We start from the raw sequence: 115,343 nt of genomic DNA, 5'->3' as shown, positions 1-115,343 counted from the left end.
TATCGATTGGCCGCACAGCGCATGACGGCCACACTACCGTTAGGTAAGCCTAATCCGCTCTCGAATGAAGGAACCCATGCCCGGACTCGCCGAACGCCTCGCCGACCTTGCCGGCGGGGCCATGCTCGACAACGCCGAAGTCACCGGCCTCAGCCGCCTGTCGTCGGAGTTCGTGCGGATGGAACTGACCGCCGACGCGTTCCGCAAGGCCGCCTGGACTCCCGGGGCGAAACTCCAGTTCCGGCCGCGCCGCGGCACGATGGGTCTGCGCACCTACACGCCTGTCAGCTGGGACAACGCACGTGGCGTGACGGAACTGATCGCGTACACCCATGGCGACGGCCCGGCGGCGCAGTGGTTCGCGCAGGCGGCGGTCGGCCGGCCGTGCGAGGTCTTCGGGCCGCGCCGCTCCATCGACCTGCGCGTACCCGCCGGCCCGGTGGTCTTCGTCGGGGACGAGACCAGCGTCGCGCTGGCCTGCGCCCTGCGCACCGTGACCGGCGACGTGTCCCATGTCTTCGAAGCACGCGATCCCGCCGGCCTGACCGGTGTCCTGGCCGAGCTGGGGATCATCGAACGGGCGGCCGTGGTCGCGAAGACCCCGGACCGCGTCGAGCTGCTGCGCGCGGCACGCGACGCCGCCGTACCGGCGGCTTGCGCGCTCGTCGTCACCGGTGACGCGGCCACGGTGCACGCCGTACGGCGCGACAGCCGCGGTTGGCCGCGTACACCCGTGCAGGTGACGGGCAAGGCCTACTGGGCCGAGGGCCGCACCGGCCTCGACTGAACCCGCCGGCCGCTCGCCGCGACCGGCCTCACTTCTGGTAGCCGAAGTTGTCGCAGGTCCGGCGCTGCTGGACGCAGTTCTTGGTGCGCTTGTTCATGGCGTCGACGTCCCACATCACGAACGCGTCCCCGTGCATCGAGGAGGCGCTCTTGCCGTCCTTGTCGGAGGCGAGGTAGAAACCCGCCGCGCTGCCCTGGGATCCGTACGCGATGTCGAAGGTGATCGCCGGGATCTTCACGGGATGGCTGCGCGGGCAGGCGTTGCCGCGGCCGAACGAGACGTGCGCCTTGTGGTCGGGGCTGTCCAGGTTCTTGCCGTCCCAGCAGTCCGGGAACTGCATGATGTAGTGCAGCGTCGCCTTGCCGTCGCAGATCGGCCAGTTGCCGTTGCCGCTGCGGGCCACGCCGTCGACGTCGCCGGGGCCGTAGTAGGCGCAGAAGAACTGGCCGCCCGCGCCGCGCGGGGTCGGCTTGCTCTTCTTGGCGTCGCCGACGATCATGCGCAGGCCGTTGGGCATCGGCAGCTGGTTCGCCGAGGTGTTCATCAGCGAGCGGTAGTAGACCCGGAAGCCCGTGGTCTCGACCGGCTTGTCGGTCGCGTTGTCGTAGAGCGTCGGCACCCAGTACGACGAGTGGTCCTCGACCGGCTTGCAGGTGGTGGCCGTGAACTTCATCAGGTCCGCGGCCTTGGTCTGCGCGTCGACGCCCTTGTTGCCTACGAAGGAGTGCATGTGCGATGCGCCAGGCAGTCCCGGGGCGACGATCGGGTCGTCGGGCAGCGAGTGGCTGTACGTGCAGTCGGCCCGGAACTCCGGCAGGTTGCCGACCCCGGCCGGGACCGGGTCGATCTTCCTGGCCTGGTACGCGTCGACCTGTGCCTGCCACGCGGCCTGGTCGACGGGCACCCAGCCGGGCTTCGGCGCCTTCGTCGCCACGGCACTCGATGACGGCGACGCCGCCGATGCCGATGCCACCGGCGCGGCCGTCGGCGCGGTGGGCTCGGGGCCGCCCGCGGCGTTCGACGGTTCCGGTGCGCCGGCCGCGAACACCGCTCCCGCCGCGACGGCCGTCACGACGGCCAGGCCCAACCCGACGACGAACACGTTGCGCCTGTTGCGGGCCAGCCGGCCCACCAGGCCGGGGCGCGGCTGCGGGCCCGTGCCGGACCCGTCGATCATCTGGTACGACACGGCTGACTCCCGGGAGATGCGACGCGGCCGAACTCGCACGGCCGCCAGCATGTTAGCCGCTTGCGCTGGCGGCCCCAGAACCGCGCAGCACAAAGGACGGTCGGCCAGGGTGTTCTCGACAGACCCTTCCCCGCCCTTCCCGGCCGCGCGGCGGCAGTGGAAGATGACCTCCGTGAACGCCCTGACGCCCAGCCACCCGGCGACCGGCGAGCAGCCGCCACCGGAGGTCCGCGGCCGCCACCGGCCTGGTCTGCGGGCCAGGCTGACCGGCTCGGCCTCGCCGTCGCCGGGCCTGGTCGCCATCGTGATCACCGTGACGTGGCTGGCGGTGCTCGCGGAGTCGACCCTCGTGCCGGCGAACCCGGCGCTGCACCGGGTGGCGCTGTTCGTGCACCTGGCGTGCCTGGTCGTCGGGTTCGGCGCGGTGGTCGCGGTCGACTGGTTCGCCCTGAAGTGGTTGCTGCGGCGCTGCCAGCTGCGGCAGGTGCTGGCCGTCGCCGACCAGGTGCACCTGCTGATCTGGCTGGGCCTGGCCGGTATGGCGGCCAGCGGCGGCCTGCTGCGGCCAGACCTGGGCGCCACACTCACCCAGATCAAGCTGCTGCTGGTGCTGCTCGTGGCGCTCAACGGGGTCCAGGCCACCGCGCTGCACCGCAGGATCGCCGCGTTCACCGGGCCTGTTCCCCGGTTGCTGCTGCTGCGCTCGGTGCTGGCGGCCCTGGTGTCCCAGGGCGGCTGGTGGGGCGCGATGACGATCGGATTCCTCAGCAGCCATCCGGCATGAGCCCGGTGGCGCACTCGACGCGGGAGAAGCTTTGCGTACCGAACACTCGGCACTGACCCCCCGCGACCGCGGCTGGGCGACCCGGCTCGGCCGCCTCGGCCCGGTCCTGATCGCGGCACCGGTCGTGCTGGCGATCGCGGTGGTCTCGTTCATCGTCACCGACGCCGGTGAGGCGTCCACACCCGAAGCGGCGGCGACCCTGGCGGGTGCGGCGGCGACGCCTTCGGCCGTGCCGTCGGCGGTCTCCCCCGCGGCGAAACCGTCGTCGATCCCGGCCAAGCCGGGCTGGGTCGCCGTCGACCCCGACGAGCAGAAGGCCCGTACCGCGGCGTTCTTCGCCCGCACGCCGCGCAAGGTGACCGGCAAGCCGGTGCAGGTCCCCGAGTTCCACGCGACCTGCACCGTCAGCCACCACGGCGACGACGACCCGATCGTCTTCCCCGGCCTGCCCGGCGCGTCGCACAACCACACCTTCTGGGGCAACAAGAGCACCGACAGCCACACCACCGCCGCGTCGCTGCGCGCCGGCGCGACCAGCTGCAACCCCCAGCAGGACAGATCCGGTTACTGGATCCCGACGCTGTACCAGAACGGCCGCGTGATCAACCCGGACGAGATCACCGTCTACTACGGCTCGCGGCTGAAGGACCCCGCCAAGACCCAGCCGTTCCCGTACGGGCTGCGCATGATCGAGGGCGACGCGAAGAAGAAGTCGGACCCGAACGGCAACCGGTTCTGGTGTGCCGGGATCGGCGGCGAGGTGGGGCGGTCCGCCGACGGCGTCTTCCCCGTCTGCGCGTCCACCGCGCACATCGTCCGGCAGATCACCTTCCCGGACTGCTGGGACGGCAAGCACCTGGACAGCCCCGACCACAAGGCGCACATGTCCGGCGCGCTGCACACCGGGGTCTGCCCGCGCAGCCACCCGGTCCCGATCCCGTCGGTGTCGTTCGTCATCTCGTACAAGGACCTCAGCGCGAAGACCGACGGCATCACGCTGTCATCGGGCAACTCGTTCTCCATGCACGCCGACTTCTTCAACGGCTGGGACGAGGACGCGCTCGCCGCCCGGGTCCGCAACTGCCTCAACCAGGGCGTCAAGTGCAACGCCGCCGGCGGTTTCTGATTCGCTGCAAGGAATCGCCGGCCCGGACGTCGCCCGCCTGAGCCGTGCGCCAGCCGCCGACCGGGTCAGCCGCGTGAAGCATCCCGCGGCTGACCCGGTCGGCGACCGAGCACGATGCGCCCGGCTACACCGGCGCCTTGTCCAGGTGAGCACCGGTTTCCTCGGCGGCCCGCTTGCCGACCAGGCGGTAGAACTGGCGATCGTCGTTCTGCCGGACGATCACGCCGAGCTTGGCCAGGTCTGCGCGCAGTTCGGCCGCGTCGTCGGCGGCGTTGTCCGCCAGCGCCTTCTGTCGCGCCTTGAGCAGGGCGTTGGCCGTGGCGGACAGCTCGGGCAGGTCCTCGACCCAGCGCATGAACTGCTCCAGGTGCGGATCGGCGTCGAAGAACGGGTAGCCGTGGCGCAGGAACGTCTGCTTGACCGCGTCCTCGTTCAGGTTGTTGTTCGCCCTGGCCAGCTCCCCGGTGTCGGTGCCGAGGAACACGAGGTCGTCGACGCCGTCGAGGTAGACGGCCGAGATCTCGGCACGGGCGATCCGCCGGGACTTGCTGCCGGCCCGCCAGATGACCCGATCCTGCTGCACGGACACCGCGACCGAGTCCTTCAGCGTGCGACGGGCCACCTCCGCGCCGAAGCCCACGCCGAGCAGCAGGCAGAGCACGGTCCCGTACGGGTCCGGCACCTTGGCGAGCACCGAGACCCAGTCACGCAGCGGCATGCCGTCGACGGATGCCGCCCATTCCGACACCGCACGCAGCGCCCAGCCGAGCCCGGCTCCGATGACGACACACGTGGCCCACAGCCCCGCGACCCTTCTGGTCGACACCCTGAGCCGAGACGGCTTGATCGCCTCGGTCTTGTTCGGACCCATACGTCATCTCCCTGAAGGTGATCAAAGCCAGCATTGTCGCGGACGTGTCTGCCGCCTCCGCGCCGGGGCCGCGGTCGTGCCGGGCTTCGCCCCCCACAGTTAATGCGAATAGCATTCAGCTCTGCCGGACAAGGCGCTCACCGATGCGACGCACGTCACCCGATCACGATTCACTGATATTCAACAGCCAACGCCGATCAGGCTATTCATGATGCTCGTTGTAGCAGGTAGCAAGCGTGCGGAAACTCTTTACCCGCCGTTAATCTGCACACCGGACAGCCCTCTACAGCGACAGTGGACGCACTTCTCACCGCGTGTATCCTTCCGCGGTGCACGACTCATCCAAGAAATTGCTGGCCTATCGATATCAGCTTCTCGACGTCATCGGCCAGGGCGGGCAGGGTCGCGTCTGGCGGGCCCGGGACGAGTACCTCCAGCGGTTCGTGGCGATCAAGGAACTGCTCGCACCGGCCCACCTGACCGAGGAGGAGCGCAAGGCCACCCGCGACCGCAGCCTGCGCGAAGCCCGGGCCGTCGCGCAGCTGAGCCACCTCAACGTGATCCAGGTGTACGACGTGATCCCGCACCAGGGCGAGCCGTGGATCGTGATGGAACTGGTCCGCGCGAGATCACTGCACCAGGTGCTCGCGGCCGACGGGCCGATCTCCGCCCGGCGGGCCGCCGACATCGGACTCGCACTGCTGGGTGCGCTGAGCGCGGCCCACCGCGCGGGCATCCTGCACCGCGACGTCAAGCCCGCCAACGTGCTGCTCGCCGACGACGGACGAGTGCTGCTGACCGACTTCGACCTGGCCACTCACCAGTCGGCGGACTCCTCCGTGACCCGCACCGGCATGGTCGTGGGGTCGCCCGCCTATCTCGCCCCCGAGCGCGTCGGCGGCGACCGCGGCGGTCCCGCCGCCGACCTGTGGGCGTTGGGCGCAACCTTGTTCACCGCCGTCGAAGGCAGGCTGGTCTTCGACCGGCCGTCGCCCGCGGCGACGATCGCCGCGCTGGTGACCGAGCAACCGCCGCGCCCGGTGCGGGCCGGAGCTCTGGCGCCGGTGCTGGAAGGCCTGCTTCAGAAGGATCCCGACCGGCGCATCGACGCCGAGCAGGCCGAGGCGCTGCTGCGCACCGCGGTCGCCGCGGCCCGCCACGAGTCCCCGCCTGCCGCACAGCCCCGTACCGGTGAAGCGACCGGCGCGAACCCGGCACCCCCGCCTGCGATCGGTTCGCCGGACTCCTCCACGCCCGACCGACCCAACTCCGAAGCCGTCGTGCCCGACGTGCCGTCGTGGGCCGCGCCCACCCCACCACCCACGCCGCGCCCAGCCCCGAGCGTCGAGCTGCACACCGCAGACAGCACCGGCGACGTCACGCCGATACCGGCCGGCCGCGGCACCAGGCCCGGCCGTAGCCTTCTGCCGCGGGTGGCGCTGCCGGCGGCCGCGGCGCTGATCCTGCTGCTCGGGGTGGGCGTCGGCGCGATGACGTGGCGCAGCCCGGACCTGCCGGACACCCGGTTCGCCGACGCCACCGGCGTCCCGCCGGCCGCTGCACCGCTGGCCGGCTCCCAGCAGGCCTCGCCGAAGGCGCGACCGGCCCCGTCCGCGCCCCCGTCACCAGCCGCGACCACGACACCGGGCACGTCGGTGCAGCCTTCCGGCGCACCCTCGCGATCGCCGCTGCCGAGCCCTTCGCCCACCACGAACACCAGCCCACCGGCCGCACCTCCAGCGGTGAGCCACATCGGTGAGATCACCGGCATCGGCGGCAAGTGCGTCGACGTCTCCGGCGCCGCCCGCGCCGACGGCACCCCGATCGTCATCTACACCTGCAACGGCACCGCCGCCCAGTCCTGGACCATGAGAGCCGACGGCACCGTACGGGCGCTCGGAAAGTGCCTCGACGTGCAGGACGGCGGCACCTACGACGGCGCGGCGGTGCGGCTCTGGTCCTGCGGTTCCGGCCTGGCGAACCAGCGCTGGGTGTACGACAGCGCCACCCGTCACCTGGTCAATCCCGCCTCCGGCACGTGCCTGGACGCCACGGACCAGTCCAGCGCCGACGGCACCCGGCTGCAGATCTGGACCTGCAACCCGAACTACCAGGCGAACCAGCGCTGGAGCCCGCCCTGAGCCGCTGACTCCCCTCCACGGTTCACGGGTGGACTGTCACGGCACCGGTGTGCTCACTCAGGGGATCCGGCAGCTACGGACGCAGCGGACTGCCGGCTCCGCCCCCGGTAGCGGGCCACCACCGCGAGCAGGCCGTACGCGAGCAGACCGCCCAGCAGCAGCGGACCGAGCACGGAAAGTCCCACGTCACTGTGGTCTCCGGACGGGGTCGGGCCGGCGATCGCGGTCGCCAGGATCGCCGCCGCGACACTGCTCACCGTGAGCAGTCCCGCGACGACCAGCGCCGCTGTCGACTCCCGGCGGACGAGCAGGCAGACCAGCGCCGCGATCACCGGTCCGACCAGCAGTGCCGAGCCCAGCGAGGTGTCGACCCGCGCGCCGTACGCGAGTTCGAGTTCCAGCGCGCCGAGGACCGGCGGGTCGATCGCGATCGCGTTCGCACTGACGCCCAGCAGGATCCAGACCACCGCCGCGCCCACGACGGCACCCGATGCCGGCACCCGGGCAGATGCGGCGAGCCTGCCGACGATCACGCTGGTGACCACGCCGATCGCCACACCCACGACCGCCGCCTCGGCGATCGAGGCCGACGCGGAGTCGACCAGGTTGAGGTGCTGTGCCCGGCCCGCCCGTGCCGTGAGATAGGGCACGACGGCGCCCGCGCCCAGCGCCGCCGCCACGACCGCCGCCCACACCGGGCTGTCGAGCACCACCCGGGTCAGCAGCACGGCGATGACGACCGCGCTCGCGCAGAACCACAACGTGCTGCGGTAGTTCAACAGCCAATCGTTGTCGCTGCCCGCGTCGAACCGTCGGTCGAAGTTCAGCGCCCCGATGGCGAGTGCCCCCGTCACCTGAGCCGAGGCCAGCAGCACGCCGAGCACGCCCGCCACCAGCGGACCGGACCAGAAAGGCACATCGCGGCGCACCGTCATGAGCTGAAACTAATCAGCGGCACAGGCGGCGTCAACGTGCCTCGATGCGACAGGCCGCACGGTCCGCCACCGTCGACATGTGCCAGGAAGTCCACCCCTGGGCAGTGCCGCGGGTCGACAGGACGACACACGCGCCACGCCTGGGAGTTGTTCCGTCGCCAGTCGCCCGACTTCTAAACTGACCTGCCCGAGTCCGGGCGTCATCATTCGATCGGCGAGGGAGATCCCATGTCATCAGTCGCCCTTCCGCACGACGTGCACGGCTCCGGCCCGCACCGCGTCATCGTCCTGCACGGCTGGTTCGGTGACCGCCGGGCCTTCGCGAAGGTCGTGCCCTATCTCGACGGCGGCGCCTTCACCTACGTCTTCGCCGACTACCGCGGCTACGGCCAGGCCCGCGACCTGTCCGGCGAGCACACCATCGCCGAGATCGCGGGCGACGTGCTCGCCCTGGCCGACAAGCTCGGCTGGGACGACTTCTCCATGGTCGGGCACTCGATGGGCGGCAGTGTCATCCAGCGGGTCATGCTGGACGCGCCCGGCCGGGTGCGCAGGCTGGTCGGTGTCAATCCGGTGCCCGCCTCCGGCGTGCCGTTCGACGAGCAGGGCTGGGCGCTGTTCACCGGGGCCGCCGACGAGGCGGGCAACCGGCGGGCGATCATCGACTTCACCACCGGTGGCCGGCTGCCCGCGACGTGGCTGGATGAGATGACGGCGTACTCGGTCGGCAACTCCAACGTCGAGGCGTTCCGCGCCTACCTGCACGCCTGGGCGCATACCGACTTCCATACCGAGGTCGTGGGCAACACCACGCCGGTCCTGGTCGTCGCCGGCGGGCAGGACCCGGCGCTGTCGGCCGACGTCATGCGCGCCACCTGGCTGCAGTGGTATCCGAACGCCGAGCTGACCGTGCTGGCCGACGCAGGCCACTACCCGATGGAGGAGACTCCCCTGGCGCTGGTGTCGGTGGTCGAGAAGTTCCTCAGGGCGTGACCGGGCCGGGTGCCCGCTGACTATGCGGCAGGCGACCTCTGGTGCATGGAGGCCGCCTGCCATCCGGCCGGTGTCGGTCCCCGCGCCTATGCTCCGCCGCGGAGGACGACATGATCGACGACACAGAGCTGTTCGTGGGGCTGGACACGATCTCCTGGGGCCGGATGACCCACGCCTACGGGCGGGCAGGCGACGTGCCCGAGCTGATCCGCGGGCTGGCCGACACCGACCCGGCGGCACGCGAGCAGGCCCTCGACGCGATGTACGGCGTCGTGCACCACCAGGGCGACGTGTATCGCTGCACCGTCGAGGCGATCCCGTTCCTGCTGCGGATCTGCGGCTCCGACCGGCCGGGCCGCGCCGAGGTCGTGGAACTGGTCGCGAGCATCGGCGGCGGCAGCCACGACGGTCACCTTCGCGGGTTCGCCGCGCAGGCGCGCGAACTGGTCACCGCCCAGTTCCCGTTCTGGTGCGCGCTGGCCGCCGACGACGACCCGGCGGTGCGGGCCGCTGCCGTGAACGCCCTGCGCTCCTGCCGGTCGCGCGGCTCCGACACGGCATCGTTCCTGCGCACCCGCTACACCGGCGAGCCCGAGCCCGCGGTGCGGGCCGCGATCGTCGCCGCTGTCGCCGACCTGGGCCGGGAACGGCATGCCGCGGGCGTCGCCGGCTGGGTGGCCGGCCTGCTCGCCACCGAGCCCGACCCCCGCGTCCGGCTGGCGCTGTTCGCCGAGCTCAACACGCTGCCCGCGGCGGCCGGCCGGCTCGACCTGGCCACCGCTCTCGACCTGCTCGACGCCGGCTATGCCGAGCACGGCGAACCGCCCGCGCCGGCCGGTTTCCGCACCGCCACCCTCATCGGAGCCGTCCGCGAGCAGCGGGAGGCCGCCGACCGCCAGCGCAGCCGGGCCGCCCTCGACGGGCTGGTCCGTGCCGTCGCGAACTCGTTCGGCGACCGGGTCGGCGAGCGCACCGCGCTGCTGACGAACCTGCTGGCCGCCGACGACTGGGAACGCCGCCTGGACGCCATGTACCCGGCGCTCAACCTCACCCAGGGCTGGCGCGGCACGTATGCCGAACTGGCCGGGCTCGTCGGCGAGCAGCTCACCGGCCCGTACGGGGAGCTGCGCCGCCGCGCCGTGAGCGTCCTGGACGGACTCGGCCGCCTGGCCGCCCCGGCCGCCGACGCGCTGGCCGACGTGCTCGCCGCCGCCGCGCGGGAGGCCACCTGGGACCGCGACGACCGGCACACGGCCTGGGTGACGCGCTGGGGGCACGGCCTGCCGACGCTCGGGCCGGTCCCGGCCACCCTCGCCCGGCTCGGGGACGCCCGCGTGCTGCCGGTCGTGGCCTGGGCGCTGGAGCAGGAGGAGATGCCCCGCAACGTGGGATACCTGATGTCCGGGCTGGGCGAACGCGCCGCCGATCTGGTGCCGGCGGTCCGGCGGCGGCTGGCCGCGCTGCCGGACGGCGACGAGCGGATCGTCCCCCTCTCGGTCGCGCTGCGCTCGGTCGGCCCGCGGGGGGCCGAGGCCCTGCCCGAGCTGCTCGCCAAGGCGCCCGGTCCGTGGACGCTGGCCGCGATCGGGGCGTACGGCCCCGCCGCCGCCGACGCCCTGCCGCTGCTGCACCGGATCGCCGCCACCGGCGACCACCGGCTCGCCCCGGCCGCCGCGGTCGCGGCGTGGCGGATCGACGGTGACGCGGCGCGGGCGGCCTCGTGGCTTACCGGCCTGCTGGGCGGTGACGTCAGCGCGGTCCGCGGCGCGGCCGAGGCGCTCGCGGAGATCGGGGCCGCGCCGCCCGCGGCCGTGACCGCGCTGCGGCGACTGCTGCGCCGCAAGGACACCGCTGCCGGATGGCAGCACGTCGACGTGGCCCGTGCGCTGTGGCGGGTCACCGGCGACGTCGCCGCGGTGCAGCCGGTGCTGACCAGGCAGTGGCAGACGCGCCTGCTGACCCGCACCTCGATCGTGTGCACGTGGGCGGCGATGGGTCCGGCCGCGGCGGACTGCCTGCCGCTGCTGCACGAGGAGCTGGCCGAGGTGCGCCGCCTGTCGGCCCGCAACGGTGTCAACGTCGGCGACCCGTGCGGGCCGGACGAGGAGTTCCTCGACCACGTGCGGGCCGCGGTGCGGAGCCTGTCCGGCGCGCCGTGACCGGGGCACGTCGCGGCGAGGTCGTCGTGCGGATGGTGTGCGCCGGGTCGGCTCACGAGGCGAACACGCCGCCGACGCCGTAGCTGTCCCACCAGGACTCCCGGTGACGGACGAGCGTGCCGCCTTCGCGGTGTAGCAGCAGCCAGTCGCCGTTCAGGACCAGCGTCGCGTCCTCCGGGCCGGTGTGCAGCACGCGGCCCACGACGTCGAGCATTCCGCCGACCGCCCAGACCGGGTCGGCCTGCTTGTCCATGTGGAAGGTCAGTGACACGTACAGCTTCGGCTTCCACACCCACTGGCCGTGGTCGGCCGTGACGTCGAAGTAGCCGTTGCGGCGCGCGAGCACGCTCACCGCGAAGCCACGTGCGGCGTCCAGGTTGACGCTCAGCAGCGGCGGCGTCCCGGCCGGACGCTCGGCCGGGTCGGGCAGCGCCCGCTGGGCGAGCTGCTCGACCGGCAGGTCGCCCGCGAGCGTCAAGGTGTAGTCGATGCCCACCGCGAACCTCCGGATTCGTCCGGTGCCGATTCTGTCCTACGGAGGGCACGGCGGCGGCCCCGTGCGGATCAGTCGAGCCAGGTTCGGCCTGGAGAAGCCGCTGCGCTGTCCGGTAGGGTCGTCCGCGTGGATCTGGACCGCACCGCCGCCCTGCTCGGGGTGCCCGTCGCGGAGGTCGAACGCGTGCACCGGCTCGCCGGCGACCTGCCGTCGGCCCCGCTGCCCGCCAAGACCGATGCGCCCGAGATCCTCGACCGGCTCGCGGTGCGGCCGGACGACGCCGCCGAGATCATGGCGGGCTGGCCCGACCCCGACTCGCCGCTGTGGACTCCTGAGCTGCGCTGGCTGCTCGACCGCTCGATCGCCCTGGTCCGCGCCGATCTCGGGGGCCACGGCTGGCTGCCGCCCGGTCCGGAGCTGCCGCGCGACCGGGGTCCCGCGTGGCGGCATCTCTATGTGTACACGTACCTGGCGCTGGTCGACGTCGTCATGGGATACCACCGCGACCACGGCGTCGCCGAGGCCGTTACATGGGCGTCTCTCGCGGACCTGGGCCGCAGCCTCGCGATCGACCGGCGGATGCACCGCGAGGGCTGGCCGGTCATGCAGAGCTGGCTGTCGCTGCACGCGCGCGGCAGCATCTACGAGCTCGGCCGGCTGCAGTACCACCCTGGCGACACCGCCATCGGCCTGCACATCCCCGAGTCGGGACCGCTGACCCCGGAGGCGGTCTCGGCGTCGCTCGACGAGGCCCGCGCGTTCTTCCCGCGCCACTTTCCCGACCAGCACTTCACGGCGTTCACCTGCGGCTCGTGGCTGCTCGATCCGCAGTTGCTGGACTACCTGCCCGAGGACTCCAACATCATCCGGTTCCAGCAGAGGTTCGAGCTGGAGCCCTACGAGGAGCCGGAGGGACTCGACGCCGACGTGGAGGTGCTGCGATTCGTGTTCCGGTCCCTGACCACGCCGCTCGACCAGCTGCCCCGCCACACCGTGCTCCAACGCGCAGCCGTCGACCACCTGCAGGCAGGCCGCCACTGGCGCTGGCGTCGCGGCAGCTTCCCGATCTGATCAGGAGGTCGGCATGTCGATGCACGACATCGAGGATCTGGTGTCCGGATCGGTCGTGGTGCTCGACGCCCGCCACGCCGAGCACGACGACCGGCTGCGGAACTGGTTCACCGCGCTGTACACGTTCCAGGCCAGGTTCGACTGCGCGCACACCCAGGGGCGGGTGCTGGACATCCTGCTGCGCCGACGGCACACCTACCGGCTCCCGCTCCACCAGCACCCGGACTACGCGCCGCGCCGCGAGTTCTTCGACGGGCTGACCGAGTTCCAGGCGCTGCGCGAGTTCGACGAGGACGCCGACGACTTCGCCGGCTACGACGACTGGCTGCAGGACGGTTACGTCGACCCGCCATGGCTGTACTGCGAGGCGGGCACGGCCCTGTGGAGCCGGCTGGTCGACGCGGGACTGCTGCACGGCCCTGACGCGGTCGCGCCCGCCCGCGTCGCGCTGCTCGACGTGGTCACGGCGATCGCCGAGGCGGCCGAGCGGCACGGCGACCCGGGGCTCGTCGCGGCGTGGTACGCCTTGGGCCCTGCCCTGCTCGTCGACGGCACGCTGCTGGATGTCGAGGACTTGCGCGACGATCCCGGTGTCACCCGGCTGCGGAAGATCGTGCAGCGCTGCGGTGCCGCGTCGGCGGAGCCGCCGGACGGCTACCGTCCCACCGACGAGCAGCTCGACATGTTGGGCGACGAGCGCGAAACCTGGTGGTACGGCATTCTCGCACCGGCGGGGACGCGCTGACGGACCGGCGGGATCAGCCCGCGGACGCGTCGGGCAGCTGGGGCGGGCAGGGGCGGCCGGGCGCGGTCGTCAGCTCGAAGTGCCAGATCTCGTTGGCGTACACCTGGCAGAGGCCGTAGGCGGCGCCGTTTCGCTGCAGCCAGCGGTCGGCCTCGGGTGGTCCGGCGTCGATCGCGTCGCCGGTCACGTGGGTGGACCGGTCAGGCGTGTTGACGCGTTTCCTCGCTTTCTCCGGACCGTCCGACGCCACGGCTTCGTCAAGCAGGTGCTGCTGGTGACGTCGGCTGCGCCAGCCCGAGTTGATCAGGACCTCGACGCCGTCGCGGCGCGCGTCTGCGGCGGCCTGCCGGATCGCGGCGCGCAACTCGGGGCGGAGGTTGTCGACGGTGGGGTGGCCGTCGGCGAACGGCGACACCGGCTGGTCCAGCTCGCCGTCGGCCGCGGTGACGCCGCTGTCGGCCGAGGCGATCTCCGCGTACGTCGGGACCGCGATCAGCAGCGTGGCGGCGATGCCGACGCCGGCCTTCAGGGCCAGCGAGCGGCGCGGGGGTGGGCATGACATGTGAACTCCTTCCGACACCGGAAGAGGGGTCCGGTGACTTACGGAAGATCACTTCAACACGCTACGTGTTATCGCACCGTGAACCGATCACCACACATGCTCTTAACATCGTCGATAAGCACGCACAGACACCTCATGCTGTTTTTAAATCGCGAATCGGACATTCGGCGTACGGCCGTATACCGCGTTCCAGGCCGTCGACATGAGCCGGGTGCTCGGGGGCCGTGTGGTCGACCCACAGATATCCCGGCGCCATCGATCCCTCCCGGCCTCTCGGCTGCCGGTCGAGCCTAAACGCCGCGGATGACGCGTCCGGGGCGGGCGTGTCGCGCCGGAGGACGTACCTTTGCGGCATGGGTTTGGGTGATCGGTTGAAGCAGAAGCTGCGCACGTTCATGGAGCGCCCCGGAACGACGGTCAGTCTGGACCGTTATGAGGCGATGCTGCCGAAGATCCGGGACCTGGAGGACGAGCTCACCGCGTTGACCGATGCGGAACTCACCGAGCGTGCGGTGGCGCTGCGCGACCTCGTCAGCGAGGCCGAGGACGGGCAGCCGTTCGTCACGCTGGCCGAGCCGCTGCCCATCGACGAGCACGATCTGGCGGAAATCTGCGCGCTGGGCCGCGAGGCCGGCCGCCGTGCCCTCGGCGAGCGCGCGTTCGACGTGCAGCTGCTCGGAGCGATGGCGATGCTGCAGGGCAACGTCGTGGAGATGGCCACCGGTGAGGGCAAGACGCTGGCCGCGGTCATCGCCGCCTTCGGCTACGTCGCGCGCGGCTCCCGGGTGCAGGTGCTGACCGTCAACGACTACCTCGCCGACCGGGACGCCCGCTGGATGGGTCCCGCGTACCGGCTGCTCGGGCTGACCGTCGGCGCGGTCGGCGAGGGCGCCGCCCACGACGAGCGCGCCGCCGCGTACCGCTGCGACGTCACCTACGTGTCGGTGAGCGAGGCGGGTTTCGACTTCCTGCGTGACCAGATGGTGCTGCGCGCCGAGGACGCGGTCATGCCCGGCCTCCACACGGTGATCGTCGACGAGGCGGACTCGATCCTGATCGACGAGGCCCGGGTGCCGCTGGTGGTGGCCGGCAGCCTCACCGACGGGGCGTCGGACGCGAAGGCGGCGGCGCTGCTGGTGGCGGCGATGCGGCCGGGCCGCGACTACGAGGTCGTCGACGACGGCCGCAACGTGCAGCTCACCGACACCGGCGTGGCGATGGTCGAGCGCGCCTCCGGCGGCATCCACCTCTACGCCCAGGAGAACCTGCCCAAGCTCACCGCCGTCAACCAGGCCCTGCACGCGCGGGCGCTGCTGGCCGTGGACGTGGACTACATCGTCAAGGACGGCCGGATCGCGCTGGTCGACGAGTTCCGGGGCCGGGTCGCCCGCCGCCGCCGCTGGCCCGACGGGCTGCAGGCGGCGGTCGAGGCCAAGGAGGGGCTCACCGCGACCGACGAGGGCGAGATCCTGGCCACGATCACCGTGCAGGCGTTCATCGCGCTCTACCCCACGGTCGCCGGGATGACCGGCACCGCGTCGAGCATCGGCGACGAGCTGCGCGAGTTCTACCGGCTCGAGGTCGCGGTCATCCCGCCGAACACGGCCAACGTCCGGGTCGACGAGCCGGACCGGGTGTACGCGACGATCGAGGAGAAGGAAGAGGCGCTGATGGCCGAGGTGGCCGCGGCGCACGAGACGGGGCGGCCGGTGCTGGTCGGCACGCTGGACGTGGCCGAGTCGGAGCGGCTCGCCGCAGCCCTGCAGGCCCACGGCATCGCGTGCACGGTGCTCAACGCCAAGAACGACGCGCACGAGGCCGCGGTCATCGCCGAGGCGGGCGGGCGGGGCGCGGTCACCGTGTCCACGCAGATGGCCGGCCGGGGCACCGACATCCGGCTGGGCGGCAGCGACGGCCAGGACCGGGCGGCGGTGGCCGAGCTCGGCGGTCTGTACGTCCTCGGCGCGGGCCGCCACGACAGCCGCCGGGTCGACGACCAGTTGCGCGGACGGGCGGGACGCCAGGGCGACCCGGGCGGCTCGATGTTCTTCGTCAGCCGCGAGGACGAACTGATCGTGCGGCACGGCGACGGGATCGGCGGGACGACCGCCGGGGACGGGCGGGTGACCGGCCCGGCCGTGCACTGGGCGGTGGGGCACGCCCAGCGCGTCGCCGAGGGAGTCGACTTCGAGATCCACCGCAACACCTGGCGCTACGGCGTGCTGGTCGAGAAGCAGCGCCAGGTGCTCGCGCAGCGCCGCAAGGCGCTGCTGACCACCGACGCCGCCGCGGAACTGCTGCGCGAGGGCCGGACGCGGTTCCCGGCCGACCCCGACACGGTCGCGGCCGGTCTGTGGGAGGACACCGACGACCTGGCCGACGGCGACCCGGACATGGTCACGGTTGCGGAGCGGTACGCCGCGGTCGTGGCCGCGATCGGCGAGCCGGCGACCGAGGAGGTCGCGCGGCAGATCGCGCTGTACCACCTGGACCGCGGCTGGGCCGACCACCTCGGCATGCTGGCCGACGTGCGCGACGGCGTACACCTGCGCGCGCTGGGCCGGCAGGACCCGCTGGACGAGTTCCACCGGGTGGCGGTGCCCGCGTTCAGCCGGCTGCTGACCGGTGTCGACACCGGCACGGCGGAGACGTTCATGGCGGCGAGGATCGAGAGCCCCGACTGGACGCCCGCCGAGGCGGGTCTGGAACGTCCGAGCGCCACGTGGACGTACATGGTGCACGACAACCCGTTCGGCTCGGAGATCGAGCGGCTGATCTCCGGCATGGCCAAGGCGCTCCTGGGCCGCTGACGTGCCGTCTGTGCGGCCGCCGTCTGGCGGCCGCACCGCGACGAGCGGGTCTGCGGCGAGCGTCGCTCACCGCACCGGCAGCAGCGCCGTCGCGGCGGTGCCGGCCGGTGCCGGCCGCCGGCGCGAGCGGCGGATGAACCACTCGGCCACCGCCAGGTTGATGAGCCATCCCGCGGCCATGGCCGTGAACCGGCCCCGCTCGTCGGGCACGTTCCCGGCGACCAGCCAGGGCAGGTGGGTGAAGGCCTGGGTGCCGGCGCCCAGCCCGATCGCGTAGGCGCGCATCATCCAGGCCCGGTGCGCGGTGAAGTCGCGCCGCCGTACACAGGCGAAGCCCAGCACGATGGCCAGCGCCATCGCGCCGCCGAACACCAGCCGCAGCAGCATCACCCCGAGGCCGTCGACGGGAGGCAGGTCGTAGAAGACCGCCATCCAGATCCCCGTCAGCGCGGCGGCCAGCCCGCACGGGATCAGCACCCGGCCCGCGACGCGATGCCAGCCCGGCCGTCGTCGGCGCAGCACGGCATCGAACTGAAACGCGCCCAGCAGGCAGTACACGGTGGCGCCGATGATGTGCAGCACCACCGGCAGCGGTTGCGCGAAGAACCTGGCGTTGCCGTCGTCGACCGGCGCACCGGAGGCCAACTCGGTCACCCGGAAGGCGCCGGCCACGACCGGCACGAAGCTCAAAGCGATCAGTCCGTACGGGACGAGGCGAGAACGATTCATCACGTGTTCGATGGTGCGGCGGCGCCGGGCGGCGTTCATCGGTCTTCAGGCTCGCAGCGGCGGCACCGGCTCATCCTTTGGTACTACGACCGGCCCGGCCTGTTTCGTATGCCCAGATCGCGGCTTCGACCCGGTTGCGGACACCCAGCTTCGCCATCAGGCTGCCCACGTGGGTCTTCACCGTGCTCAGGCTGATGAACAGGTCTGCGGCGATCTCGGTGTTGGTGCGCCCGGCGGCCAGCGCGCCCAGCACCTGCTCCTCCCGCTCGGTGAGCGCCTCGACCGGCTGCCGGGGTGCCGCCTGCGGATCCTGCCGGGCGAAGGCGCGCAGCAGCCGCGTCGTCACACTGGGCGCGATCAGCGCGTCGCCCTTGGCCGCGGCGTGGATCGCCTGGCTGAGCAGCGCCGGCCCGGCATCCTTGAGCAGGAACCCCCGGGCGCCCGCGCGCAGCGCGCCGTAGACGTACTCGTCCAAATCGAACGTGGTGATGACGACGACGGCGAGCGGCCGGTCGACGCCCGGGCCGGCCAGCCGCCGGGTCGCGGCGATCCCGTCCAGCACCGGCATCCGCACGTCGAGCAGGCAGACGTCGGGTCGCAGCCGCTCGGCAAGCCGCACCGCCTCCAGGCCGTCGGCGGCGGTGGCGACCACCTCGAGGCCGGGCTGTGCGTCGAGGATCATCGCCAGGCCGGTGCGCACGATCTCCTGGTCGTCGGCGACCAGCACCCGGGTGCTCACCGGGCCGGCCCGGAGAGCGGCAGCTCCACCGCCACGCTCCAGCCGCCGGCCGGGGCGGGCCCGGCCCGGAACACCCCGTCCAGCAGCCGTGCGCGCTCGCTCATCCCGGTCAACCCGTAGCCCCCGCCCGTGTCCTTCGCCGGCGTGCCGTCGTCGTCGACCCGCAGCCGCACCACGTCGTCGCCCACGCTGACCCGCACCTGCACTCGGGTCGCCTGCCGCGCGTGCCGCAGCGCGTTGGTCACCGACTCCTGTGCCATCCGGAACAGCGCGCCGACCAGGGGCGCGGACAGCGACGCCAGGTCACCGTCGACGTGCACGTCGACCGGCAGGCCCGCACCCGTGGGGCGCGCCAGCCCCCGCAGGTCGGCGACGGTCGGGCTCGGGGCGTACTCGGCCGGTTCGTCCTGCCGCAGCACCCGCACCATGGCGCGCATCTCCGCCAGCGCCCGGGACGCTTCGGCCTCGATCACCCGCAGCGCCTCCGTCGCCGCCTCCGGCCTGGCCGGCGCGGCCGCCAAGCCGGCCTGGGCCCGGACGGCGATCGCCGACACGTGGTGGGCGACGGTGTCATGCAGGTCCCGGGCCAGCCGCTCGCGTTCCATCAGGCGCACCTGCTCCAGCTCTCGCATTCGGGCTCGCACGCGGTAGCGCCGCGCCAGGCCGGCCGCGGCGACCGCCGACACCACCGCGACGGCCCCCACCGAGTCCGCGGCACCTGTGGTGCCGGTCAGCGCCGACAGCGCCATGCACCCGAGCATCACGGCGGCGGCGACCGTGATCTCGCGTCCCGAACCCCACCGCGTCAACGCGTACGGCAGCAGCAGCAGGTAGACCATCGTGTAGGTGTCGGGCACCGTGTCCTGGGTGACCAGCGGGATCAGCGCGCCGGTCCCGAAGGAGAGCGCCACCATCAGCAGCGGGCGCTCGCGCCGCCACAGCAGAGTCGCCGCGAAACCGGCACTGAGCAGCAGCGAAGCCGCCGGCAGCCCGGGTCGGAGCAGGCCCTCCGCCGCGGTCAGCGCGAGGACGACGCCGACGAGCAGGTAGTCTCGCCGGCCGCGGCGCGGGATCGGCGCCGGAGGCTGCTCACGCCAGAAGGACAGTCCACGCACGACCTGATGGTACGAGCCCGCGCGGCTCGGCAGATCAACCCAAAGTGCCGTCCCCGAACCCCAGCCGCCGAAGCGCTCGCCGGGTCACGCTCACGCTGCTCTCGGCGACGCCTTCCGGGCAACTTGATCGCAGGTGAGCAGCACGTGAACCCCCGACGACCCCCTATAACGAATCTAAATCAATCACTAGAGATTAGTTGCACGATATTCCGCTCGCCCGGAAACTTCCTTCATCAGTGCGATGTGGACGGATCCCGTTGCCTCGCCGTGCCGCGGTCCTGCTCCACAGACCGAGGAAGGAAGGAATGAATGAGGATCACCAAGACCACCCGTGTTCTCGGCACGGCCCTCGCCGTGCTCATGGTGACGGCCTTACCGAGCCCTGCAGCACCGGCGCAGGCACTGGCCGCGGAGACCTTCACCATCGTGATGCTGCCGGACACCCAGTACGCCTCCGAGTACTGGCCCGAGGTGTACCGGGCGCAGATGCAGTGGGTTGACGACCAGCAGACTGCCCGGAACATCAAGTACGTGCTGCACGTCGGTGACGTCGTCGACAACTCCGACCAGCTCGCCCAGTGGAACAACAGCAAGAGCGCGATGGGCCTGCCCACCGACGACGTGCCCTACATCATCGGACCGGGCAACCACGACCTCGACTCGACCACCACCCGCGCGGCGACGAGGTACAACACCCACTACCCGCGATCCACCTTCACCGGGCTGCCGTCGTTCGGCGGGACCTACCCCGCCAACCAGAACGACAACACCTACCACACGTTCAACGCGGGCGGCGTGGACTGGCTGGTGGTGGCGATGAAGTACGCGCCCAGCGCCGCAGAGATCACGTGGGCGAACTCGGTGGTGTCCGCACACCCCAACCACAACGCCATCCTGGTCACCCACGCCTACCAGAACGGCGTCACCAAGGACACCAACGGCAACAACCTGTGGACCAACCTGGTCAGCAAGCAGGCCAACTTCCGGTTCACGTTCTCCGGCCACTACGTCAACGCCGGGGTGATCACCCAGCAGGGCACGAACGGCAACACCGTCCACCAGATCCAGGCCGACTACCAGAACGCCTCCCAGCGCGACCCCAACAGCTTCCTGCGCATCATGACGGTCGACCCGAACAACAAGACCCTGGACGTCAAGACCTACTCCCCCTTCCTCAACACCTACAAGACCGACGCGGCGAACCAGTTCGTCCTCAGCAACATCAACCTGATCCCCCCGGCGTGGAGCACCATCGTCGACAACACGACCGCGGGCCGGTTCACCGCGAGCACGGCCTGGGGAACATCGACCTATTCGACCCAGCGGTACGGCGCGGACTACCGCTTCGCCGACCCGCTCTCCGTCAGCGATCCGGCCTGGTACAAGGTGAACATCCCGGCGACGGGCACCTATCAGGTCGCCGTGTGGTACTCGGCCAACGCCGGCTACAACGACGCGACCCCGTACATCGTGGTCACACCGAGCGGCAACCAGGTGGTGAACGTCAACCAGCGTGCCAACGGCGGCAAATGGGTCTCCCTCGGCAACTTCACGCTGGCCGCCGGCGACGACAACAAGGTGGGCGTCAGCCGCTGGACCGCCGGCACCGGATACGTCATCGCCGACGCCGTGAAGGTCACCCGCATCAGCTGAGGCAGCGACATCCGTACGTGCAAGTGCACCGCCCGGGTGTGGGGGTGCGGCGGGACCGACGCGCCTCCACACCTCGCCGCAGCATCCGCCAGAACGCGCGACGGCGGATCCGCCCGCCGTCGACCGCGTGAGCCAACAACCGCCACGGAGTGTGCCTCGTGATCCTCACGATCCTGCTCGGCGCGGCCATCGCCGCCCACCCGCTGACCCCGTTCTCGGTCGACCAGCTGGTCGAAGTGACGCTGCATCCCGACCGCGTCGACGTGGTCGCGGTGCTCGACGTCGGCGAGGTGGCGGCCAAGCAGCTCACGCCCGACTGCGCCGCCTTCGCCGGCAAGCTGGACGCCCGCATCGGGCAGGCCCCGCTGCAGTGGACCCTCCAGTCGCAGGAGTTGAAACGGCAGGGCACCCCGGGCCTGGAGACCATTCGGCTCACCTGCCGGCTGTCGGCTCCGGCCGGGTCGGACGCGGCGGCGGTCATCTCGGTGATGAACGGATACCTCACGGACCGGGTCGGCGCCAACCAGATCGTGCTGGCCGGCGTCGGCGTCCCGCCCCCGGCGGACCTGCCGCCCTACGAGCGGTCGGCGCAGCTGACCCTGCGCTCCGGAGCTGACGCCGCCGCTGACGTCGCCCCCGTCCCGCCGCAACGAAGCTGGCTGGAGCGTGGTGAGGCTTGGCTCACCGGCGCCATCGGAGATCCGTCACCGCAGGTCCTGCTGCTGGCCGTGCTGTTCGCGGCGCTGCTGGGCGCCGCGCACGCGGCACTGCCCGGCCACGGCAAGACCGTGATGGCCCTGTACCTGGCCGGTCGGCGCGGGCGGCGGCGCGACGCGGTCATCGTCGGCGGCACCGTCACGCTCACCCACACCGCCGGCGTGCTGATCCTCGGCCTCGCCACCACCGCGTTCGCGGGCCTGGCCGCCGAATCCGTGCTCAGATGGCTCGGCGTGGCCAGCGGCGTCCTGATCACCGTCGTGGGAGTCGGCATCCTCATCAGCGGTCTGCGCCACCGGCGCGCCCACCACCACGGCACGCAGCACGAACATCATCATCATCACGACGGTCGCCGGGGCAGCCTGGCCGCCCTCGGCGTCGCCGGCGGCCTGGTGCCCAGCCCCACGGCGTTGGTCGTGCTGCTCGGCGCGGCAGCGCTGGGCCGCCTCTGGTTCGGCATCGTCCTGATCATCGTGTACGGCCTGGGCATGGCGGCCATGCTCACCGCCGCCGGACTGCTACTGCTGCGGGCACGCGACCGCTGGGCGTGGCTCGGCCGGCTCACCGTGCCGGCGGAGGCTACCGCATCGGTCATCATCGTGGTCGGCTTCGGCCTGGCCGCCCGCGCCGCGTTCGCTTTCTGAACCCGATCCGTCCCGACGGGGACCACGTCCCGCCCGGTCAGCCGAGCGGGCAGAAGGGAAGTTCCGTGCGACCTGACCTACGCCGTCTCCTCGGCACTGTTCTTGCCGGTCTCACGCTCGCGGGAGCGGCCGCGTGCGGCGAGGGCACACCGGCCGCCTCCACCGGCCAGACCACGCCCGCCGGCCCGACCGCCACCGCCGGTCCCACCGCGACCACCGGGGCGGGCGCGTCCTCCGCCGCAGCCGTGCCCACGGGAACGCCCCGACCGAATACCGTCCCCGCGTGCGACGCGGTGGCGAATGCTCGCAGGAGCGCCATGGACGCGCTCGCGCCCGTGGCGACGACCCTCGGCCGCAGCGGGCTGTCCAGGGAGGATCTCGCCAAGGCGACCAATGACCTGAACACGGCCTACACCGCCATGCACACGGGCGTTGCCGCCGCCGCCGAACTCACCGGCGACCCGCGGCTCAAGGCGAAGCTCTCCGCGTACCAGCTGGCGGTCGAGCAGGCGATCGTCGCCGTCGAAGGGTCCGACGGCGAGCAGGCGAAGCTCAAAGCCGTGATCGACTCGCCCGCGATGCGAACCGCCGAGAACGCCGTCACGGCCGCCTGCGCCTGACCGTTCACGACCTGTCGTCGGCGAACCAGCCCGCCGGCACGCCGCTTGCGGCGATGATGGTGCCGAGGAGGTGACCGTGTCGATCGGTCAGGGCATGTTGCGGGTGACGCTGGCGCACCCGTCGCTGACCCGGCTGTACCGGACGAGCACGCCGCAGCTGAGCGTCGACGGGGTGGACCAGCTGGTCCGGACCTGGGGCACGCACACTGTGGCCGTCGCCGCCGGGCCGCACCGGGTCGCGGTGCAGGTCGTCCCGAACAAGGGCGAGCCCTTCGGCCATGCCGAGGCGAGCGCCGTCGTCGAGCTGGGCGCGCAGACGGTCGTGGAGTACCGCGCACCGCGCTTCCACCGCCGCGGAAAACTCATGATCGCCAGGGCGGTGTAGGTCAGGTCTGTGAGAGGCGAGCGAACTCGTCGATCACGTGGGGCTTGGCCACGTCGATCCGGGTGCGGGACCCGGTGGTCAGACCGCCGGTGTCACACGTGGAAACCAGGGCCACGGGCGGCCGGTCCGCGTATCGCAGCAGGTAGGTGAAGTCATACGGGTAGCCGATCGCCGGGCACACGGTCACGCGGGACGATGCCGAGTCGGGCCACAGTCCACTGTGGCGTCGTTGCCAGTCGCGCCAGACGGTGTTGCGGTCGGGCAGACGGTTCAGGATCGCGGCGAATTCGGCCGCTCGGGCGGTGAGCACCCGCTTCAGCGGGACGGTCGGTGCTGCGCCGCCCGGCGGGAAGACCTCCGTGGGCAGGGAGCAGAGCACGACCTCCACCGGATCCGGCGGTACCAACTCGCCCGGCGAGTCCACGAATCGCGGCCGCTGCGGAATCATCGGGCAGCCGTTCACGTCCAACGTGATGGCGTACGGCTCACCGGTCACGGTCGCATGAGGGGGAGAGATCCGCTGCCAGTACGCGAGCGCCAACCCTGACGCGACGAGGGCCAGCGCCACCAGACCGACCCACCAGCGTCTTCTCATCGACCCTCCCCAGCCATGCGGCGAGACCATACCCGATGAGACAGCCCCCGCGCGGCCCCACGAAAGTGCCTCGGAAGACGTGCCCGAACAGCAGCGCCACGTCGGATCTAAGGTCGAGCCTCCGGGCCTGGCCGCGGATGGGTTACCGAATACGGCATCGGCTGCAACGGCACGGTGATCACGTTCCAATGCTCGGCGATCATCGCGTGTTCGAGGCGGTACAGGTCATAGAAGGCAGTCGGGGTGTCGTTGACGGAGCCGGTGCAGGCGGTCAGTGCGAACTCTCCGTCGGCGACGGTCACCGTGTGCTGGGTGTAGCGGACGTCCGCCTCGGCCAGGGCCGCCCACATGGGGCCGATGCCGTTGCCGAGGGCAGGGTCGTGCTGGACGAGGTCGGTAACGACGAACCTGCACAGCAGGTCGTGGTCGCGGGCGAGCAGGACCCGGTCGACGTAGTAGTCGACGACCTTGCGGGTCGTCGCGACCTGACCCGGGTACTGCACCTCCGCCGGTCCGTCGAACTGGCTGTGGCCATTGGCGCTGTGGACCGCGAGGGGCTGTGCCGCACGCCAGTGCTCGGCCGGGGAGCCGTCCTGCATACGGAAGATGTCGAAGCCTACGAAGCCGTCCGCCCCCAGCGAGGGGTAGACGGTGTGCGCGGCCACCATGTCAGCCCCGGCCAGCACCCGCACGATGTCCCCCTGGACATGGCCGCCGTCGGCGGCAGCGACGCTCCCGGCCGGGCTCGCAGCGGGCCCGACCGCGTCGGCGTCCTTACCGTTCATGAACCCTCCTGGCGCAGACGACAGAGCTGCACGCCCAGCCAGACGTACGGGCGCTCTCACATTCCCCGGCGAAGCCTTCCTCAAACGTGAACGTCGGCGGTGGCGGTGAGGACGCCGAAACCCGGCGCCGCCCGCGTCGCGATTCGCCCTCACTCACCGGGCCATCGTCTGTGGGTAGGCAAAGCGTTGCGATCAGCAACGCCGCGCGGCGCGGCATTTAGCTTGATATTCAAACCTTTCGTCCATAATTCATCTCTTTTTGGACGAAATCCTGCCGACTCTGCCCGCGAATCCGGGCGGGAAAGCTGCGGCGATCCACCGGCTCCGATACGCGCCCGTCCCGGCCGGTGGACGCGCAAGGATGGAGCCATGGCATTCGAGGGCACCCGCGTCCTGTTGGTCGGTGGCACTTCGGGGCTGGGTCTGGCGGTTGCGCAGGCCGTCGCCGAGCGGGGAGCCATCCCGATCGTCGCGTCCCGGACCCGGGCAAGCGTCGACCGGGCACTCGGCCAGCTGCCCGCGGGCGCCGAGGGCGGCACCGTCGACCTCGCCGACCCAGACTCGATCGACCGGCTGGTCGAGCGGGCCGGGACGATCGACCACCTGGTCTACACGGCCGGCGAGCCGCTGCGGCTCACCATGCTCGCCGACCTGACCCCGGAGATCGCCCACGACTTCTGGAGCACCCGCTACTTCGGCGCCCTCGCCGTCATCCGCGCGGTGACCGCCACCCGGGCCCTGCGGCAGCCCGGTTCGATCGTGCTGACAGGAGGCACCGCCGGTCAGCGCCCGGGGCCGGGCTGGTCACTCGGGGCGAGCATCTGCGGCGCGATGGAGGCGTTGACCCGGGAGCTGGCCCTGGAACTCGCCCCGATCCGGGTCAACCTGGTCGCGCCTGGAGTCACCCGCAGCCCGTTGTGGACGAGCATGTCGACCGAGGAGCAGCAGGCCATGTACGACGGCATCGCCGCGACGCTGCCCGTGGGCCGGGTCGGCGAGCCGTCCGAGGTAGCCCTGGCCTACCTGTACGCGATGGAGCAGCCGATGGCCACCGGCACGTCGATCCTCGTCGACGGCGGCGCGGTCCTCGTCTAGGGCCTGACCACTCCCTGTATCGGGGCGACGGTGGACGCGCCATACTCGTGGCCATGGCGATGACCCCGACCAACCGAGCCAGGCTCCGCACCGCCGCCTTGGCACTGTGCGCATCCTTGGTCATCGCGTTCGGCTTCGGACGGCCCGGGTCCGACGACACCATCGCGTCGTGGTGGGACGGCGGCGCCCGGTTGTCCGCCGGCACGCTGACCGCGCGACTTGACGGGTTCTACGGCGACGACCCCGTAAGCCGGCTGTTCTCCTGGCTCACCGACCTGTTCGCGCAGCCGGGCATGGCTTTGTGGAACATGGTGACCGCGAGCGTGCTGGGCCGCTGGCTGGTGCTGGGCGTAGCCGGGGCGGTCGCCGTCGACGCCGTCAAGAGCGGCTTGGGTTACCTGCTGCGCAAGACCGCTCCGGAAACGCCGCCGACGACCTGACGGAGTCGGTGAACGTCGTCGGACGCGGCACTGGTTCAAAGGTCCAGGACGCCGACGGTCTGGCCACCGTTCTGCTCGCCGGTCGTCCGGAATCCGAGCTTCAGGTAGAACTCCTCGGGGCCTCCGACGCGAGGCTCCCAGCTGACGTATACGCGGGTGCCGCCACGGGCGCGAATCTCGCGGGACACGGCTTCGACGGCGAACCGGCCGTAGCCGTTCGCCTGAGCGTCGGCCGCGATGTTCAGCCGCCAGAGGCCAGAGCGCAGGTCGTCGGGATCGCCGGCCCACGGGATGTCGAGGAAGGCCATCACGAAGCCGACCAGCCGGTCGTCATCGTAGATCAGCCTCGGCCAGGCCTGCCCGGCGAAGACATAGGCCTCGGCCAGCGACTTGACCACCGGCGCGACCAGATCCTGTTGATCGGGGCGCACGGACAGCGCCAGAGCCGCCGCATAGTTGTTCCGGGTGATCTGTTCCAGTCGCATGCCGCGGACGATAGCGGCCGGGGGGCGGGCCCAGCGACCTGATTTCCGGCGTCAGACTTCGGTGAGGGCTTTCAGCGCGGCCGGTGACAACGCCTGGTCGCTGTAGAGCAGCCGGATCGCCGTGGTGTCGGGGTTGCCCGCGTCCGGGCCTCGCCAGACGCGGCTCAGGCCGGCCCGCTCGACCGCCCGCAGCGACTGATCGTTGCCTTCGAGCAGGTACGCGGTGACGGGAAGCTCAGCGCGTCGCCCGCGCGCGGCGGAGATCGCCACCGCGCTGATCTCCTGCGCGTATCCGCGTCCCCAGCAGGGCGGGCGCAGGCGGAATCCGAGATTCCAGGCGACGCCGCAGCGCACGAAGCAGCCACCGATCCCGACGAACTCGTCACCGGCCCAGGCGGTCCACATGCCGAGACCGTCGCGGTCCCACGCTGCCCGCCAATTCCCGATCATGCGTTCGGTCTGCGCCGGGTCATCGTGTCGGCTCAGCGGGTCGGGACCCCAGACCTGCGGATCCGAGTAGAGGTCGAACAACCGCTCCAGGTCGGCGGGCTCAGGCACCCGCAGCACCAGCCGCGCGCTCGCACTCGCCATGAGCGCCTCGAAATCAACCACGAGACGATGATGTACGACAGCGTCCGTACGAGCACATCGTTTCCGTCGAAGCGGGTCAGCCCGGATAGTCGGTGGGCCGGCCAGGCGTCGCCGGGGCCGGTGGACCGCTCGAACTGTCGACCAGGACGGCGCCGAACGGGGTGCGCCAGTAGAGCACCTCACGTCCCGAACGCTGCTTGGTCACCGCCCCCGCATCGAGCAGCACCCGGAGGTGGTCGCTGACCGACCCGAGGGACAGCCCGGTGAGCGCGGCCAGGTGCGAGGTGCTGACCGGTGTGCCCAGCCGGCGGAGGATGGTCGCCCGGTTCGGGCCGATCAGCCGATCCAGCCCGTCCGGCGCAGGCGGGACGGTGTCGGCCAGAATGCCACGGGCTGGGTAGACCATCCCGAAGCGCGTGGGCTGGTCCCACACCACCCAGCCGTGGCCGCAGTGCGCCGGGACGAAGATCAGCTGCTCGGCCTTGTCGAGCGGGAGCGGCGGGTCGGGAAGGTCGTTGACCCGCAGGCGGCCGTCGCCGAGCCACTCCATGGTGGCTGCCAGGTCGGGGAAGACGCCTGCCCAGCCCTCGGCGCTGAGCCGGGCGGTACGTGCCACGACATCGGCCCGCAGCCGCTGTTCGCGCGCCGGCCATTCCGGACGGACGGTGTGCGTCCACACCCAGTCCAGCAGGAACACCGCCTCCTGCGTCAGCCCGTCGACCGACAGCACGCGATCGAGCTGCCCCGGCCGGGTCGCCCGCAGGTCGGCACGGATCTGCTCGTCAGGGCGTGCCATGACGGCCGCGAGTTCCTCGGCGAACGTCGGGGTCGCCGAAGCGGGCGCCAGCGTGATGAAGTCGGCCATGTACCGGCGGCCGAACGCGGCCACCACCAACGCCCGCACCACCGGCCGTCGGGCCAGCATCCGCTCGTAGGCGGCCAGGTATGGCCGCCGCCAAGTGTGCTGCCACGGGCGGCGCGGCCGGTGCAGCGACAGCAGCGCCGAGACGGTGTCGGTCATCGGCGAGATGGTGAAGCGGCTGCGTGCGAGCAGATCCACCGGTACTTGCCAGACACCCACGTTTCGCCTCCAGCCGTAACTCTAACGGGCCCGTTCGGCAGCACCCGAGGATCGTGGGCGTGAGAACGTATTCGGAACTGTTCGGCATCCGCGAGTTCCGCAGCCTCTTCCTCGCCAACTGCGCCGGCATCGCCGCGCACACCAGCTCCGCGCTGGCCCTCGGCTCGCTGACCTACGCCGTGACCGGTTCGGCGGCGCTGACCGCGCTGAGCATGTTCGGGGCGCCGCTGGCCGGCGTGCTCGGCAGCCTGACGCTGCTCTCCGCGGCGGACAGCCTGCCGCCGCGCCGAGCGTTGACCCTCGCCGCGCTGGTCGCGCTCGCCGGCACCGCGGTCCAGGCCGTCCCGGCACTGCCGATCGGTGTGCGGCTCGCCGTCATCCTGCTCGTCGCGTATCTCGGGTCGATCACCGGCGGCGCCCGCTGGTCGCTGCTCAACGACATCATGCCGCCCGGCGGGTACGTGCTGGCCCGCTCGACGATGAACGCCAGCGTCGGCGTGATGCAGATCGCCGGCTTCGGGGCGGGCGGGCTGCTGCTGGCCTGGCTCACCCCGTACCAGGTGTTCGGAATCGCGACCGCGCTGCGGGCGCTCGCCGCGGCGATGACGTGGTTCGGCCTGCGGGAACGGCCGGCCAGGACCGGCGAGCGGGCCTCGATGGCCCGGACCATGCGGGTCAACCGGGAGCTGTGGGCCGATCGCGGACGCCGGGCGCTCTACCTCAACCTGTGGCTGCCCAGCGGTCTGGTCGTGGGCTGCGAGGCGCTGTTCCTGCCGTACGCGGGCGACCGGGCCGGTTTCCTGTTCGCCGCCGGCGCCCTCGGCATGCTCGCCGGCGACATCGTGGTGGGGCGGTTCCTGTCCCCGGCCGCCCGCCGCCGCTGCGTCCTGCCGCTGCGGCTGCTGCTTCCCCTCCCCTACCTCGCGTTCCTGGTGCACCCGGACCTGCCGCCCGCGATGCTGCTCGCGCTGATCGCCTCGGTCGGCTTCGCGGCCTCACTGCCGATGCAGGAGTGGCTGATCGACCGTTCCCCGCCGGAGGCACGCGGCCAGACGCTCGGCCTGCAGCAGAACGGGATGATGACCGGGCAGGCGGTCTTCGCGGCACTGGCGGGAGTGGTCGCCGACGTGCTGCCGACGCACCGGGCGGTGGCACTGCTGGCCGGCCTGTCGCTGGCCGTGACGCTGCTGCTCACGCGGAGCCTGCGGCACGCCCGGCCGGTCCCACCGCAGCCGGTCACGGTCGGGCAGGCGGCACCCGCCGGCACTTGACCTGCCGTCCGGCCTCCTCGCGGGGGCAAGCTGTGCGGGACGGGGCACCCGTCCCGCACAGCTTGCGGGGTCGCGCAGCGGGTCAGGGGTGTCCGGCGAGGTTGAACCGCTGGTTGGTCCCGCTGCCGCAGGTGTACTGGATCATGGTGGCGCCGTCGGCGGTGGACGCACTCGTCACGTCGATGCACTTGCCGCTGCCGACGGCGACGAGCCGGTAGACCTTGGCGGAGACCAGACTCAGCTGGAACGTCTGATTGGCGGCTCCGTTGCAGGTCCACTGGATGATTTTGGCGTTGTTGGCGGTGGATCCGCCGTCCACGTCGGCGCACAGACCGCTGCTCGCGTTGACGATCGTGTAGGTGTCGACGCCCACGGGCTCAAACCGCCACGACTGCGGCGACGCGCCGGTGCAGGTGTTGTGCCGCAGCTGGTTGGCGGCGGTCGCGTTGACCGCGTCGACGCACTTGCCGCTGTGCTGCGCCACCGCGGTGGAGGTGAATGCGGGGCCGGTCGACAGCGTCTCGGTCCGCACGACGGTGCCGTGCCGGCAGCCGGCGCAGGCGACCGCGCTCAGGCCGGTCCAGCTGTTGAGGTTCGAGCTGGTCGCGGTCCAGATCCCGCCGTTGGTGTACTTGTCGATGTAGATGCGCCAGGTGCCGTCGGTCATCTGCGCCAGGGACGGCCCTTCGTATCCCGAGGTCCACAGCGTGCCCTGGTTGGTCCAGCCGCTGGTGACGCTGGTCGTGCTGGTCCAGTGCTCGATGAACTTGGACGTCTCGTTCTTGACGAAGGCGTGGTAGGTGCTGCCGGACTTCGCGACGAAGGTGTCGATGTGGTTGAAGCCCAGCCCGTCCATCTGCACCGGCCCGCTCCACGAGGAGAGAGCGGTGTTCTGCGCGGTGTACACGTAGGGCCGGAAGCACGCGGAGCAGGTCGTCTGCGCCACGCTCGCGATGATGCGGACGGTGCCGCCCTCCACGTAGAACTCGGGCGCCCACACGAATTTCGTGCTGGTGATGCCCGAGTTGACGGTGGCCACGTGCGTCCACGACAGCAGGTCGGTGCTGGAGGCGACGTTGAACGACGTCGAGTTCGTGGTCCAGGACTGGACGGTGTAGGCCACGTAGTACTTGCCGTTGTAGTTGATGATGCTCGGGTCGCGCAGCACACCGGACGGGCCCCGGTAGTTCGTGTCGGCCAGGACGCCGAAGCTGGTGGCGTTCGCCGACGAGTACAGCCACAGCTCCTCGTCGGCGACGGCGTCACCCTTGAACGTGGCGTAGACGAACGACGTCGCGGCGGACGCCGGCGCCGCTGTCGCGACAGTGCCGGCGACGACGCCGAGCAACGCGACGGCCAGCACCCGCGCAAGCCGGTGCAGTGCAGGGATTCTCACTTGTACTCCGATTCTCGTCAGGTCAGATGTCCGCGGCCCAGCTGACCTGCGGCCCTAGAATGTTTACGTAAACATTGGTGCACGAGGTGCCACCGATGGGAGAACTGGGTTTCGAGGATGTTACGGCGAGGTCGAGTGTGACCGATAACATCCAAGACCGTCAAGGACTCGGACCAGGCGCGAAAAACGGCCTCGCCGACACTCGCGCCAAACAATGCAGGCACTGTCTTCTGGCCCGGATCGCCGCGACGCATCCCAGTTCGTTGGTCATGCCAAAGCATCAGCAAGGGTGTCGAGACCAGACATCACCACTGGCGATGACATCGTCCATATTCGATCTATCGGCCCTGTCGTGCCGCGAGGGAGCGCTCACAGGTCGCGATCGTCCAGAACCCTTGACGCGACTGGACCTCGATGGCATCATCTGTCCACGCCAATGTTTGCGTAAACATTGCCGACATGTGACGGCCGGGCACGTCGCTTCCACGCATCGCTGTTCCGTGCCCGTCGATTAACGGCTGAAACGATTCACACAAGCGAGGTTCCCGGCCTCGCCCACCCGGCACTCACCCATGTCGACATTCACGCATCCAGGCAGGCCACAGCTCTCCCCACATGGAAGGGTGAAGCAGAGTGCACTCCTCGACCCGTCCCCGAAGCCGACGGCGCGCCCTTGTCCGTGCCGTCACCATCCTGCTGGCACCCGCGCTAGCCGGGCTTGTCACGCTCGCCGGCCCGGCCGACGCCGCGCCGATGACCATCACCAACGGCGTCCAGTTCACCGCCACCAACGGCAACATCGTGCACGCCCACGGCGGCGGAATCCTCAAGGACGGCGCCTACTACTACTGGTTCGGCGAGAACCGGACCGCCGACAACCATTTCTACGCCGTCTCCGTCTACCGGTCGACAGACCTGAAGAACTGGGAGTTCCGCAACAACGTGCTGACCCAGTCCTCGGCGTCCGAGCTCGCATCGGCCAACATCGAGCGGCCGAAGGTCATGTACAACGCCGCCACCGGCAAGTACGTGATGTGGATGCACAAGGAGAACGGGACCGACTACGGCGAGGCCCGAGCGGCGGTCGCAGTCTCCAGCACCGTCGACGGCAACTACACCTACCAGGGCAGTTTCCGTCCGCAGGGCACGTACATGTCGCGCGACATCACGATCTACAACGACAACGGCGTCGGCTACATGATCTCCGCCGCCGACGAGAACTACGACCTCATGATCTACCGCCTCACGCCGGACTTCCTGGGCATCGCGTCGGTGGTCGGCAACTTCTGGAACGACGCCCACCGCGAGGCGCCGGCGCTGTTCAAGCGTGGCAGCACCTACTTCATGCTGACCTCGGCCGCGACGGGCTGGAGTCCCAACCAGGCGAAGTACGCCACCGCGTCCAGCATCTCCGGCCCGTGGTCAGGCTGGGTCAACGTCGGCAACTCCACCACCTACAGCTCCCAGCCGACGTTCGTGCTGCCGATCACGGGAACCGCGGGCACCAGCTACCTGTACCTGGGTGACCGGTGGGCCGGCGCGTGGAGCGGGCCGGTCAACGACTCGCAGTACGTCTGGCTCCCGCTCACGTTCCCCAGTAATACCAGCATGAGCATGAGCTGGCACCCGCAGATCATCATCGACGCCGCCGCCGGAACCGTCACGGGGCTCTCGCCCGCCTACTACCGCGTGACCAACCGCAACAGCGGCAAGGTCATGGACGTGGTCAGCAACTCGACCGCCAACAACGCCGAGGTGAAGCAGTACACCTGGAACAGCGGCGGCAACCAGCGGTGGCAGTTCGAGGATGCCGGCGGCGGTTACTTCCGGATCGTCAACCAGAACAGCGGCAAGTGCCTCGACGTGGCGAACGCCTCGACCGCCGACGGCGCGAACGTCATCCAGTACACCTGCGGCGCCGGAACCAACCAGCAGTGGCAGTGGGCCGCCGTCGGCAGCTACTACCAGATCAAGGCGCGGCACAGCGGCAAGTGCCTCGACGTCGTGAACTCCGGAACCGGCGACGGCGCCGACATCCAGCAGTACGCCTGCGGCAGCGGCAACAACCAGCAGTGGACCCGTACGCAGGTCTGACCCGCTGGTCACGAGGGCGGCGGCGTGCCACGGCCGCCGCCCTCGCGAGCGAGAAGCCATGTCGAGCACCCATGGCGTTCACCCTGATGTGTCCCGCAAGTCCAGGTGCATGCCTACATTTCATTGTCGGCTGTCTAAATAAACAGCCATCACTCCCCCAGAAGGGACCACGTGATGGGCATCCGACGCATCCGCGCCGCCACGATCGCGGGCACGGCGCTCGCGCTGGTCGCCGCCTCGGCCGCGATCGCACTGACCACCTCCGCGAGCACCGCCGCGCCGGCCGCGGCCGCCGCCGACCCGGTGCTGGTCGGCGCCGGCGACATCGCGACCTCGGGCTCGGGCGACACCGCCACCGCGGCGCTGCTCGACGGCATCTCGGGCACCGTGTTCACCACCGGCGACAACGTCTACAACAACGGCACGAGCTCGGAGTTCAACTCCTACTACAACCCGACCTGGGGCCGCCACAAGGCGCGCACCCGCCCGGCACCGGGCAACCACGACTACAACACCTCCGGCGCCAGCGGCTACTACGGCTACTTCGGCTCGGTCGCCGGCCCGTCCGGTCGTGGGTACTACTCCTACGACCTGGGCAACTGGCACATCGTGTCGCTGAACTCGAACATCAGCATGACGTCAGGTTCGGCGCAGGTGACCTGGCTGCGCAGTGACCTCGCGGCCAGCACCAAGCCGTGCACCCTCGCCTACTGGCACCACCCGCTGTTCACCTCGGGCGCCAACCACGCCCCGTCCACGTCCACCCGGCCGCTCTACCAGGCGCTGTACGACTACAACGCCGACGTCGTGGTGTGGGGCCACAACCACCAGTACGAGCGCTTCGCGCCGATGAACCCCAGCGGCGCGGCGGACAACTCCCGCGGGTTGCGCTCGTTCGTGGCGGGCATGGGCGGCGCGGGCGCGTACGGCTTCGGCACCATCCAGGCCAACAGCCAGGCCCGTAACACCGGCACCCTGGGCGTGCTCAAGTTCACGCTGCACGCCAACAGCTACGACTGGCAGTTCGTCCCGCAGGCCGGCAAGACCTACAACGACAGCGGCACCGGCGCCTGCCACTGAGCCAGTGTCGTGCGTCAATCGCGGGCCCGTGCTCGGCGCGGGCCCGCACCCTGCGCGGCCTGACCGTCAAGGCCCGAATCCTGGTCAGACCGCTGGAATCTATGCCGTCATGTCCTGGCGGCGAGCCAGGCGTCTTCAGAGGCGTAGTCGAACGCCTTCTCGCCGCAGGCGCGGAGGAAGACCGGGAAGGCGTCCCGCCAGTCGACCCGCCGCGTGGTTTCCATGATCCACTCGACGAGAGCGGGCAGTGCGGCCAGGTAGTCGGTCACCGGCCGGTAGCCCAACAGCCGCTCGGCGGAGGTCATGTCCATGACGTAGGGATACGGCACCGACCATGGGGTGTCGCCGATGCCCATGGTGTCGCGTCCCGGAATCAGGATCTCCTCGGGATGGTGGTCAAGCAGGCCGTTGATGGTCGAGGCGATCTCGCGGACGGTGACGGCCTGCGGGTCCACGGCATTGAGGACCCGGCGGCCGGGTCGGTGCGCGGCGAGACGGATCAGTTCGGCGAGGTTGGCCGTGGTGGTCGTGTGAAACCGGCTCTGCCCGTCGTGGCTGAGCACCTGTACGGGACGGAAGTCCAGCGCCCGTTTGACGAACCACCACTCCCGGGGGAACACGCTGCCGGGTCCGGCGATTGCCCCTGGCCGCAGCACGGTCACCGGCAGGGCGCTGTCGAGCAACACGTTCTCCAGCGCGACCTTGCTGGTCGAGTACGTCGACGGCCCTGCCGGCACCGTGGCCTGGTCCTCCGGGACCGGTAGGGGCAACACCGGGAAGTCGTCGGGTCCGGTCGCCTCGTCGAGGGAGTGGCCACGGGCGTCGGCGTACACCGAGAAACTCGACAGGACGACGGCCGTGCCGAGCCTGTCGGCGAGACCCGCCAGCTGCCGACCATGGGCCTCGGTGTAGGCCACGCAGTCCACCAGCACGTCGAAGCCGCCGCCGACCGCTGCGGCGAGGGACTCGTCATCGTCGCGGTCCACCTGTACGCCGCGGACACCGTCGGGCCAGACGGCCGCCCGACGGGCTCCCGCGGACACCTGCCAGCCGTCGTTCGCCAACGCTGCCACCACCGCGGTCCCGACCTGTCCCGAAGCTCCGAGCACCAACGCTGTCCCTGTCACGGCCGGAACAGTAGCCCCGACGCCGCGCTGTGCTCGTACGCGTTCGCGCATGGCGTAGGCGCTGTGACGACCTGGCGAGGTGCGAGACGGACCAGCGGTTGTCGACGGTGATCCGCTGACGGGTGAACCGGCGGCGCTGCAGGACTACTCCCCGTACACACGCAGGCCTCAGCGCAGGGCTGTTGACATCGCGTCCGCGGTGCCGTCGGTGTCCCGCGCGGACGAGGTGTTTCTGAGCGCGGCGGTGACCACCACCGTGGCTGCCACCAGGACGGCCACCGCCACGCACGCGAAGGCCAGCACCGTCGGCCCGTCGGGGTGGATCACCGATTGGCCGCGCCTGGCCTGCCAGGTGAGCACCGCGAACACACCGGCGTAACCGAGCGCGGCGACACCGACCAGCCGGGCGCGGACCCGTTCGTCGCGCAGCCGGCCGCGCCTGGTCGCCAGGACGGCCGTGACGAGCAGGAGCACCTGGATGCCGTGCATCCCGACGAAGTGCGGCACGCGTAGATCACCGCCGGTCGTGCTCCAGTGAGTGATCGGCATGCCGCTGCCGTCGGGATCGCCGATGCCGTGGCCACCGGTCAGGGACACCAGGTGGCCGTTGGCGTCGGTCACCGTGCGGGGCGTGGCGCCTGCGGAGTTGCTGAGCCAGAGGGCCACGACCATGCCGGCGAGCGCGAGTCCGAGCCCGGCGCGCAGGGCGCGGGTCACCGCGCGGTCGCCGGCGCGCTGGATCAGGACCAGGACCGCGATGGCCAGGGTGGTCAGCAGGAGCGGCATGATGCCGAAACCGAACACCGTCTGCACGGTACGGGCGACCGGGTCGGTGTTGGCGTTGAAGTGGCTGAACGTGCCGTGTGCGGCGGCGTAGGCGACGGCGCCGACGTCGAGCAGCCCGGCGACCGCGAAGACGGTGCCGAGCCACCAGCCGAGGCGGCTGCCCTTGCGCAGCCTGCTGAGCAGCCAGGCCAGCGTGAGGCCGTACACGCCCATCGCGAAGCCGAACTTCATCGGCTTGAGCCAGACCGACTCGCCCATGAGCAGCCGATCGTCGGCGAGCATCCCGACGGCGCACGCCAGGACCAGGGCGAACATCGCCATCGCGTGCACCGTCAAGGGGCGGTGCCAGCCGCGTATCGCGCGGGCAGCTGTGGTGAGCATGGTCATGGGGCGCTCCCAACGCGGATCTGCATGACGGCTGGTTCGTACGGCCTGGCTGCTGCCCCGTACCGCCATGAGCCTCGCGCAGCGGGCCGCGCCGAACCATGCGGCCGACCCCCAGGTGTGCCCGGGGGCTATCCCCCGGTCCGGCCGCTACGTCGCATCCGATGCACCGCGCAGGCGAGCCGGAGATCGTCTCGTTTCCCAAGGTCGACTTGCTCGTTCCTCCTGGCAGGCGCCGTCCGCGGGGTGGTGGCCGAGCGGGGTGAGGACTGCTCCGCAACAGGTTCGGGAGCGCCGCGGATGCGGTGGAAGGTGTGCGACATGGTCGACCGCAGGCGGATTCTTCAGGCGACGGCGGCCATGGGCGCCGCCGCCGCGCTCTCCCAGCAGGCGGGCTGGGCGTGGGCGGCGGATCAGGGCCGCAAAGGCACGTTGAACCCGAACAAGATCCGCAAGTACGTCACGCCGCTGGCGGTGCTGCCGGTGCTGGCGCCCTCGCGCCGCGAGGAACGCGGGCCGGACCACTACGTGGTCGGCGTGCGCCAGTTCCGCCAGCAGATCCTGCCGCAGGGCATGCCGCGGACCACCGTGTGGGGCTACGGCGACGTGTCGAATCCGCGTGGTTTCCGCACCCCGTCGGCCACCATCGAGGCGAGCGTGGACCGTCCCGTGCGGGTCACCTGGGTCAATGAGCTCGTGGACGCCTCCGGCGGCTTCCGCCCGCACCTGCTGGCGGTGGACCCGACGCTGCACTGGGCCAACCCGCCGGGCGGCAGCACCGGCAGGGACACCCGGCCCGTCTTCACTTCGACGCCTGGTCCGTATCGGGGTCCGGTGCCGATCGTCACGCACCTGCACGGGGGGCGTTCGCTGCAGGACAGCTGCGGCTACCCGGAGGCCTGGTACCTGCCGAAGGCGCGCGACATCCCGCGCGGTCACGCCACCGCGGGCACCTTCCACGACGAGTTCGGCGACGAGTTCGCGCAGCGCCACGGCGTGGCCTGGAAGCCGGGCTCGGCGACCTTCCACTACGGCAACGACCAGCGCGCGGCGACGCTGTGGTATCACGACCACACCCTCGGCATGACCCGCGTCAACGTGTACGCCGGCCTGTCCGGGTTCTTCCTGCTGCGCGGCGGCTCCGGCGACCTTGCGCCCGGGGTGCTCCCGGGGCCGGCACCGGGGCTGGGCGACCGGCCCGGCACCCGCTACTACGAGATCCCGCTGATGGTGCAGGACCGCTCCTTCAACGCCGACGGCTCGCTGTTCTACCCCGCCAGCCGTGCCTTCACCGACGATGCGGGCCCGTACCTCCCGAACGGCCCGTTCCCTCCGATCTGGAACCCGGCGTTCCTCGCGAACACCATGACGGTCAACGGCAGCACCTGGCCGGTGCTGGAGGTCGAACCGCGCCGCTACCGGCTGCGTCTGCTCAACGGCTGCAACAGCCGCGTGCTGATCATGAAACTCGTGACGGAGCAGCTGGCACAGCGCCCGGCGCCGTCGGCCCTGCCGATCTGGCAGATCGGCAACGACGGCGGGTTCCTGCCCGAGCCGGTGTCACTGCGGGAGCTGCTCCTCGGCCCCGCCGAGCGCGCCGACGTCATCGTGGACTTCACCGGCCTGCGCGAGGGCACCGAGCTGTACCTCGTCAACGAAGGGCCGGACGAGCTCTGCGGCGACAACTTCGACCCCTCGGATCCGGCGACCACCGGGCAGGTCATGAAGTTCACCGTCGGGCGGCTGACCGGCAAGGACCGCAGCGTCCCGCCGGAGCACCTGGAACTGCCCCGGATCCGGCCGCTGGGCCAGGCGGGCCGGACCCGCCGGCTGGCCCTGGACGAGCAGCTGGGCGACGACCAGTCGATCAAGATGATGCTCTGCACGATCGACGCGGACGGGCACGCCAAGCCGCAGCACTGGCACAACCCGGTCACCGAACTGCCGGCGCTGAACGCCACCGAGATCTGGGAGCTGCACAACTGGAGCGCCCACGTCCATCCGATCCACCTCCACGTGGTGCAGTTCGAGGTCCTCGGCCGTGGCAAGGACGGCACGCAGCCGCCGCGGCCGGGCGACCGTGGCACGAAGGACACCGTCCTCACCTTCCCGGGCGAGATCACGCGGGTGAAGGCGACCTTCGACCTGGCCGGGCGCTACGTGTGGCACTGTCACCTGCTCGAGCACGAGGACAACGACATGATGCGGCCGTTCCGGGTGGGTTGACCGGGTGCGGTGGTCTTCGGGCGCACCAGCGGCTCGGGTTCCGGGCCGCTGGTGCGCCACGCCGAACGCGGTGTGCGCGCGTTCGGGCGGGTCCGGCTAGCGCAGCGAGCGCAGGCCGGTGCGGACCTCGTCGACGAGCGAGGCCGGCTGCTCCCAGGCGGCGAAGTGACCGCCCTTGGGGAGCCTGTTGTAGTGGACGAGGTTCGGGTATGCCTTCTCCGCCCAGCTCCGGGGTGCCTGGTAGAGCTCGTCGGGGAAGACGCTCACCGCGACCGGCAGCTTGACGCCCTTGACGCCGAAGAACGAGACCGTGTTCTCCGCGTACAGCCGGCCCGCCGAGACGCCCGTGTTCGTCAGCCAGAAGTGCGTGACGTTGTCGAGCACGTCGTCACGGGTCAGGCCCTCGGGCACGCCCGCGAAGGACCGCGAGATGAGGGCCATGCTCCGCGGGTCGTGGTCGAGCAGCCACGACGCCAGGAAGATCGGCGAGTCCGCCAGGCCGGTCAGCGTCTGCGGCCGCGAGCCCATCTGCAGCGCGTACGCCACGTGCTTCCAGGTGAAGTCGAGCTGCTCGCACGTGGCCCGCTCCTCGTCGGACAGCCCCGCCGGCAGGTTGTCCAGGGCGTTGGCCGCGCCGATGACGTTCTTCTGGAACAGGTTGTCGATCTCGGCGGGCACCACGCCGGCCATGTTGGTGTGCAGGCCGACCAGGCCGTCGACCTCCTGCGCGCCCATCAGGTCGACGACGATCGCGCCCCAGTCACCGCCCTGCGCGACGTACCGGTCGTAGCCCAGGCGCTTCATCAGCTCGCCGTAGGCGCGGGCGATGCGGTCGGGTCCCCAGCCCTTCTCGGTGGGCTTGCCCGAGTACCCGTAGCCGGGCATCGACGGGATGACGACGTGGAACGCGTCCTCGGCGGTGCCGCCGTGGGCGGTGGGATCGGTGAGCGGCTCGATGAGCTTGAGCTGCTCGATGACCGAGCCCGGCCAGCCGTGCGCGATGATGATCGGCAGGGCGTTCTCGTGCTTGGAGCGCACGTGGATGAAGTGGATGTCCAGGCCGTCGACCTCGGTGAGGAAGTTCGGGTACGAGTTCAGCTTCGCCTCGCAGCGGTGCCAGTCGTATTCGTGCGTCCAGTACTGGGCCAGCGCCTGCATCGTGGCGAGGGTCGGGCCCTGCGAGTCGTCGGAGACGGTCTCCTTCTCGGGCCAGCGCGTGTGCACGATGCGCGCGTGCATGTCCTTGAGGTCGGCCCCCGGGACCTCGACCTTGAACGGCCGGATCGCGCCGGCGCCGGATGTGACAGACATGATTGGCTTCCTTGCTGTGCTGATGGGAGCTTCGGAAGGCGTCGGCCTTCCTGCGGTGAGCGCCGGTATTCACCGGCCCGTCCACGATCGCAGCCGGGAAGGCTGATCGCCCCCGTGGCGACCCCCGGCCCACCCCCCGGTCCTCGCCCCCTGGGGCCCGGGGGGTGGGATTGTGCATACAGGCATAAATAGTGCATCAGGGTCGATCGGGCGCTTATCGTCACGCCATGCGACCGTCCCGCTGTCGTGTCAGCGCGCTCCACGTCGGCGACCCTGTGCGAGGTGGCCGCCGCTACCGTCCCGACCTGGGAGGATTCGACCTATGGGGGCGTCGGCGGTAGGCACCCGGGTCAGACCTCGCGGCCGAAACCGCGAACTGGCCAGGCTCGACCGGGCGCTCGCCGACGCGCGATCGGGTATCAGTGCCGTGCTCGTACTGCGTGGCGAGCCGGGTATCGGCAAGACCGCGCTGCTGGAATACGTGTTAGCACACGCGGCGGGCTTCCGCACGACCGGCGTCATGGGAGTCGAGTCGGAGATGGCGCTGCCCTATGCCAGCCTTCACCAGCTCTGCGCACCGTTGCTCGGCAAACTGCCGCTGCTGCCCGAACCGCAGCGCGAAGCGCTCTCGGCCGCGCTGGGTCTGCGCCAGGGCCCGACGCCGAACCGCTTCCTGGTCGGCCTGGCCGCGCTCAGCCTGCTGACCCAGGCCGCCGAGGAACAGCCGCTCGCCTGCCTGGTCGATGACGCCCAGTGCTTCGACGCGGAGTCCCTGCAGGCAATCGCGTTCGTCGCCCGGCGGCTGACCGCCGAACCCATCGCGATGATCTTCACGCTGCGCTCGCCCGATGGCGACCATGAGCTGACGGACCTGCCCGGGATGACGGTCGACGGCCTGAACGACACCGACGCCCACGCCCTGCTCGCCTCAGCCGTGCCCGTCGCGCTGGACCTCCGGGTACGCGATCGCATCGTCGCCGAAGCACACGGCAACCCCATGGCGCTGCTCCTGCTGCCGCGCCTGATCTCACCCGCCGACCTGGCGGGCGGACTGTGGCTGGCCGGCCGACGCCCCGTGACCGACACCATCGAGAGCGCTTTCCACCTGCGCTTTCAGCAACTCCCGCCGGACAGCAGACGCCTGCTGCTGACCGCCGCAGCCGACCCCACCGCAGACGCGGACCTGCTGTGGCGCGCCGCCGAACGGCAACACATCCCGGCCGGGGCGGCCGCGCCCGCCGAAGCCGAGGGGCTCGTCGAGTTCGACAACACCGTGCGGTTCCAGCACCCGCTGGCACGCTCGGCCATTTACCGCAAAGCGTCGGCGCCGGACCGTCGCGCCGCGCACCAGGCGCTGGCCGAAGCCACCGACCCGCACACCGACCCCGACCGTAAGGCGTGGCACCGCGCCCAGGCCGCGGCCCGCCCCGACGAAACCCTGGCGGCAACACTCGAAGACTGCGCCGTCCGCGCCCAGGGCAGAGGAGGAGCCGCCGCTGCCGCGGCGTTCCTGCGCCGATCCACGCAGCTGACCCCGGACCCGGCGCGGCGCGGCTACAGAGCGCTGGCCGCAGCGCAGGCCGGCATCGACGCCGGCGGTCTCAGCCAGGCCCACGACATGCTGGCCGCGGCCGCCGCCGGCCCCCTGGACGAGACACGACAGGCCCGGCTCGACCGGTTGCGTGCCCGGCTGGCCTTCACACAGCGACGCGGCACCGACGCACCCCGGCTGCTGCTCGACGCCGCCCGCCGACTCGCCCCGCTCGACGCCGCGCTCGCCCGCGACACTCTGCTCGAAGCCTTCGGCGCGGCGCTGTACGCCGGACGGCTGCACACCGGCCCCGACCAGCCGGAGATCGCCCGCGCCGCACGATCGGCACCACTGCCCCCCGCGACGCCGCCGCGCCCGGTCGACGTCCTGCTCGACGCCCTCACCGACCTGACCCTCGACGGCTACCCCGCCGCCGCCGACCGACTGCGCCGGGCGCTGCACACCGTTCAACGCGAGCAGCGATCCGCAACGCCCGGAGCCGACCAGCGGTGGATGTGGCTGGCCTGCCCGGTGACACCCGAACCGCTGGCACCGGAACTGTGGGACGACGAGGCATGGCACGAACTGGCCACCGGTGCGGTGACCCTCACCCGCGACGCGGGCGCGCTCGGCGTCCTGCCGATGGCGCTGAGCTACGAGGCCTGCTACCGCATCCACGCCGGCGACCTCACCACTGCGGCGTCCCTGTCCGAGGAGGCGGCCGCGATCTCGACCGCCATCGGCAGCGCACCGATGGTGTACGCGTCGCTCCTGCTCGCCGCCTGGCAAGGCCGGGAATCTCAGGCCCTCAGGCTCATCGACGCGGCCCGTACCGAAGCTCTCACCCGCGGCGAGGGGCGCGCGCTGTCCATCGCCGACTACGCCACCGCCGTGCTCTACAACGGCCTCGGCCGATACGACGCGGCACTCACCGCCGCGACCCAGGCCTGCCAGTACGAAGACCTGGGACTGTTCGGCTGGGCGCTCGTCGAACTGATCGAGGCCGCCACCCGCAGCGGACAGCCTCAGGTAGCCGCGGCCGCGCTCGACAGGCTCACCGAACGGACCCGGGCCGGCGCAACCCCCTGGGCCCTCGGCATCGAGGCCCGCTCACGCGCGCTGATGAGCAGCGGGGACGACGCCGACAGCCACTACCGCCAATCGATCAAGCACCTGAGCCGATGCCGGATCACCGTCGACCTGGCCCGTGCCCGGCTGCTGTACGGCGAGTGGCTGCGTCGCCAGCAGCGCCGAGGACAGAGCCGCGAGCAGTTGCGCTCCGCCCACGAGACGCTCAGCCGCATCGGCGCCGACGCCTTCGCCGAACGCGCTCGCCACGAACTGCTGGCGACCGGCGAGACCGTACGCAAGCGGGACACCTCCGCCATCAGCGAGCTCACCGGCCAGGAGGCACAGATCGCCCGGCTGGCCCGGGAAGGGCGCACCAACCTCGAGATCGCGGCCCACCTGTTCATCAGCCCACGGACCGTCGAGTGGCACCTCAGCAAGGTCTTCACCAAACTCGGCATAACCTCGCGCAAGCAACTGCGCGCGGCGTTCTCGTCGTCGGCACCGCCGCAGTCGACGGTGTGATCCGCGTTGACCTGATCTGCCCCACTTTCCGTGATGCCCTTGGTCTTGCAGAAAGGCTGCTCGCCGGATCATGTCCCGACAGCCTCGCCCCGCCGTGCTGTACTCCACGCCATGGATCGCCGCCGCAAAGTCATCGCCGCCGTGCTGGCCATAGCTGTCGCTGGTGCCGTAGGCGTCCTGCTCAAAGTCCAGCGCGATCGGGAGTGGGTGCACGGGGGCGATGATGTCGACGTCCTCGTCGACCTCCGCTTAGCCGATCATGAAACCTTCGACGCGACCATCGTCATGTTCGGCGGCCCGAACCGACACCAGACCGGTGCGCCGCCGGGCTCGCAGGCGCTGGTGGTGCGGGCGACCTGGAGCGAGGCTCCGAGTGACAACGGCCATCACTACACCTTGATCGCACTGGACAAGAGAGTCTCCCCGCCTCGGCTGCTGGGCGCCAATGGGGCATGGGTGGCAGGAGGCGGACCGGAGGGCACGGGCTCCCATTGGTCCAGCGCCTACACCGAGCTTGCCGAACACTACGACTGGCTTGCCAAGACTGCCATGGTCACCGGCGAGCGCGGCGTCAGCTTCCCCGGGTCGGCGATAGCCGCGCCAGCCCTGTCATCTGGAGCCCTTGTCGCAACCTGGTTCACGGACACGGCAGACGGGCGGCCGCCGCTGACCGACCCGCTGACGGAAGTCCTCATCGCGCTGGTGTACGCCGATGATGACGGCGAGGTTCGCTGGGCGAAGCGCATCTTCGGCTAGCGGACCGGCCATTGTCGCCATCAGGACACGTGGCGGCGATGGGAAGCGCTTCTGCTCGACGCCCGGCAGATGGATGATCACGACTTCGATCGATGTCTTCGGTGATGGCAGCTGGATCTGAACTGCGCGAAGTGCCGAACGCGGGTCGGCCGACAGGATTTAGAGAGCCACCAAGCATCGACGCCGCTCTGTGCCGTCACGATTCGATTACGGGACAGCGCGAAAGAGGGTCGCGTGTTCTCATATGGAGGCCACGGGGAGGCGCAGATTGATGTCATCACCAAGGACGCTCACTGCCGAGCAACAGTGCACCAAAGGTGCTGCGTTCAGCGCCGCAATGCCTGAGCGTTTGCGCTCTTTCCACGACGTCACGGGCGTGAGCACGCCGCACAGATCGCGGGAAATCTGCAGCTCGGCCACCGAGACACCGACAGCTCGATCGGCTCGCTGTCCATTATGGATGAGCTTATCCGACAACTGACAACCGTCTCTGTTCACCACCGCACGAAGCCGTCACGGCGATCCGTCCTGCGCACCCTTCCCCGGGCGCTCACCCCTTCGGATGGAGTCAGACAATATGAAGAAATCCAGGCTCTTCGCGGCCGCGGCGTTCGGCGCCGCGATCGCCGTGTCGATGGCCAGCGGCGCGCAGGCCGTCTTCTACTACGAGCTGCGCTACCAGGGCACGATGTCGTCGGCGACGACGGTCACCGACACGTCCGGCAACCTCAACGACGGCACCGTCGCGTCCAACCACGGCGGCACGGTCACCTCCGTCATCGACGCCGGCACGACCAACCCGTACCTGCACTTCAGCGGAAACGCGTGCGCGGCCCCGCCGCTGCCGGCGTTACCGTCGTGCGAGCAGTCCAAGATCACCCCGGCGGTGTCCAGCACCCTGGTCCCCAACAGCTCCGGAGCGGGAACGTTTGCGTTCGGCGCCAGCGTCCGGATCCACAGCGGCGTCGTGAACCCCACCGCCGGCATGAACGTCTTCCAGTACGGCCTCTACGGTGCCGCCCAGTGGAAGGTGCAGGTCGACGCGCTCACGCCGAGCTGCCGCTGGGCCGACGGGACCAACGAGGTGCTGCTGAAGGCCACCGGGTACACGCTGCCCGACAACACCTGGGTGAAGATGAAGTGCTCGCGCCTGTCCGCGACCAGCTTCGAGCTCCGGGTGACCGACCCGGCGACCGGCTCGCTGCTGACGCCCGTGGTCACCACCACGGCCACCATGGGCGCGATCGTGCCGACCGGTGCCGCGACGATCGGCGCCAAGAGCATCAACGCCGCCAAGGACGACAGTGTCACCGACCAGTTCCGCGGCGACATGGACGACATCTTCTTCCACCGCGACTGAGCGATGAACCGATCGCTGCCCGCCGCACTGGCGGGCAGCGATCGGCCCCGGTGAAGTGGATATCGATGGGTGTCTTGACAACCGCGGAGCGGTTGCCTGATCATCGAGAGAGCGCTCCCTCGAAGATCAGCAAGTATCCCCACGCCCGGGGCAGGACTAGTGACAACGACAGCTGGACACCTCGACCGTGTAGTCGCACAGGCCGCTGTGGCGCGGGCGGTGCTGCTCGGGCGGGCCGCGGCGACCCTCGCCGTCGCGGGCGGCGGCCTGCGCCTTCGCGCACAGCCCGGACCGCTGATGACCGTGCTGGTACTCATCCTGCTGTCGGCGGCCGTCGCGCTCGTGGCGCTGTCCCGCGATCCCCACGTGGTCGCGCATCCCCTGCCGGTACTGGCTTTGGACGCGACGATCGTCATGGTCGTCCTCGGGGTCGGTGGTGGCGACGTCGCCTTCTTCTGCTGCGCCGTGGGCGCCAGCGCGCTGGCCGGGGTGCTCGTCGGTTTCTGGGCACTGCTGCCGGCCGCGGGCTATGCCGCGCTCGGCTACCTGGTGGCCGGACACGTGCTCGGCGCGGCACCGGGCGCGGCGAGTCTGGCCGGTTTCGTCCTGGCCTTCCCCATCGTCAACGTGCTGGCCGCCGTCGGCGCCGCCGTGGCGACCGCCGCGCTGGCCGCCCACGTCGAGCTGTCGATCAAGCTGGTGGCGTCGGCGCAGCATACGGCCGCGGCGGCAGAACGGGCCCGGCTCGCTCGCGAGTTGCACGACTCGGTCGCCAAGACGTTGCGCGGGGTGTCGTTCGCGGCGCTGGCGCTGCCGACGTCGCTGCGGCGGCAGCCCGCGCTGGCCGAGCAGCTGGCGGCGACGGTGTCGGCCGGAGCCACCGCGGCGGTACGCCAGGCGCAGGAGGTTCTCGAAGGACTCCGCCTCGACGATCCGGATCACGAGTTCGCCGCGACGGTGGACCGGATCTGCCGCTGGTGGGCCGAACGCACGGGCGTCCCGGTGCGCAGTTCGGTGGGGACCGGGGATCTCCCGCTGGATGTGCGCTACGAGCTGGCGCAGATCCTGCACGAGGCATTGGAGAACATCGCCCGGCACGCCGGGGCGGGCTCGGTGACGGTGCAGCTGGCGTACGCCGGTGACGGTGTCCGACTGCAGGTCACCGACGACGGGGCCGGATTTCGCGTACCGGCCGAGTGGCGCGGCTGCTTCGGCCTGATCGGGATGGCGGAGCGGGCTGCCGCGATCCGCGGCACGCTGCGCGTGATGTCCGCGCCGGGCGCGGGCACCACCGTCATAGCGAACGCCGCACTGGCGGCAGCCGCGTCCGCGGGAGCGCCGACGTGATCTCGGTGATGGTCGTGGACGACAACCCCATCGTCCGCGCGGCACTGTCCGGCTATCTCGCACTCTGCCCCGACGTACGCGTGTCGGCCCAGGCCGCCGACGGGCGCGAAGCCGTCGCGCTGGCCCGCCGGGACCGGCCCGCGGTGACCCTGCTCGACCACCGTATGCCGGTGGCGGACGGTCTGTCGGTGCTCGGGGAGCTGGTCGCGCACACCCGTGTGCTGGTGCTCACCAGTGACGCGAGCCCGCAGCTCATCGCGGGGATGCTGCGCGGCGGCGCGCGCGGCTACCTGGTCCACGGCGCGTTCGATCCGGCGGAGCTGCACCGCGCGGTGCTGGCCGTGGTCGCCGGGCAGGGCTGGCTGTCGCCGGTGGCGGCCGCGGTCGCCGCGGCGGCCGTACGCGAACAGGCCGAACACGAGCGGGCCCGGCGCGACCTCGCCGCACGGCGGCAGCTCGCCAGGTCCCGGTTCGGGCTGACCCGGCGGGAGCAGGAGGTGCTGGCGCAGCTCGCGCAGGGCCTGTCGAACGCGGCCATCGCCCACCGGCTGATGCTGGCCGAGAAGACCGTCAAGAACCACCTGCAGCACATCTTCGCCAAGCTGGGCGTGGCCAGCCGCACCGAGGCGGTCGTCGTGTGGACCGGGCAGCGGTAGCGGCGTGCCCCTCATGTCCACGCGGATGCTGGGTTGGGCGGCCCTGGTGCTGGCCGTCGCCGCGACCATCGCCGTCGTACCGCCGCTGATCATGCCCGCCCCACATCCGGACGGCGCACCTGCGGCCCGCGGACCCGATGGCTCGCCAACCGTGCTGCCCTCAGCCGTACCGGTGCCGCCCGCTCCGTCGTCACCCGAGCCGTCGCGCACGTCGCCGCCGCCGGCGGTCCGCTCGCATGCGGCTGTGCCGCCGGCCAGGACGACCGCGCCCGCGGCGTTCGGGCCGATCACCGTGCATGCGGCCGACCCGGCCAACATCCGGGTGGGTGCCCGCGTCATCGAGTGCCCCACCTGTGTGGACGGCAGCCGGGTCGGCTACATCGGCGGCCCGAACACCCTCGCGGTACGCGTCGCGGGGGTGCCGCGGGCTGGTGAGTGGACGCTGACCGTCGTCTACGAGACCGAGCAGCCGCGCACCCTCAAACTCGCCGTCGACGGCGGCCCCGTCCGTGAGCTGACCCTCGCCGGCGCCCGGAGCTGGCTGATCCCGGTGCGGGTGTCGGTGCGCCTGCGGCTGCCGAAGGGCGACTGCTGGATCAGGTTCTTCAACGACACCGGCTCGGCGCCCGACATCAACACGATCACCGTCAGCTGACGCGGCGTCGCGCAGCCCGCCCCGGGCGGGCGCCTCGCACGCCGCCCGCCCGGGGAGCCGCTCAGAACTGCCCGGCGCTGTTGCACTTGGCGGACTGGACGATGCAGTTCTTCACCCGGTGGCCCTGCGCGTCGTTGTCCCAGACGTTGACGAAGTCGCCGTGCATGGACGAGGCCATGCCCGACGCCAGCGTGAACCCGTCGGCGCTGCCGACGGTCGGGTACGCGATGACGAACGAGACCGACGGGATCGCCACCGGGAACGCGCTCGGGCACGTTCCGTTCGGGGTGAACGCCACGTGCGACTTGTGGTCGGGGCTGTCCAGGTGCACGCCGTCCCAGCAGTCGGGGAAGACGAGCTGGAACATCAGGGTGCCGCCCGGCGAGCAGATCGGCCAGTTGCCGTCGGTGCTGCGGCCGATCTCGCCGCCGGTGGTCCCGCCGACGCAGTAGAACTGGTTGACCGCGCCGGCCGGCGTGGGCACCTGGCGGCTCGCGCTGCCCGCGATCATCTCGAAGCCCAGCGGGAACGGCACGGTCTGGCTGGGGTCGGCCAGCCGCGAGCCGTAATACACCACGACGCCCTTCGGCTCGACCACCGCGCCGCGGTGGTACAGGGTCGGCACCCAGTACGCCGACAGGTCGGCGGGGGCCGGTGTGCACGTCGTGCTGGTGTTGGCGCGCAGGCTGTCCAGGGTGGAGTTCGCGTTGGTGCTGCGGTTGCCGAAGAAGCTGTGCATGTGGGACGCGCCCGGCAGCCCGGGGAACACGATGGGGTCGTCCTTGAAGGAGTGGCTGTAGGTGCAGGTCGCGTTGAACTCCGGGACCCGTACCGCGTTGGGCGGCGCGGGTGCCATGGCCATCGCCCGGAAAGCCGCCAGCTGCGCGTTCCATTTCACCGGGTCGACGTTGACCCAGCCGGTGCCGGAGCCGGTGCCGCCGGAGCCGAACGAGAGCCAGTTGAGGTTGACGAAGTCGGCGCCGCTGCCGGTGTTGGCCATGACGGCGTACACCGACTGGGCGCCGGCCGGGTGGCCGGTGAGGTTCACCGTCTGGGTGGCCCAGGCCTGCCAGCCGCCCGTCGCCGTGATGGTGAACCGGGCCAGTACGGGCCCGGTCAGCGACGCGGTACGCAGCTCGATCGTGCCTGAGCCGCCGACGGCGGATGCGACGCGGACGGAGACGGCCATGGCGCCCGAGGCACCCAGGTCGACGCCGTCGTAGCGCAGCCAGTCCCCCCGGGCCAGGTAGCCCATCGCGGAGCCGCCGCCCGTGTCGACGGTCGGCTCGACGACGCCGCCGGACTGCGCCGAGTACGCCTCAGCCTGCACCACCAGCTCGGCGGCGGCGCCCGCCGACGGCGTCAACGCGACCACGGCCACTGCGAGCACCGTCGCCGCGGCACCGGCACCGAGCGAGACCACCCGCGCCCGCCGTCTGATCCAGTCCCTTGCCATGTGCGACCTCCTACCGTCCGCGAAAAGAGCGAGATCTTTTCAACGTAGTTACGGACGTGAGTCGCGTCCTGAGGCGAAAGCCTCAGGAGCCGGCGATTCCGGGGCCCACTTTCGACATTCGCGCGGTGCTCTGGCGCAGGATGAGTTCGGCCGGGAACAGTTCGCGGTGCCCGGGTGAGATGTCACCGGACACCAACAGCCGCACCGCCGCGGCGGCCATCTCCTCCACCGGCAGTCGCATCGTGGTCAGCGGCGGGTTCGCGCAGATCGCGGCCACGCTGTCGTCGAAGCCGATGACGCTGACGTCTTCGGGCACGCGCCGGCCGTGGGCCGTGAGCGCCTGGACGACGCCTGCCGCCATCAGATCGCAGGCCACGAAGACCGCGTCGAGGTCCGGGTGCTGCGCCAGCAGTCGCTGCGCGGCGTCGTAGCCGCCTTCCCTCGTGAACGCGGCGTCGGCGCTGATGTCGGCCAGCCCCGACCGCTGGACGGCACGCAGGTGCCCGATGCGCCGATCGGCGGCGCAGGTGCTGATCGCCGGGCCGTGAATCGCGGCGATCCGGCGGCGGCCGAGGCGGTGCAGCCGCGTGACCGCCGTGTACGCCCCACCGATGTTGTCGGCGACCATCGCCGGGACGGTGGCCGCGGTCGGCACCAGCGAGACCACGCGGCGGCACCGGCGGTGGAACCGCGCGGCCAGCGCCGGGGTGATGTCGGACAACACCGCGCCGAGCGTGACACCGGCTGCGATCTCGTCCAACGCCTCGGCCGCCGACTCGTGGCTCAGGGCATGCACCCGCAGCTGCGCGCCCATGCCCTCCAGCAGCGGCATCATCCCGGCCAGAACACGGCTGTAGTAAGGGTTCGAGCCCAGCCAGCCGCCGGGCAGGTTACAGCTCACGGCGATCACGTCGACCACCCGCGGGCGGCCGGAAGCCAGCGCACGAGCCGCCTCATTGGGCCGGTAGCCGAGTCTGGCCACCGCCTCATGGACCCGCACCCGCAACGGCCCGGACGCGCCGGGCGCATTGTTGATCACACGCGACGCCGTGGCGCGGGACACGCCCGCCATCCGCGCGACGTCATCGATCGTCGGCTTGGACCTGCTCATGTGACACCTGCACCCTCCGCCGCGTTCGGGGATTGCGGTATGTCGACGATACGGGCGAGAGCGCTCTCACAGATAGCATCTCCCGGGCGCTGCGTAGACTCTCGCCGATGAGCGATGGTCCGCTGGCCGGTCTCGACGCGGTGGCGTGGCATCGGCTCCACCACGCCTACGGCCCGGCGACCGACGTGCCCGATCAGCTTCGCGCGCTGCGCAGCCCCGCCCCTGCCCGCCGTGCCGAGGCGCTGTCGCGGCTGTCCGGCAACGTCTACCACCAGGGCACCAGATGGCAGGCCAGCCAGGCGGTCGTGCCGTTCCTGGTCGCACTGGCCGACGACCCCGAGACGCCTGACCGGTCCGCCGTCGTCCAACTGCTGCGCCGGATAGCCGTCGGCGACCGGCGCGACGACGGGCTGCCGTTCGACCCGGAGCGCACCTTCGCGGCAGGCAACGCATTCGCCGGCGCAGACCACCACGAGATCATCCTGCGGTTCTACGCCGAGGAGGAAATGGCGGAGGACGAGATCGAGGTGCTGGACGCGGTGGCTGTGCGCTGGGCGGCCGACAGCTACTTCAGCGCCGCGGCCTGCCTGACCACGATCGTCGGTTGGGTGTCGGATCCCGACGACCAGGTGGCAGCCCACGCCGCGGCCCTGGCGGTCTGGTTCGAACCCACGGTCGCGCTGGGGTCCGCCCTGATCGCGGTGCCCGAGCACCGGGCACGACCCAGGGCCAGCGCAAACCTGGCCCTGGCGCATTCGCCCACCAAGGACGGGCGTATCGATCGAAGACTGCGCGAGTTGGCCGGTTCGGACATCGCGACGGTCGCCGTCACAGCGGCCGTCGCCTCGGCATACCGCGATGGCGACGCGATTTCCGAGCAGGCGCTGTCGACCCTGGTCGAGGCCTCCGCGCGGGACGACCTCGACGCAGTCGCCGGGTGGGACCGTCACCCGCGCGGCTTCGTGATGCTCGCGCTGCAACGCCTCGGCCTCAGCTGAGACCTCGGCAGAACCCGCCGACCCTTGTGGTCGGCACCACCGCCGGCGCGGTGTTCCTCCCGCACCCACGGCGGTGCGCGGCGGTGGTAGAAACACACGGTCTGCGGCCGGATTTCGTTCCTACTCAAGGGGTTGTCGTGACGACGGTGGCGGAGACCGAAACGACGGTCACCGGGCGCGACCGAACGCTGCTGCTGGCGGCGCTCGGCGTGCCGCTGGGCACGCTCGCGTTCCTCGGTGACGAACTGCCCGACGCGGTGGGCCGGATCGTGCTGACACTGACCAGCAACGGATTCGCCTGGGGAACGGCCGCGCTGGTGGCGGGCTACCTGGTGCGCCGCGCACGCCGAGCCCCGGTCGTGGCGACGGTGCTGCTGCTCGTTGCGACCACGGTGTACTACGGCCTCATCCTGGTCGTCTCGCGGCGGTGGAGCGGGGGGACCCTGGACGACGGCTCGTCCGCGGACGCCTTGGGGCTGCAGTCGATCGCCCGGGCAGCGGGCTTCTGGTCGCTGCTGTCCGTGGGCGCCGGGCTGATGTTCGGCAGCCTCGGCCACCTCGTCAGAAACGGTCCGCGGCAGCGATCCTCGGCTGCGGCGGGTCTCGCCTTCGGCATGCTCGCCGCGGAAGGGCTGTACCAGCTCAGCCATGACTACTACTGGCCCGTCACCGACGACTTCGTCCGAGCGATCGTCGTGTCGAACGCGGTGACCGTGGTGCTGTCACTGGTCGTCACCGTCGTGTTGCTGGCATCCCGGAGGGGGCGCGGATCGTGGTGGGCCTACCTGGGCTCCGCCGTGGTCGCAGGAGGATCCGGTGCCGTGCTGTGGAGCCTTGTCGACGCGGTCAGAGGCACCGGCTTCTTCGTGTAGCTTCGGTGAAGACGTGGCGAACCCGAGGCGGAGTGCCGGCATTCATGCCGTGTTCACCAGCCGATTCGGGCCGCCACCGGTAGGTGGTCGCTGCCGGTGGCTGGCAGCACCCACGAACTCACCGGCTGCACACCTCTGACCAGGATGTGGTCGATCCGCACCAGCGGGAACGCGGCCGGCCAGCTGAAGCCGAAGCCGTCCCCGGCCGCGTCCTGGACCGAGCGCAGCCGCGAGGTGAGATCGGCGAGCGCGCGGTCGTCCGTGGTGCCGTTCAGGTCGCCGAGCAGCACCACTCGCTTGTTCTGCTCGGCGGCGACGGTCGCACCGATCGCTTGCGCGCCGCGGTCCCGGTCGTCGGTCCCGAATCCGTTCGCGGGAAACACCCGTACGGATCCCAGGTGGGCCACGTACACCGCGAGCGGACCGTGGTCCGTGGCGACCGTGGTGCGCAGCGCCCGGTTGTACGTCAGCTTGACGTCGGCGGGCTTGCTGTCTCCCAGCGGTCCGACATCCTGCCTCGTGTCGACCGGTTGGGTGTCCGACAGCGGCAGCTTGCTCCACAGCCCGACCGTGCCCTGCACCGTGTGGTACGGGTACGCCTCCGCCAGCCCTTGCTCGAAGCTGCCCCGGGCCTGCTCGGTCAGCTCCACCAGGGCCAGCACGTCCGCCCCGGAGGCGGCCAGGTCGCGGGCGGTGCCGGCCGGGTCGGGGTTTTCGGCGCCGACGTTGTGCTGGGCCACCGTCAGGTCGCCGCCCGGGTAGGACTTGTCGCCGAGCAGTCCGCCGAAGAGGTTCAGCCACACGATGACCGGCACCAGCAGCGCGGCCACGGCGGAGGCGGAACGGCGCCACAGCGCCCCGGCCAGCAACATCGGGATGAACACGCCGAACCACGGCAGGAAGGTCTCCGCCAGGCTGCCGAGGTTTCCGATCCGGTTCGGGATCTTCGTGTGCAGCAGCATGAACAGGGCCAGCAGCAGCGCCAGCGCCGCAAGCACCAGGCCGCGCTGCCAGGAGCCCGGCCGGCAGGCGGCGCGTATCGCCCGGCGGATGCCCACGCGCACGGAGCCGGGCTCCTCGCGGTCAGCGCCGCCCTGCCCGGTCTCCGCCGTGGCCACCTGCGTCATCGTCTGTCCTCGCTCACTGCCGGTCACAGCTGGCCACTCCATCACGCTGTGTGTTACCAGACCGTGAGCCGCTCACCCACCGAGCCGACGAATCGGCGGCCGCACCGGAATGCGGCCGCCGATCTGGTCTCCCGGTGCCGGCCCCGCCGCTCGCGACGGCCGGGTCGGCGCGTTGACCTCGGGTCCTGCGATCAGGTGATGGCGTCGCCGGTCGGCGAGACCAGCCACCACAGCGCACCGAAGCCGTTCACGCCCTGGCCGGTGGTCTGGCCCGGTGCCGTGTCCTTGATGAAGTAATAGAGCGGGTGACCGTTGTAGAGAACCTGCATCGAGCCGTCGTCGCGGGCGACCGTGCTCAGTTTGTCCGCGGCCACGCCGGCGCCGGCCTTCGGCGCACCGGTCGTCACCAGTGGCGGCCAGGCGACCGCGCACTCGCCGGAGCAGGTGGACTTGGCGCTGGTGTCCGCTACGAACAGGTACAACGCCCTGCCCTGACCGTCGGTGAGATACGTGCCCATCGGTCCGGTGCTCGTCTGCACCGTGACCTCTTCTGCCATCGTCGCGCGGAGCGGGTTGTCGGCGACCGCCGTCGTCGCGGTCCCCAGCACGGCCGCCGCGGCGAAAGCCAGCGCGACCGTCACCCTGCCCAGCCCGCGTGCTGCCTTCGGGCCCATGTCGAAGTCCTTCCGCAAGATCTTCCTGACGTGCCAACCCTACGCCCGCGATGACCTGGATGATGACGGTTCGCGCATCACCCGCATCGAGGCCGAGTCCCGCGCCCGGGCGAGCCGCACTCTCCATGCGACCGCTGACAGGGGCACGTGATCTCGCTGATCGCATGACGACCACGTTGCAGCCCATGCCCCGGTGGGTCACCGAGTCCATGGCCGGCGGTGCCAGAATCGGTTCGTGCGCAACGAGCAACGCCTACGAACGGGGACGCCCGAGTCGCGAGCCTTCGCGGAACGTGTGCAGACCGTCATGGGCCTGACCTCGCGACTCAACATGCTGCCGTTCGGTGACCTGGGTGCGCGCAGGGCGGTGCTCACCGAGATCTTCGGCGGACCCGTGCCGGACTCCCTGTCCATCCTGCCGCCGTTCTATTGCGACTTCGGGCTTGGGGCATCGTTCGGGGAGCGCGTCTTCATCAATCAGGGATGTTTCTTCCTGGACTACGGGGGCATCACCGTCGGCGACCGCGTCCTGATCGGTCCCGGAGTGACCCTGAGCACGGCAGGCCACCCGGTCGAGCTCGACGAACGCTACGAATTCATCACGCACGCACCCATCGTCATCGAGGATGACGTGTGGATCGGTGCTGCGGCCACGATCACCCCTGGCGTGACGATCGGCCGGGGTTCGGTCGTCGGCGCGGGTGCCGTTGTCGCGAAGGATGTGCCACCACTGAGCGTGGTGACGGCGACGAGTGTCGTCGTGCGCAGGCGGCTGAAGCCCGCGCCTACCGCAGCCTCCTGAAACGCATCGGCGCACCTGCGCACATCGACAGAAGCACACGCCGATCGGGTCCAGCCCCGGTCGGCCACCGGCCGACTCGATCTGCCGCTGGACCGAGAATGCGTCCGGTGTCCGGCGCACCGGCTTTCCGGACCCACCGGACCAGCGTCGATGACTGCCGTGTCCGGAGTATGTCGGGATCGGACACGCCTCGCCCCACCATCGGATCTACTGGGAGCCAACCGACGAGAGGAGCCGCGAATGACCGGACTCGAAGCTGTCGAGGCTCACCCGGTGGCGCAATGTCGATCAACGGTCTGATCCTGCTCATCGCACCACCCGCGGTGGGCGTGATCGTCGGCTATGCCTGCGGGGGTCGCCTCGCCGGCCTGCGCAGCATCCGGCTGTCGGCCCTGTGGCTGCTGTGGCTGGCCGCCGCCGTCCAGGCGATGCAGTACTACGTCACTCCCCTGCGGCATCCGGCCATGCTGGTCGTGGTGTTCGGCCTGGTCCTGTGGTGGCTGGCCGTGAACCTTCCCGCGTGGCCGCTCGCGATCCGCATCGCCGGCGTAGCGATCACGGTGGGTGCGCTCGCCAACGGTCTGACCATCGCCCTCAACGGGCGCATGCCGTACGACCCGACCGCGGCCGAAGCAGTCGGCCTGCGACCGGATCTCACCACACCCAAGAACGCACCCGCCGATGATGCGACCCGGCTCACGTTCCTCGGCGACACCATCCCGGTCACGCCGCTGAACAAGGTCGTCAGTGCCGGCGACGTGCTCATCGGCGCCGGGACCGTCGCGCTGACGGCGCTCGCGATGCGCCGCCGCCGGGATCAACCCGATCCGATACCCCAGCTCATCACGGGAGGTGAAACATGACCCTGGCCGTCATCCGGCACCGGGCCGTCTACGCGATGCTCACGTTGGCGTCGCTGGCCCTGCTGCTCTACACGATCGGCGCACCGGCGACCGAAGGCAGCTAGGAGCAGACATGCGAATCCGCGTCATCGCTGCGCTCGTCTCGCTGGCGACGCTGCTGTACACGGTCGGCGCGCCGTACGAACACGGAGGCTGAGGCATGCGAATCCGCATCACTCTGGCGCTGGTCTCGCTGGCCACGCTGCTCTACACGGTCGGCGCCCCATTCGAGCAGGGAGGCTGATCGGGCTTTGCCCGACGTGCGGTGCGGCCGGCGCTGTTGCTGCCCGCACCGCCCCCGTCAGCCGGCCCATTGCCCCGGCATCATCGGTCGCGGACGAGCCTGACGAGCATCTCGGTGTCCTGATTGTTGCCTACGAACTCCGAGAACTCGCCGGCCGCGAAGGTCCAGCCGCCCTCGGCGATGATCGTACGGAGTTTGTCCACCGGCACTCGCACGGCCGCCGCGGGCATCTTCCATTCTCCGACGACGACCTGCTCCGCCCGCTCGGCGAGGGCGTCGAGCGTGTCGAACGCGTCCGGCTCGACGTCGTCGACCTCGAACCAGTCACCCTCGGACGCCACCCGCAGCAGGGTCGCCTCGCCCGCCTCCGGTCCGTCGATGTCCTCCTCGATCCAGTCATGTTCGAAGTAGGAGAAGCGGAGTAGCACGCTTTGCACGGTCACCCGCGAATCGTACGACCGCCGGTGACGACAGTCGGCGCCTCGGCGGCATGCTGCCGCCGGGGCGCCGAAAGGCGTCATGTGTGGTCAGGCGATGTCGCGGCGGCGGTTGAGCACGATGCCGATCGCGGCGGCGACCAGCGACCAGCCGGTCATGACCAGCACCCCGACCCACCACGCCGCGGCCTGCGGATACAGCTTCTCCGGCGACACCATGACCTGCGATGCGATGGACGGCATGATGACCGCGGACGTCAGCACCCAGTCGCCGTGGATGAGAAGGTTCCGGATGAGGTTGAACACGCCCATCCCGCCGACGAACCCACCGAGATAGATGACCATCGCGGTGACGACGGCGCCGATCTGGCTGTGAATCAGCGTGCCGAGCCCGAAGCCGAGCAGCGCCCACAGCAGGTACGCGACGAGGTTGAAGATGATCGCCCGCTGGACCGGCCACTCGCCCAGGGAGTTGGTCAGGCCGATGTTGTCGAAGAACACCAGTCCGGCTACCAGCGACACGGCCCGCGACACGAGCCAGAACAGGAACCCGAGGCCGAGTACGGCCAGGAGCTTGCCGAACACCACACGGGTTCGCTGCGGCGTGGTCAGGAACGTGGCCGTCGCCGTCTGGTACTGGAATTCGTTGGTGATGACGAGGGCGCCGAGCAGCATCACCAGCAGCAGGCCGAAGAACTGGCCGCTGGTGAAGATGTTGCCGGCCGCGTTGACCGCCTGCAGGTGCAGGTCGTGCAGCTGCGCGAACTCTGCTTTGGCTGCGGCGGCCTCTGCCACGCTCATGCCGCGGCCCGGCCGGAACACCGCCGCGGTGTCGCGCGCACGGTCGATGTGCTGGGCCGCCTCGGACATGTTGATGAACAGGGCGAGCCCGGTGAAGACCAACGACGCGATGCCGAACAGCCACCAGGCGTTGGTGGTGGTTATCTTCCGGATCTCGCTGCGGACCAGCCGGAGCCCCGGGATGCCGACGTGGGCGATCACCGGGCGGTGCGGGGCCGGGGGCGCCTGGAGTGTCGCGGTCATCGAATGTCTGCCTTTCCGGCCGTCAGCTGGAGGAACACGTTCTCGAGGTCGCGCCGCTCGACGGTCAGCTCATGGATCTCGGCACCCACCCGCATCGCGGCCGCACCGATCGTCGGCCCGTCCGCGCCCACGATCCGCAGCGCTCCGCCCTCGACGGGTGTGGCGGTGATCCCGGCACCCAGCTCGGCGACGAGCGCCTCGGGACGGGGCGTGCGCACGAGCATCTGCGCGCCCCCGGCCGAGTCGATGACCTCGGCCAGCGGACCCTGCTGGACCAGTTTGCCGGCCGCGATGATCACGACGTCGTCGGCGAGGAGCTCCATCTCGGACATCAGGTGGCTCGACACGAGCACCGTGCGGCCCTCGTCGGCGAGCGACTTGAGCAGGTCCCGCATCCACCGGATGCCTTCCGGGTCCAGCCCGTTGGCGGGCTCGTCCAGGATGAGCACGTCCGGGTCGCCCAGCAGCGCCGCGGCGATGCCCAGGCGCTGGCGCATACCCAGCGAGTAGCCCTTGAACTTGCGGTCCGCGGCCGGCGTCAGCCCGACCGTGGCCAGCACGTCGTCGGCGCGGCTGATGGGGATCCCGGCCGCGTCGCACAGCACGCGCAGGTGGTTGCGGCCGGTGCGGCCGCGGTGCGCGGCCGACGCCTCCAGGAGCGCGCCGACCTTGCGGATGGGGTCGGTGAGGTCGGCGTAGCGCCGTCCGCCGATGGTGGTGGTTCCCGCCGTGGGACGGACCAGGTTCAGCACCATGCGCAGCGTGGTCGTCTTCCCCGCGCCGTTGGGCCCCAGGAATCCGGTGACCCGGCCCGGGCTGACGGTGAACGACAGGTCATCGACCGCGCGCACGTTCTTGTACAGCTTGGTCAATCCATTGACAGCGATACCATCGTCGGCCATCGACCAGCCCCCTTCCGTCCGATACATAGAAGCGTGATGCATAGTAGTTCTAGGTATCGGCGGCACGCAAGAACCGGGTGGCACGGTCGCCACGGCCTACCGCGGGGTGGACCTCGGACAGCGGCCGGCGACTGACCCGACGCCATCAGGAACCGGCTCTTGCGGGGTGGCCAGCGGTGAAGACCGGCTCACCGGGCTTCCTGAGCGCTGCAGCAGTCGTCGGCGCAGCCGCCCGGCGTGGCATCGTCCCGGCTGGGGATGGTTGCGCAGCAGGTGTCGCCGCGCCAGGCGTCGCGGCCCTCCTTGACGGCGACGGCGGCGATGATCAGCGCCGCCGCCGGGTCGGCCCACCACCAGCCGAACAGGCTGTTGACGCCGAGCCCGACCAGCAGCACGGCGGACAGGTAGGTGCACAGGAGGGTCTGCTTGGAGTCGGCGACGGCCGATGCCGAGCCGAGCTGGCGGCCGGTGCGCCGCTGGAATGCCGACAGAACGGGCATCACCGCCAGCGAGACGGCGGCCAGCACCAGGCCGACCGTCGAGTGCTGGGCGTCACCGCTGCCGAGCAGTGCCCGGACCGATTCGACGGTGACGTAGGCGGCCAGCGCGAAGAACGACACGGCGATGACTCGCAGGGCGGCCTTCTCGCGACGTTCGTGGTCGGTGGTCGAGAACTGCCATGCCACCGCTGCCGCCGACGCCACCTCGATCACCGAATCGAGGCCGAACCCGAGCAGCGCGGTCGAGGACGCGATCGTCCCGGCAGTGATCGCCACGACGGCTTCGACGACGTTGTAGGTAATCGTCGCGGCGACCAGCACGCGCACGCGGCGCACCAGGACCCTGCGTCGCGGCAGGTCAGAGGCGGTCACGAGGGCCAGGGACGCGCCGGGCATCAGCTCCACTCCTGAATAGTACACGCCTGCCTGAATTCAGTGATGGATGGATTGCGTGTCGCCTGGCGGGCAATCGCGGCACTCGCGCGCTGTGCCTGTCTGCCGACGGTGCGCGTGTCCGGTGTCGTCCGGCACGCGGGAAATCCTGAGCCGCAGCACCAGCGTCGACGACATTCCGTGTCCGGAGTCCGTCGGGCTCCGCTGGTCCACACCGGATTATGGGGTTCCCTGAGGGGACACCTGATCAGACAAACGCGAATCACGGGAGGTGAACCATGACCCTGGCCGTCATCCGGCACCGGGCCGTCTACGCGATGCTCACGTTGGCGTCGCTGGCCCTGCTGCTCTACACGATCGGCGCACCGATGACCGAAGGCAGCTAGGAGCAGACATGCGAATCCGCGTCATCGCGGCGCTCGTCTCACTGGCGACGCTGCTGTACACGGTCGGCGCTCCACACGAACACGGAGGCTGACGCGTGCGAATCCGCCTCACTCTGGCGCTGGTCTCGCTGGCCACGCTGCTCTACACGGTCGGCGCGCCGTTCAACCACGGTGGCTGATCCCTGCTTCGCCCGACATGCGGTGCGGGCGGCGGCGTCGCTGCCCGCACCCGTACGAGGGAACCGGGTCGCCTCAATTCACCCGCAGGCGTGAGCTGCCCTGTCCCCGGGCAACGCCGGGGTGCCAGGATGCGGACCTGACCGCCCACTGTCGAGGGAGTCGTCGATGCGCCCGTCCCGCATGCTGCTCGCCTGCACCGTCGCACTGCTCGCCGCCACGGCCGTCCCCGGCACCGCACACGCCACCGGTCCCGATCCGGACAGCGTCTACATCGCCAGCATCACGTACGGCGGCACCGGATGCCCGAACGGCAGCACCGCCAGTTCGTTCGGCGTCGACCGGACCTCCGCCACGATGATCTTCGACTCGTTCGTCGCATCCACCGGCACCGGCGTGCCGGTCACCGAGCGGCGCAAGAACTGCCAGGTCAACCTGAACCTGCACATCCCCCGGTCGCTGGCCTGGCTGGCCACCATCAAGATCGACCACCGCGGCTACGTGCAGGTTCCAGCTGGTATGACGGGACGCCGCGGCGACGTCTTCCACTCCCCCGACCTCGTGCTCGGCACGCCGGCCCTGACCAGCTTCGCGGGGCCGGTGAGCAAGGACTACCTGGTCACCGACTCCTACCTGCAGGCACCACTGGCGAGCACGCTGTGCGCGTCGGAGACGGTGCGCCCCGACAACATCAACGCCGAGGTACGCCTCGACGGCGGCAGCGGCAGCGGCCAGATCACCCTGGACTCACTCGACATCCGCGTCACCACCACACAGCTGCTGCGCTGCCCCAGCTGAACACCTGCCTGCACCGAGCCGCAGAACGGCGCCGTCGGACCGAAACCCGTCGACGCCGATCTGGTCCCCGAGCGGCAACGCAGGCTGGACGGTGGGTCGGCCACGGCTCAACCAAGCCGTGGCCGACTCACCGCTCAGCTCACAGGGCCGGAGACACGGTGGTGATGTCGCCCGGGACCTCGGCCGCGTTCGCCGCGGTGATGAGCTGGTCGATGTTCATCCGGTGGTGGGTGTCGTCCCAGGGGTCCCACACGGTGAAGTTGCTCGTGTACTGGCCGGTTTCACCGGCGGTGCTGTCGCTGGAGCCGTATCCGTAGAGGACGACCCAGTGGCGCAGCAGGCCGCTGCCCCCGGAGGTGCCCCACGGCAGCAACTGCGGCTTGACGAGCAGGATGCTGGGCTGGCCGTTGTCGATGCCGCGGCGTACCCGGTCCAGTCCGTACTCCAGCGGCAGGTTGCCGTCGCCGAACGAGTACCAGCCGTAGGTCTTCAGCCCGGTCCCGACGATGGGCGTGAACGCGGACATGGTCGAGGCCATGCTGCCCGGCAGCGTGCCGGTCGAGGTGGAGCCGGAGTGGCTGGCCAGGCTGGACTGGCTGGGCAGCGGGCTGGCGTCCATCGCCTCCAGCGCCGCCTGCATCGCGGCCGGCCCGCACCAGGTGCCGGTCTCCTGCTCCGAGCCGTACAGGCCCACGTTGCCCACATGCAGTTCAGGACGCTCGCTGCCGCCGACGGTGACCTCGGCATCGGCCGTGGAGGGACGCCACTTGCTCGCCGTCTCGTAGCCGCTCTGGCATCTTCGCCAGACCCCTGCCCTCATGTAGTTGGTCTGGCAGGTCAGCACGCCCCCGTTGTGGACGACCATCGCCCGCACCGGCATGTCGCTGGACGCCCGCACCGCCAGCACGGCCCGCGTCGACGCGCCCGTGCCCTCCAGGCACAGCAGGTAGGTCACGCCGAGGTGGGTCTTGCTCTCGGTGCAGGTCGCGTCCGCGGGGATGGCGGGGCTGTCCTGCCACACCTGTGAGCCGTCGTTGACCGGGGCGACCACGGCGTAGATGTTCTCGTGGGTCGGCCCGGGGCTGACCGGGTCGTACGGGCCGACGAGCCGGACCTCGTTGTTCCAGTTGCCCTCGATGGTGGTGATGCGGTCGTCGGGATCGACGCCCACCACCACCCCGATGTGGTTGCTCGCCCCGGAGCTGCTGCCGAACATCACCACGTCACCGGGCCGGATGTTGCTCTTGGACCGCAGCAGGCCGCGGGCCTGGCCCCAGCCGTAGAAGCTGCCGCTGTAGGGGAAGAAGACGTCGATGCCGGCCTGGCGCCAGGTCCAGCTGGCGAACATGGAGCACCACGCCCAGCCGCACTTGACGCCGTTCTGACCGTAGGGATTGCAGTTGTCTCCCCACTCGTGCGTGCCGAGCTGGCTCCTGGCCGCGTTGACGATCTTGTCGCGGACCTCCCAGTCGATGAAGCTGCCCGGTGCCGGGGTGCCCGGCACGGTGGGGTTGCCCGGCCCGCCGGTCGGCTTCGGGGTGCTGTCGCACCGGCTCATGACGATGTCGTCGCTGCCGGTGGAGATGTAGTAGTCGGCGACCCACAGTCCGTCGCTGGTCTTGTCCCACACCGCCGAGCTGCCGTAGTTGAACTCGCCGTATGCCTGGCAGACGATGGTGACGTAGCTGCCGCCGGGGTACTTGTCCACGGTCGCGGTCGAGTTCAGGCTCTTGCCCGAGTAGCCGTTGAGGGTGGTCTTGGCGAGGTAGCGGTTGCCGCTGCCGGACGGTCCGTCGCTGTCGCACCTGCTCATGACGATCCCCGACGAGCCGGTGCGCACGTAGAAGTCCGCCACCCAGAGCCCGTCACTGGTCTTGTCCCAGATCGTCGAGCCGCCGTAGTTCGCCTCGCCGTAGGCCTGGCACATCACCGTGATGAACGTGCCCTCGGCGTACCTGTCCACGACCTTGGTCGCGCTGAGGCTCTTGGCGTGGTAGCCGTTGAGCGTGGTGCGCACCTGGAACTGCCGGCCGCCGTTGGGGTTGGTCGTGACCCCGGGCGAGATCCCGAGCGAGGTGCAGGTCGGCACCCCGGGGATCCGGCCCGACGTGCCGGTCTGGACGTAGACGTCCGGCACCCAGTAGCCGTCGTAGGTGTAGTCCCAGAGCGTGCTGCCCTCGACAGCGATGCCATAGTCCTGGCACTTGAGGTAGAGCAGGCTGCCAGCCAGGTAGGCGTCGACCCGCACCGTGTCGGTCGGGTTGGCGCTGCCGCGCCCGTTGACGTCGACCTTGGCCGCGTACGGTCCGTGCGGCGAGCCGGCCGAGGCGTGGCCGTCGATGCCCAGCGAGAGGCAGCGCGGCACCCCGCTGACGAAGCCGCTGGTGCCGGTCTTGACGTAGGCGTCGGGAATCCAGTAGCCCTCGCGGGTGTAGTCCCAGATCCCGCTGCCGCCGACCGACGGGCCCGAGTCCTGGCACCTGAGGTAGATCTGGGCGCCCGTCAGATACGCGTCGATCCTGGTGCGGTCTTCGGGGTTCATGCTGCCGCGGCCGTCGACGGCGGTGGTGGCCGGATAGGGCCCGTACATCGGGAAGGTGGGGTCCGCGCTGGCCGGCGTGGGTGAGGCCAGGACGGTGACGCCGGTCAGCAACAGCATCAACGCGGCACCCCCCAGCATGATTTTTTGCAGGCGCAAGTGAAGTGCTCCTTGCCGAAGGGGATGAGTGGGGATCACCGCAACGTCGCAAGATGATCACCGATGGGCCACCCTAGCAGTGTCCGATCGGACCAGACGATCGGTTATCACCTCACCGGCAGACCGCCCACGGCTCCGATCAGGCTCCTGCTCCACATTGGAACCAATGGCATCAATGTTGTGTGATATATCGCATTATCAGGACTGATGGAGCGACGCCAGGAATTGACGAGTGCCGAGTCGCGGCGGATCATCATCGCGCACGAGAGTGGGGAGCCGATGTGGACCGCTTGGAGCGTCTCCTGACGCCGGTGTTCGACGGGTACGACCGGTGGCGCGACCGGGCCCAGCACTGGATCGACGAGACGGCGGGCAAACCGATCAGGGCGTGGATCGCCCCGATCCTGCTGGCGTTCACCGCCACCGCCGCACTCTTCGGCCTGCTCCGGCTGCTGCTGGCCGCGGCGGGCGGGTTCGGCCCGTTCGGCCGCTGGACGGTGGTCACGATCATCGGCACGGTGGCCGTGATCGTGCTGGTCATCGTCACCCGCAACGTGGTCGTCTCGCTGGCCGACCCGAGCCAGCGACGGCTGCTGCTGATCGCGCTCATCACCTCGGGCGCGGGCATCCTGTCCAGCATCCAGGCCGTGGTCGCGCTGACGATCGCCCTGTCTGACGATCCGCCGTCGCTGTGGACCATCGAGCGGTTCTACCTGTGGCGGCTGGTCGGCTCCGTGCCGCTGCTCGACATCCCGGCCCGGCTGGAGTGGACCGAGTCGGCGGTCCTGCCCGGGGTCACCGGCCACGTGCTCGAACTGGCGTTCGCCCTCGTGGTCATCCCGCCGTTGGTGCGCGTCGGCATCGCCCTGTACGGCCACGCCGAGGACCGTGCCCGGGAGCGCAACTACTCCGAGGCGCTGGCCCACCGGTTCCGGGCCCGCAGGCCGTGGTCCAGCCTGGCGGACCCGCGCCTCACCACGGTCGCGGCCGGCGCCGGGGTCGCGTGGACCCTGGTGGAGCTCTACCGTCACACGCCGACCCGGATCCTGTCCCTGACGACGCTGGCGGGTGTCGTGACGGCGGCGGCCCTGGCCGTGGCGGCCGCGGCCGCCGTGCGCTGGATGTACGACTTCCTGAGCGAACAGGCCGTCCTCATCACCCTGGCCTGCGCGGGCCTGCTCGTCTGGTTCGACAGCCCCGTGCGCCAACTGCTGCTGCCGTCGGCCGCCCCGCTGGGCCTATGGGCGAAGATCGGTGTGACCCTGGCCGCGTGGCTGGTGCTCCTGCTGGTCGTGCTGGTCTTCGTGTGGTCGGACCCGGAGTTCCTGGAGGCACTGATCGCGCTCACGCTGGTGATCGGCTTTCTGGGCGCCGACGCCCCGGCCGCCGTATGGCTGGGCGAACACGTCACCTGGCGGCCGTGGGGGCTGCCGCTGGACCAGGCGCTCGCCACCGCGGGTGGCTGGTTCACCGTCGCGTTCCTGGTGCACCTGGTCTGGGCGGCGATCCGGCGGCAGCAGATCCTGGGCCGGGCCGATTACGGCGACACGGCCAGTGGGCTGCGCCAGGATCTGCGGGCGTACGCGCTGCGGGCGGTGCACCTCGTGATCGCGGCGGGTGCGGCGCTGACGCTGCTGCCTTCCGCGCACGCGGCCACCGTGTCCGCCCCGACGGCGGGTCCGTGGACGGAGGCCTCGCAGTCGCTGACCGCCGCGGTGTGGCACGTCGTCGACTCGCTACCCGGCCCGGACGTCACGGACATCCTCGACTGGCAGCTGACGGCCGACGTCACCGGCCGCTGGGCGGGCCTGGTGATCATCCTGGCCGTCGGCGCGACCGTGCTGCTGGTGGCGCTGCCGCTGATCCGCACCATCGCGTTGTGGGCTCGGCTGACGGCGGGCCGACCGCGTAGCAGCGACGCGCTGGCCTCGGTTCCCGGCGCGATCGCCGACGAACTCGCCGCCGTCGTCGCCTTCATGGAGGACGTCGCCGCCAACGGCACGCCGGGGTTCACGCTGGTCCCCCGCGCCCGGCCGATGCCCTTCGGCAGCCGGGTCCGATTGGTCACCCCGACCGACACGGCGGGGCGGCAGCTGGTGCAGGCCGAACTGAACATGGCCGCGCTGGTGCGGCTGTTCGGCCACGAGTCCGCGTGGTACCAGGCGGCCGACCGGGCGTTCGCGGCGACCGCCCGCGCGTTCGGAGCCGACGGCCAGCCGGCGGTGCCGCACCTCGGCGCGGGTCAGCGGCAGGACACCCTCGCCGCCGCCCGAGCCGCTGTCGACGAGTACACCGCGCTGATCGCGGGATGGCGAGCCGCCTGGCAGGCGGGCGCGCCGGTCGGCGAACCCGCGGCCGCGCCGGCCGCCGCCGAATGACCTCCGGCCGCACGGCGCCGAACTCGTCGGTGAGGTTTCCCGCTACGAGGACAGCTACCTGCTCTGCTATCTGCGCGGGGCGAGCGGCATCATCCTCGCGCTGGCCGAGCAGCTGAGCTGAGAGCGGCGATACCGGAGCGCTGCGGGCAACCCGATCGACGACCGGGCAGCGATGCCCGACAATGCAGTGGTGCTCGGGATTTCAGCGACAGGGTTCGATCCGCTGAATGCGGCGGGATTCATGGTGCTGATCGGGGTCTGCCTGCTGTTCGCGGTCGGCGTGGGCTACGCGTACGCCAAGGTATGGCTGCGGCGGCTGCGCGGCGTCAGCGGGTGGGCCACGGTGGTCCGCCGCTCCGACCGCCACGAGGACGACATCGTCATCCACCACGCCGCGGTGCGCATCGACGGCGGGCCGACCGTGCACCTGCGGCTCGACGACCGGCCCGCAGTTCCCGTCGTCGGTGATCGCATCAGGGTCCGCTACGACCGGCGCCATCCGTCCAACATCGACGAGATCCGCCGTACGCCGGGCGCCTATCTCACCGCCGCCGTCGCAGAGGTGATCATGATCTTCTTCACGGCCGGTTCGCTCGCCACGGTCGTGGTTCTGATCGCGGCGATGCTCGACCTCTGACGGTGATCGCGAGCAGTCCGATGCGGCGTGTCACCGGAGTTCGCCAGGCGCGGCGGCGCGCTCCTCGTCGGGCGCGAGCTCCAACTGCAGCCAGGTGACGTCGTGCCAGGCACCCAGCTTCCAACCGACGCTGCGGTACGTTCCGACGTCGGTGAAGCCGAAGGATCGGTGCAGTCCCATGCTGGCCTCGTTGGGCTGGGTCACGCCGCCCATCACCCGGCGGTATCCGCGTGCGGCGAGAATGGCCAGCAAGGCGGTGTAGAGCGCCCGTCCTCCGCCGGTGCGGCGGCGGTCCGCCTGGAGGTAGATGCTGGCGTCGCATGCCCAGCGGTAGGCGGCGCGGGTCCGATGCTCGGTCCCGTACGCGTAGCCCACGATCGTGCCGTCCACCTCCAGCACGAGCCACGCGTGGCGCTGGTTGGCGGCCTCGATGCGCCGAGCCATCTCCGCTGCGGTGGGCGACTCGGTCTCGAACGTGATCGCGGTGTCGGTGACGTAAGGCGCGTAGATCGCGGCGCAGGCTGCGGCATCATCCGCGGTCGCGCGGCGGATGTTCCCATCCCATGTCATGTCCCCTATAGTAGTCACAACGTTTACTATAGTGTCAATGGAGCCAGGCCGTGACCGATGACCTCACCGCAGCCCTAGCCGCGACCGTGCGCACCACCAGGGAACAGCGAGGGCTCACGGTCGCGGCGGTGGCCGAAGTGTCCGGCGTGTCCCGCGCGATGATCTCGAAGGTCGAGCGCGGGGAGGCCCAGCCGACCGCGGCGCTGCTGGGAAGGTTGTCCGGCGCTCTCGGCCTCACCCTGTCGGAACTGATCGCGCGTGCCGAGGGCGATGCCGTGCGCCTCTCGCGGCAGGCTGAGCAGCCCGTATGGACCGACCCCGAGACCGGCTACACGCGCCGCGCGGTCTCGCCACCGGGCAGCACCGCCCTGGAACTGGTCGAGGTGGAACTCCCGCCCGGCACCGAGGTCGCCTACCCGGCGCAGGCCTACCGGTTCATCGACCAGCAGATCTGGATGCTGTCCGGGCACCTGCGCTTCGTGGAGGGCGACCAGGTCCACGAGCTCGACACTGGGGACTGCCTGCAGCTCGGCGCTCCGGCCGACTGCGTGTTCGTCAACCCGACCGCAGCCCCGTGTCGCTACCTGATCGTGCTCGACAAACTCCCCACCCCGAGGCGATCGCCGTAGGTGCGCCTACGCGACGTCGGGCCGTGTCATCAGCGGTGCCCGCAGATGCAACGCCAGACTGGGGCCGGTCAAGGGCACGGTGCTCCACGTCGCGACCGCTGTCCCCGAGCCGGCGTCGACCCGCAGCCGAACCCGGTGCGGGGTGGTGATGACGCACAGGTCGGCGACGAACGTGTCGCCCTGCCAGGCGCCGGCCGCGACGACCGGGCGGCCGAGCGGTGAGCTCTCCCGCCATTCGCCGTGGCCGACCTCGACGTCGAGAGACGACCCGAGTCGCACGAGCCAGCCACGGTCCACAGGATCGACGATCACCGTGGTGCCGTCGGGTAGCGCCGAGTCCTCGGCGCAGGCGTCGAGCCTCGCCTTGATGGAACGCTCCGGGGCGGCCGAACCCGTGATCGGCGCGAGTGACAACTGCCGCAGCCGCTCGGCGAGGATCTCGTCGTCCCGGGCGTTTCCCGCGTCGTCCAAGCCGGGCAACAGGCACTCCCAGAGTGCGTCGAGCACTACCTGGGCCTCTCCTTGGGCGGTCACGGCGACGACGAGATCGTGCGACGGGACGACCACGCACTGCTGGCCGAAGGCGCCGTGACCGTGGTAGCCGTGCCGCGACATCCAGAACTGGTAGCCGTAACCGCAGCTGAAGTCGACGTCGTCCGACCCGTCGTCCTTGAACGGCGCGCTGTCGATGTGCCGTCTGGTCGCGAGTTCCACCCATTCGCGCGGGACGAGCTGCCGGCCGTCCCAGAGGCCGCCACGCAGCAGCAGTTCACCGAACGCGGCGACAGCCTCGGTCGTGAGATGCAGCCCGTGGAATCCGAAGGCGGCACCGCTCGCCACCCGATCCCACTCGGCGTGGTCGACGCCCATCGGCTTGAAGAGGCGGTCGTCGAGCAGTTCCGGCAGGCCGCGGCCGGTGACCCGTTCCACCATCCGGGCCAGGACGTAGGTGGTCGAGTTGTCGTAGGCGTGCCGCGTACCCTCGGCTTCGGAAAACGGCACCCGCAGGAAGCCCTTGACCAGGTCGTCCGGTTCCCGTTGCCAGGCCTCGGCGAGGCTGTCCGTGCCGTGTCCGGTCGTCATGGACAGCAGGTGGTGAACGGTGAGGCGGCGTCCCTGCGCCGAGATGTCGGACGGAACGTGGTCGGGCAACACGTCCACCACCCGATCTTCCTGCGAGAGCAGCCCGTCGGCGATCGCGAGCCCTACGGCGATCGAGGTGAACGACTTGGTCAGCGAGTAGAGAAGGTGTGGGCGTTCGGCCGAGTAAGGCGTCCACCAGCCTTCGGCGACGACGTGACCGTGGCGAACGACCATGATGGAGTGACACTCGACGGACTGCGCTTCGAGCCGGTCCAGCAGCGCGGCAACCGCGCGGGAGGACACCCCCGCGGCAGCCGGTGTCGACCGTGGCAGCAGGCCGCGTTGAGAAGACATCCAGGCACGCTAACAAAACCGCCCCATCGAGGTACGAACATAACGGGGAGCGGTGCAGTCCCTGGTCGGCGGTGCGGCCTGGCGTCAGCCGCCCCCTGATACTGTGCGCAGATGATCACGGGGCAGAGGGTTCTGGGCGCCTACTTCCACGGGACCGACGAGAACACGGACGCGATCGACGCGCTGCCCGCCGGTCTGCTGACCCACATCTTCTACGCGTTCGCCACGATCGCGGACGGGCGCCTGACGCTGCCGGCACAGGCACCCGTGCACCTTGCGGCCCTCGCCGCGCGCAAGCGGGCCGACCCCGGTCTGCGGATCGTGCTGTCGATCGGCGGCTGGGGCGCCGGTGGGTTCTCCGACGCGGCGCGCACACCCGGGTCGCGGGCCGCGTTCGTCGAGCAGAGCCTGGCACTGGCCGCCGGCTTCGACGGTCTGGACCTCGACTGGGAGTTCCCCGTCTCGGGCGGCCCCGCCGAGCTGGTTCACCGGCCCGAGGACCGGCACAACGCCACGCTGCTGGCCGAGCAGCTACGCCGCGGCCTCGGGCCGTCCCGGCTGCTGGTCGCCGCGCTGCCGGCGGGACGGCTGCAGTCGGCGGGCCCGTACGACCCGGCGGACAGTTACGAACTCGCCGCCTTCGCCGACCTGTTGGACTTCGCGAACCTGATGACCTATGACTTCGGCACCGGCTTCTCGCCGATCACCACGTTCAACGCGCCACTGGAAGAGGTGGCCGAGGATCCGATGGAGGCCGGCCTGCGCCGGTGGAACAACGTCACCGGAGCCGTCGACTACTACGAACGCCACGGCGTGCCACGGGACAAGCTCGTGCTCGGCGTGCCCTTCTACGGCCGCGGCTTCCGCGTCGCCGCCGCCGGCGAGCAGGCGGGGCTGTACCAACCGCAGGTCGGCACCCTGGAGGTCGGTGACTGGCGGGACATCGCGCGTGAGCTGCTGCCTGATCCGGCCTGGCAGCACCACCGCCACCCGGTGGCCCGCTCGCCATGGCTGTACCACCCGGGTGCCCGGACGTTCGTGAGCTACGAAGACGCCCGGTCCATCGAGGACCGGGCCGCTTTCGCGGCACGTCACGGGCTGCGGGGTGCGTTCACCTGGCATCTCGGCGGAGACGACGACGAACACACCCTGCTAGCCGCGATGACCCGCCCGTTCCGCCGCGAGGCGGGGTGACGACCGTGGGAGTTCCACGCCGTCACCCCGCCTCGACCGGCCGACATCAGCCGGCTGTCACCGTGAATCCGTCGAGCACCGCGTAGGAGCCGGACAGTTTGGTGACCACGATCGTGTGCGTGCCCGCGCTGAGCCCGGTCCTGCTGAACACGGCGACGTTCGCGTGGCGTACCCCGTCCGCGGGCAGGGTGCTGACGACCTGCTGTGCACTGCCGTCGATGCTGATGCCGAGGTTGCCCTGGTCGGTGTTCTGCTCGCCGTAGACGGCGATGCCGGTGCCGGTGAAAGTCAGCGTGGCGGTGGACCCGTTGGCGGTCGCGTAGTGCACGTCGCCGTTGAGGTCGCCGAACGTCCGACCCGACTGCAGGGTGAAGCCGTTGTAGCCGATGCGGCTGTCGGTGTCGTCGAGACGTGTCGTGGTCGGGCCGGTGTTGGTGACCGAGAAGCCGTCGAGCACCGCGTAGGAGCCGGACAGTTTGGTGACCACGATCGTGTGCGTGCCCGCGCTGAGCCCGGTCCTGCTGAACACGGCGACGTTCGCGTGGCGTACCCCGTCCGCGGGCAGGGTGCTGACGACCTGCTGTGCACTGCCGTCGATGCTGATACCGAGGTTGCCCTGGTCGGTGTTCTGCTCGCCGTAGACGGCGATGCCGGTGCCGGTGAAAGTCAGCGTGGCGGTGGACCCGTTGGCGGTGGCGAAGTGCACGTCGCCGTTGAGGTCGCCATACGTCCGGCCCGACTGCAGGGTGAAGCCGTTGTAGCCGATGCGGCTGTCGGTGTCGTCGATGCGGCCCGAGGTCACCGGCCCGCCGCCGTCACCGACGCGGATGTCGCCTGCCGTGGTGCCGGACGGGATGGGCACGACCAGGAATCCGCCGGAGACGAACTGGACGCCGGTGACCCGCACGTTCTTGACGTAGACGGGTGTCGTCGCGGTGAAGCCGTGCCCGCCGATGAGCACCTGGGCGGCGTTCGTCGGGGAGATGTAGCGGACCTCCGGGGTGCCCGCGACGGGCTGGGCGACATATGCGGAGGTGAGCCCGGCGGCCGCGAGGATGGGCGTCGGTATGTGACCGGGTCCGGGTGTCGCCGGGATCGAGACGTTGCCGGAGGCGTTCGAGTCGATCGGCGGGTTGCAGGCGTACGACTGGTGCGGGGCGGAGAAGTAGTTGTTCCGGATCCAGAAGTGGCCGGTGGCGCTGCACCCGCCCTGCGCGGCGCCGCCGGCACTGAACGCGACGTTGCCTTCCCAGTTGATCCATTCGGAGCCTGCGTCGTCGTAGTAGGTGAAGTTGGTGGACCGGCCATTGAACGCGACGTTGCCCTTGACCTGTAGACCCTTCGCGAGCGTCGCGACGGGGTCGAGGGACCCGTCGGTCCGGTGGACGTAGCCGGCCTGGTGGCCCTCGGCGTAGATCGCGCCGCCGTCGTGGCGTACCGACATGTAGTCGTGGAAGAGGTTGTTGCTGATGGTGTTGTTCTCGTTGATGTTGGTGGAGTTCTGCGGGGTGCTCGCCTGATCCACGTGGCCCTGGATGACTCCGGCCGTGATCGCCGTGTACGGCAGGTCGTAGAGCACGTTGTTCGTGATCTTCGTGCCGCGGGAGAACAGCAGCGTGATGCCGCACGCGGAGGAGTAGTCGGTGCCGATGTGGTGGATCACGTTGTCGGACACGGTGGTGTTGGTGAGGATCTCGTTCAGACCGATGCTGTCGCCCGCGACCGCCGCGGGATCGGGTGTGCAGCGGTTCTTGATGCCCTGCGCCTCGGACGCGTTCGTCGGCGTCGGGTCGTAGGTGCAGCCCAGCAGCAGCGCCGTCGAGGAGATGTCGGTGAACTCGTTGCCCCGGATGACGGTGTCGCGGGCGCCGTACATGACGCTCAGGCCGGCTCCGCCGAGGTTGACGAAGCGGTTGCCGGTCAGGGTGAGGTTGGTCGTCGCGGTGAACGCGACGTTGCCCAGCGGCTGGGTCAGCGCGCCCCACGGGCAGCTGCCCGCCGGGTTCGAGAACGTGCACATACCCTGGTTTCGGCCCTCGGTGATGCGCAGGTTGCTCTGCACGTCGGAGAAGCCGTGCGGGCGGGAAGGGTCGTTCCAGGTCGCGTAGGAGAACTGCAACCCGGTGAACGTGATGTCGTGCAGCGGGTTGGCGAGCGTGCCCGCGCCCTGCAGCAGCGTCTCCAGGCGCGGCAGTTCCACGGCGAGGTTCGGCATCTGCTGCCAGGACTCCGGCTGGTAGTACAGCCTGGACGCGCTCGAGTCCAGGAACCACTCCCCCGGGCTGAGCAGCGCCCGGGCGTTGTCGACCCGGGTCGGCTTGGTGTTCACCGACATCGAGGGCAGTCCGCCGCTGCCCTGGCTGAACGCGGCCCGGTTGGTCACGTTCGTCCAGCACGGCTGCGCCATCGACAGTGTCGCCGTCGCTGTCGTGTAGCTCGCGACCCGGCAGCGCGACTGCGTCCACGGGCCGTTGCCACCCGGATAGTCGAACTCCACCTTCGCGACCTCGGCCGCCGATCGCGCCCCGAACCATGCCTTCGCGGCGGCGTCGCCGTTGATGTCGTATCCCGAGGACGACCCGACCCAGCTTCCGTTCCAGCCGAGGTCCGCCAGGGCAGCGCCGGCCACCGGCGCCTTCTTGCCGTCGACGTACACCTGCCGGGTCTCGCTGCCCGCGGGCACCGGTGCGGACCACAGGCCGCTCGTGCCCTCCTGCGCCCAGCCCGTCACCCGGGTTGCGCCGGAGACAACCGGGGCTGCGCCGGGCGCGGCACGCCACACCACGGGATGTCCGGCGCTGCCCGAGTCGGCGGCGGTGAACTTCCAGGTGCTCGCCAACCGGTAGGTGCCGTCTGCGAGCTGCACCTGCACGTCGGCGCCGGGATCAGCGGCCCGTGCGGCGCGTACCGCGCCTTGCGCGCCCGTCAGGGAACACGGCGCCGCCAGGGTGCACGACGATCCGGCACCGGCCGGGGACGCGTAGAGGGTGACCGCAGCGGCGGCAGCCGCCGGTGCATCGGGCATGACCAGCAGGCCTGTCAGGACGGCTCCGGCGGTGAGTGCCGTGATGCCGGCAAGTAGGGGTTTGGAGCGGGACGACACGACCGCCTCCTGTAAATCGTAGATCCCATAGGATATATGACTTTCGATAGTCCCCTCCTCCCCTTTGGGTGTCAAGACATGACGTCACCGCCGCGTGCGGTGGCCCAGTGCGGCACCTACCGGCGGCACCGCCGGTCGGGCACGGCTGCGGCCCGCCTGCCGGGTTGATCAGGGCAGGCCAGCGTCGCTGTTGATGAGGTACGGCGGCAGGTTGTCCAGCCGCTCCTGCCAGACGGGGATCTTGGCCTGGTCGCGGCCGAGGGTCCGGCTGGTCTCGATCAGCGTCGACAGGGCGAACCAGGCGCCCGCGATGTCGTAGACGGAGTGACCGACAGGGCACTCCCCCGGGGGGCGATTCTCCGGCGAGATCGACCGGCGAAGACGTACTTGCCGTTGCCGTCCTTGCGGACGACGAAGACCGAAGCCGTGGTGTGAGGCAGGTCGTGGCTCCGCCGGGGTGCAGGCGGAGCCACGATCGGGCGGAGCGCGGCCGCGTGCCGCGCCCCGTCTCGGGACTTACCAGCCCACCCGCCGCTGCAAAGCCCGTCGATGCCCCGCCCGCGACCCGCTCATGGTCCCGGCATAAACCTCCCGGCTTGCGGGTTGGCCTGGACGGACACAAGCGAGGGAGAAGAATCATGGTTCGCGAGCTGCGGCTGGTCGTCACGGCGCCCGACTACGACCAGGCGCTGCGGTTCTACCGCGACGTGCTCGGCATGGGCGAGCTGGGCGCGTTCACGTCCCCGGGCGGGCGGGTCACCATCCTCGACGCGGGGCGGGCGACACTGGAGCTGGCCGACCCGCCGCACGCCGCATACATCGACGAGGTCGAGGTGGGCCGCCGCGTGGCCGGGCACGTCAGGGTCGCGTTGCAGGTGGGCGACGCGGCCGCGGTCACCGCCACGCTGGTCGCCAACGGCGCCGAGCTGATCGCCGAACCGGTGCGCACCCCGTGGAACTCGCTCAACTCCCGCCTGGCGGGCCCGGCCGGGTTGCAGCTGACCATCTTCGAGGAGCTGGACCGGCTCGGTCAGGGATGAACCCGCACAGGGGTGCCTGAAGAGGTGCTCCGCCTGGTCATGGCACCGGCCGGATGTCTCCCGCCTGCGCCGCCTGGGAAGTCGACAACCACGACATGTTAGATTCTGCGGGTGATCGAGAAGATCCACAGCGATGAGATCGCGTCCCTGCCGGTGCCGCTGTCACACGCCACGCGCGCCGGCGACTACGTCTTCATCTCGGGCCAGGTGGCGATACGTCCTGACGGCAGCACCGTCACCGGCGACTTCGACGCCGAGGTGCGCACGGTCCTCGACAACCTCCGGGCAGTCTGCCGAGCCGCGGGCGGCGACCTCGGCGACGTGTGCAAGGTGAATGCATTCCTGCTCGACGCCACGCTGTTCACGCCGTTCAATGCGATCTACCGGGAATACTTCGGCGAGCCGCTGCCCGCCCGATCGACGGTTCTGGCCGCGCTCGCCAATCCGGACCTGCGTGTCGAGGTGGAGGCGATCGCCTACCTCCCGCGTCGGACGTGACCGTCTCGGACGAGGACTGTCCAGGCCCCCACGACGACACCGCGCAACACCCCATAGCCGCCGCGGTTAACAGCCGTCGCGGTGGCCTGGGTGACTCTCCACCGCCGCTCGCGCTCATACTGCATCAGCGGCGGAAGGATCCGGCATGAACCATCGCCATAGAGTGCGCCTGGGGCGTAGCGGGCTTCAGGTGACACGAATGGGGCTCAACCTGGCCGCAGTCGGCCGGCTCGCTCCGGGCCAGCCGGATCACGCGACCGCGGTCATCGACCGCGCCTGGCAACGCGGCCTGCGCCTGTTCGACACCGCTCCGCAGTACGGGGACGGCAGCGCCGAACGCCACACCGGCCTGGCACTTGCCACCCGACCTCGCGACGACTTCGTCCTCACCACCAAGGTGGGCCAACACATCGCCGCGGGCAGCGCCTACCTCTGGCTCGGCGAGCCCACCACCGCCGACGACGACCAGCAGCTCGACTTCACCTACGACGGCGTGCACCGCAGCCTGGAGCAGAGCATGCGGCGCCTGGGCACCGACCGGCTCGACGTGGTGCACCTGCACGACCCGGTCCGTCGCGCCGACGAGGCACTGCGCGGCGGATACAAGGCACTCGTCCAGCTGCGCGCCGCCGGCACCATCGGCGCCATCAGTGCCAGCACCGACCACGTCGGCCTGCTCGCCGAGTACGCCACCATCGGACGGCGCGGCAACCAGCACGACCCGGGATTCGACTGCTTTCTCATCGCGGGCCGCTACACCCTGCTGGATCAGTCGGGCCTCGACCTGCTGCTACCTCGCTGCGCCGCATGGGGCCTCGGCGTGATGGCAGCAGGTGTGCTGCATCACGGCCTGCTCACCGGAGCCACCGCCCCGAACCAGCCCGCCTACGTCAGGGCGCGAGCTGAGGCGATCCGACGCGTGTGCGATCTTCATGGCGTCCCGGTGCGGGCGGCCGCGCTGCAGTTCCCGCTGGGGCACCCCGCCGTGGCGACGGTGCTCGTCGGCGCGAGATCGCTGCAGCAGCTCGATGCTGACATCGCCATGTTCAACCATCCGATCCCCGCCGCGCTGTGGGCCGATCTGAAGCAGCGCAACCTCATCGAGCAGCGTTCACCAGTCCCTCAGTGAAGCCGCTCCCCCTCCCGACGCCGCGCTCCGGCGGGCGCTGACCACGTCGCCTGCCGAGCTCAGCAGCCCGGGTGCCGGTGGGTTCAGTCCGCGCGCTCTCCGATGCGATCCGCGCCGTACGCGACGCCGACCGGGCGCGGTTTCCCAGCCTCGTCATAGCCCGGATGGGCGCTGACGACAATCCCCGGCACGGCCCGACAGCGACTGGCCGAATCGGGTCACCCGCTCGAAGGATTCAAAAGGCCACATCAGCGGGTTGCAATGAACTGGGCCATACGCCTATTCGCGCTCGCCTGAAACACCCGCATTTCCTCCCGCCGGCCATCGATGCCGGCCCCCGGTCGACGACGGCCCAATGCCGAATCGCATCGACCCTATCGCATGTAAATCCCTGTTTGGGCAGCGTGGACGCGGCCGACGACTCTGGCATCAATTCAACTCAGGAGGGGAATGGCATGAAACCGTCTCTTGGAACAGGCAGTGGCGGATCAGTGAGGCGGCGAAGAATAATCGCGTTCCTCGCGTCGCTCGGCATGATTGTCGCGACGCAGGTCTCCGCGCCGACGGCATGGGCGGGGCACACGGTGAAATTGCGTGTCGTCATCGAGAAGGTCAAGCAGCAGGGCTGCACCGACAGCACGGACGGGTCGGACTTCTACGCGCGCGTCGTCATCAACGGCCAGAACTTCGACTTCGGTGAGATCGAGGACGAGGACGAGATATCGCCCACCGATTGGAAGGCCGAGAAGGACGTTCCCGTGGACGTCCAGCCGACGGCGACCGTGCAGATCGTGCTGGCGGAATCGGACGGCTTTTTCAACTTCGGCGACGACCTCTGCGACATCTCGGCCGAGGACGGCACCGATCTCGACCTCACGGTCGCGCTTGCTCCGTGTGCGGTGACCGGTGAGGTCAGCACCCCCTGCGCGCAGACCAAGACGGTCACCGGCAACGACGAAGGCGACGGGGACGCCGAGCTCAGCTTCCGCGTCGAAGTCGAGGTGCCCGATGCTCCAGGGCTGACCGTGCGCTGCACCCACACACCGCTGTGGCCGCAACCCGGCGACGACGTGACGATCAAGGTCGAGGCGTTCGACGGGGCGATCCAGGTCGGCGACATGGAGCTCGACGCCGCTCGCAACCCGGCCCTGGTCGACCGCAGGAAGATCGCCGACAAACTGGAGATCTGGGTGCAGAACCAGCCCGGGCCGGCGCCCGACGCGCCCGACCTCGTCCTCGATCACAAGACGATGGGCGAGTTCATCGTGCACGACGTCCCCGCCGGGGACCTCGAGTACGGGTGCGTCGCGCGGGAGGACACCGACACCCGCTTCACCGGTTGGCGTCGGACCCGGCTCGGACCGCCCGCTCAGGGCGCGGCGATACCCGTCATCTTCACCGGCGACCGAGCCAACAGCATCGACATCGTCTTCATCGCCGACACCGACAACTACACCGGCTCCAACGATCCGGCGTTCCTCACCAACGTGGCAGACGTGATCAAGGGCGCCTACTACGGCCAGAACTACTTCCTGGACCAGCAGCAGCACATCAACTTCTGGCTCGCCGACCAGCGCGGTGACGCCGACGCCGGCACCGCTCCGGGCACCATCTGCGTACTCACACCGCCGGCGAACTGGGCGACCGATTACGCCGCCTGGGCTGACGCCGGCGCCATCCTGCACACCAACGCGTTCCGCGACTGCGCCAACAACGGCCTGTTCTCCTCCGCGCCCACCTCCCTCAGCACGGTGCTGCACGAGACCGGCCATGCGGCTTTCGCCCTGGCCGACGAGTACTGCAGGGAGGCCGGCAACGCCTGCGACGGCGGCTACTTCGAGAACCGCCCACACCCCAACATGTACGACACCGCCGCCGAATGCCAGAACGAAGCGCCGAGCCCCGTGAACTGCCGCAGCTTCACCGACACCCGCGGACGTACCTGGTCGCTGTCCGACCCCACTCAGAACGATCTCATGAACGTGGATCAGCGACCTCCGCAGGCCGCCGACATCAGGCGGATGGACTGGATGTTCGCCAACTGCATCGCCGGAACGTGCTGAGGAGGCCGCGATGAAACCGAACAGACGCGCACTCGCGGTGATCGCCGCAGCCGCCGCAGCCCTCGTCGCCGTCACGGTGACGTCCACCACCGCCGCACCCGGAGATCCGGTGGACCCGGCGACGGCCCCACATCCGCAGTACGACTACGACGACCCGTCGAAGTCCTTCCTGGTCCAGCTGAACTTCGGCGCGACCTCGGCCACCCTGCTCGACGCCTCGGTCGTCGAGCACAGGTCCCGCTCCCACATCGGCGACCCGCCGCTGCTTCGACTGTCGCTGACGGACGAGGACGGGGCGGCCGCGGGCACCCTCCAGGCGTGGGATCCGCGCTGGTACCTCGTGCAGGCGCCGCAGGGCGGCGAGGAACTCGAGCTTCGCGACGGGCCGGGTGTTCTCACGCTCCCGTTCGACCCCGACGCGGCCTCGATGCTCGTACGCGACCTGCAAGCGGGGGCCGATCTCGTCACCGTGGACCTGAGTCCGGCGGTGCGCGAGTTCTGCCTCGCCCACCCGGGCGATCCCGACTGTGTCGAGGCCGATCTGGCGATCACCTCGACCACGGTGTCCGGCGACCCCCTCGGCGTCCTCGGCAAGCCGGTCGCGGTCCAGGTGAAAGCAGCCGTCGCGAACCTCGGCCCGGACGGCCCCGCGGACGCCGACGTGACCCAGACCGCGGCCGGGTCGCCGGGTGTGACGGTCACACCCGCCGGCCGGACGTTCGACGTCGACGGGCTCGCCGTGGGCAGCCCGACCACGGTGACCGGAGACTACAGCGTGGTATGCACCACCGCCGGCGCCCAGACGGTGACGGTGACGACGTCCGTCGTGCCGGAGAAGGCCAAAGTCGCCGACCTCAACGCTGCCAACAACTCGGCGTCCGTGACGTTCGCCATCGACTGTGCCGTACCCGTGACCGTCAACGTGAAGCCGGGCAGCCACGAGAACCCGGTGCAGGTCAACCCGGGAGTGGTGCCGATGGCCGTGCTCACCACGGCCGCGGGCGAGTACGGCAACCCGTCGGCGTTCGACGCCGCGAAGATCCAGGCGGCCACCGTGCGCGTCGGCGTACGCGGCCCGCTGATCGCCACCGGCGCGGGAGCACCGGAGGCGCACGGCAAAGTGCATCTCGAGGACTCCTTCGAACTCGACGAGCAGACCCGGGACGGCGACAAGGACGGTGTGCTGCACGCCCGAGCGGACCAGCTCGGCATCCAGCCCGGCACGGTCGAGATCTGCGTCCGGGGTCGGTTCGGACCGGGCGCGGGCACGAGCTTCTTCGGATGTGACCACATCATGCAGGTTCCGCGCTGAGCGGCGCCGCAACCAGCACGATGAAGCCGTACAGGGCAGAGGACAGGGGGCGGCTACCGGCCGCCCCCTGTCCTCGAGGCCGCCCCTCAGGCCCCACAGCCGACCCCACCAAACGGGTCGGCTGGACGGTCCCCACTGGCATGAGAACCATCGCGCTCGCCACCCGCGCGATCCCGCACAGCGGCGCGCCCGGCCCGTGGACAGCTCCCCCACCTGGGGGCTGGCGAGCCGACCTCACGCGCACCGCGACGACCCGCGCGGGGCGCCGAATGGATTGGACGGGATGATGCGCGGGCGAGTAGCTTGCAGCTGACCGTGACACGGCCCGAGGAGGTGAGACCCATGAACGCTGTATCGATGTGGGTGCTCCCCCTTCCCATCACGGCCGGGCGATTGAGGTAGGTGTCGCCGGGAGCGCCCCGCCAACAAGGCACTCCCGAAAGGCAACACTCATGCACTCTCTGCCATCCAGCGCCGAGCCGTCATCGACCGGCACGGTCGAGCGCTACTCCACCGGCACCGGTCGCCCACCCCTCAGGTACGACGTGATCATCGCCGGATGCGGGCCGACCGGTGCGATGCTCGCCGCCGAACTGCGGCTGCACGACGTGCGGGTACTCGTCCTCGAGAAGGAAACCGAGCCCGTGTCGTTCGTCCGCATAGTCGGTCTGCATATTCGCAGTATCGAGCTGCTGGCCATGCGCGGGCTGCTGGAGCGCGTCCTCGAACGCGGCAGGCGGCGTCCGGCCGGCGCCTATTTCGCCGCCATCGACAAACCCGCGCCCGAGGGCCTGGACACCGCCCATCCCTACCTGCTGGGCATCCCGCAGCCGGTCATCGTGCAGCTGCTCGAACAACACGCGATCGCGCTGGGCGCGCAGGTCCGTCGCGGTGCCGCGGTGACCGCTGTCGAGCAGGACGACGCCGGCGTGACCGTCGCACTGGCCGACGGGGAGCAGCTGCGAGCGGGCTATCTCGTCGGCTGTGACGGCGGGCGCAGTACGGTACGCAAACTGCTCGGCGTCGGCTTCCCTGGCGAGCCCTCGCGGACTGAGACGCTGATGGGCGAGATGGCAGTCGGTGTGCCGCACGAGGAGATCGCCGCCAAGGTGGCAGAACTCCGGGAGACCCACCAGCGACTGGACATCAGGCCCTTCGGCGAAGGGATGTACCGCGTGGTCATTCCCGCGGTGGGAGTCGGCAACCGCGCGCAACCACCCACTCTCGACGATTTCCAGCAGGAGTTGCGCGCCATCGCCGGGACCGACTTCGGTGTGCACTCCCCGCGCTGGCTGTCCCGCTTCGGCGATGCCACCCGGCTGGCCGAACGTTATCGGGTCGGGCGGGTGCTGCTGGCCGGCGATGCGGCACACATCCATCCGCCCATCGGCGGGCAGGGCCTCAACCTGGGCGTTCAGGATGCGTTCAACCTCGGCTGGAAACTGGCCGCACAGGTCCGCGGCTGGGCGCCGGACACACTGCTGGACACCTACCAGGACGAACGTCATCCGGTCGCCGCCGACGTGCTGGACGTCACCCGCGCCCAGATGGAACTGCTGTCCGCCGAACCGGGCCCGCGGGCGGTGCGCAGGCTGCTCACCGAACTGATGGGCTTCGACGAGGTGAACCGCCATCTGGCCGAGAAGATCGCCGCGATCGGCATCCGCTACGACTTCGGCGCGGGCCACGACCTGATCGGCCGGCGCCTGCGCGACATCGACGTGAAACAGGGCCGCCTCTACGGTCTGCTGCGTCGCGGCCGCGGCCTGCTGCTGGACCGCACCGAACGGCTGACCGTCGGCGGCTGGGCGGACCGGGTCGATTACCTCGGCGATCCCACCGTGGAACTGGATGTTCCGTGCGTCCTGCTACGCCCCGACGGTTACGTCGCCTGGATCGGCGAGGATCAGCAGGATCTGGACGGCCACCTCTCCCGCTGGTTCGGCAGGCCCGCCGGCTGACTTCGCCCTGGCGTCCGGAAGCGCCGCGGGCAAGGTTTCCACACCACGCTCTGCGGGCTGCGGACGGTCGCTGCCCAGGTCAGGTGACACAGGCGGCATCATTGCGCCACGGACGGGCGCCCGGCGACCCGGGTGCCCGTCCGTGGCGTCCGCAGTCGTGGGTCAGCTCAGCACGGTCCAGGCGAGCACGGCCGAGCCGGCTCCGGCCAGGACTCCAGCGCCGATCTGCGCGAGATCGTGCGCGCCCAGGCGCAGGCGCGCCCAGCAGACCACCGCCACCATCAACCAGGCGACGGCACCGGGGCTGCCGAGGGCTGCGGTCAGCACCACGGCCGCCGCGGACACCGTCGCCGCATGCGCCGACAGCTTCCAGCCCAGGTTGACCAGTGTGGTGACGGCCAGCGCGGTGCCGAGGGCCGCGACGGCGGCGCGTACCGGAGCAGGTGCGTCCAGGAGTGTCAGCAGGCCCAGACCGGCGGCGACCGAGATGACCGACAGACCGAGCGGCGCGGCGCGCTCCTCGCGCCGGTCCATGTGGTGGTTGATCAGCCTGCCCCGCCGGACGCCGCGGAGGATGATCAGCAGCGGTATCACGGCGGTGAACACGCAGGCCAGCAGCCCCCACAGCGCGCCGCGCCAGCCCGCCGCGACGGCGCCGACCGCCGGCGGCAGCGCCGCGGCGAAGATGCCGGGTTGCAGGAGCTCGGAGACGAGCGCGGCGGCGCGGCCGGAGCGGGTCGTCCGGGGCGGCGCGGCGGTGTCGGTCATGCGGGGCGTCCTTGCTCTTCGAGGTCGGCGACGGTGCCGACGATGGCGGTGCCGGTGTCGCGTATCTGGTCGATGACCTGCCCGGCGACGGTGCCGGAGAACTCCGTGGCGACCCGCAGCAGCCAGGCGACCTCGGACGGCATGTCCTCGCCGCCGGGCTGCACGTCGCCCGTCCCGGTCGTCGGGTGGCCGTTGACCTTGGCGTACAGCGCCGCCTTCACGACGGCGGCTTCGACCGCGGCGGCCCGGCGGCGCCCGGACAGCCCTGCGGCGTCGGCGTGGTGCTCGGCGGCGGCCTGCGCCTGGGCGTCCATCCACGGGCGCAGCGACAGGTAGACGTCGCGGATCTCGGTGGTACGCCGGTAGAGGGCCTGGTGTTCACGGGCGAAGATGCAGCCGAGGTTGTAGGCGAAGCGTTTGGCCGGGGTCTCGAGCAGGATCTCCGGGTGCGCGCCGGTGAGGGCGGCCCAGAAGGGCCGTAGGCGGCAGCACTGGTAGGCGCGGTACGACTTCATCCAGGTGATGCCGAGGATGGGGATGACCACGCTGAGGATCAACGACACGATCGACAGGCCCAGCCCGGTCAGGTAGACCGGAACGAGCTGCCCGGGCAGCCGCGGCGCACCGAGGTCGTCGGCCACCGCCGTGACCAGCCCGGCGGCGTTGTAAACCATCCCGGTCCAGCCGAACGCGACGAAGCACCAGAGCCCGAGCTTGATGTGGGTCAGGTGGGCCCGCCTGGCGTATCTCGGCACCAGCAGAATGATCTGCACTGCGGTCCAGGCGAGGTAGCCGAAGTAGATCGCCAGGTAGATGCTGATGCCGAGCTTGGTGGTGTTGTCGGCCTGCCAGTTTCCGGTGTTCTGCACCGTCGGTGTGGTCGCGAACGCGGTGGCCATGCCGGCGACGGCGAGCACCAGGACGACGCCCCGGCCGAGTGCCGCCCGGCCGGCCTGCGGCGCCGGCAGCACCCAGTACAGGATCATGATCTGGATCGCGGCGCAGGCAGCGAGGGTGGTCGAGTTGGACAGCAGGCGGGCCGTGTTCTCCACGCCGAACAGGCGGTCGATCGCCTCGTATCCGAAGCCGGGGGTGAGCATGAGCATGGCCGCCGCGCCGAGGGCGACGATCATCATCCGGGAGACGCGTGCCCCGGAGCGCCGGCTCGGGTTACGCCACAGGTCCACCCCGGCGATCACGACGCCAAGGAGAAGTGCGGCCGAGAAGTATCGGGCGAACATGGGGTGTGGCCTCCCAGGAGGGGTCGAAAGTCTCCATCGCACGAGCGAGGTCGTCGGCGACGGGCTCGCCGACCGGAGACGGGCCGAATCGGTTCAGGATCGCGCCGGCGAGCAGTTCGGCCTCGTGCTCCTGCTTGCCGCCGTACGGCAGCGGGAGCGTCGGATCCGTCAGGACGGCCGGGTCGACGCTGGGGTGGTCCAGGAGCATGTGGCCGATCTCGTGCAGCACGAGGTGCAGCTGATGCTGGGGGACGGAGCGCTCCTCGTACACGATGAAGTCCCCCCGGCCGGCCACGTTGAACCAGAAGCTGGTGACACCCGGCGGCAGTTGCCGGCCGACGAGGTGGATCGGCTGTTGCCGGATCTGCCGGGAGACGTACTCGACGAACTGCTTCAGGTCCCACGGCCGCGGCGGGTCCAGAGTTGCGACGATCCGGGCGCACGTACGCCGAATCTCGCGCAGGTCGCCCACCTGGTCCACCTCCCCGTCCTCGGTCGCTGAAGAAAGGTGGATCCTACCGATCACTGCCGTCTGCCGTGTCGGCGAGAATCTCGTCGATCAGCGCCTTGACGCCGCGCAGCGCGTCGGCGTCGAGGCGGGAGGCGCGGAAGGCGATGGACGCCACCTCTTCCGACTGGGCACGGAAGCCGGCCTTCGATGAGGGGATGAGGTAGGCCGGGTCCTTGCCGAAGAAGTTGGCGATCCCGACCAGCACGTTGACGTGCGGATCGGGGACGCGACCGTTGGCGATCTCGGCGATGTGGGTGTGGGAGCACCCGACGGCGGCGGCGACCTCGCGGGTCGTGTACCGGCGACCGTCGTCGCGGCGGTGCGTCTCGAACAGCTGCGACACGCGCTCCGCGATCGTCCGGCCGCCGTGCTGCGCGCTCATAAACGTGTCCTTACCCATCAGGTCGTTGCCCGACTTGTAAGCAGTGGACTACAACATGGAACTTCTGTAATCATTGGTTGACAAGCCCTTGGTTGATCACTCTATGCTGACGGCTCAGGAAGCTCAAGCCGCCGGGAGCGCCCTCGCATGTGGGGGCTCGGGTGGAGTTCGGCAGTAACGGGGGGCAAGGTGGCCGGAAGTCGTTCTGGTCACCTTGCACGTTAAAGAACTCGCCTCACCGGCGACGACCAGCAGGAACGGGCCGATTGGGGCGCGCGTGTCCTGCCAGCGTGACGGCGGTGCCGGCTTCCTGTGCGCAAAGGGGTGTGGACGGCTGCTGTCCCGGGGCGTATCGTCTTGCCACGACGAAGGCCGTGCCACTCCCCCCGTGGTGGCACAGCCTTCGCCATATCGCTTCCCCTGCCGCGCTGTCGCCCGTCGCGCAGCCGCGGTTCCCGGCCGCCCGTAGCCACTCACTGCACAGTGCGCCGCTCGGTTGATCGCCATTTGCGCCCGAGCACCGCCATGAGCAACAGGGCTGCGCTGCCCGCCGACGATCACTGACACGGCTGACCGACGTCTGACCGATACCGCAAAAAGGACATTCGAGTCAGGAAACGACGCTAGGCTGCGAGTTGTCGATCAACAAGGGGATGGCATGGGCGCGACACGACGGACACTGCTGACCAGCGCAGGCGCAGCAACGGCAGGGGCTCTGGCAGGTGCTCCCAGCTCGCCCGCCGCACCCGGTTCCGCCGCGCCTGCGGCTGATCCCGTCGCGCTCGGGCCGGCCACGGACATCCCGGTCGGCGGTGGCAAGGTCTACAGCACTGCGATGGTCGTCGTCACCCAACCCGCAGCGGGCGACTTCAAGGCGTTCACCTCGACCTGCACGCACTGGGGTTGCCAGGTCACCGCCGTGGAGAACGACCAGATCATCTGCCGCTGTCACGGCAGCCGCTTCTCCGCGACCGACGGCTCGGTCATCCTGGGCCCCGCCACGCTACCCCTCGGCCCGAAGGCCGTCACCGTCAAGGACGGCCAGCTCACCCTCGGCTGAGCACGCCGCCGGCCGGCGGAAGAAGGGGTCGAAGAGCGGACGGCCGCCGCCCTTCGACCCACTTGGTCACCGCCTACTTCGCCGCAAGCACCGTGTCGTAGGGGGCCGGCGGCGGACCGGTCAGTACGGTGAACGGCCCGTTGTCGATGATCGGGTACTCGGATTCGCCTGCCTCCAGGCAGTCGGCGCTCAGGCCCGGGGCCGGCCCACGACCGGTGCAGACCCGCTCGTTCATGGTCACGAACAGGGTGCTGGTGTGAGTGCCGGGGCGAAGCGGCCGAAAGACAGGAGACACGGGTACGACGTAGGGCAGCCCGCGGGTTGCCGGAGGCAGCACATCATCCGGAATCGTCCCGGACTGCAAGATCTCCGGGCCCACCACGATGGACCGCTCGCGGGCGGTCCCGGCGTCGATCACATAGCGGGCGCTCGTGAAGTTGGCGATGAACGCCGCCTGTTCGGTCGCCGAGGCCGTGATCCAGGGCGGGACGGCCCGGACCCACTTTTCCCCGGCCAGCGCCGTGCGACAGCCAGGCCCTCCGGGCGGGTCAGCGATATCGTCGGTCGCGGGCGCAGGCGGGCCGATGATCCGTTCGCGGACGCCGTAGCGCTGGTTCAGATCCCTCCATTGCTCGCTGCCGCCGAGGAAAATGGGGCTGGTGCACTGGCGGTCGCGGGGCGGCCCCGCCTCCGCGATGCCCGTCATCAGACCCAGGCTCAAGCCCAGCGTCGTCAGGATCGCCCCCGCTTTTGCGGACCGCAAGACAGCAGTGGTCATCGCTTGAACCCCCGTAGCTCGTACGCTGTCCTCGTACGTTGTCGAGCCAGTCCCCCTGGCCCGGTGCGAAGCGTAAGCAGAGTCGCCGAGGTGTCGGTCGCCTGACACGCCGAGTTCGCACGGATTCAAATCTCCTTGGGCGCACATCTTCCCAGGTCAGCCGCGCTCCGATGTCAAGCACACACTCATTCTGTTCGATGTACCTCATGCACTGCTCGGGCATCCATGCCCATGGTGATGAGTTATCGCGCCCGCACCCGTCATAACTGCGACAGGACGACGACGCGGAAGGATGACGTGATGAGTGCGGATACGTGGCAGGAGCAGTTGGGCGTGAGCGATCTGGGCGAGATCGACGAGTCGGCGTTCTCCGGGCTGGCGGAGCGGCACCGGCGGGAACTGCACGTGCACTGCTACCGGATGCTCGGGTCGTTCGAGGACGCCGAGGACACCGTGCAGGAGACGTTCCTGCGTGCCTGGCGGCGGCGGGAGACCTACCAGGGGCGGTCGACGTTCCGGGCCTGGCTGTACCGGATCGCCACCAATGCCTGCCTGGACCTGCTCGCCAAGTGCCGCCCGGAGCCTGCGACCGGCGGCGAGGTGCTGTGGCTGCAGCCCTACCCCGACCGCCTGCTCGACGAGCTGCCTGCAGGCGACGCGGACGACCCGGAGATCGTCGCCGTCGCGCGGGAGACGATCGAGCTGGCGTACCTGGTCGCAGTCCAGCACCTCGCGCCGCGCCCGCGGGCCGTGCTGATCCTGCGGGACGTGGTCGGCTGGCCGGCGAAAGACGTCGCCGAATTCCTCGGCGACTCCGTCAACTCCGTGAACAGCGCGCTGCAGCGGGCCCGCGCCGGCCTGCGGGAGCACCTGCCCGCCGAGCGCCAGGACTGGACCGGCGGCGACGAGGACGCCGGGACGCGCGAGCTGGTGCGCCGCTATGCCGACGCCTGCGTGGCCACGGACATCGCCGGGATCGCCGCACTGCTGCGCGACGACGTCCGCTGCTCGATGCCGCCCACGCCGGGCCTGTACGTCGGCCGCGACACGGTGGTCAACGACTGGGTGGAGAGCGGCTTCGAGGGCATGAAGCATCTGCGCGCCGTCCTCACCTTCGTGAACCGGCAGCCCGCGGTCGCCGTCTACGCCTGGCGGGAGCAGGAGGGCGCGTACCTGCCGCTGACGATCGACGTCCTGCGCGTCACCGGCGGGGCGATCACCGAGATCGTCACGTTCCACAACGACCGGTTCCCGCGGCTCGGGCTGCCGGAGTGCCTGCCCGCGGACGGCACGGAGTAGTCCCAGTACGCACCCCTGCGGCCAGTTGTCGAATGACGGAGGAACGACATGAACAGTATGAATGACATCAGGGTCGGTGTCGGCCACACCCATGGACCACGGCGGCTCGTCGGCACCGGCTTGCTCGCCACGCTCGCAGCGGTGGTCGCCACCACCCTCACTGCCGCGCTCGCCCAGGCCGTCGGCGTCGACTTCGAGGTCCCCGACGGCGGCGAGCCGATCCCATTGGCCGGGTTCGCGGTGGTGACCGGCTTCTTCTCGGTCGTGGGAGTCGTCATCGCCGCCGCTCTTCGTCGCTGGAGCGCCCACCCCGCCAAGCGATTCGTCGCGACGGCGGTGTCGCTGACCGCGATCTCGCTGATACCGCCCCTGCTCGTCGGGGCGGACGGCGCCACCACCGTCGCCCTCGTCGTGCTCCACCTCGTCCCGGCGACGGTGATGATTCCCGCCCTGGTGCGGACCCTGCCCACCCGGACCGATTGACGATCGTGGCGGTGGGCGGGCGGTTCAGACCCTGGTACGGGTGAATCTCGCGGCGTCGCGTGCCGGGTAGCGGACAGTGAATGGCGTCGTCTGCCCGGCGGCGAACACCCTGTCTGCATGACGCGTATCGCAGTGCGCAAATGGATCTCGGCGACGGTGGTGCTGTTGGCGATGCCGCTGGTCGCGGCCGCCGACTGCAACGGCCCGATCGTGGCGGCCACGATCAACTATGAGCAGCTCGGCGCCTGTAACGGGTTCAAGCGGCAGGACGGCACGACGCAGGCCGCGAAGCCCGGCCATGCCTACGTCGTGTACCGGATCAGCACCGTCACGAACACCACCACCGGCGCGAGCGACTTCAACTTCGACCCGGTCCGGCTGTTCGTCAACTCCGATCCCAGGGCGTACGGCGTCGGCTACTACCCGCTCGGGTGGCGGCGCCCGCGCGCGGTCGAGCCCAGAACGGTGCGCGCCGGAACCGTGGAGACGTTCAACGGCACCGTGACGATGGAGGTGCCGGTGGGCGGTCCCGGCACCGACGGCGCCGCTGCCGCGCAGAACACGAACTACTTCCTGTCGCACGAGACGCCGGCCGGGACCCAGGGCACGTTCATGGCCAAGACGAACAGCTCGCAGACGTCGTGGAACTACACGAACGACTGCGCCAAGATCGAGGAGTACTACCCGAACCCGTAGTGAGCGGCCGGCCGGAGGTTCCCACCGATGGACCTCCGGCCGGCCGTTTCGGGTCGGGCTGCGCGACCTGACTGCCGGGCCTCGCGGACGCCCTCGGTGGTCAGCTCGGCAGCGGGCCGGTCTCCGCGGGTGTGGTCGGCGAGTCGAGCCACGCGTCGAGCAGAGCGGTGAAGTCGTGCCCGGTCTTGCGGTTGACGTACGCGGTGAACGAGGCGCGGCTCTGCTGGGTGTGCAGGTTGTCCTGGACCCAGCCGCGGGCCAGGGCGAAGAAGCGGTCGTCACCCAGGGCCTGGTGCAGCTGGCGCAGCATGCCGGCGACGCAGGTGTACATGCAGGTGTTGCCGAATTCGGCGGCGTTGGGCTTGCCGGGCGGGCCGTACTGCTTGCGGTAGGTGCCGTCGAGCTCGCGGTTCTGGGCGATCCGCTCGGCCTGGCTCATCTCGCCCGGGTAGGTTTCGGCCTCGTACAGCCGCTGGGCGTACAGGGCCCAGCCTTCGTTGAGCCAGAAGTCGCTCCAGTCGGCGGGCGTGACGGCGTCGCCGAACCAGTGGTGGGCCCACTCGTGCAGGAGCGTGCCGTCGAACGACCGGGGTCCCATCTGCCCGAACCGCTCCCCCATGGTGACCATCTGCTGGGTCTCCATGGCGGAGGGCGACTCGACCATGACCACGCCCGCCGAATCGAACGGGTAGGGGCCGAAGTGCTTTTCCAGCCACTGCAGGTGCTCGGCGGTCTTCTGCATCATCGGCAGGTACGACGCCTCGTCGGCGTGGTACCAGTATGTGATGGGCAGCCCGTGCGGTCCGGTGCCGGTGGCCTTCTCGTATTTACCGACCGCCAGGGTCGTCAGGTATGAGGCGACCGGGACCGTGCTGCGGTAGCGGAAGGTGTCGCCCTGCCGGCCCTGCGGGGTGCCCGATGCGATCGCCGACCAGCCCGGGGGCGCGGTCACCGCGATGTCGTACAGCGCCTCGTCGGACGGGTGGTCGTTGGCCGGGTACCAGGTGAACGCGCCGAACGGTTCCTGCATGGTCCACAGGCCGCCGTCGGCGGACACGGTCAGGCCGAGCGGGTGGTTGTCACCGCGGGTCGTGGTCGGCCAGGGGGTGGTGCTGGGCTTACCCCGGTAGCCGACGACGAGCGTGACCGGCACGTCGGCCTTCACCGGCGCCTGCACCACCAGTTTCTCCTTGGTGACCGCGCCGGTCGCGGGCTTGCCGTCCACGGTCAGGCTCGTGATCGTGTACGGCTTGAAGTCGAGGTGGAACGACGCCGCGTCCCGGGTCGGCCGGAGGTGCAGGGTCGCCGTGCCGGTGAGCACCCGCTCGGCGGGTGACCAGGCCAGTTCCAGGCCGTAGTGCAACACGTCGAGAGCGTCGGTGCCGTGCTGGGGATATTGGGAGTCGACGACTGGTCGCGACAGCCCTGCCGCATAGGACGTGTACTCCCCCGCCAGGCCGCCGGAGGACGTGGCCGGGGCGGGCGAGGCGGCGGTGTCGGGTGTGGATGATCCACTCGTGCAGCCGCCCAGGAGGGCGAGCAGGGTGGCTGCAGCGATGGCTGTTCGGGTGTGCAAGAGGTGCTCCGTCGTTCGGGTGTGATGCCGAAGGAACGCGCCCGACCACCAGAATCGTTGCCTACGCAAATATTTTGGTTCGGTCACAGCGCGGTGAACGGCAGTCAACGTGCGGCGGCTCCGCAACCGTGTGGGCGCTGGTGGGCCGGTTGTCGGCTTCGGGAACGCGGCCTATGGTGGCTGCATGACGAAGGCAGCGATCCAGGTGACCGGCGAACCGCGGGGCGACCGCGGCCGTGACGGTGCCCGCTGCCCGCGCACCCGTGCCGCGCTGCGCAGGCCGGACCTCCGCACGGTCCTGCCTCCGCACTAGTCGCCGGTCCACAGAGCACGGCGCATCGGGCGGAGCACACCGGCTCCGGCCCGATTTCTTTGTACCCGCCCGACAGTGGAGGAACCATGACCACGCTCGACACCACCGATCACGACGACTGGCTCGCCGGCATCCACGAACGGCTCAAGCACACCTGCGACGAGCAGACCGCCCACCTGTCCGACCTCACCGCCGCCGCCCCCGATGCCTCCGAAGCCGCCGCCCACGGCGCGCTGCTGGCCGGCACCCGCCAGAGCCTCGCCGACACCGTGGCGGCGCTGCGCCGCATCGAGCAGGGCCGCTACGGCGCATGCGAGGTCTGCGCCGCCGCCATCCCCCTCGCCCGACTCGATCTGCTGCCCCACGCCAGGACCTGCGTGGCCTGCCCGCGGTAGGAGCGCCGGGTGCGCCCAGCGGTGGGCGCACCCCTGTCCTGACCGGCGGCGTCGCTATGATCGCGTCCATGCCGGACGCGCCGTACGCGCTCTTCGCGTGGGGAAACTTCATCAACGAGACCGGGCTCGACAAGCTGCCGGAGTTCGCCGATCCGGAACTGCTGCGCGGCGAGCGCCTGCTCGACGACGACCGGCTCACCGTCTACGAGGCGCCGCTGCGCATCGACGTGAGCCGCTCGCTCTTCGATACCCCGGGCGGGTACGTGGCTGGCCGTGACCTCGCCACACCGCCCGTGCGATGGCGTGTCGGATACCTGCGGCTGGCCACCGACGGCACCCTCGACGATGCGGTCCGGGTCGTCGAGCAGCTCGAGGAGAACGACGTCGAACTCGACCGCGACGACTGTCCCGGCCGCAACCCGCTGCCCGTCGGCGAGGTCGTCACGGTCTGGGAGGACCTGCACGGCCAGTGGGACCTGGCCGTCGTGCGCTTGCCCGACTGAGCGCCCCGCGGCATGGTCGGCGGCGTGCTGGTGCGCCCACTCGGTGGTGAACGCCTGTGCCACTGCCACGTCGATCAGGCCGTCTTGAAATCGGGCGGGGTGGCCGCGGGCGCCTCACCGGCCAGAAGCGCGTCCCACCACACTCGTATGTGGTCAGCGGGTAGCGGGTCCGGCCGGGACGGTGGCGCGCAGCGCGGCGATCCCGGCCAGCAGCTCGTCGCGCCGGTCGAGCGGCATCATCCAGTCCGGCAGGTCGACCTGGTACGCGGGCAGGTAGGCCCCGCCGTCGGCCAGGCGTACGCGGGCGCGCAGGTGCTGTTCGATCGCGTCCAGATGGCCGGTCCCGTACGCCCACAACCGGCTGCCGGCGTAAGGCTGCTGCAGCCACAGCGGCAGGCGGAACACCGGATCGTGCACGACACTGCCGTCCCAGCGGTTGCCCTGCTTGAACTCCGGCCGGCGCGACGCGGTGTACGGGCAGTCGGCGCAGGTCACCCGCCACACCGGCCGGTCCTGGCCGGGCACGGGGCACACGGCCGCCGCCGGGCCGTCACACCGGGGGCAGCGCACCAGGGTCGGCACGCGCCCCTGGTCGACCTGGGACAGGATCGCAGGGGACCGTTGCGCGGGCTCCTCGACCAGTCCGAGTGTTTGCAGGTAGTCGCGCCACTGGCTCGGCTTCGGCTCCGGCAGGATCCGTCTGCCGATCACCCACGTCAGGTAGCCGGCGCGCAGCCGTACTCCCTCGTCGGCGTGCTCGCCCAGCTCCCGCAGCCGGTCGCGCAGCGGGTCGTCGGCCAGCACCCGCGCCAGCCGGGCATAGCGTTCGTCGCCGAGCCGGTGCGGCCGGGCCACCACCAGCAGAATGAGGTCGGTCAGCACCGTCCGGATCCAGTCCGGCAACTCGTCCACGTGCTGGTGGAAGGTCCGCAACAGGCTCGTCTTCGTACTCCAGGACCTGGCGTGCCAGGCCCACTCGTGCGGGAACCGCACCTCCCAATCCAGGTAGAGCAGCCGGTAGCGCACGGCGCGCGGCAGTCGCACCAGCCCCGGGCGGGACCCGATCCACAGGCCGTCGGGCAGCAGCCGGCGGCTCGCCTCCTCGTGCTGCTGCCTGGTGGCGGCACCGGCCCGGGCCATGCGGAGCTCGTCCAGGCGCAGGTGCGCGGAATCGCGCCGGGCGGGGTCCTCGCTGATCAAGTCCCAGGCCCAGCCGAACCGCTCGTCCCAGTCGTCGGCCACCCGGGCACTCGACCATGGAATGCCCGCCCCGGCAAGAGGCGCTGCGCCCCTGTCAGCCCCCCGGCACGGCGGGGCGCGGATGGAACAGCCGGATTCGGCTGACCCGCCGATCACGCAGCCGCTGCGCCCAGACCACCCCCGGCGGGCAGTGCTCCGGATCGTCGGGCGGGCTGATCAGATCGGCCTCCCAGATCAGCACGTCCCCACTGACCACCACGTTCCTGATCCGCTGGCGCACCCCGTCCGTCAGGTCGAGGTCCATTCCCGCCAGCAGCACGTCCGGTCCCTGGCTGAACCGCCCGTCCGGCGTGACCACCTCCAGATCCGGCCACCACGACTGCCGGACGACCTGCGCGAACTCGCCGCGTTCCGCGGCCACCAGTGTCTGCTCGGCCTCCCGCCGCCGCGCTTGCGCCAGCGTGGTGGCATCGTCGTGAGCCAGCTCCGCGGCCGCCCGCAGCAGGTCGGTCAGCCGGGTCCGGCCCTGGTTCAGCCGACTGCGCACGGTGCCGACCGGGATCCCGCACAGCGCGGCGATCTGCTCGTACGACGTCACGTCACTGAAGTAGCGCAGCAGCGTGACCATGCGGACGGGCTCGGAAAGCCCGGCCAGCGCGTGCCAGATCCAATCGCGCTGGGCCCGTTGTTCCAGCAGTTCGTCCGGCGTCGGCCCGCCCGCGGTCAGCGGCAGCACCGCGAGATCGGCCATCGGCACCGGCCGGGTCGAACGCAACCGCATCCGGCAGTTGTTGCGCACGATGGTCCGCAGCCACTGGCCGACCGCCGCCGGGTCGCGCACCTGGCCGATCCGGGACATCGCCACCAGCATCGCGTCCTGGACCGCGTCCTCGGCGTCGGACCCATACCCGAGCACGCCCAACGCGACCGCCAGCATGCCGGCCCGGTGCCGCGCCAGCAGCACGGCCAGGCTCGTGGAATCCCCGGACCACGCCGCGCGGACCAGGTGCTCGTCGGTGTCTGAAGCTGCGAACACGCGATGCCCCCGATCGTCGGCGCCGGCCCGCGGTCGACCCGCCAGCCCCTGGTCGCGACGGTACGTCCGGCCCACGCCGACGCCGAACAGACGCCGGCTACCGTGACGAATTCCACGGCGCTTCCCGGACGGGCCGGGGCGAGGTCCCGGCCCGGCCACGCCCGGGATCCGGGCTGCGAGGGGTGCGGCCGCTACGCCGCCGTGCGTGCCCGCCCCTCGACGAACTCCACGACTGCACGGCGGAACGACTCTGGCCGCTCCAGGTGTGCCATGTGCCCACAGTCCAGGACGAGCAGCTGCGACGTCGGCAGGGCCTCGTGCAGCATCCTGCCCCAGTGGCTGCCGCAGATGAAGTCCTGGTCCCCGCTGACGATCAGCGCAGGCACGTCAAGCGAGGCGAGCTCGTCGCGCACGTCGAACGGGGCGGGCTCCTCACCGCCGGACGGGCCGATCCAGGCGCGGAACGCGGCGAAGGCCGGCACGAGTTCGTCCTCCTGAGCCCAGAAGTCGGCGAAGTACGCGGGCAGCACCTGGCGCATGAGTGCCGAGAAGGTCTCGTCGTCGGTCGCGGCCAGGGCCTGCGGGAACAGGCCGGGGATCGCCGCCGCCTGCGGACGGTGCGCCAGCCGCTCCGGTAGCCGCTGGAGGTTGGCCATCGCGTCGTTCCAGAATTCGGGCCCGGTGACCGGGGACGTCGAGTGCAGGATCAGGCCGGCGACCCGGTCCGGGTGGTCCAGCGCGTACCGCTGTGCGACGAACCCGCCGTGCGAGTGCCCGAGCAGGTACGCCCGGGGTGCTCCGAGGTGGTCGAGCACGCCGTGCACGAACCGCGCGTACGTGTCGATGCGGTAGTCGCGCCGGTCGGTGAGGCGGCCGGAGGTCCCCGTGCCGACCGGTTCGAGATACACCATCGTCAGGTGTGCCTCCAGCCCTGGCATACGCAGGTATTCCCAGCTCATGCCGGGGCCACCGGAGTGCACCAGGCAGACCGGCCCGGTTCCGGCGACGTGGTAGACCTGCCGGATCCCGTCGATCTCCACCTGGTGGGCGCCAGGCGTGAGCGTGGTCGCGAAAGTCATGATCGGCTCCTGTGCGTTGCGGGTCGGTGGCAGGCAGAGCCCGCCGGACCTCATCCCGATGCACCGGCACCGGCCGGGGTTCGCTCCCCCCGCCGGGTTTCCGGCCGACCCCCCGGTGACCGTGCTCACACCGTCGCCGCGATGCCTGCGGCCTGCGAGTGGTGCTTGCCCACCGATCGCTGCCGTGAGGCCAGCATCAACGACATGCCGATCGCGTACCCGGAGGTCCAGCGCGACGGGCAGCGGCGTCAAAGTGTGCGGGAGAGCCGGTCGGCCAGGCGACGGGTGAACCCGGCCGGGTCGTCGAGCTCGCCGCCCTCGGCGAGCACCGCCATCGCGTACAGCAGTTCGGCGGTCTCGGCCAGCGTGTCGTCGTCGCCGCGCTCGGCCTGCGCGGCGCGCAGCTTGTCCACCAGCGGATGCTGCGGGTTCAGCTCCAGGATGCGCTTGGCCTTGGGCAGATCCTGGCCCATCGCCCGGTAGAGCTTCTCCAGTGCCGGCGGCGCGTCAAACGCGTCGGAGACCAGGCACGCCGCCGACGTGGTCAGGCGGGTGCTGAGCCGCACCTGCTTGACCTTCTCCCCCAGCCGGGTGCCCATCCAGTCCAGCAGCCCCGCGTAGTCGCCGGTGTGCGGCGCCTGGTCCGACGGCGTCTTCAGGCCCACCTCGCCGCGGCTGGCCGAAGCGAACGTCTTGCCGTCGTAGTCGCCGACCATCTCGACCCACATCGCGTCGACCGGGTCGTGCAGCAGCAGCACCTCGACGCCGTTGGCCGTGAACGCCTCCAGGTGCGGCGAGTTCTCCAGGGTGGCGCGCTGCTCCCCGACCAGGTAGAAGATCTCCGTCTGGTCGGGTTTCATGCGCTCGACGTACTCCCGCAGCGTGGTCGGCCGGGCCGGGTCGTGGGTCGAGGCCAGCTGCACGACGTCGAGGATCACGGCCCGGTTGTCGGGGTCGTTGACCAGGCCTTCCTTGACGGCCTGGCCGAATTCGCGCCAGAAGCCCGTGTAGCGCTCGGGGTCCTTGGCGAGCATGTCCTTGAGGGTGCCGAGGACCTTCTTGACGAGGCGGCGGTGGATCGTCTGGATCTGCCGGTCCTGCTGGAGGATCTCGCGGGACACGTTGAGCGACAGGTCGGCGGAGTCGACGACGCCCTTGACGAAGCGCAGGTACTCCGGCAGCAGCGCCTGGCAGTCGTCCATGATGAACACGCGTTTGATGTAGAGCTGCACGCCGCGGCGGGCGTCGCGGCTGAACAGGTCGTACGGCGCGCGGGCGGGCAGGAAAAGCAGTGCGTCGAACTCCAGGGCGCCTTCGGCGCGCAGGTGGATGGTCTCCAGCGGGTCCGTCCAGTCGTGGCTGACGTGCCGGTAGAACTCGGTGTACTCGTCGGGCTTGATGTCGGCGGCGGGCCGCGACCACAGGGCCTTCATCGAATTGAGCGTGGCGGGCTGATCGGTGTCGGGTTCGCTCATCCGGATCGGCCAGGCGATGAAGTCGGAGTAGCGCTTGACGATGCGCCGCAGCACGGCCGGGTCGGTGTAGTCGTATAGCTGGTCGTCCTCGTCGGCCGGCTTGAGGTGCAGGGTGACGGAGGTGCCCGGGGCGGCGTCGGTGACGGTGGAGATCTCGTAGGTGCCGGTGCCGGTGGACTCCCAGCGGGTGGCCTCGCTCTCCCCGGCACGACGGGTGATCATGACGACCCGGTCGGCGACCATGAAACTGGAGTAGAACCCGATGCCGAACTTGCCGATGAGTTCTGCGGTGCCGTCCTGCTTGGCCTGCTGCCAGCGGCTGACGAACTCCGCCGTGCCGGACCGGGCGATGGTGCCGATCAGTTCGATCACCTGGTCACGGGTCATGCCGATGCCGTTGTCACGCACGGTCAGGGTGCGCTGGGCGGGGTCGGCGGCGAGCTCGATGCGCAGGTCACTGGTGTCGGCGTCCAGCTCCTTGTCCATCAGCGACTGCAGCCGCAGCTTGTCCAGAGCGTCGGAGGCGTTGGAGACCAGCTCCCGCAGGAACACGTCCTTGTTCGCGTAGACGGAATGGATCATCAGCTGGAGCAGCTGCTGAGCCTCCGCCTGGAACTCGAACGTCTCGACCTGACCCACCGGCGTCCCCTCTCCGCGTCAGCACTGTCCGTGCTGGAGTGCCAACGCAGATTTAGCATCAAGGCTCCGGCCGGGGCAACTCGGCGGGCCGGGCACGCCGTTCGGGCCGGGTCCAGGGCGTGCCGGATTGCCGTGGCGAACGCGCGGCGGCTATTGGACGTTGCGGATCGTGCCGCCGTCCACGCGCAGCGTCGCGCCGCTGATGTAGCCCGCCAGCGGGCTGGCCAGGTACGCCACTGCCGAGGCGATCTCCTCCGGGCGCCCGAAGCGACCGGTGTCGTTGGGCACCCAGTCGGCTGCCGCCGCTCGCTCGATCTCGTCGAGGTTGTCGCCCCAGCCGTGCGACGGGGCCAGCCGCAGCAGCAGGTCCCGAACGGTGTCGACCATGATCGCGCCGGGTGCGACGACGTTGGACGTCACGCCGCTGCCGGCCAGCTCGCGGGCCAGGGAGACGGCGAGGTTGTGCCGTGCGGCCAGGGTCGCCGTGTAGTGCGGCTGGTCGGCTGTCGGCTGCGCCGCCAGGCCGCCGCCGATCTGGATCACCCGGCCCCAGCCGCGCTCGCGCATGCCGGGCGTCAGGTGCTGGATCATGCGTACGCCCGAGATGACGTTCACCTCATACAGGCGCGCCCACTCGGCGGGCGTGGCCTGCGCCCAGCCGATCGGGTCGTAGGCGCCCACGTTGTTGACCAGGATGTCGATCGGCCCACCCGACTGCGCCGCGGCGGCCACGGTCACGGCGCCCGCGTCTGTGGCCAGATCGCCGATGGCGACGTCGACCTGTCCCCCTGCGCCGCGGATGGCGTCGGCGACCTTGGCCGCGCGCTGCTCGTCACGGCCGTGGACGACGACCGCGGCGCCTTCGGCCGAAAGCCGACGGGCGATGGCCTCTCCCAGCCCGGCGGTGCTTCCGGTGACCAGTGCCCGCTTGCCTGCCAGTTGCAGATCCATGATTCCCCCATGCGGTGTGCCGGATCAGATGTCTACGACTGTAGACGCGCCTGACCTGCATTGTCTACACTCGTAGACATGATGGTGACGCAACAGCCACGCCGCCGAGACGCCACGGCCACCCGTGAGGCGATCCTCAACTCCGCAGTCGAGGCGTTCACCCGCGCCGGATACGACGGCGCAGGCGTACGGGAGGTCGCCGCCGCCGCCGGAGTCACCGCGATGCTGGTCAACCGATATTTCGGCTCCAAGGAACAGCTGTTCGCCGAGGTCGTGGACCGGTCCTTCGCACCGCCCACCATCGTGGGTTCGCAACCCGCGGCAGTCGCGGCACGCATCGCCGAGGCTCTCGTCGCCCGCACCGACCCCGCCGCTGAGCAGCTGAGCCCGTTCCTGCTGATGCTGCGTTCGGCGAGCAACCCGCGCGCCGCCGCGATCATGCGCGACGCGATCTCCAGGCACGTCGGCACGCGCCTGACCGACCTGCTCGACGGAGCCGACACCGAGCAGCGAGCCGAACTGATACTGGCGCTGATCTCGGGCGTATGGCTCATGCGCGGCATCATCGCCACTCCGGCACTCACCAGTGCCGACCCCGCACGGCTGACCGAACACCTGGCCGGAGCGCTCCGGGCGCTCAGCGACACCGGGCCCACCCCCGCGAGCAGCTGACCCGCCGGCGAACGGTCGTCCGTGCCGGCAGCCGGACCTGCACCGGGCCCCGAGGCGGCACCAGCACGCACGCGCTGCCATCCGCCTCAGGTGGACGCGCGGGCGGCTTCGGCCGATCGGGCGAAAACCGATCGGCTACGGCGTGTGTCCTTGGCTGCGGGCGACGTGCCAGGCACTCTGTAGCCCGTGCTCAGCCGGACCACGCGCTGAGGTCATCCCTGGGGAGTTGGTCATGGACCTGGTACAGGATTACGTGCGCCGGTATCTGGTCGCACAGCGCGAGGCGGACCTCAGTCTGGCGGAGGCCGCCGACAAGCTCAGAGCCGACGGGCACCGGATCATCGACGGCGGGCAGACCAGCCAGACCACGTGGAAGTACACCGACTGGCACACCGGGGAGGTCATCGCGAGCGGCGACACCGGCATGAGCGACGACGAGGTGCTGGAGGCCCTGGACCCCGACGGCACCTTCATCCACATCGACAACCTCGCGCAGCAGCGGGCCCGGCCCGACAACCCGGGCATCCCGCACAGCCTGGCCGGCGCATTGGAGGACTGGGTCGACCTGCTGACCACGCCGGACGAGGACATCGCCCGGTTCGTGGGGTGGCCGGTGGCGGACGTCGCCGCCGCCAGGTAGAGCAGAGCCGGCGGGGCCGATCCCATGATCGGGACCGGCCCCACGCAGCGCTTCTTGGCCGTGCCCGGCCGGCGGGGCGGCCGAATGCACGCAACAGGCGCGGTCAGGCGCGGGTGATCCGCACCGCGTCGGCGATCACGTACCCGGTGCCCGCGGTCCACCGGCTGACGCCGACGACGTTGGCGTCACCCGCGGCCAGCGGGAACACCCCGAGGGTGACCCATCGGCCACCGTTGACGCGCTGGTTCACCCGGACCGTCTGGTTGCCGCTGGTGGTGGCCACGATGTACGGCGTCGAGTCGTTGTAGCCGGCATTGGCCGGATACCACACGGACACCTCGTAGTCCGCGGCTTGCGGAATGTTCACTTTGTACCAGGCGGAGTCGCTGGCCAGCACCGGATCCGCGAACCGGTAGTCGGCGCCGTAGCGCTGCTCCGAATAGGTCGAGGTGCCCCAGTTGGCGCTCGCCGAGAACCGGCCCGCGGTCGTGTTGTCCACGATCGTGCTCCAGGCCTGCGCCGTGGAGACGAACCCGATGCCGTTGGGCACCGGGCGCTGCGCGCCGTCGGACGGGGTGTTGCGCACCGATACCGAGGTGGCGCCAGGCATGCGTGCCACCAGGGTGCTCGAACCGCCGCCGTCGAGGTTGATCGCGTCGTCGGCGCCCAGGGACTTCATGTAGTTCGCCAGCTCCACATACGTCATGCCGACGCTCGCGGTGGCCCGGCCGTCCACCACCACCAGCCACATCTTCAGCCCGTCGGCGGAGAAGCCGACCGCGGTGCGGGGGTTCTTGGGATGTGCGACGGTGGTGGCCACGCCGTCCTTGACCAGCACCAGGTTTCCGCCGATCGCGACCTGCGCGCCGTCGCCGCCGCGGGGGGCGTAGGCCACCGTGACGGCGTCGCCGACCACGAGTGCGGCGAGGGCGTCGGCTCCGGTGTTCACGCCGAGCACGGCGACGGTTCCGTTGGCCACCTTGCCACCCGGGGTGGTGCTCACCTTGGTCACCTTGCCCGCGGTGACCTCGATCTCGCGGGAGCGGGTCGCTCCGTCGAGGACCTGGCTGCGCGGCTGGTCACCCCAGAGCGGGTTGTAGACGCCGACGCCGTTCGCCGCGATGTTCGGCGAGTTGAGGTTCGTGGCGGTGATCCTGGCGCCGCCGGGCAGGGTGACTGTCGCGTCGAGGAAGATCTCGGCCAGGCCGCCGCGGGTGGCGGCCCCAGCGGGGTAGAGCGCTGCCACGCTGTTCCAGCCCGAAGCCGGGCCGTTGACGAGTGTGCCGTTGTCGAGGCCGATGCCGCGCGGTGCCCCGGTCGCGCCGATGTCGAAGAAGTCGCCGTTGACCGCGGCTACCGCCCCGACGCGGTTGGCCTGCGTGGTCAGGGCGGCCGTCGCGCCGACGGTGCCGGGGTTGAGGTATCGGGGTTTGAGCGTCGGTTCGGCGAGGTCGGCGGTCAGGATGTTGACCTGGTTCGGACCGCTGATCGAGGTGCTCGTCAGGGTCAGGCCGGGCGCGAGGGAGGTGACGGCAAGGGTTCCGGCGCCAGTCGCCGGGGCGAAGGTGTACGAGGTGGTGGCAGTGGCGAGGGCGGGGGTGGGCAGCGCACCGGCACCGGTGAGGGTGAGCAGTGCGGAGAGCAGGACGGCAACGGCTGGTCGGCGCATGACGTCTCCCGGTCGGAGGGGTCGATGTGGCGGGCATCGTGCTTGGCCTGGGAGCTGTCGGTTTCTTCGGCAGCGGAGATCGCGCGCCATGGGGTGCCCCCGGGCGGATCGAGCGAAGCTATTCAACCAAAGTAGATCCTAAATGGAAAGATATCTACATCGACTGGCATCGCACGTTCACGTCCCGGCGCTCAGGCTGCCCACCGACTACCGTCAGCATCGGTTCGATTCGCAGACCAGCGGAGGTTCACATGCCCGGATCAGTGTCGATGCTCTACATGGCGATGTCGCTCGACGGGTACATCGCGGGTCCGCACGACGGGCCGGACAACCCCGGAGGTGACGGCTTCATGCGGCTGCATGACTGGTTCGTCGACGCGAACGGCGAGTTCGTCCGTCCCTCCGGGCCGGGCGGGGAATTGTTCGACGAGTTGGAGACATTCGGCGCGGTGCTGGCGGGCCGGCGCACCGTGGAACAGGTCGACCACTGGGGCGGTGACCATCACGGGGCCCCCATCTTCGTGCCCAGCCATCGGCCGCCCGGACCGTCGGTCGCCAACTATCCCCTGGTCACGTATGTAGCAGAGGGGATCGCCAGCGCGATGGCACAGGCGAAGGCCGCCGCGGGCGACCGCTTCGTGCTGGTGCACGGCGCCTACACCGCGCAACGGGCGTTGGCGGTCGGAGTGCTGGACGAGTTGCAGATCAGCCAGATACCGGTGCTGTTCGGTGGCGGCCGCCGCCTGTTCGAACTGCTGCCCTCGCGCATCGAGCTGGAGATCGTCCGGGTCGTCGACACGCCCCAGGCAACACACATTCACTACCGCGTCCAGCGCTGATTCGCGCAGGGCGTCGGCGAGCGCGCCGGGGTCGAACGGTGGAGGCCGCCCTGCTGCGCTTGGTGCCGTCTCAGCCGATACGGGCCTGGAAGCGGATCAGGTCCGCGAGAGGCTTGCCCAGGACGGGGACGGCAAGGGCGAACAGCGTGTCGAGCTCCGGCACGAGTTGCGGGTCGGCGGGGCGTAGCCGGCCGTGGCCGGGCCAGGTCCGCACCTCGTGCTCGGCGAGCCCGCGCAGCCGCTGGTCGGCGTCGTGCAGCAGCCGCAGCGATACCACCAGGCGGGTCCACGGGTCGCGGGCTGCGCAGATCCGGAACGCGGCCATCCGCACCGTGTCCGGCTGTTCTGGTCGCAGCAGCGCTTCCAGCTCGTCCATGCCGACTTCGGTGGCGCGTTCGCTGAGCGCGGCTGCGGCGTGCCGGACCACTGCCGGGGCCGGGTCGGTCAGCCGCGCGGCCAGCGCGTCGACCGGTCCGGTGCCGAGGCGGCGCAGTGCGCGTACGGCGGCGACGCGGCCGGGCGTGTTCGGGTGGGTGAGCCATGGCGTGATCAGGGCGCTGTCGGCGGCGGTGCCGGTCTCGCCGAGTCCCGCGACGACACCCGGTGCCGGCAGCTCGGCGGCGATGAGCCGGCGGTAGTGGTCGACGGGGTCGGCGCCGCGGCGGCGGACCGCCGCGTGGGCGATCTCGCGTACCAGCGGGTGCCGGTCGGACAGTGCCGCGTCCGCGTCGAACTCCCCCACCCGGGAAAGTCGCCTGATCGCCTCCGCGCGAATGCTGGCGGTGCGGCTGGCCCGCAGCGTCCGCAGCACGGTCAGGTCGGTGTCGGCGTCCATGGCCGCGTCGGCGCAGATGCGCCGCACCCCGAGGTCGCGGTCGGCGTGCGCCGCGGCGAGCAGCTGCGGCACACCGATGCGGCCGTCGGCGATGGCGATGCGGTAGGCGGCCTGGCGAAGCCGCGGGTGCGAGGTGGCCAGCAGCGCCGACAGCCCGTGGTCGGGCAGCCGGGGTATTAGCTGTTCGATCTGTTGCATCAGCCAGCCGCCGTGTTTGCGGGCGTGCAGGGTGAGCGCGAGGTCGGCGGACAGCAGCAGCCGTGCGGTGTCCAGTTCATTGGTGAGCTGGGGGCTGAGCGCGGCACGGGCGGCCTCGCGTACCGGGTGCGCCCAGTCGGCGCTGCGCAGGGCGAGCACGGCGGTCGCGGCCGGATGGCTGTGTTCGGCGAGGCGGCTCGTGGCGGCCTCACGCAGCCGCCCGTTGTGGTGGCAGCCGGCGGCGACGAGGGTCACCAGGTCTGCGTTGTCGTCGGCGAGCGCGAGCGCGGCCTGCTGCGACCAGCGCGGCACCCACCAGGACTTCTCGCGCAGCGCGTCGTCGAACCGTGCCCACCAGCCGCCTGATGCGCCCGCGAGTGCCTGCAGCGCCGTCGAGCGCAGGTCGTCGTCACCGTCGCGGGCGGCGCGGTAGAAGCCGATCGCGACACCACCGGGGTCAGCGTGCGGGTCACCGAGCGACTGTGCCAGCTGCGCCGGATCGGCGGGCGACGGCAGGTAGTCCGGATCCGGGAGGGAGCCCGCGGGCGGGGGTGGCTCCAGCAGCCAGCGTCGGAGCCGTGCACCGATCGTCATCGCGTACCCCCGTGTGCGCCGCCCCGGCTGGCCCGCGGTGACGTGCGCATATTCTGCGGACGACGTGAGGTGGCGCGCCAGCCGGTTTTCGCCCGACGTGATCCAGCCGGCTGCCACCACGACCGCAGCCGGCTGCTCAACTGTGCCGCGGGCCGCGAACTGCTCGTCTGTGCCCGCCCCGCCGCATCGCAGCGGGGCGGGATCGCCGCGCCTGCGGGCTCTCACCAGTTCTTGTATGTGACCTCGCCGAGGTTGCAGAAGGTGCAGTCGGACCTCAGGAAGTTCTCCGTGCGGCGGAACTCCTCGTCGGCCAGGTGCCACCGCAGCCAGGCGGTGATGATGTGCTGGGCGTTGCGGGTAGCCATGATGTGGTCGGTGTCGTCGAGGATGTTGAACCACACCGGCACACGGGTGTTGGTGTAGTCGCGTTCGACGTTCGAGGTGGCGAAGTCTGCGTCGCCGCCGATGTAGAGGGCCGGGTTGCGCAGATTGCTGGGACCGTTACCGTCGAAGGAGCCGCCGGCCACGTGGACCGTGGTCTTCAGCCGAGGATCGTTGGCCACGTCGAATGTCCCGATCGAGCCACGGGAGTGGCCGCCGAAGGCGACCTCGGTGAGATCGAGATCTTGATACAGCGGACTGCCCGACCTGACGTTCTCGTCCTCCAGCCAGTCGAGAGCCTCGACCATGTAGTCGCCGCTGCTGGACGAGACCTCGCTGTAGACGACGAATCCGTGCGAGGCCCACTGGCGCAGCATGTCCTCGTAGGCGGCCGGGTCGGACCCCGCACCCGGGCCCCAGATGAAGACCGGGTGGTCCACGCCGTTCTGGCCGGCGTTGGTCGGGTACACCAGCCACCCGTCGTTCCCGGGTCCGGCGGTCTGGTCGATGGTCACCGCGTACGGTCCGGGTCTCGTCACGTCGCTCACCGGGGGCAGTGAGCCGCCAGGTGAGGCGGTCGGTGATCCGGTCGGGCTCGGCCCGACGTTGTCACCTTGGACGAGCACGTTGTCGACGGTCAGCGTCTCCAGGATGCTGCTCGCGTCCAGCGAGAACCGCAGCCGCAGGTCGCGGCCGTTGACCGAGGCGGGCAGGGTGAACGTCGCCGCGCCGGTGGCGGTGCGGGCGGTTTCCAGGGTGGTGAACGGACCGCCGCCGACCGAGTAACCCACGGTGAAGCTCTCGCCGAGGTCGAGTCCGGACGCCGTCCGGATGTACGACACCGTCACGTTGCCGTATCCGGTCAGGCTGACAGGCGCTGACGTCATGGACGGGTCGGAGAGCAGCGACGCGGCCAACCGGGCGGCGCCCGCGCTGTTCGTGACGGAGCCGGACGTGGTGAAGGTGCCGAGACCGCTGGTGAAGGTCTCACTGTAGATCGAGGTCGCGGCGGAGGCGGGCGGCATGGCGGCGAAGACGGTGCCCAGGGCGATGAAACTGACGGACATTGCACCGAGTGCTCGGAATCGGCTGCTGGTGCGAGTCATGTCGAGATCCCTTCTGAGATGCTGTTCGACTGAGCCTTAATCGGCAGGCGTCGATTCCAGCAGAAACCTCCGATGCGGGAATCAGCAGAATCACCAGTTGAGCAGCTGGGCGCTGAGCTGGCTCCGTAGCCTTCAACCGACCCTGGGCTTGTGTCTGGTTTCATCCCGTGTCGTGCTGGCACAGCACGCGGCAGGTCGTGAGGATGTGAGCATGAGTTCGTCGCAGCCCGTCGTCGACCCCGGGTCCGAGCCGGACACGACCGCGGGCGGGCCGGTGAATACTGCCGGCGCGCAGTCCGGGCTCCCATCGCCGGACGCCCTCGAGTCTTCTCCGGATCACCGCTACCTGCTCGACAACGCCCGGGTCGAGGCGGGCGAGCGGTTCACCTGGCTGGCCGAGCTGTTCGACGGTGTCACGCGCGGGCACTTCGACCGGCTCGGCGTGAAGGCGGGCTGGCGCTGCTGGGAAGTCGGCGCCGGAGGCCCCAGCATTCCCGAGGCACTGTCCACGGCCGTCGGACCAACCGGTCACGTGCTGGCCACGGACATCAATCCGGCCTGGTTGGACCCGCACAGCGGGTACGAGGTGCGCCGGCACGACGTCGTCGGGGACCCGCCGCCGCAGCCGGGCTCGTTCGACCTGGTACACGCGCGGCTCGTGCTCGTTCACGTGCCCGACCGTGCCCGGGCGTTGGCGACGATGGTGGCGGCGTTGCGGCCCGGCGGCTGGCTGTTGGTAGAGGATGCCGACACCGAGCTGCAGCCGCTGGCCTGCCTCGATGAGGTCGGCCCGGCGCAGCGGCGCGCCAACCGGCTGCGGCGCGCGGTCCGGGAGTTGATGACCCGCCGCGGCGCCGATCTGCGCTTCGGCCGCACGCTGCCGCGGGCGTTGCGTGCGGCGGGCCTGGTCGATGTCACGGCGGCCGGCTGCTTCCCGGTCGGCGGGGTGGCCTGCGACCGGCTGGAGACCGCGACGGTGCGCATGGTCCGCGCCGAGTTGCTCGCCGCGGGGCTGGCCGACGACGCCGAGATCGACGGGCACCTGACCGCCGTCGATGCCGGCGAGCTCGACCTCACGCTCGCGCCGCTGATCTCGGCATGGGGACGCCGCCCGGGCTGATCGAGTTGCGCGGCCGGGGTGACACCAGGACCGCGACATCGGGTACGGGTACCGGCCCGGTCACGCTGCCGACGCCGAGGTCGGCCTAACGGACCGCGGCGTCCGCCGATCATCGGATCATCGCCGGTCACTGGTCTGGCTAAACTCATCGCTGCCGACCGATTCGGACTTCAGGGCGTACACCGGATCGGCTGCGAGCGCGTCCAGAGCCCTTCTCGTACCGGATTCGGCTGGCCAGGTGTGGCACGGATGGCGCGAGACGACCGCGGACAGGACCTGGGAGGTGGCGTGCGAGTCGGCGACGTGATGACGGCGTTCCCGGCGTACATCCGGCTCGGTGCGACCATCCGGCGGGCGGCTGAGGTGGTCAGCGTCTCGGAGGTCGGCCAGCTGATGGTGCTGGACCACGAAGGCCGGTTCGTCGGCTCACTGTCGGAAGAGGACCTGGTGCGGGCGATGCTGCCCGGCTTCGATGACGTCACCGCCGGCGGTGGCACGCTCGCCGACGCGTTCCGGATCTTCCTGGAGCGGGGCCGCACCCTCGCCGACCGGCCCGTCGACCCCCTCGTCGTACGCGACGCGGCGACCGTCCGCTCGACCGACGAGCTCGCCCGAGCGGCGATCGTCATGATCGACCGCGGGATCCGGAGGCTTCCCGTCGTCGACGACGGCAAGCTCGTGGGCACCCTGTCGCGCGCCGACCTGTGCCGAGCGGTGATCTACCATTCCTGAGCTCCGGCTGGTCCTGACCGATCGGCACACCCAGGCGACCAGTGAGCAGGTGTGCGCGCTGCCGGTCACCTTCGGCCGTGACAGCGGCGTGGCCGCGGTGGCACTCGACGACCCCGGCATCTCCCGGCGCCACGCACGCCTGGAGCTCATCGACGAATATCTCGTGCTCACCGATCTCGGCAGCACCAACGGCACGTACGTCAACGATCAGCGGCTGACCCGCCGTCAGGCGCTCGTTCCCGGGGATCGGATCCGGATCGGCCGGTACGACCTGGCGTGGATGTTCCTCGACCCGAACGCGACCATGGTCGTCGACGAATCGCACCTGACCGTCCACCGGCCGGAAACCCCGCCCGAGGTCGCCGCACGACGGGTGGTGCAGGCCGCTCAGGCGCACAACCGGCAGGTCGGCCACGAGCTCGACGGGTTCCTGTCGGTCGCGCACGGGTTCCTGCCCGCGCAGCCACCGCTGCTGGCCTTCCCGGACTCGCACCGCGCCTGGGACGAGATGACCGACCGGCTGCCTGAGCTGTTCCGCCGGCTCACGCTGCGCCGGGCGTTCGACGCGATGCCGGTCCTCGACGCCAGACGCGAGGCGCTGCCCGACCGGTACCTGCTGCGTGCCTCGACCCTGCTCGGCGTGTTCGCCCACGCCTACCAGTACATGGCGATCGACCCGCCGGCCGCGCTGCCCGACTCGCTGCTGCGGCCATGGACGACCGTGTCGCGACGGCTGGGCAAGCAGACCCCGGCCGTGTCGTACATCGACCTGTTCTTCTACAACTGGCGCCTGCGCGACCCGTCCGGCCCCCGGGTGCTGGACAACATGGACCTACTCGTGCCGACCTGGAACAACGCCGCCGAGCGGGTGTTCTACCTGGTCACCACCGAATTCGCGATGGGGCTCACCCCCGTGCTGGGCGCCATGCTCGACGCCCAGGAGGCCGTGGTCGCCGACGACCCGGCCGCCCTGGAAGGCGCGCTGCTGGTGATCCTCGACCAGCTGCAGCACGTCACCCAGGCCATCTACCCCCAGATCGATCCCAACCCCCGCGCCCGGCATCCGCTCGACCAGGTGCTGTGGGCAAAGACGGTCGGCACCGCCGGAGTGCCGATCTTCGACGGCGCGCCCAGCCCGAGCGGCACCGCCCAACCGCAGATCCACGCGCTGGACGCGTTCCTCGAGCGCAGGGACTACGGCTCGCTGGTCGGGCAGCAGAGCACCTACCTCGCCGGATACTTCCCACGGCACTGGCAGGAACTCGTCGCGGCGCTACGCGAGGTGTCGGTGCGCCAGTACGTGGAAGACACCCGCAGCAGCGCCCTGCGCGGCGTCTACAACGCCGTGCTCAACGCCTACGTCGGCGACCGCGGCTGGATGGGCCTGCACCGCATCAAGGCGTACGGTTTCCTGGAAGTGGCGTTCAAGGTCGGCCGGCAGGTGACCACCGGCGCCCGGTTCACCGGATTGTTCAAGGACCGGACCTGGGACAAGGTCGACGGGGAACTGGCCGTCGTGCGCGAGGAGCGCCGCCCCCCGGTCGGCGCGCCCGTGGTGTTCGGAACCGCCCGCCGGGGCCGGGTCGTCACCGGCGAGTCCGGCGCCTGGACCTGCCACCTGGACATCGACGTCACCGGCCAGGGCGTGCACCACCTGCCCGGTGACCGGGTCGGCGTGCTGGCCGAGCACGACGACGACCTGGTGCGCCGCACGGTCGCCGCCCTGCAGGCCACCGGCGACGAGCTGGTGCCGCTCACCCCGCGATGGCGGGCGGCGGTGGCGTGCCGGGAGGGCTACGGCGAGGTCGACGTCCTGCCGCTGCGGACGCTGCTGCGCTTCGCCCAGCTCCGGCCGATCGGCCGGGAGGTGGCCAAACGACTGGTGAGACTCACGGCGGTCGGCGCGTGGCAGCGGGTCGTCGACGCCCGCCTGGAGGACCAGTGGGAACTGTGGGACGTGCTGAACCTGCTGTACGCCGGCGGGTATGACGTCACCCGGCTGTGGAAGGCCGACGCGGGCGACAGCGACGCCTTCTGCGCGGTCGTCGCGCCCGAGCCGTTCCGGCTGTACTCGATCGCTTCGGCTCCGCCGCCCGGCGAACCGGCGACCACCCTGAAACTGGTCGTCGCCGGCCTCGACTACACCTCGGCCCGCACGCCGTGGTCGTACCCGCGCAAACGCCAGGGCGCGGCATCGCATTTCCTGCGCCGGGCTGGCCTCGACGGCCGGCAGCGGCTGTCCCTGCAGATCGTGGCCACGCCCCGGTTCCGGCTGCCGGCCGACCCGGCCCGACCCGTCGTCATGTTCGCCGCCGGCTCCGGGATCGCCCCGTTCCTGGGGTTCGTCGCCGCCCGCACCGGCCCGGGCGACAACCGGCTCTACCTGGGCATCCGAACGCCGGACGAATTCGTCGAACACACCGACCTGGATTCGGCGGCAGCCGCGGGCCGGTTGAACCTGTCGGTCGCGTTCTCCCGCGCCGATGCCGCGATCCAGTTCGACGGCCGCCGCCATGTCGTCGGTGCCGGGCAGCGGCGGCGGGTCGACGACGTGATCCGCGCCGAGGCAGACGCACTCTGGGAACTGCTGCGGCCCGAAGCAGACGGCGGCCGCGGCGCATTCGTCTACGTCTGCGGCAGTGCACGCTTCTCCGTCGCCGTACTCCAGGCGCTGACCGGCATCGTGCCCGGCGACGGCCGGGAGTTCCTCCGCCAGCTGGTGGCCGACGGACGCCTCGCCCAGGACGTCTTCACCACCTACCTCGGCCACGCGCAGCAGACCCCCCGCTTCGAGATATCGGACCTGGCGCAGCACGACACCCCCGACACGGGCTACTGGATGGCGATCGGCGGCGCCGTGATCGACGTCAGCGAGTTCATCCACCTGCACATCGGCGGGCCGCATATCGTACGCAACTACGTCGGCATGGACGCGACCGCGGCATACCGCAAAGTGCTGCACCACGCGCACGCCGAGATCGACTCCCAGCTCTCGATGTACCAGATCGGCCACCTGCGCCGGCTGCAGTTCGGCGCCCGCTGGGGCGTGGTGCTCACCGAGCACGGCCTGCACGCGCTGCCCCTGGAAGAACTGTTCCGGACCTGGGTCCGGTTCCTGTACCTGCTGGTCGCCATGAGAAACGCGCTGACCGCCGACTACGGCTTCACCTCCTCGGTCACCACCATGGGCGAAGACCCCCGGGACCTGACGCCCTTCAAAGCGCAGTACGTCATCGAGGGACACCGCCGGTTCCTGGTCAGCTACCTCGACGGGCTCCTGCACGACGACCTGCGCACCCTGTGGCAACACACCGTCGGCTTCTGCGACCCGGAGCGCGACATCCGGCACCTCGACACCGAACTCGCCGCCATGGCCGCCCGGCCGGACGTCACCCTGGTGCGCAACTCCATGACCGCCGTCAAGGAACTGCTGCTGACCGGGGATGACCTGCGCCGGGTCACCGCACTGTGCCGCACGTACGCACACGCCGACGTCCAACTGCTCGGCGACCTGAAAACCGCCGTGCTGCAGGGAATCCGGGCCTTCGAGATCCACGAGGCCGACGTCGTCGAGCAGGCGGGAGGCACGCTGCTCAACGCCATCCGGGACGTGCCCGCCGCGGTATCGGCCTACTACGAGCGCCTGGCCGGGCAGACCCGCGCTCACGGCGTCACCGCCGACGGCGCGGTCGAGGAGGCGATCCCGGTCGACCGGGGGCTGCCCGGTCACGGCGGTCCGCTGCTGCTGGCCGAGCAACCACCGACCGGGCGCTGACGGACCCGCGTCACCGGCGTGCGGTCCTCACGTCCAGCCCCGGTATCGGGGAGCGCCCTCGCTGGTGTAGTTCGCCGGTTCAGGTCGCGTATGGATTGCCGTCACCGAACCGGCGTACGTTGCCGCTCGTGAGAAGACTCGCCACCGCGGCGATCGCGGCCCTGCTCGCGATCGCGGCCACGACCGCCGCCACTCCTGCCGCCGCCGCCCCGCCCGACGACCTGCCCTTCGCCTCCGCCGTCTTCCGCGCGACCCACAACAGCTACTCGGGCAACATCGCCGGGACCAGGGGATCGATCACCGCGCAACTCGACAGCGGCGTGCGGTTCATCGAGTTCGACATCCACGACAACGGCTACGCCACGGCCGGCGACTACGGGGTCGGCCACAACTCGCCCGGTGACCAGGTCGACCACGCCGGCAATCCGGCGTCGAACAACCTGCGACCGTGGCTGCAGACGGTGGCCGCCTGGTCGGCCGCACATCCCGATCACGCACCGCTGCTGGTGATGCTCGACATCAAGGACAACCTCACCGACAACACGTCGTACGCGGCAGGCGACCTCGCCGCGCTGAACAGGGAACTCTCGGACGCGTTCGGGGCACGGCTCGTGCTGTCCAAGGACGTACCCGGCGCCCTCGGCACGATCGGTTCGCTGCGCGGACGGATCATCACGCTGCTGTCCGGCCACGCCGGCACGCGCAGCGCTTACAAGGCCGACTCCGGCGCCAACCCGAGTGTCGCGATCAACGCCAACGGCCAGGTCGTCGAAGTACACGACGCCGGCGGCGCCCTGTGGTACTGGAGCGGAACATACGGCTCCGACGGCCGGGTCACCTGGCTGCGCCACGGCCGCTACGGCTCCGGGACCACGCCCGCGGTCGCGTTGAACGACAGCGGCCTGCTCGTCGAGGTGCACAAGTCCCAGAACGCGAACACCCTGTGGTACCAGGTCGGCCGGTTCACCGCCGACGGCGACATCGCCTGGTCGGCCAGCCGGCAGTACGACTCCGGCGTCCTTCCGTCGATCGCCTTCGTCAGCCCGACCGGCAACGCGCTCAAGGAGATCCACCGCAGCGCGTCGCAGAACCAGAACTGGTTCTGGGACGCCACGCTGGACCCGTCGACCGCCACCGTGGCGTGGAACAGCGCGACCCACGCCATGACGTCCGACCCCCGCTTCACGACCAACGTCTCCACCAGCGGAACCGCGCGGGTGACGGTCAGCACCGGCGCAGACGGCGCGGCCCCGGCCACCACCCTGCGCTACGCGACCGACCGGGTCGGCTCCACCCGCATCCGCCACGAGCAGGTGGCGTTCGACGAGTTCCAGGCCGGCGACAGCGCGCTGCTCGCCGAAGGCGCGATCTTCTACGCGTCCACCGCGTCCAACAAGTCCTTCATCACCTCCAGCCGCAACGCCGGCAAGATCGTGCGCGGCTGGGACTTCGACGCCGCCTCGCTCGCCACGACCCCGCTGGCCAACTACCCGGCCACCGACCTGCCCTACACCACCTGGTACGCCAACCTTCTCACCGCCGCCGCAGCCGTCCAGTAGCCCGGCACCGCCGGACCGCTCGGACACCGTCCGTGGTGGCAGGTGTCCGGCGGGTGCGAAGACCGGACCGGACCGGACTGGCGCTTACATCGGCGTTCATCTATTAGTGCACCGGGCCCTGGCCGGCGGTTGGCTCCGCCGGCCAGGGCCGCCCCACAATGGAGCGCCGGGCCGTCTGCTCTGTTCAGCTGCAGGCGGTGCCGTTGAGGGAGAACCCGGTGGGCGCGGAGCTGTTGCCGGTATGTGTCGCCTGGAACCCGATGGTGGTGGATCCGCCCGGCGGGATGGCGGCGTTGTAGTTGACGTTGGTCGCGGTCACCTGTCCGCTGCTCGGCGAGTAGGTCGCGCTCCAGCCGGAGGTGATGGTCTGCCCGGAGGCGAGGGTGAAGCGCAGCGACCAGCCGTTGACGGCGGTCGAGCCGGTGTTCGTGATGGTGATGTTGTCGGTGAGGCCGTTGTTCCACGGATTGAGGGCGTTGGTCACCCGGCAGCCCCCGCTGCCACCGCCCGGCGGGGTCGACGGGCTCGGCCGCGGGCTGGCGCTGGCCGGCGCGCTCGGGCTGGCCGGCGGGTTACCGCCCTCGCTGACGGTGATGTTGGAGCTTCCGCTGCTCTGGTATCCCTCGGTCGCCATGATCTGGTAGTTGTGGGTGCCCAGCGTGAGGCCGAGCCTCGACCATGCGCTGAAGTGGTTGGCGGTGGTGATGGTGCCGCTGGTCCGATGCTGCTGGCGGACGCTCCAGTACTGGTAGAACGTCGCGGTGCCGATGATCGACGGCTGGTTGACGCGCTGCGTGCGGTAGATGTCGTACGTGGCGCCGTCGGTGGTGACCGAACCCAGCCGGGTCGTGCCCGAGCTCGGGTTGTAGCTGCCGAAGTCCTCGACGACGTAGTACTCGATGAGCGGGTTGGTGGTCCACCCGTACAGCGCCAGGTAGCCGTTGCCGTTGGGACTGAAGCTTCCGGAGTAGTTCACCGTGTGGCTGGAGCCGGGATTCCAGCCCTTGCCGACGACGGTGTTGTTCATGTTGCTCCACTGGACGCTGTACTGGCCGCCCGCGCCCAGGTTCATGGTGACGTTGCCGTTGTCCTTCCAGTACGAGTAGAAGAAGCCGTTGTGAAAGCCGGTGGAGTTCGAGGTGATGGTCCGATCAGCCTCGGCGTGGGCCGTACCGGACAGCACCATCGAGGTGGCGGTCAGCGCGATGGCGCACAGGGCGCCGATCAGCGGCTTGACCCAGTTGCTCCTGTGGAGCAGGGAGTGGGAGGGGTGATCGTTCACGCGAGTGCATCCTTCTCAAAGGGCAGCCGGCGGGCAGGGCTGCGGGACTCGACTCGATGCTGTCGCTGGCCGCCGGGGCGGGCGGCCGTCACGCGGCAGCAGACCATGCCGGGGGACGTGTGGGCGTGGTCCGGTCGACGGCCGGGTGCCAGGTCGTGGCCACGGCCGAGGACCGCCGATCGTCGACGTTCATCGATGACGGCAGTATTGAACCGTCCGACCGGAACTGTCAACAACTTCCGGAAGTTCTGCAGCAATCCGGCACGGCCGCGACTCCACACCATGCGCGAAATCCGTGACGCAAACACGTCACCTACGCCCACAGCCCGCGACAACGCGGAGCGATCATGAAATACCCGACCCACAGCGATCGACACAACACAACAGAAACGTCCGAAAGTTTCGGTCCCGGGGCGTACTGTCCGATCTGGCCGCGACGGAGCGCGTGCTCGCCCGTGTTGCTCCCACAGCGCCCGATTTCTTCACTCGCAGCGACCGCGCTAACGCTGCTTTGCGTCAGCTTTCGCGGTCGTGCTGACATGTCTGCGCCCACCGCCCGCCGCTCCACATAGGCCACATGCTCGAGACAGCCGCCGCCTCGCGGGGCGGCTGTCTCGCCGTCATACCGGAGGCTTGATTCGCCATCGTCGATCTGACAACATCGACAACCATCGTGCTATACCGTCATTCGGCTGCTGTCCAACACCCCTGGAAGGAAGCCACATGCGGTTCACCCACCGCGCAACGCTCGTTCTCGCACTGCTCGCAGCCGCGCTCCCGGTGTCGACCGCCGGTGCGAGCGCGGCGCCGCCGTCGGCCGCGCTCGCCCAGATCGAGGAGCGGGTCTACGTCGAGTCCAGCGTCGACTCCAACGGCGACGGCCGGCTCGACCGGATCGCCATCGACATCGCCCGGCCGTCGACAGGCGGGCCGGTCCCCGTCGTGTTCGAGCAGAGTCCGTACCGCAACGGCCTGGCCAACGCCGCCAACCACGGCGTGAACGTCAGCGCCCTGCCGCAGGAGAGCCTGTTCCCGCTGATCCCGGGCGCATCACCCACGGCCGGACCGGGCGTCAATGTCGCCCGGCCGGTGCCGGACCTGCCTGACTGGTACGACGACTACTTCGTGCCCAGGGGATACGCGGTCGTGCTCGGCCACAGCCTCGGCACCGGCGCCTCGGACGGCTGCCCGACCAGCGGAGACATGCAGGAGACGCTGGCCACCACCGCGGTCGTGGACTGGCTCAACGGTCGGGCCCGCGGCTACAGCGCATCAGGCGCCCAGGTGACGGCGTCCTGGAGCACCGGCAACGTCGGCATGATCGGCGTCTCGTACAACGGCACGCTGCCGAACATGGCCGCCGCCACCGGCGTGGCCGGGCTCAAGGCCATCGTGCCGATCTCGGCGATCTCCAGCTGGTACGACTACTACCGGGCCAACGGGCTCGTCGTCGCCCCGGGCGGATACCAGGGCGAGGACGCCGACGTGCTGGCCCGTGCGGTGGTCGACCGGACCGACTGCACGAGCCGGATCAACCAGATCGAGACCGACCAGGACCGGATCACCGGCGACTGGAAGCAGTTCTGGGCCGACCGGGACTACGTCGGCAAGGCGAACAAGGTCACCGCGGGCGTGTTCGTCATCCACGGCCAGTCCGACTGGAACGTCAAGGGCCAGCACTACGCGCAGTGGTGGGACGCGCTGCGGGCCAACAACGTCCCGCGCAAGATCTGGCTGCACAACGGCGGCCACGGCACGACCTCTCGCGCCGACTACAAGGCGACGGTCGAGCGCTGGTTCGAATACTTTCTCAAGGGCATCGACAACGGCATCCTCACCGAACCCCGGGCCGAGGTGCAGTTCAAGGACGGCGCCTGGCGACAGTACGCCGACTGGCCCAACCCCGGCGCCACCGAGGCCGTGTTCAAGCTCGACGCGGGCTCGACCACCGCACCCGGCGGGCTGACCCTCGGCACGCCGACCGGCACCACGGCCCAGGCGCTCACCGACAACGGGCGGACCACCACGGCGACGACACTGGTCGCGAACCCGGACAGCGCGAACGGCAGCCGGCTGGTCTACCGGACCGGCAACCTGGCCGCCGCGGTCACGCTGACCGGATCGCCTCGCGTCTCGCTCCGGCTCGCCGTCACCAACCGCAACGACGC

General features: G+C 70.5%; 101 protein-coding genes (1 of these 101 only partly in view). 56 read left to right on the top strand and 45 right to left on the bottom strand.

Annotated elements, in window-relative coordinates; genetic code table 11:
• Window positions 1–76 precede the first annotated feature (76 nt).
• On the top strand, window positions 77–787 hold the full coding sequence (locus F9C41_RS00945; RefSeq protein ID WP_196279569.1) for a siderophore-interacting protein: 711 nt from the start codon (window positions 77–79) through the stop codon (window positions 785–787).
• A 28-nt stretch (window positions 788–815) separates the two neighbouring features.
• Here F9C41_RS00945 and F9C41_RS00940 read toward each other — a convergent pair whose 3' ends face one another.
• Window positions 816–1,976 (bottom strand): DUF1996 domain-containing protein, encoded by a 1,161-nt coding sequence (locus F9C41_RS00940; protein WP_155384659.1) that lies wholly within the window; start codon window positions 1,974–1,976, stop codon window positions 816–818.
• A gap of 172 nt (window positions 1,977–2,148) precedes the next feature.
• On the opposite strand from F9C41_RS00940, the gene F9C41_RS00935 reads away from it, so the two are divergent.
• Both F9C41_RS00935 and F9C41_RS00930 read left to right on the top strand, forming a co-directional pair.
• Window positions 2,149–2,760 (top strand): hypothetical protein, encoded by a 612-nt coding sequence (locus F9C41_RS00935; RefSeq protein WP_155384658.1) that lies wholly within the window; start codon window positions 2,149–2,151, stop codon window positions 2,758–2,760.
• Window positions 2,761–2,791: 31 nt separating this feature from the next.
• Complete coding sequence (locus F9C41_RS00930) at window positions 2,792–3,886, top strand: DUF1996 domain-containing protein (protein WP_196279568.1); 1,095 nt, start codon at window positions 2,792–2,794, stop codon at window positions 3,884–3,886.
• A 124-nt stretch (window positions 3,887–4,010) separates the two neighbouring features.
• On the opposite strand, the gene F9C41_RS00925 is transcribed toward F9C41_RS00930, so the two are convergent.
• Window positions 4,011–4,757, bottom strand: coding sequence for a YqeB family protein (locus F9C41_RS00925; protein WP_155384656.1), 747 nt, complete (start codon window positions 4,755–4,757; stop codon window positions 4,011–4,013).
• A 329-nt stretch (window positions 4,758–5,086) separates the two neighbouring features.
• Here F9C41_RS00925 and F9C41_RS00920 point away from each other — a divergent pair, with 329 nt between their 5' ends.
• Entirely contained in the window at window positions 5,087–6,898 is a 1,812-nt protein-coding gene (locus F9C41_RS00920) for a protein kinase domain-containing protein (protein ID WP_155384655.1), read from the top strand.
• Between the two features lie 53 nt (window positions 6,899–6,951).
• On the opposite strand, the gene F9C41_RS00915 is transcribed toward F9C41_RS00920, so the two are convergent.
• On the bottom strand, window positions 6,952–7,833 hold the full coding sequence (locus F9C41_RS00915; protein ID WP_155384654.1) for a hypothetical protein: 882 nt from the start codon (window positions 7,831–7,833) through the stop codon (window positions 6,952–6,954).
• Between the two features lie 228 nt (window positions 7,834–8,061).
• On the opposite strand from F9C41_RS00915, the gene F9C41_RS00910 reads away from it, so the two are divergent.
• Both F9C41_RS00910 and F9C41_RS00905 read left to right on the top strand, forming a co-directional pair.
• Window positions 8,062–8,826, top strand: coding sequence for an alpha/beta fold hydrolase (locus F9C41_RS00910; RefSeq protein WP_155384653.1), 765 nt, complete (start codon window positions 8,062–8,064; stop codon window positions 8,824–8,826).
• A 110-nt stretch (window positions 8,827–8,936) separates the two neighbouring features.
• The gene (locus tag F9C41_RS00905; protein ID WP_155384652.1) at window positions 8,937–10,985 is read left to right on the top strand and encodes a HEAT repeat domain-containing protein; all 2,049 of its coding nucleotides are present in this window, start codon (window positions 8,937–8,939) and stop codon (window positions 10,983–10,985) included.
• Window positions 10,986–11,037: 52 nt separating this feature from the next.
• Here the strand turns inward: F9C41_RS00905 and F9C41_RS00900 are convergent, their stop codons facing one another.
• On the bottom strand, window positions 11,038–11,481 hold the full coding sequence (locus F9C41_RS00900; protein ID WP_155384651.1) for a SitI3 family protein: 444 nt from the start codon (window positions 11,479–11,481) through the stop codon (window positions 11,038–11,040).
• A 126-nt stretch (window positions 11,482–11,607) separates the two neighbouring features.
• Between F9C41_RS00900 and F9C41_RS00895 the strand changes: the two genes are divergently transcribed.
• Together F9C41_RS00895 and F9C41_RS00890 are read left to right on the top strand one after the other, a co-directional pair.
• Entirely contained in the window at window positions 11,608–12,552 is a 945-nt protein-coding gene (locus F9C41_RS00895; RefSeq protein WP_155384650.1) for an acyltransferase domain-containing protein, read from the top strand.
• Between the two features lie 13 nt (window positions 12,553–12,565).
• Window positions 12,566–13,297: a hypothetical protein gene (locus F9C41_RS00890; RefSeq protein ID WP_230689182.1), complete on the top strand. Its 732-nt coding sequence runs from the start codon at window positions 12,566–12,568 to the stop codon at window positions 13,295–13,297.
• A 13-nt stretch (window positions 13,298–13,310) separates the two neighbouring features.
• Here the strand turns inward: F9C41_RS00890 and F9C41_RS00885 are convergent, their stop codons facing one another.
• Entirely contained in the window at window positions 13,311–13,859 is a 549-nt protein-coding gene (locus tag F9C41_RS00885) for a D-alanyl-D-alanine carboxypeptidase family protein (RefSeq protein ID WP_155384649.1), read from the bottom strand.
• Between the two features lie 353 nt (window positions 13,860–14,212).
• Between F9C41_RS00885 and secA2 the strand changes: the two genes are divergently transcribed.
• Window positions 14,213–16,669, top strand: a complete 2,457-nt coding sequence (secA2, locus tag F9C41_RS00880) for an accessory Sec system translocase SecA2 (RefSeq protein WP_155384648.1) — start codon at window positions 14,213–14,215, stop codon at window positions 16,667–16,669.
• 66 nt (window positions 16,670–16,735) lie between these two features.
• On the opposite strand, the gene F9C41_RS00875 is transcribed toward secA2, so the two are convergent.
• From F9C41_RS00875 to F9C41_RS00865, 3 genes are all read right to left on the bottom strand, one after another.
• Window positions 16,736–17,398, bottom strand: coding sequence for a DUF2306 domain-containing protein (locus F9C41_RS00875; RefSeq protein WP_230689304.1), 663 nt, complete (start codon window positions 17,396–17,398; stop codon window positions 16,736–16,738).
• 70 nt (window positions 17,399–17,468) lie between these two features.
• A complete protein-coding gene (locus F9C41_RS00870; RefSeq protein ID WP_155384646.1) occupies window positions 17,469–18,137 on the bottom strand; it encodes a response regulator in 669 nt (222 codons plus the stop codon).
• Window positions 18,134–19,252, bottom strand: a complete 1,119-nt coding sequence (locus tag F9C41_RS00865) for a sensor histidine kinase (protein WP_155384645.1) — start codon at window positions 19,250–19,252, stop codon at window positions 18,134–18,136. The genes F9C41_RS00870 and F9C41_RS00865 overlap by 4 nt, the downstream gene beginning before the upstream one ends.
• Before the next feature lie 309 nt (window positions 19,253–19,561).
• Here F9C41_RS00865 and F9C41_RS00860 point away from each other — a divergent pair, with 309 nt between their 5' ends.
• The 4 genes from F9C41_RS00860 (at window position 19,562) to F9C41_RS00845 (ending at window position 23,271) form a co-directional block, all read left to right on the top strand.
• On the top strand, window positions 19,562–20,905 hold the full coding sequence (locus tag F9C41_RS00860; RefSeq protein WP_155384644.1) for a golvesin C-terminal-like domain-containing protein: 1,344 nt from the start codon (window positions 19,562–19,564) through the stop codon (window positions 20,903–20,905).
• A gap of 158 nt (window positions 20,906–21,063) precedes the next feature.
• Window positions 21,064–22,266, top strand: coding sequence for an urease accessory protein UreH domain-containing protein (locus F9C41_RS00855; protein WP_155384643.1), 1,203 nt, complete (start codon window positions 21,064–21,066; stop codon window positions 22,264–22,266).
• Between the two features lie 317 nt (window positions 22,267–22,583).
• Window positions 22,584–22,886 (top strand): hypothetical protein, encoded by a 303-nt coding sequence (locus tag F9C41_RS00850; RefSeq protein WP_155384642.1) that lies wholly within the window; start codon window positions 22,584–22,586, stop codon window positions 22,884–22,886.
• 76 nt (window positions 22,887–22,962) lie between these two features.
• The gene (locus F9C41_RS00845; RefSeq protein ID WP_155384641.1) at window positions 22,963–23,271 is read left to right on the top strand and encodes a hypothetical protein; all 309 of its coding nucleotides are present in this window, start codon (window positions 22,963–22,965) and stop codon (window positions 23,269–23,271) included.
• A 1-nt stretch (window position 23,272) separates the two neighbouring features.
• Here the strand turns inward: F9C41_RS00845 and F9C41_RS00840 are convergent, their stop codons facing one another.
• Together F9C41_RS00840 and F9C41_RS00835 are read right to left on the bottom strand one after the other, a co-directional pair.
• Window positions 23,273–23,866 carry a hypothetical protein gene (locus tag F9C41_RS00840; RefSeq protein ID WP_155384640.1) on the bottom strand — a complete coding sequence of 198 codons (594 nt, stop codon included), beginning with the start codon at window positions 23,864–23,866 and terminating at the stop codon, window positions 23,273–23,275.
• A 107-nt stretch (window positions 23,867–23,973) separates the two neighbouring features.
• Entirely contained in the window at window positions 23,974–24,651 is a 678-nt protein-coding gene (locus F9C41_RS00835; protein WP_155384639.1) for a hypothetical protein, read from the bottom strand.
• 369 nt (window positions 24,652–25,020) lie between these two features.
• On the opposite strand from F9C41_RS00835, the gene F9C41_RS00830 reads away from it, so the two are divergent.
• Both F9C41_RS00830 and F9C41_RS00825 read left to right on the top strand, forming a co-directional pair.
• Window positions 25,021–25,746: an SDR family oxidoreductase gene (locus F9C41_RS00830; RefSeq protein ID WP_155384638.1), complete on the top strand. Its 726-nt coding sequence runs from the start codon at window positions 25,021–25,023 to the stop codon at window positions 25,744–25,746.
• A gap of 53 nt (window positions 25,747–25,799) precedes the next feature.
• On the top strand, window positions 25,800–26,186 hold the full coding sequence (locus F9C41_RS00825; RefSeq protein WP_155384637.1) for a hypothetical protein: 387 nt from the start codon (window positions 25,800–25,802) through the stop codon (window positions 26,184–26,186).
• A 35-nt stretch (window positions 26,187–26,221) separates the two neighbouring features.
• On the opposite strand, the gene F9C41_RS00820 is transcribed toward F9C41_RS00825, so the two are convergent.
• From F9C41_RS00820 to F9C41_RS00810, 3 genes are read right to left on the bottom strand one after another with little or no spacing between them, the layout of a single operon-like run.
• Entirely contained in the window at window positions 26,222–26,671 is a 450-nt protein-coding gene (locus F9C41_RS00820; protein WP_155384636.1) for a GNAT family N-acetyltransferase, read from the bottom strand.
• Between the two features lie 51 nt (window positions 26,672–26,722).
• Entirely contained in the window at window positions 26,723–27,283 is a 561-nt protein-coding gene (locus tag F9C41_RS00815; protein ID WP_155384635.1) for a GNAT family N-acetyltransferase, read from the bottom strand.
• 55 nt (window positions 27,284–27,338) lie between these two features.
• Window positions 27,339–28,283 (bottom strand): ArsR/SmtB family transcription factor, encoded by a 945-nt coding sequence (locus tag F9C41_RS00810; RefSeq protein WP_230689181.1) that lies wholly within the window; start codon window positions 28,281–28,283, stop codon window positions 27,339–27,341.
• A 119-nt stretch (window positions 28,284–28,402) separates the two neighbouring features.
• On the opposite strand from F9C41_RS00810, the gene F9C41_RS00805 reads away from it, so the two are divergent.
• Entirely contained in the window at window positions 28,403–29,614 is a 1,212-nt protein-coding gene (locus F9C41_RS00805) for an MFS transporter (RefSeq protein WP_196279567.1), read from the top strand.
• Window positions 29,615–29,696: 82 nt separating this feature from the next.
• Here F9C41_RS00805 and F9C41_RS40550 read toward each other — a convergent pair whose 3' ends face one another.
• Window positions 29,697–31,010, bottom strand: a complete 1,314-nt coding sequence (locus F9C41_RS40550) for an RICIN domain-containing protein (RefSeq protein ID WP_196279566.1) — start codon at window positions 31,008–31,010, stop codon at window positions 29,697–29,699.
• A gap of 633 nt (window positions 31,011–31,643) precedes the next feature.
• Here F9C41_RS40550 and F9C41_RS00795 point away from each other — a divergent pair.
• Together F9C41_RS00795 and F9C41_RS00790 are read left to right on the top strand one after the other, a co-directional pair.
• On the top strand, window positions 31,644–33,104 hold the full coding sequence (locus tag F9C41_RS00795) for an RICIN domain-containing protein (protein WP_230689180.1): 1,461 nt from the start codon (window positions 31,644–31,646) through the stop codon (window positions 33,102–33,104).
• A gap of 174 nt (window positions 33,105–33,278) precedes the next feature.
• A complete protein-coding gene (locus tag F9C41_RS00790; RefSeq protein WP_230689179.1) occupies window positions 33,279–34,184 on the top strand; it encodes a metallophosphoesterase family protein in 906 nt (301 codons plus the stop codon).
• A 107-nt stretch (window positions 34,185–34,291) separates the two neighbouring features.
• On the opposite strand, the gene F9C41_RS00785 is transcribed toward F9C41_RS00790, so the two are convergent.
• Together F9C41_RS00785 and F9C41_RS00780 are read right to left on the bottom strand one after the other, a co-directional pair.
• A complete protein-coding gene (locus F9C41_RS00785) occupies window positions 34,292–35,362 on the bottom strand; it encodes an NAD-dependent epimerase/dehydratase family protein (RefSeq protein ID WP_155384633.1) in 1,071 nt (356 codons plus the stop codon).
• A 117-nt stretch (window positions 35,363–35,479) separates the two neighbouring features.
• Window positions 35,480–36,484 carry a hypothetical protein gene (locus tag F9C41_RS00780; RefSeq protein ID WP_230689177.1) on the bottom strand — a complete coding sequence of 335 codons (1,005 nt, stop codon included), beginning with the start codon at window positions 36,482–36,484 and terminating at the stop codon, window positions 35,480–35,482.
• Window positions 36,485–36,802: 318 nt separating this feature from the next.
• Here F9C41_RS00780 and F9C41_RS00775 point away from each other — a divergent pair, with 318 nt between their 5' ends.
• The gene (locus F9C41_RS00775; protein WP_155384632.1) at window positions 36,803–38,707 is read left to right on the top strand and encodes a multicopper oxidase family protein; all 1,905 of its coding nucleotides are present in this window, start codon (window positions 36,803–36,805) and stop codon (window positions 38,705–38,707) included.
• A 96-nt stretch (window positions 38,708–38,803) separates the two neighbouring features.
• Here F9C41_RS00775 and F9C41_RS00770 read toward each other — a convergent pair whose 3' ends face one another.
• Window positions 38,804–40,018, bottom strand: coding sequence for an epoxide hydrolase family protein (locus F9C41_RS00770; protein ID WP_155384631.1), 1,215 nt, complete (start codon window positions 40,016–40,018; stop codon window positions 38,804–38,806).
• 322 nt (window positions 40,019–40,340) lie between these two features.
• Between F9C41_RS00770 and F9C41_RS00765 the strand changes: the two genes are divergently transcribed.
• On the top strand, window positions 40,341–43,142 hold the full coding sequence (locus F9C41_RS00765) for a helix-turn-helix transcriptional regulator (protein WP_155384630.1): 2,802 nt from the start codon (window positions 40,341–40,343) through the stop codon (window positions 43,140–43,142).
• 111 nt (window positions 43,143–43,253) lie between these two features.
• Window positions 43,254–43,898, top strand: a complete 645-nt coding sequence (locus F9C41_RS00760) for a hypothetical protein (protein ID WP_155384629.1) — start codon at window positions 43,254–43,256, stop codon at window positions 43,896–43,898.
• A 240-nt stretch (window positions 43,899–44,138) separates the two neighbouring features.
• Here the strand turns inward: F9C41_RS00760 and F9C41_RS00755 are convergent, their stop codons facing one another.
• Entirely contained in the window at window positions 44,139–44,318 is a 180-nt protein-coding gene (locus F9C41_RS00755) for a hypothetical protein (RefSeq protein ID WP_155384628.1), read from the bottom strand.
• A 157-nt stretch (window positions 44,319–44,475) separates the two neighbouring features.
• Between F9C41_RS00755 and F9C41_RS00750 the strand changes: the two genes are divergently transcribed.
• The 4 genes from F9C41_RS00750 (at window position 44,476) to F9C41_RS00735 (ending at window position 47,916) form a co-directional block, all read left to right on the top strand.
• Complete coding sequence (locus F9C41_RS00750) at window positions 44,476–45,258, top strand: hypothetical protein (RefSeq protein WP_155384627.1); 783 nt, start codon at window positions 44,476–44,478, stop codon at window positions 45,256–45,258.
• A gap of 159 nt (window positions 45,259–45,417) precedes the next feature.
• The gene (locus F9C41_RS00745) at window positions 45,418–46,605 is read left to right on the top strand and encodes a sensor histidine kinase (protein ID WP_155384626.1); all 1,188 of its coding nucleotides are present in this window, start codon (window positions 45,418–45,420) and stop codon (window positions 46,603–46,605) included.
• Window positions 46,602–47,261, top strand: coding sequence for a LuxR C-terminal-related transcriptional regulator (locus tag F9C41_RS00740; RefSeq protein ID WP_230689176.1), 660 nt, complete (start codon window positions 46,602–46,604; stop codon window positions 47,259–47,261). Before F9C41_RS00745 ends, F9C41_RS00740 begins: the two co-directional genes overlap by 4 nt.
• A 13-nt stretch (window positions 47,262–47,274) precedes the next feature.
• Window positions 47,275–47,916: a carbohydrate-binding protein gene (locus tag F9C41_RS00735; RefSeq protein WP_155384625.1), complete on the top strand. Its 642-nt coding sequence runs from the start codon at window positions 47,275–47,277 to the stop codon at window positions 47,914–47,916.
• A 61-nt stretch (window positions 47,917–47,977) separates the two neighbouring features.
• Here the strand turns inward: F9C41_RS00735 and F9C41_RS00730 are convergent, their stop codons facing one another.
• Both F9C41_RS00730 and F9C41_RS00725 read right to left on the bottom strand, forming a co-directional pair.
• Window positions 47,978–49,372, bottom strand: a complete 1,395-nt coding sequence (locus tag F9C41_RS00730) for a DUF1996 domain-containing protein (protein ID WP_155384624.1) — start codon at window positions 49,370–49,372, stop codon at window positions 47,978–47,980.
• Between the two features lie 82 nt (window positions 49,373–49,454).
• Window positions 49,455–50,483: a LacI family DNA-binding transcriptional regulator gene (locus F9C41_RS00725; protein WP_155384623.1), complete on the bottom strand. Its 1,029-nt coding sequence runs from the start codon at window positions 50,481–50,483 to the stop codon at window positions 49,455–49,457.
• Between the two features lie 107 nt (window positions 50,484–50,590).
• Between F9C41_RS00725 and F9C41_RS00720 the strand changes: the two genes are divergently transcribed.
• Together F9C41_RS00720 and F9C41_RS00715 are read left to right on the top strand one after the other, a co-directional pair.
• Window positions 50,591–51,481: a hypothetical protein gene (locus F9C41_RS00720; protein ID WP_155384622.1), complete on the top strand. Its 891-nt coding sequence runs from the start codon at window positions 50,591–50,593 to the stop codon at window positions 51,479–51,481.
• 137 nt (window positions 51,482–51,618) lie between these two features.
• Window positions 51,619–52,353 carry a DUF6518 family protein gene (locus F9C41_RS00715; protein ID WP_155384621.1) on the top strand — a complete coding sequence of 245 codons (735 nt, stop codon included), beginning with the start codon at window positions 51,619–51,621 and terminating at the stop codon, window positions 52,351–52,353.
• A gap of 53 nt (window positions 52,354–52,406) precedes the next feature.
• Here F9C41_RS00715 and F9C41_RS00710 read toward each other — a convergent pair whose 3' ends face one another.
• Together F9C41_RS00710 and F9C41_RS00705 are read right to left on the bottom strand one after the other, a co-directional pair.
• Entirely contained in the window at window positions 52,407–53,480 is a 1,074-nt protein-coding gene (locus tag F9C41_RS00710; RefSeq protein ID WP_155384620.1) for an endonuclease/exonuclease/phosphatase family protein, read from the bottom strand.
• 191 nt (window positions 53,481–53,671) lie between these two features.
• Window positions 53,672–54,154 carry a COG4315 family predicted lipoprotein gene (locus F9C41_RS00705; RefSeq protein ID WP_155384619.1) on the bottom strand — a complete coding sequence of 161 codons (483 nt, stop codon included), beginning with the start codon at window positions 54,152–54,154 and terminating at the stop codon, window positions 53,672–53,674.
• Between F9C41_RS00705 and F9C41_RS00700 the strand changes: the two genes are divergently transcribed.
• The 3 genes from F9C41_RS00700 to F9C41_RS00690 all read left to right on the top strand — a co-directional run bounded on the left by F9C41_RS00700 (window position 54,153) and on the right by F9C41_RS00690 (window position 55,819).
• Window positions 54,153–54,305 carry a hypothetical protein gene (locus F9C41_RS00700; protein WP_155384618.1) on the top strand — a complete coding sequence of 51 codons (153 nt, stop codon included), beginning with the start codon at window positions 54,153–54,155 and terminating at the stop codon, window positions 54,303–54,305. The genes F9C41_RS00705 and F9C41_RS00700 overlap by 2 nt on opposite strands.
• 84 nt (window positions 54,306–54,389) lie before the next feature.
• Window positions 54,390–54,956: a sugar O-acetyltransferase gene (locus F9C41_RS41965; protein ID WP_330164731.1), complete on the top strand. Its 567-nt coding sequence runs from the start codon at window positions 54,390–54,392 to the stop codon at window positions 54,954–54,956.
• Window positions 54,957–55,237: 281 nt separating this feature from the next.
• Window positions 55,238–55,819 (top strand): DUF5317 family protein, encoded by a 582-nt coding sequence (locus F9C41_RS00690; RefSeq protein ID WP_155384617.1) that lies wholly within the window; start codon window positions 55,238–55,240, stop codon window positions 55,817–55,819.
• A 363-nt stretch (window positions 55,820–56,182) separates the two neighbouring features.
• Here F9C41_RS00690 and F9C41_RS00685 read toward each other — a convergent pair whose 3' ends face one another.
• The 4 genes from F9C41_RS00685 to F9C41_RS00670 all read right to left on the bottom strand — a co-directional run bounded on the left by F9C41_RS00685 (window position 56,183) and on the right by F9C41_RS00670 (window position 59,381).
• A complete protein-coding gene (locus F9C41_RS00685) occupies window positions 56,183–56,545 on the bottom strand; it encodes a hypothetical protein (RefSeq protein WP_155384616.1) in 363 nt (120 codons plus the stop codon).
• An 84-nt stretch (window positions 56,546–56,629) separates the two neighbouring features.
• Window positions 56,630–57,583: an ABC transporter permease subunit gene (locus F9C41_RS00680; RefSeq protein WP_155384615.1), complete on the bottom strand. Its 954-nt coding sequence runs from the start codon at window positions 57,581–57,583 to the stop codon at window positions 56,630–56,632.
• On the bottom strand, window positions 57,580–58,485 hold the full coding sequence (locus tag F9C41_RS00675; RefSeq protein WP_155384614.1) for an ABC transporter ATP-binding protein: 906 nt from the start codon (window positions 58,483–58,485) through the stop codon (window positions 57,580–57,582). The genes F9C41_RS00680 and F9C41_RS00675 overlap by 4 nt, the downstream gene beginning before the upstream one ends.
• A gap of 188 nt (window positions 58,486–58,673) precedes the next feature.
• Window positions 58,674–59,381, bottom strand: coding sequence for a cation efflux transmembrane domain-containing protein (locus tag F9C41_RS00670; protein WP_155385358.1), 708 nt, complete (start codon window positions 59,379–59,381; stop codon window positions 58,674–58,676).
• A 728-nt stretch (window positions 59,382–60,109) separates the two neighbouring features.
• Here F9C41_RS00670 and F9C41_RS00665 point away from each other — a divergent pair.
• Window positions 60,110–60,739 carry a DUF4360 domain-containing protein gene (locus tag F9C41_RS00665; protein WP_155384613.1) on the top strand — a complete coding sequence of 210 codons (630 nt, stop codon included), beginning with the start codon at window positions 60,110–60,112 and terminating at the stop codon, window positions 60,737–60,739.
• Window positions 60,740–60,878: 139 nt separating this feature from the next.
• Here F9C41_RS00665 and F9C41_RS00660 read toward each other — a convergent pair whose 3' ends face one another.
• Window positions 60,879–63,398 (bottom strand): CHAP domain-containing protein, encoded by a 2,520-nt coding sequence (locus F9C41_RS00660; RefSeq protein WP_196279565.1) that lies wholly within the window; start codon window positions 63,396–63,398, stop codon window positions 60,879–60,881.
• Between the two features lie 329 nt (window positions 63,399–63,727).
• Here F9C41_RS00660 and F9C41_RS00655 point away from each other — a divergent pair, with 329 nt between their 5' ends.
• Together F9C41_RS00655 and F9C41_RS00645 are read left to right on the top strand one after the other, a co-directional pair.
• The gene (locus F9C41_RS00655) at window positions 63,728–65,815 is read left to right on the top strand and encodes a hypothetical protein (protein WP_155384611.1); all 2,088 of its coding nucleotides are present in this window, start codon (window positions 63,728–63,730) and stop codon (window positions 65,813–65,815) included.
• Window positions 65,816–66,005: 190 nt separating this feature from the next.
• Window positions 66,006–66,452: a hypothetical protein gene (locus tag F9C41_RS00645; RefSeq protein WP_155384610.1), complete on the top strand. Its 447-nt coding sequence runs from the start codon at window positions 66,006–66,008 to the stop codon at window positions 66,450–66,452.
• 30 nt (window positions 66,453–66,482) lie between these two features.
• Here the strand turns inward: F9C41_RS00645 and F9C41_RS00640 are convergent, their stop codons facing one another.
• Window positions 66,483–67,022, bottom strand: coding sequence for an arsinothricin resistance N-acetyltransferase ArsN1 family B (locus tag F9C41_RS00640; RefSeq protein ID WP_155384609.1), 540 nt, complete (start codon window positions 67,020–67,022; stop codon window positions 66,483–66,485).
• A gap of 50 nt (window positions 67,023–67,072) precedes the next feature.
• Between F9C41_RS00640 and F9C41_RS00635 the strand changes: the two genes are divergently transcribed.
• Entirely contained in the window at window positions 67,073–67,651 is a 579-nt protein-coding gene (locus F9C41_RS00635) for a helix-turn-helix domain-containing protein (protein WP_155384608.1), read from the top strand.
• A 6-nt stretch (window positions 67,652–67,657) separates the two neighbouring features.
• On the opposite strand, the gene F9C41_RS00630 is transcribed toward F9C41_RS00635, so the two are convergent.
• Window positions 67,658–69,088, bottom strand: coding sequence for a serine hydrolase domain-containing protein (locus F9C41_RS00630; RefSeq protein WP_196279564.1), 1,431 nt, complete (start codon window positions 69,086–69,088; stop codon window positions 67,658–67,660).
• Between the two features lie 111 nt (window positions 69,089–69,199).
• Between F9C41_RS00630 and F9C41_RS00625 the strand changes: the two genes are divergently transcribed.
• The gene (locus tag F9C41_RS00625; protein WP_155384607.1) at window positions 69,200–70,282 is read left to right on the top strand and encodes a glycoside hydrolase family 18 protein; all 1,083 of its coding nucleotides are present in this window, start codon (window positions 69,200–69,202) and stop codon (window positions 70,280–70,282) included.
• Between the two features lie 46 nt (window positions 70,283–70,328).
• Here F9C41_RS00625 and F9C41_RS00620 read toward each other — a convergent pair whose 3' ends face one another.
• A complete protein-coding gene (locus F9C41_RS00620) occupies window positions 70,329–73,385 on the bottom strand; it encodes a hypothetical protein (RefSeq protein ID WP_155384606.1) in 3,057 nt (1,018 codons plus the stop codon).
• 638 nt (window positions 73,386–74,023) lie between these two features.
• Between F9C41_RS00620 and F9C41_RS00615 the strand changes: the two genes are divergently transcribed.
• The 6 genes from F9C41_RS00615 (at window position 74,024) to rox (ending at window position 81,388) form a co-directional block, all read left to right on the top strand.
• A complete protein-coding gene (locus F9C41_RS00615) occupies window positions 74,024–74,425 on the top strand; it encodes a VOC family protein (RefSeq protein ID WP_155384605.1) in 402 nt (133 codons plus the stop codon).
• Between the two features lie 111 nt (window positions 74,426–74,536).
• Window positions 74,537–74,923, top strand: a complete 387-nt coding sequence (locus F9C41_RS00610) for a RidA family protein (RefSeq protein ID WP_230689175.1) — start codon at window positions 74,537–74,539, stop codon at window positions 74,921–74,923.
• 199 nt (window positions 74,924–75,122) lie between these two features.
• Complete coding sequence (locus F9C41_RS00605) at window positions 75,123–76,052, top strand: aldo/keto reductase (protein ID WP_196279563.1); 930 nt, start codon at window positions 75,123–75,125, stop codon at window positions 76,050–76,052.
• 71 nt (window positions 76,053–76,123) lie between these two features.
• A complete protein-coding gene (locus tag F9C41_RS00600; RefSeq protein WP_155384602.1) occupies window positions 76,124–78,115 on the top strand; it encodes a M64 family metallopeptidase in 1,992 nt (663 codons plus the stop codon).
• 10 nt (window positions 78,116–78,125) lie between these two features.
• Entirely contained in the window at window positions 78,126–79,427 is a 1,302-nt protein-coding gene (locus F9C41_RS00595) for a hypothetical protein (protein WP_155384601.1), read from the top strand.
• Between the two features lie 545 nt (window positions 79,428–79,972).
• Window positions 79,973–81,388, top strand: a complete 1,416-nt coding sequence (gene rox / locus F9C41_RS00590; RefSeq protein ID WP_407924657.1) for a rifampin monooxygenase — start codon at window positions 79,973–79,975, stop codon at window positions 81,386–81,388.
• A gap of 162 nt (window positions 81,389–81,550) precedes the next feature.
• Here the strand turns inward: rox and F9C41_RS00585 are convergent, their stop codons facing one another.
• Genes F9C41_RS00585 through F9C41_RS00570 form a run of 4 tightly spaced genes read right to left on the bottom strand, consistent with a single transcriptional unit; the run spans window position 81,551 to window position 84,290 of the window.
• Window positions 81,551–82,156 (bottom strand): hypothetical protein, encoded by a 606-nt coding sequence (locus F9C41_RS00585; protein WP_155384600.1) that lies wholly within the window; start codon window positions 82,154–82,156, stop codon window positions 81,551–81,553.
• On the bottom strand, window positions 82,153–83,355 hold the full coding sequence (locus F9C41_RS00580; protein WP_155384599.1) for an MAB_1171c family putative transporter: 1,203 nt from the start codon (window positions 83,353–83,355) through the stop codon (window positions 82,153–82,155). Before F9C41_RS00580 ends, F9C41_RS00585 begins: the two co-directional genes overlap by 4 nt.
• Complete coding sequence (locus F9C41_RS00575; protein ID WP_196279562.1) at window positions 83,327–83,878, bottom strand: M78 family metallopeptidase domain-containing protein; 552 nt, start codon at window positions 83,876–83,878, stop codon at window positions 83,327–83,329. Before F9C41_RS00575 ends, F9C41_RS00580 begins: the two co-directional genes overlap by 29 nt.
• A 34-nt stretch (window positions 83,879–83,912) precedes the next feature.
• Window positions 83,913–84,290 (bottom strand): helix-turn-helix domain-containing protein, encoded by a 378-nt coding sequence (locus F9C41_RS00570; protein ID WP_196279561.1) that lies wholly within the window; start codon window positions 84,288–84,290, stop codon window positions 83,913–83,915.
• Between the two features lie 658 nt (window positions 84,291–84,948).
• Here F9C41_RS00570 and F9C41_RS00565 point away from each other — a divergent pair.
• A complete protein-coding gene (locus tag F9C41_RS00565; RefSeq protein ID WP_155384596.1) occupies window positions 84,949–85,350 on the top strand; it encodes a Rieske (2Fe-2S) protein in 402 nt (133 codons plus the stop codon).
• 73 nt (window positions 85,351–85,423) lie between these two features.
• Here F9C41_RS00565 and F9C41_RS00560 read toward each other — a convergent pair whose 3' ends face one another.
• Entirely contained in the window at window positions 85,424–86,128 is a 705-nt protein-coding gene (locus F9C41_RS00560; RefSeq protein WP_155384595.1) for a hypothetical protein, read from the bottom strand.
• A gap of 300 nt (window positions 86,129–86,428) precedes the next feature.
• On the opposite strand from F9C41_RS00560, the gene F9C41_RS00555 reads away from it, so the two are divergent.
• The 3 genes from F9C41_RS00555 to F9C41_RS00545 all read left to right on the top strand — a co-directional run bounded on the left by F9C41_RS00555 (window position 86,429) and on the right by F9C41_RS00545 (window position 88,606).
• Window positions 86,429–87,427: an RNA polymerase subunit sigma-70 gene (locus F9C41_RS00555; RefSeq protein ID WP_155384594.1), complete on the top strand. Its 999-nt coding sequence runs from the start codon at window positions 86,429–86,431 to the stop codon at window positions 87,425–87,427.
• Between the two features lie 48 nt (window positions 87,428–87,475).
• Window positions 87,476–87,910, top strand: a complete 435-nt coding sequence (locus tag F9C41_RS00550) for a DUF6069 family protein (RefSeq protein ID WP_196279560.1) — start codon at window positions 87,476–87,478, stop codon at window positions 87,908–87,910.
• Between the two features lie 117 nt (window positions 87,911–88,027).
• Window positions 88,028–88,606: a hypothetical protein gene (locus tag F9C41_RS00545; RefSeq protein ID WP_155384593.1), complete on the top strand. Its 579-nt coding sequence runs from the start codon at window positions 88,028–88,030 to the stop codon at window positions 88,604–88,606.
• A gap of 100 nt (window positions 88,607–88,706) precedes the next feature.
• Here F9C41_RS00545 and F9C41_RS00540 read toward each other — a convergent pair whose 3' ends face one another.
• Entirely contained in the window at window positions 88,707–90,182 is a 1,476-nt protein-coding gene (locus tag F9C41_RS00540) for a M1 family metallopeptidase (protein WP_155384592.1), read from the bottom strand.
• 184 nt (window positions 90,183–90,366) lie between these two features.
• Between F9C41_RS00540 and F9C41_RS41735 the strand changes: the two genes are divergently transcribed.
• The 3 genes from F9C41_RS41735 to F9C41_RS00530 all read left to right on the top strand — a co-directional run bounded on the left by F9C41_RS41735 (window position 90,367) and on the right by F9C41_RS00530 (window position 91,393).
• Complete coding sequence (locus tag F9C41_RS41735; protein WP_269058888.1) at window positions 90,367–90,495, top strand: hypothetical protein; 129 nt, start codon at window positions 90,367–90,369, stop codon at window positions 90,493–90,495.
• 86 nt (window positions 90,496–90,581) lie between these two features.
• Window positions 90,582–90,890: a TraR/DksA family transcriptional regulator gene (locus F9C41_RS00535; protein WP_155384591.1), complete on the top strand. Its 309-nt coding sequence runs from the start codon at window positions 90,582–90,584 to the stop codon at window positions 90,888–90,890.
• A gap of 68 nt (window positions 90,891–90,958) precedes the next feature.
• Window positions 90,959–91,393, top strand: a complete 435-nt coding sequence (locus tag F9C41_RS00530) for a hypothetical protein (RefSeq protein ID WP_155384590.1) — start codon at window positions 90,959–90,961, stop codon at window positions 91,391–91,393.
• A gap of 153 nt (window positions 91,394–91,546) precedes the next feature.
• On the opposite strand, the gene F9C41_RS00525 is transcribed toward F9C41_RS00530, so the two are convergent.
• From F9C41_RS00525 to F9C41_RS00505, 5 genes are all read right to left on the bottom strand, one after another.
• Window positions 91,547–92,635, bottom strand: a complete 1,089-nt coding sequence (locus tag F9C41_RS00525) for a hypothetical protein (protein ID WP_155384589.1) — start codon at window positions 92,633–92,635, stop codon at window positions 91,547–91,549.
• Window positions 92,636–92,687: 52 nt separating this feature from the next.
• Window positions 92,688–93,629 (bottom strand): RNA polymerase sigma factor, encoded by a 942-nt coding sequence (locus F9C41_RS00520; protein WP_230689174.1) that lies wholly within the window; start codon window positions 93,627–93,629, stop codon window positions 92,688–92,690.
• A 191-nt stretch (window positions 93,630–93,820) separates the two neighbouring features.
• The gene (locus tag F9C41_RS00515) at window positions 93,821–94,708 is read right to left on the bottom strand and encodes an alpha/beta fold hydrolase (protein WP_155384588.1); all 888 of its coding nucleotides are present in this window, start codon (window positions 94,706–94,708) and stop codon (window positions 93,821–93,823) included.
• Window positions 94,709–94,956: 248 nt separating this feature from the next.
• Complete coding sequence (gene htpG / locus F9C41_RS00510) at window positions 94,957–96,822, bottom strand: molecular chaperone HtpG (RefSeq protein WP_269058887.1); 1,866 nt, start codon at window positions 96,820–96,822, stop codon at window positions 94,957–94,959.
• Between the two features lie 150 nt (window positions 96,823–96,972).
• On the bottom strand, window positions 96,973–97,773 hold the full coding sequence (locus tag F9C41_RS00505; RefSeq protein ID WP_155384587.1) for an SDR family NAD(P)-dependent oxidoreductase: 801 nt from the start codon (window positions 97,771–97,773) through the stop codon (window positions 96,973–96,975).
• A gap of 78 nt (window positions 97,774–97,851) precedes the next feature.
• Between F9C41_RS00505 and F9C41_RS00500 the strand changes: the two genes are divergently transcribed.
• Together F9C41_RS00500 and F9C41_RS00495 are read left to right on the top strand one after the other, a co-directional pair.
• The gene (locus tag F9C41_RS00500) at window positions 97,852–98,445 is read left to right on the top strand and encodes a TetR/AcrR family transcriptional regulator (RefSeq protein ID WP_155384586.1); all 594 of its coding nucleotides are present in this window, start codon (window positions 97,852–97,854) and stop codon (window positions 98,443–98,445) included.
• A gap of 232 nt (window positions 98,446–98,677) precedes the next feature.
• A complete protein-coding gene (locus F9C41_RS00495) occupies window positions 98,678–99,085 on the top strand; it encodes a hypothetical protein (protein ID WP_155384585.1) in 408 nt (135 codons plus the stop codon).
• Window positions 99,086–99,188: 103 nt separating this feature from the next.
• Here the strand turns inward: F9C41_RS00495 and F9C41_RS00490 are convergent, their stop codons facing one another.
• Window positions 99,189–100,754 carry a golvesin C-terminal-like domain-containing protein gene (locus F9C41_RS00490; protein ID WP_155384584.1) on the bottom strand — a complete coding sequence of 522 codons (1,566 nt, stop codon included), beginning with the start codon at window positions 100,752–100,754 and terminating at the stop codon, window positions 99,189–99,191.
• 26 nt (window positions 100,755–100,780) lie between these two features.
• Between F9C41_RS00490 and F9C41_RS00485 the strand changes: the two genes are divergently transcribed.
• Entirely contained in the window at window positions 100,781–101,593 is an 813-nt protein-coding gene (locus F9C41_RS00485; RefSeq protein WP_230689173.1) for a dihydrofolate reductase family protein, read from the top strand.
• Between the two features lie 70 nt (window positions 101,594–101,663).
• Here the strand turns inward: F9C41_RS00485 and F9C41_RS00480 are convergent, their stop codons facing one another.
• Entirely contained in the window at window positions 101,664–103,220 is a 1,557-nt protein-coding gene (locus F9C41_RS00480; protein WP_155384583.1) for a HEAT repeat domain-containing protein, read from the bottom strand.
• Window positions 103,221–103,441: 221 nt separating this feature from the next.
• Entirely contained in the window at window positions 103,442–104,668 is a 1,227-nt protein-coding gene (locus F9C41_RS00475) for a poly(ethylene terephthalate) hydrolase family protein (protein ID WP_196279559.1), read from the bottom strand.
• Between the two features lie 250 nt (window positions 104,669–104,918).
• Here F9C41_RS00475 and F9C41_RS00470 point away from each other — a divergent pair, with 250 nt between their 5' ends.
• From F9C41_RS00470 to F9C41_RS00455, 4 genes are all read left to right on the top strand, one after another.
• On the top strand, window positions 104,919–105,827 hold the full coding sequence (locus tag F9C41_RS00470; protein WP_230689172.1) for a methyltransferase domain-containing protein: 909 nt from the start codon (window positions 104,919–104,921) through the stop codon (window positions 105,825–105,827).
• Window positions 105,828–106,115: 288 nt separating this feature from the next.
• A complete protein-coding gene (locus tag F9C41_RS00465; protein ID WP_196279558.1) occupies window positions 106,116–106,559 on the top strand; it encodes a CBS domain-containing protein in 444 nt (147 codons plus the stop codon).
• Window positions 106,560–106,608: 49 nt separating this feature from the next.
• Window positions 106,609–110,334 (top strand): FHA domain-containing protein, encoded by a 3,726-nt coding sequence (locus F9C41_RS00460; RefSeq protein ID WP_155384580.1) that lies wholly within the window; start codon window positions 106,609–106,611, stop codon window positions 110,332–110,334.
• Between the two features lie 128 nt (window positions 110,335–110,462).
• Complete coding sequence (locus F9C41_RS00455) at window positions 110,463–111,893, top strand: PI-PLC domain-containing protein (protein ID WP_155384579.1); 1,431 nt, start codon at window positions 110,463–110,465, stop codon at window positions 111,891–111,893.
• A gap of 184 nt (window positions 111,894–112,077) precedes the next feature.
• Here the strand turns inward: F9C41_RS00455 and F9C41_RS00450 are convergent, their stop codons facing one another.
• Window positions 112,078–113,175, bottom strand: coding sequence for a glycoside hydrolase family 11 protein (locus F9C41_RS00450; RefSeq protein WP_407924656.1), 1,098 nt, complete (start codon window positions 113,173–113,175; stop codon window positions 112,078–112,080).
• A gap of 723 nt (window positions 113,176–113,898) precedes the next feature.
• On the opposite strand from F9C41_RS00450, the gene F9C41_RS00445 reads away from it, so the two are divergent.
• Window positions 113,899–115,343, top strand: partial view of a Xaa-Pro dipeptidyl-peptidase gene (locus tag F9C41_RS00445; RefSeq protein WP_155384578.1) — the 5' portion only. Its footprint extends 973 nt past the window's final position; the window shows 1,445 of its 2,418 coding nt (coding positions 1–1,445); its start codon is at window positions 113,899–113,901; the stop codon falls past the right edge of the window.

This window comes from Catellatospora paridis (genome assembly GCF_009720365.1).
GTDB classification, from domain to species: Bacteria; Actinomycetota; Actinomycetes; order Mycobacteriales; family Micromonosporaceae; genus Catellatospora; species Catellatospora paridis.
This window is presented reverse-complemented; position numbering and strand designations above follow the sequence as displayed.

What these genes read in the sequence shown, in the direction of transcription:
- F9C41_RS00945 (WP_196279569.1), top strand. Translation starts at nt 77, where the DNA reads ATGCCCGGACTCGCCGAACGCCTCGCCGACCTTGCCGGCGGGGCCATG.
- F9C41_RS00925 (WP_155384656.1), bottom strand. Translation starts at nt 4,757, where the DNA reads ATGGGTCCGAACAAGACCGAGGCGATCAAGCCGTCTCGGCTCAGGGTG.
- F9C41_RS00915 (WP_155384654.1), bottom strand. Translation starts at nt 7,833, where the DNA reads ATGACGGTGCGCCGCGATGTGCCTTTCTGGTCCGGTCCGCTGGTGGCG.
- F9C41_RS00910 (WP_155384653.1), top strand. Translation starts at nt 8,062, where the DNA reads ATGTCATCAGTCGCCCTTCCGCACGACGTGCACGGCTCCGGCCCGCAC.
- F9C41_RS00905 (WP_155384652.1), top strand. Translation starts at nt 8,937, where the DNA reads ATGATCGACGACACAGAGCTGTTCGTGGGGCTGGACACGATCTCCTGG.
- F9C41_RS00890 (WP_230689182.1), top strand. Translation starts at nt 12,566, where the DNA reads ATGTCGATGCACGACATCGAGGATCTGGTGTCCGGATCGGTCGTGGTG.
- F9C41_RS00885 (WP_155384649.1), bottom strand. Translation starts at nt 13,859, where the DNA reads ATGTCATGCCCACCCCCGCGCCGCTCGCTGGCCCTGAAGGCCGGCGTC.
- secA2 (WP_155384648.1), top strand. Translation starts at nt 14,213, where the DNA reads ATGGGTTTGGGTGATCGGTTGAAGCAGAAGCTGCGCACGTTCATGGAG.
- F9C41_RS00875 (WP_230689304.1), bottom strand. Translation starts at nt 17,398, where the DNA reads ATGAATCGTTCTCGCCTCGTCCCGTACGGACTGATCGCTTTGAGCTTC.
- F9C41_RS00860 (WP_155384644.1), top strand. Translation starts at nt 19,562, where the DNA reads ATGAGGATCACCAAGACCACCCGTGTTCTCGGCACGGCCCTCGCCGTG.
- F9C41_RS00850 (WP_155384642.1), top strand. Translation starts at nt 22,584, where the DNA reads ATGGACGCGCTCGCGCCCGTGGCGACGACCCTCGGCCGCAGCGGGCTG.
- F9C41_RS00840 (WP_155384640.1), bottom strand. Translation starts at nt 23,866, where the DNA reads ATGAGAAGACGCTGGTGGGTCGGTCTGGTGGCGCTGGCCCTCGTCGCG.
- F9C41_RS00835 (WP_155384639.1), bottom strand. Translation starts at nt 24,651, where the DNA reads ATGAACGGTAAGGACGCCGACGCGGTCGGGCCCGCTGCGAGCCCGGCC.
- F9C41_RS00830 (WP_155384638.1), top strand. Translation starts at nt 25,021, where the DNA reads ATGGCATTCGAGGGCACCCGCGTCCTGTTGGTCGGTGGCACTTCGGGG.
- F9C41_RS00825 (WP_155384637.1), top strand. Translation starts at nt 25,800, where the DNA reads ATGGCGATGACCCCGACCAACCGAGCCAGGCTCCGCACCGCCGCCTTG.
- F9C41_RS00820 (WP_155384636.1), bottom strand. Translation starts at nt 26,671, where the DNA reads ATGCGACTGGAACAGATCACCCGGAACAACTATGCGGCGGCTCTGGCG.
- F9C41_RS00810 (WP_230689181.1), bottom strand. Translation starts at nt 28,283, where the DNA reads ATGACCGACACCGTCTCGGCGCTGCTGTCGCTGCACCGGCCGCGCCGC.
- F9C41_RS00790 (WP_230689179.1), top strand. Translation starts at nt 33,279, where the DNA reads ATGGGCATCCGACGCATCCGCGCCGCCACGATCGCGGGCACGGCGCTC.
- F9C41_RS00785 (WP_155384633.1), bottom strand. Translation starts at nt 35,362, where the DNA reads ATGCGCGAACGCGTACGAGCACAGCGCGGCGTCGGGGCTACTGTTCCG.
- F9C41_RS00780 (WP_230689177.1), bottom strand. Translation starts at nt 36,484, where the DNA reads ATGACCATGCTCACCACAGCTGCCCGCGCGATACGCGGCTGGCACCGC.
- F9C41_RS00775 (WP_155384632.1), top strand. Translation starts at nt 36,803, where the DNA reads ATGGTCGACCGCAGGCGGATTCTTCAGGCGACGGCGGCCATGGGCGCC.
- F9C41_RS00770 (WP_155384631.1), bottom strand. Translation starts at nt 40,018, where the DNA reads ATGTCTGTCACATCCGGCGCCGGCGCGATCCGGCCGTTCAAGGTCGAG.
- F9C41_RS00765 (WP_155384630.1), top strand. Translation starts at nt 40,341, where the DNA reads ATGGGGGCGTCGGCGGTAGGCACCCGGGTCAGACCTCGCGGCCGAAAC.
- F9C41_RS00760 (WP_155384629.1), top strand. Translation starts at nt 43,254, where the DNA reads ATGGATCGCCGCCGCAAAGTCATCGCCGCCGTGCTGGCCATAGCTGTC.
- F9C41_RS00750 (WP_155384627.1), top strand. Translation starts at nt 44,476, where the DNA reads ATGAAGAAATCCAGGCTCTTCGCGGCCGCGGCGTTCGGCGCCGCGATC.
- F9C41_RS00735 (WP_155384625.1), top strand. Translation starts at nt 47,275, where the DNA reads ATGTCCACGCGGATGCTGGGTTGGGCGGCCCTGGTGCTGGCCGTCGCC.
- F9C41_RS00730 (WP_155384624.1), bottom strand. Translation starts at nt 49,372, where the DNA reads ATGGCAAGGGACTGGATCAGACGGCGGGCGCGGGTGGTCTCGCTCGGT.
- F9C41_RS00725 (WP_155384623.1), bottom strand. Translation starts at nt 50,483, where the DNA reads ATGAGCAGGTCCAAGCCGACGATCGATGACGTCGCGCGGATGGCGGGC.
- F9C41_RS00720 (WP_155384622.1), top strand. Translation starts at nt 50,591, where the DNA reads ATGAGCGATGGTCCGCTGGCCGGTCTCGACGCGGTGGCGTGGCATCGG.
- F9C41_RS00710 (WP_155384620.1), bottom strand. Translation starts at nt 53,480, where the DNA reads ATGACGCAGGTGGCCACGGCGGAGACCGGGCAGGGCGGCGCTGACCGC.
- F9C41_RS00700 (WP_155384618.1), top strand. Translation starts at nt 54,153, where the DNA reads ATGTCGAAGTCCTTCCGCAAGATCTTCCTGACGTGCCAACCCTACGCC.
- F9C41_RS00705 (WP_155384619.1), bottom strand. Translation starts at nt 54,154, where the DNA reads ATGGGCCCGAAGGCAGCACGCGGGCTGGGCAGGGTGACGGTCGCGCTG.
- F9C41_RS00690 (WP_155384617.1), top strand. Translation starts at nt 55,238, where the DNA reads ATGTCGATCAACGGTCTGATCCTGCTCATCGCACCACCCGCGGTGGGC.
- F9C41_RS00680 (WP_155384615.1), bottom strand. Translation starts at nt 57,583, where the DNA reads ATGACCGCGACACTCCAGGCGCCCCCGGCCCCGCACCGCCCGGTGATC.
- F9C41_RS00675 (WP_155384614.1), bottom strand. Translation starts at nt 58,485, where the DNA reads ATGGCCGACGATGGTATCGCTGTCAATGGATTGACCAAGCTGTACAAG.
- F9C41_RS00670 (WP_155385358.1), bottom strand. Translation starts at nt 59,381, where the DNA reads ATGCCCGGCGCGTCCCTGGCCCTCGTGACCGCCTCTGACCTGCCGCGA.
- F9C41_RS00665 (WP_155384613.1), top strand. Translation starts at nt 60,110, where the DNA reads ATGCGCCCGTCCCGCATGCTGCTCGCCTGCACCGTCGCACTGCTCGCC.
- F9C41_RS00660 (WP_196279565.1), bottom strand. Translation starts at nt 63,398, where the DNA reads ATGCTGTTGCTGACCGGCGTCACCGTCCTGGCCTCACCCACGCCGGCC.
- F9C41_RS00640 (WP_155384609.1), bottom strand. Translation starts at nt 67,022, where the DNA reads ATGACATGGGATGGGAACATCCGCCGCGCGACCGCGGATGATGCCGCA.
- F9C41_RS00630 (WP_196279564.1), bottom strand. Translation starts at nt 69,088, where the DNA reads ATGTCTTCTCAACGCGGCCTGCTGCCACGGTCGACACCGGCTGCCGCG.
- F9C41_RS00625 (WP_155384607.1), top strand. Translation starts at nt 69,200, where the DNA reads ATGATCACGGGGCAGAGGGTTCTGGGCGCCTACTTCCACGGGACCGAC.
- F9C41_RS00615 (WP_155384605.1), top strand. Translation starts at nt 74,024, where the DNA reads ATGGTTCGCGAGCTGCGGCTGGTCGTCACGGCGCCCGACTACGACCAG.
- F9C41_RS00605 (WP_196279563.1), top strand. Translation starts at nt 75,123, where the DNA reads ATGGGGCTCAACCTGGCCGCAGTCGGCCGGCTCGCTCCGGGCCAGCCG.
- F9C41_RS00595 (WP_155384601.1), top strand. Translation starts at nt 78,126, where the DNA reads ATGAAACCGAACAGACGCGCACTCGCGGTGATCGCCGCAGCCGCCGCA.
- F9C41_RS00585 (WP_155384600.1), bottom strand. Translation starts at nt 82,156, where the DNA reads ATGACCGACACCGCCGCGCCGCCCCGGACGACCCGCTCCGGCCGCGCC.
- F9C41_RS00570 (WP_196279561.1), bottom strand. Translation starts at nt 84,290, where the DNA reads ATGAGCGCGCAGCACGGCGGCCGGACGATCGCGGAGCGCGTGTCGCAG.
- F9C41_RS00565 (WP_155384596.1), top strand. Translation starts at nt 84,949, where the DNA reads ATGGGCGCGACACGACGGACACTGCTGACCAGCGCAGGCGCAGCAACG.
- F9C41_RS00560 (WP_155384595.1), bottom strand. Translation starts at nt 86,128, where the DNA reads ATGACCACTGCTGTCTTGCGGTCCGCAAAAGCGGGGGCGATCCTGACG.
- F9C41_RS00555 (WP_155384594.1), top strand. Translation starts at nt 86,429, where the DNA reads ATGAGTGCGGATACGTGGCAGGAGCAGTTGGGCGTGAGCGATCTGGGC.
- F9C41_RS00550 (WP_196279560.1), top strand. Translation starts at nt 87,476, where the DNA reads ATGAACAGTATGAATGACATCAGGGTCGGTGTCGGCCACACCCATGGA.
- F9C41_RS00545 (WP_155384593.1), top strand. Translation starts at nt 88,028, where the DNA reads ATGACGCGTATCGCAGTGCGCAAATGGATCTCGGCGACGGTGGTGCTG.
- F9C41_RS41735 (WP_269058888.1), top strand. Translation starts at nt 90,367, where the DNA reads ATGACGAAGGCAGCGATCCAGGTGACCGGCGAACCGCGGGGCGACCGC.
- F9C41_RS00535 (WP_155384591.1), top strand. Translation starts at nt 90,582, where the DNA reads ATGACCACGCTCGACACCACCGATCACGACGACTGGCTCGCCGGCATC.
- F9C41_RS00530 (WP_155384590.1), top strand. Translation starts at nt 90,959, where the DNA reads ATGCCGGACGCGCCGTACGCGCTCTTCGCGTGGGGAAACTTCATCAAC.
- F9C41_RS00515 (WP_155384588.1), bottom strand. Translation starts at nt 94,708, where the DNA reads ATGACTTTCGCGACCACGCTCACGCCTGGCGCCCACCAGGTGGAGATC.
- F9C41_RS00505 (WP_155384587.1), bottom strand. Translation starts at nt 97,773, where the DNA reads ATGGATCTGCAACTGGCAGGCAAGCGGGCACTGGTCACCGGAAGCACC.
- F9C41_RS00500 (WP_155384586.1), top strand. Translation starts at nt 97,852, where the DNA reads ATGATGGTGACGCAACAGCCACGCCGCCGAGACGCCACGGCCACCCGT.
- F9C41_RS00495 (WP_155384585.1), top strand. Translation starts at nt 98,678, where the DNA reads ATGGACCTGGTACAGGATTACGTGCGCCGGTATCTGGTCGCACAGCGC.
- F9C41_RS00490 (WP_155384584.1), bottom strand. Translation starts at nt 100,754, where the DNA reads ATGCGCCGACCAGCCGTTGCCGTCCTGCTCTCCGCACTGCTCACCCTC.
- F9C41_RS00480 (WP_155384583.1), bottom strand. Translation starts at nt 103,220, where the DNA reads ATGACGATCGGTGCACGGCTCCGACGCTGGCTGCTGGAGCCACCCCCG.
- F9C41_RS00475 (WP_196279559.1), bottom strand. Translation starts at nt 104,668, where the DNA reads ATGTCCGTCAGTTTCATCGCCCTGGGCACCGTCTTCGCCGCCATGCCG.
- F9C41_RS00470 (WP_230689172.1), top strand. Translation starts at nt 104,919, where the DNA reads ATGAGTTCGTCGCAGCCCGTCGTCGACCCCGGGTCCGAGCCGGACACG.